A 92,481-nucleotide genomic window follows, 5' to 3' on the forward strand; every position below is an offset into this window, starting at 1 on the left:
TGTCCTCGGCCTGCTGGAACAGCGGATGTTGCCCATCCTGGTTGCCGGGTTGACCGGAGAACGCGTCTTGCTCCCGCTGCGAGCCTCGGACGTCCGGCTGGGGTTGAACCAGGTCGGGAACGCGCTGCAGGCGCCCGGCCATGCTAGCGAAGTAGGCTTCGGGGTTGTCCACCCGCAGCGGGCCCTTGTTGTTGGTGGCCACTCCAGGGCGCGACAACATGCCCATGTCGGCCAATCCGGGCCGCGGACGAGGAATGAATTCGGGACGGCCCCAGGGCGCGTCACCGCCGACGGGCAGGGGTTGGCCGCCGCTCATCAGATCGGCTAATAGGCCCGAGGAGGCGCGCCCCAGGTACAGCGGCTTGGTCACCGCGTTGAACGGTTCGGGTTGAGCGCCGAGGGCGGTGGCCGCTTGGGCTGCCACGTCGGGCAGCGGTGCGCCGGGGCCTGGCGCAAAGGTCCTGCCTCCCGGGCGCTGGATCAGCGGCTTGACGTAGCCGGCGAAGTACGACTCGGGCTGCGCCTCAGGGGCGGTTGCCGCTGGGTCCGGCGCAGAGGGTGCGCCGTTCGGTCCAGGACCTGCAGCGGCTTGCGGGTCGCTGGGCGCAGCCGGTGGGGGTGACGAGACTGGGGCCGGGTTCGCCAAGGCGGCGCCCGCGCCGGGGTTGGACGCGATTTGCATGAGAAGCTCCCTGAAGCACTGTTATGGTTCTGAGCGGCGATGTTCAACCGCTTTGTCACAAGTGTGTCGATAGCTTCGCCCTACCGCCATTGGGAGCGTTGGCAGCTGGTAACGATCCCAGCTGGGATGGTTACTAGGGATCGTGGCAGGCGTGTGGGCCGTGCCAGACGATCAAGGGCGCGCTCGCAGTCGCTTGTTGCGACTTGCAAAAATGCTATTAAAACGGGAGCGGCCTACGCAATTGGGTCGGAGGCCAGAAGTCCATTTCCCTCACCAACCTACTGTACCCGGTCGAGCAGGAAATATCCCCAAGTCCGGACCGCGCCGGACGCCAGCGACGGGTTGAAGCACCTGGCGAGCGCCCCCCGGTCGCGAGGAACGCCATCGGTAAACTCAGTTGGTTCTACCTGGTAGCGCCTACGCTGACTTGTTGCCCAAGTTTGGCGTCCACGGGGGAGCGGACTCGGGCTCGTACCCCGCCGACAACGCGCGGCAAAGGAGCGTCGCCGTTATGTGTTTGTGGCCATCGACAGGGCTACCCGCTGGATGTTCATCGCCATCAAACAACACAAGACAGCGGCGTCTGCTAAAGCGTTCGTGGCGGCCGTGCGCCGGACTACCCCATTCAAGACCCGCGTCACCTGGAAGGACCACAGCCAAGCGCTCACCGATCGGCTGTTTGGCGGGCGCACCAGCCAGCCCACGGCCGAGCACGAGTTCGACCAGCTGTGCTAGGCGCCGGGCATTGAGCACCGCCTGAGCGAACCGAGGACACCGCAGACCAACGGCATGGTCGAGCGTTTCAATGGGCGGCTCAGCCAGGTGCTGCGCCCACACCACTTCAACGGCGCCGAGGACCTGGAGAAGACGCTGCACAGGTTTGTCTGGCTGTACAACCACCACTTGCCGCAGAAGGCACTGGGACACGCTGCCGCCGGCGCAAGCGCTCAAAGCTTGGAAGATGAAAGCCCCTGACTTATTCCTCAAGAACGTGCGCAAGCATCCGGGACCCCACGTAGGCGGCGTCGCAGTCACGCCATGGCGCCTCACTCGTCGGGCAGGCCGATCTGGCGGTCAGGTCGCACGGCACCCCTTCCGCGATCAAGCCCTGCGCTACTGCTTGAGCACATCCGCCCCTTTGGGCGGCGTGAAGACGAACTGGCTGGTCGGCACGGCGGCGTTGACATCAAAACCCGAGAAAGTGAGCACCGAGCGCTGGCCAAAGCTGTCGAGAATGTCCAGGGTGCCCAGTTCCGGGCCCTTGCTGCCGGGCTTGAAGCCCACGCGGATGGTCTGCAGCTGGCCGTCACGCGACTTGGGCGTGGCTTTCACCCACTGCTGCCCGTCCTTTTCGGGTTCTTCGGCCAGGGTGAAGTCTTTTTCCAGCGCTTTGACGTCGGGCGCCGCGGCGACGATGGCGGCAGGCGTGCTGCCGAGAACCTGTTCCTGCTGGCGTGAGGTGACCTGGTTCAGGTCGACGTCGTACAGCCACAGCGTCTTGCCGTCGGCGACGATGGTCTGTTCAAACGGCTTGGCGTAGGTGAAGCGGAATTTGCCGGGGCGCTGGAATTCAAACGTGCCGGTTTGCGTCTTGCTGCGGCCGGGCTGGCCGTCCTTGCCGGGCGCAGTCACGACCTGGGTGAAGTTGGCCTTGCCGCTGCGCGTGTCCTTGACGAACTGCGCCAGGCTGTCCAGACCACCTGCCCACGCGGCGGGCGCGGCCAGCCCGAACACGACCGCGGTAGCGGCCAGACGGTGGCGAAACACGGAAGAGCGGATGCGGTGCAATGTCATGGCGTATTGGAGTGAAGGCGGGTGCAAAGGTTCGGCCAGCGACGAATTGAAACACCGACTTGCCTGCCGGACACATATGGCACCAAGACAGTCACGGTGCGTGGCTCGTCACACGCTTTATTTTCTACCAATTCAGGAGCTGCTCGCGCAATCTGGGTGCGGGCCAGCGGCCTAAAACACCTTATTCGGCGCCGCGCGACGGCGCCAGAATCTCGCGCTGGCCGCGCCCGTTCATCGCGCTGACCAGGCCGGCCTTTTCCATCGCGTCCAGCAGGTTGGCGGCCTTGTTGTAGCCGATCGACAGGTGGCGTTGCACCAGCGAAATGCTGGCCTTGTTGTTGGACAACACAATCTGCACCGCCTTGTCGTAGAGCGGATCGGACTCGCCGCCGCCTTCGCCGCCAAAACCACCCTCGCCGTCTTCACCATCGACCGTGCCGCCTTCCAGCACGCCTTCGATGTAGTTGGGTTCGCCCTGGGCCTTGAGGTACTCGACCACGCGGTGCACTTCGTCGTCGCTGACAAAGGCGCCATGCACGCGCTGCGGAAAGCCCGTGCCGCTGGGCATGTAGAGCATGTCGCCCATGCCCAGCAGCGCTTCGGCGCCCATCTGGTCGAGGATGGTGCGGCTGTCGATCTTGCTGCTGACCTGGAAGGCGATGCGCGTGGGGATGTTGGCCTTGATCAGGCCGGTGATCACGTCCACGCTGGGACGCTGGGTGGCCAGGATCAGGTGAATGCCCGCCGCGCGCGCCTTCTGCGCCAGGCGGGCGATCAGCTCTTCGATCTTCTTGCCGACCACCATCATCAGGTCGGCCAATTCGTCGATCACGACAACGACGTAGGGCAGGCGCTCCAGCGGCTCGGGGTCGTCCGGCGTGAGACTGAAGGGGTTGTAGATGAACTCGCCGCGCGCCTTGGCCTCGTCGATTTTCTGGTTGAAGCCGGCCAAGTTGCGCACGCCGGCCTTGCTCATCAGCTTGTAGCGGCGCTCCATCTCCGCCACGCACCAGTTCAGGCCGTTGGCGGCTTGGCGCATGTCGGTGACCACGGGCGCCAGCAGGTGCGGAATACCTTCGTAGACCGACATCTCCAGCATCTTGGGGTCGATCATCAGCACGCGCACGTCCTTGGGCTCGGCCTTGTAGAGCAGCGACAGGATCATCGCGTTGATACCCACCGATTTTCCCGACCCAGTGGTACCGGCCACCAGCACGTGCGGCATCTTGGCCAGATCGGCCACGACGGGTTTGCCCACGATGTCCTTGCCCAAGCCCACGGTCAACAGCGACTTGGCGTCGTTGTAAACCTGCGAGCCGAGGATTTCGGACAGGCGGATGGTCTGGCGCTTGGCGTTGGGCAGCTCCAGCGCCATGTAGTTCTTGCCGGGAATGGTCTCGATCACGCGGATCGACACCAGCGACAGTGAGCGCGCCAGGTCCTTGGCGAGGTTGACCACCTGCGAGCCTTTGACGCCCGTGGCGGGCTCGATCTCGTACCGGGTGATGACCGGGCCGGGCGCCGCGGCCACCACGCGCACATCGACGCCGAAGTCCTTGAGCTTTTTCTCGATCAGGCGGCTGGTCATCTCCAGCGTTTCGGGCGCCACGCTTTCCTGGTGCGCCGGTGCGCCGTCGAGCAGGTCGACCTGCGGCAGGTTGCTGTCGGGCAGTTCGGTGAACAAGGGTTTTTGCTTTTCCTTGGCCACGCGGTCGCTCTTGGGCACGGTGGCGATGGTCGGCTCGATCAGCACGGGCGCGGGGTGCTGCTCTTCGATCACCTCGCGCTCGTGGTGGATCACCTCTTCGCGTTCGCGGGCCGCCTGCTTACCGGCGGCCACGTCCTGGGCGATTTCACGCCGCTCGCGGCGCGATTCGACCAGACCGTACAGGGCGCCGCCGATGCGCTCGGCCACCTGCGTCCATGAGAAGCCGAACAGCAGCGACACGCCAAAGATCAGGGTCAGGATGCCCAGCAGCGCAGAGCCGGTGAAGCCGAGCCATTTCATCGCCAGCGGGCCGCCCAGGTAGCCCACAACCCCGCCGGCAGCGCCTGGCAAGGCGTCGTCCCAACGGTACAGGCGCGTCCATTCCAGGCCGCTGCTGGCCATCACCACCAGAATCAGGCCGATCCAGAACACCCAGTGCGCGGTTCGGATGCGTTCCCACACCGCGGCCCAGCCGCGCAACGGTCGTCGCGCTGGGCGGCTGCCGCGCAGCCAAGCCCGCACGCCGCGCAACCAGGCGCTGAGGGCCGCCGCCACGCACCACCAGGCCGAGAAGCCCATCAGCACGTACATCAGGTCAGCCAACCAGGCGCCGAGCTTGCCAGCCCAATTGCGCAGTGGACCACCAGCGCCGGAGGTGGACCAGGCCGCGTCTTGCGCCGAATAGCTCGACAAGGCCATCACCAGAAAGATGGTGCCGGCCAGGCCGATGACCAAAATCACTTCTTGCGCGAAGCGGCCGATGCCTGCGCGCGGCACGTCCGTGCCCGCGTCGGCGTTGAAGGTATTGAGAGGGTAAGCCATGGGTTCAACTACAACTTTCGTAGCTTACCGCACAGGCCGCACCAGCGGAAGCAGCGGCTGAGCAGGCGCCGTGGCGCGGGGCCAGATTCCGTCAGCCCAGCGCGCTCAGGCGCTCTTTGACGACGATGGCGCCGTTGTCCTGCGTTTCGATGAAGCCGCGCTCTTCCAGGTCTTTCATCACACGGCTGACCATCTCGCGCGAAGCGCCGACCATCTTGGCGATGTCCTGGCGCGAAATGCGTTCGCGGATCAGCAATTCGCCCTCGGGCGTTTCGCTGGCAAATTCGAGCAGCGCACGCGCCACTCGCCCGTACACGTCCATCAGCGCCAGCGACTCGATCTTGCGGTCGGCGTGGCGCAGGCGTTGCACCAGGCCGCGCATGACGGCGTACGCCATGGAGGAATTTTCCGGCAGGCAGCGCGCAAATTCGAGGCGGCCCAGCATCAACACGTCAGTCTGGACCTCCGCCCGGACGGTGGCCGAATGCGGCTCGTTGTCAATCAAGCTCATCTCGCCGATGTGGTCGCCCGACTGCAGGGTGGCCAGAATGACTTCGCGTCCGCGGCTGTCGGCCGTGACGACGCGGGCCCGGCCGTTCAGAAGGATGAACAAGGCGTTCGACTTCTTGCCCTGCTCCACAATCACCTCGCCGCGCTTGAAGCGCCGCTTGATGACGGCATCCGCCACCGCGTTGGCCTGTGACTCGGTCAACATCGAAAACAGGGGTACCCGGCGAATCAGATCCAGGCTCGACAGCATCGTCATTTCAAATCCCTCCAGACATCAATCGACCGACCGAGTCCTTAAAATCTTCGAACTCAAGCGGTGCGAATATCCTATCGATGATGTGAAATCTTGCACGCTTGCTCTCATACGTGATCGTAGCGCACCCTTCACCACTTCATCCGCCTCCGATATCCATGACTCCCCTACACGCAAAAGTACTGATTTTGGGCTCCGGGCCTGCGGGTTATACCGCGGCCGTATACGCCGCACGCGCGAATCTGAAGCCCGTATTGGTCACAGGCATGGCCCAAGGCGGTCAGTTGATGACGACCACGGAAGTGGACAACTGGCCGGCGGACGCCATGGGCGTGCAGGGGCCCGAGCTGATGCAGCGCTTTCTGCAACACGCCGAGCGGTTCAATACACAGATCATCTTCGACCAGATTCACTCGGCCGACCTCTCCGTCCGTCCTTTCAAGCTCTTTGGCGACAACGGCGAATATACGTGTGACAGCCTCATCATTGCTACCGGTGCGTCCGCGAAATACCTTGGCCTTCCGTCAGAAGAAGCCTTCATGGGCCGCGGCGTGTCGGCTTGCGCCACCTGTGACGGGTTCTTTTACCGCGATCAGGATGTGTGTGTGGTAGGCGGTGGCAACACCGCAGTGGAGGAGGCTCTGTATCTGTCCAACATTGCACGCAAGGTGATCCTGGTTCATCGACGTGATCGCTTCCGTGCAGAGCCGATCCTGGTCGACAAGCTCATGGAGAAGGTCGCGAGTGGCAAGATTGAGTTGAAGACGTTTCATGTTCTGGATGAAGTACTTGGCGACAACACGGGTGTCACTGGCATCCGCATCCGCCACATCGATAACGGCCAGACCGAGGACATCGCACTTCAGGGCTGCTTCATTGCAATTGGCCACTCGCCCAATTCGGAGATCTTTGCAGGGCAGATCGCCATGGAGAACGGCTACATCCTGAGCCGCGGCGGCCTGCAGGGCTTCGCGACCGAAACCAGTGTGCCAGGCGTGTTCGCAGCCGGCGACGTGCAGGACCACGTCTATCGTCAGGCCATCACCAGCGCAGGTACGGGCTGCATGGCGGCGCTGGATGCACAACGCTTCCTCGAACAGCAGCCAGACTGATCTTAGCAACGGCGATTCAGGCTATAATTTAAGGCTTAGCCGAAATCCGCGATTCGTTGCTACGAACGGACGTACAGGATTTCAGCAGGGTTACCGCCACCCTATTTCCTGGCGAGGTGAGGTCTCGGCGAGTTGCGGCGCAGCCTGCAGCGCCCAGCCAGACCGTGTGATCGGAGCGATTGAATGGCACGCGTGTGCGAAGTCACGGGCAAAGGCCCGATGGTGGGAAACAACGTTTCTCACGCCAACAACAAAACCAAGCGCAGGTTCCTCCCCAACCTGCAATACCGTCGCTTCTGGGTCGAGAGCGAAAACCGTTGGGTGCGCCTGCGTGTGTCCAGCGCTGCTCTGCGCCTGATCGACAAGAATGGCATTGACGCCGTGCTCGCAGACATGCGCGCCCGCGGCCAAGCCTGATTTAACAGGGAAAGGAACGCACCATGGCTACCAAAGGTGGACGCGAAAAGATCAAGCTGGAATCGACGGCCGGCACCGGTCACTTCTACACGACCAGCAAGAACAAGAAGACGATGCCTGAAAAGATGGCGATCATGAAGTTCGACCCCAAGGCGCGCAAGCATGTCGAATACAAGGAAGTCAAACTGAAGTAATTCAGTCGTGATGACCGCCAGAAAGCCCGCTTGAACCATCAGGCGGGCTTTCTTTTTTGGCGTGGCGCTCTTGCGCAGGCAGCACGCCAGCTAGAATTGCACGTTGACCGAAGGAAGAGTGGCAGAGTGGTCGATTGCACCGGTCTTGAAAACCGGCGACTCGCAAGGGTCCGTGAGTTCGAATCTCACCTCTTCCGCCACCCATTGACGGCCCGCTCTAGCTTGCTAGCAGCGGGCTTTCTTTTTCTGCCTCAAGTGCTGCAATGGCGATCCAGCGTTGAGGCTCCTCTCCCAATTCAATAGCAATAGTCCCTGCTAATACGGGACTTAGCCGCCCGCGCTTCTTTGCCTGCGCCACGCTTACCCCACGCTCGGTGAACAACTTGACTCCCTCGAGCTTGAACTCTCGACTGAATGTCCTTCTTCTTTCCATCAATCACCTCCGGTTTCATCTTCCACCTTAACTAGGTGTCTTTGAAACCGGCAGCAGCCCAATCTGCGCTTCGCTGAATCTGGATTTCTTCATGTAGAGACTCCGTCTGGGGAATTCTCTACTTCCGGGTGGCTCAGGTTTTCAAGGGGACTTCAAAGACGGGCGCAAGCTGCGCATGCTCACGGCGGTGGAGCTGTACACGCGCGAGTGCCTGGCCATCGATGTCGGCCAGAGCCTCCAAGGAGAGGATCTCCTGAGAACACACAATGAGATTACGGGCAGCGAGGACTGCCCGGCAACATCAAGACCAACAACGGCAGCATGTTTCTCTCCAAGGTGATGGACAAGTGGGCCTACGAGCGAAGGGTAGAGCTCGACTTCAGCCGGTCAGGCAAGCCCACAGACAACGCTGCGGTGGAGAGCTTCAACGGTCGGCTGCGCCAAGAGTGCCTGAACGCGCATTGGCTATTGTCATTGGCTGACGCACTACACCTGCTGAATTCGCCCGCCGATGCGCCGAGCGGCCGATACAATGCCCACGCCTCGGCCGCGGTAGTTCAATGGATAGAACGAGCGCCTCCTAAGCGCTAGATACAGGTTCGATTCCTGTCCGTGGTACCAGGCGCCTTACGTTGGAGCCCCCATGTACGCACGCTGGACCACCCTCATCGCCGCCGCCGGCCTCGCCCTGGCAGCTGCCGGGTGCGCGGCCAACGACACCGGGCCCGTGGCGGGGTTCGATGGCTCATGGACGATCAGCAAGCGCGGCGTGGTGGCCAGCACGCCCGAACCGCTGACGCGCGCCGCGGCCGACGCGGCCAACGCGCACTGCGTGGCTCTTGGCAAGCGCTTTCGTCATGTCGACCTGAAGGAAAGCCCACCCGGCCTGTTGTCAGCCCACGCCGAAAGCGAACTCAAATTCGCCTGCGACTGATCAAGTTTGCTATATTTTTAGTAGCCGCCTGCGCTTACTCAGAGCGCGCTACAACCTTATTTCCTCCGAAACTCTCGGCCGCCACGAGCGCTTGGGCAGCGACCACGGCGGCCGTACGGTTGCGGGCGCGCAAGGCGCGGAAGATGGCCCCCAGGTGGATCTTCACCGTCCCCTCGCGGATGCCCAGCGTGTGTGCGATCTGCTTGTTGGACTGGCCGATGGACAGCAAGTTGAGCACTTCAATCTGGCGTTGGGTCAGCAGCCCATGCAAAGGCGCGCTGCCCGGGTTGATCGAGACTGTAGAGGGGGCAACTGGCGTGCCGAGTTCGGCCAGGACAGGTGGCGTCGCGCCGTCGGCCTCGGCAATCGGGCGTTCAACGGGGGCGATGTCGGAGGTCATGGTGGCGCTGGCGGCTGGTTGTCTGGCTATGTCTTGTGTCACACACAGTAACCCTGCGCAGACCGGCACGCAAGCGCCGAATACGCGCTGGAGTAGCAAATAGCACAGTCAGTGTGCACACATGTTGTGTGCACACTGAGGCAGCCCAGCGCCAGCCTGCCTCAGTAGGGCATCGGCTGACGCCGCTCACCCTTCGGCTCAGGCGCGGCCCAGTCGCTGCAACGTGCTGGCAACGCGCGCGCCGAGCGCCTTGGCCGTGTCGAGATCGCCTTGCACCATCTCCGCAGGGCTGGCGTCAGCCGGCGAAGTCACCATGACGCCGGCAAAGCCGCCAACGTAGTTCGGGTCGCCCCGACCCGCAGCCTTGGTGTTGGAGGGCACGACGCCGTTGCCGACCCACAGTCCACCGTGCTGCATCGACAGGTGGTAGAGGTAATCGAGCGTGCCGTGCTTGTCGCCGTTCATGGTGGCACTGTTGGTGAAGCCGGCGAACAGCTTGTCGCGCCAGCCGCCGGCGGCCCAGACCTTACTGGAGGCGTCGGCCACGCGTTTGAACTGCCAGCTGGGGCCGCCCATGTAGGTCGGGCTACCGAGGATGATGGCGCCGGCAGCGGCCAGCTTGTCCCAGCCGCCCTCGGGCAGTTCGCCCTCGGCGCTGATCGACAGCAATTCGGCACCAGCGCCTTCGGCCACGGCCTCGGCCACGCGCTGGGTGTGCCCGTAACCGGAATGGAAGAGAACAACGATATTTTTCATGTGCAAGTTCTTGAATTCAACGACTAGAGGTGTTCAGCGGCCGCGCTTGGCGTCCACGCTGAAGGCACCGGCGCCAAAGGCGGCGAAAGCCAGCAGACCGCCCGCGATGGCCAGGTTCTTGGTGAACATCAGCGTCTGCGTCATGACCTGTTCGGTCGGCACGGCCCAGTAGTTGTGGAAGAAGAAGCCAGCCGCCAGGGTGAATACCGCCAGGATCAGCGCGGCCCAGCGCGTCTGAAAGCCCACGAGCAGGAGCAAGCCGGCGCCCACTTCCACGAGGATGGCCAGCGCAGCGCCGATTTCGGGCACGGGCAGGCCCTTGGACGAGATGTAGCCCACGGTGCCGGCAAAGCCGCCGATCTTGCCGATGCCGGCAGGAATGAACATGTAGGCGATCAGCAGGCGGCCGATCAAGGCCAGGGGGTTTTGAAGAGAGGTCATGGTGAGGGTCCTTGGTAAAAAAAGTGAGAGGGTTGAGGGAAGTTGTTGGTTTCAGGGGTTGGGGGAGCCCGCCAAGGCGGCGAGCACCCTTGAACGCTGCACGGCACGCCTGCCAAAGCCGGCGTGCCGTGCCTACGGTCGAACCGAGGGCACCAGGGCCCGCAGGCCGAGGCGATGCGGTTCAAGGTGCCAGGTCGAACACGAGCACCTCGGCGTTCTTGCCGTGGTCCAGCTGGAGCGCGCTTTCGCCTTCCAACAGCGCGGCGTCACCGCCGCTCAGGTGCTGACCGTTCACGTCGAGCTCGCCGCGCACCAGGTGCACGTAAGCCTTGCGCTTGGGGTCGAGCTTCAGCGACGCCTGCTCGGCGCCGTCCAGCAGCCCGGCGTACATCGAAGCGTCGGCGTGGATCTTCACCGCGCCCGCATCGGGCTGACCGGAAGCCACCAGCCGCAGCTGGCCGCGCTTGTCGGCCTCGGGCACCGTCTTCTGCTCGTAGCTGGGAGGAATGCCGCGCTGGTTCGGCTCGATCCAGATCTGCAGGAAGTGCGTGGTTTCGCCCTTGGCGTGGTTGAACTCGCTGTGTTGAACGCCGGTGCCGGCACTCATGCGCTGGACGTCACCGGGCGGAATGCCCTTGACGTTGCCCATGCTGTCGCGGTGCGCCAGGTTGCCTTCGAGCACGTAGCTGATGATTTCCATGTCGCGGTGGCCGTGTTCGCCAAAGCCCATGCCGGGGGCGACGCGGTCTTCGTTGATGACGCGCAGATTGCCCCAGCCCATGTGCGCGGGGTCGTAGTAGCCAGCGAACGAGAAGCTGTGGTTCGACTTCAGCCAGCCATGATCGGCATAGCCACGGTCCTGGGATTTTCTGAGGGTGATCACGGGTGCAATCCTTTCTTCCTGTGTGCCGTTGCGGTCCGGGCGAGACACCGACCGGGGCAACTGCACTTGACATGGTCAAGACTGTACGCCGGGTAAGCACCCATGAGGCTTTGTCATGTTGACGTCATCATTCAAATAATTCAAACATTCAACCGCCATGACGGACAAACCGACTGATCTGCTGAACCCCGATGCATTTCGCATCCTGAATGCCATCGCCCGCAACGGCACGTTCGCTGGGGCCGCCCGCGAACTGGGCGTCGTACCCAGCGCACTGACATACCGGGTGCGGCAGATCGAGGACGCGCTGGACGTCCTGCTGTTTGACCGGTCCTCGCGCCAGGCGCGCCCCACCGAGGCAGGCGCCGAACTGCTGGCTCAGGGCGAACGGCTGCACCGCGAGGTCAACGCCGTGGTCAACCGGGTCAAGCGCGTGGCCACCGGCTGGGCGCCTCAGTTCACGATCGCTGCCGACGGGCTGATCTCACAGTCGGCGCTGATGGAACTGGTAGAAGCCTTCTATGCGCTCAATCCCCCCACGCGTCTGCGCCTGCGCGACGAAATCCTGAGCGGCACCGTGGGCGCCGTGGCCTCGGGCCAAGCCGATCTGGCGCTCGGGGCCATCCTCGAGCCTTCGAGCGCGGCCAACCTGAAGGCCTTGCCGCTGGGTCAGGTGCGCTTTGTGTACGCGGTCGCGCCGCACCACCCGCTGGCCGCAGCGCCGGAGCCGCTGTCGGACGTCGACCTGCTGAAATACCGGGGCATCGTCGTGGCCGATTCAGTCCAGAGCGGCGTCACCCAGTCGTTTGGGCTGCTCGAGGGACAGGACACGCTCACCGTCTCGAGCCTCGCGGCCAAGCTGGATGCGCAGGTGCGCGGCCTGGGCGCGGGTTTCCTGCCAGAGCCGATCGCCCGCCCCTATCTGGCCACCGGCCGGCTGGTCGAACGCCGCGTCGAGCGCTGCACGCGCGTGGCGCAACTTTCGTACGCCTGGCGCGCAGACGGCAACCCCGGCAAGGCGCTGGAGTGGTGGTTGGATCAACTCAAGAGCCCGATCACGCGTCGCGCGCTGCTGGAACAGCACGGCAGCGTGTAGAGTAGGCGGCATGAGCACAGCCCGCCGACCCTCTAGACATTTCGCCATCGTCGGTGCCGGCATCGCCGGACTGAGCTGTGCCCGGACGCTGCGGCAGGCCGGCCAACAGGTCAGCCTGTTCGATTGCGCTGACGCCGTGGGCGGCCGCATGGCCACCGAAGATTCGCCGTTCGGCAGCTTCGACACTGGCGCGCAGTACTTCACCGTGCGCGACGCCCGGTTCACCCGGGCACTCGAAGCCACGGCCCCCGACATTGCGCGCCGCTGGAGCGCCAGCGCGGTGCGCGTGCTCGACCCTGAAGGCCGCGTGGTCGAAGCGCCGCCCCCACCGCGCGAGGCCCACTGGGTCGCCACGCCCACCATGCGTGCCCTGCCCGAGCGCTGGGCCGCACCATTGGCCGCCGATGGCGCGCTGTCGCTGGACACCCGGGTGCTGCGCATCGAACGCGACGCGATGGACCCCACGCGCTGGCAGCTGCTGACCCAACCGGGCGCCGACGCGCACCCCATCCGAGCCGGGTTTGACAGCGTTATCCTGGCTCTGCCCGCGTCAGACGCGCGCGAGCTGCTATCCAATTCGCAGCTGCTCACCGATCTGGCCAAGCCGTTGGAAGCCGTTGATGTGGCGCCTTGCTGGACGCTCACGGTCGCCTACCCCAACGCGGCGCAGCCAGGTCTCTACACGCTGGGCCCGCAGTGGAACGCGGCGCGCAGCACACACCACCGCGTGAGCTGGCTGACGCGCGAATCGTCCAAGCCTGGCCGCGGCCAGGTGGAGCGCTGGACCATTCAGGCCAGCCCCGAATGGTCGCGCGAGCACGAGGGCGACGATGCGCAGCGGGTCACCGAGAAACTGCGCAAGGCCTTCGCCGAGATCACCGGCATCCGCGCCACGCCCACGTACGCCCATGCCCAGCTGTGGCATCACGCCCAGACGATGAAGCCGTTGGGCCGGCCCTTCGTGTGGGATGCGCCGCGCCAGATCGGCCTGTGCGGCGACTGGTGCATTGGCAACCGGGTCGAGCACGCGTTCATCTCCGGTCTCGACTTGGCGTTGGCGGCGCTGGCGCGCTGAGGCGGCGTTCACAGGGCCACATCAATCGCCCTGCGTTCACCGGCCGCGAAGGCCTTCGCGCAGGTCCGCTCAGCATTCCGCCGCCCCATTTCAGCCAACCATACTGGCAGGCTCATGGTCACAGGCCGCTTCGCCCCTTCCCCCACCGGCCCGCTGCACGCCGGCTCGCTGGTCGCCGCGCTCGCCAGCTGGCTGGACGTGCGCGCCCAGCGCGGACGCTGGCTGGTGCGCATTGAGGATGTCGACCTGCCGCGCTGCGTGCCCGGTGCGGATCGCCTGATCCTGCAGCAGCTGGCCGCCTGCGGCCTGGTGCCCGACGAGCCGCCGGTCTGGCAATCGCTGCGCGGCCCGCACTACGAAGCGGCCCTGCGGCGCCTGGTCGACGGTGGGCTGGCCTACGGCTGCGCCTGCTCGCGCAAGGACATCGCGCTGGCGCAGGCGGCGCTGGGGCGTTCGCCGGAGCGCGGTGTTGAACTGCCCTACCCTGGCACCTGCCGGCCAGAGCGCGGCGGCTTGCGAGGCCTCACACCTAGGGCATGGCGCTTGCACATCGATCGTTGTGAACAAAACTGGCCTCCAAGGCTTGTGGGAGCTGCGCAAGCAGCTATCCATTTGGAAGCAAATCACCGCGGCACCGTCAACTGGTCAGACCGGCGACTGGGCCCGCAGCGGCAGGCCGTGGCCGAAGCGGTCGGCGATTTCGTGCTGCGCCGCGCGGACGGCCTGTGGGCCTACCAGTTGGCCGTCGTGGTGGACGACGCGGCCCAGGGCGTCACGCACATCGTGCGCGGCGAAGACCTCATCGACAACACGCCACGCCAGCTCGTGCTGCAGCGCGCATTGGGCCTGCCCCACCCAACCTACCTGCACACGCCGCTGGTGCTGGCCGAAGACGGCGAAAAGCTGAGCAAGCAGAACGGCGCTCTGGCGCTCGACACCTCCGACCCGCTGCCGCGGCTGCGCGCCGCCGCCGAACACCTCGGTCTGCCCGCCAACAACGCCGACACAGTCCCCGATGCCCTGGCGCAATGGGTCGGCGCGTGGCGCGAACGCTGGGCAACCCACGCTGACGCTTGAGCGCACCGCCTCGATCAGCTCCAGGTGTGAGAGGCCGAGGAGCACCGCGTGTTCAACCAGACGACGAGCCCAAAAGAAAAGGCCCTGTATCGCTACAGGGCCTTCGGTGTGGGTGGTAGGACGTGCAGGATTCGAACCTGCGACCAACGGATTAAAAGTCCGCTGCTCTACCAACTGAGCTAACGTCCCACATTTCCCGCAACGCTTTGGCGTGTGCTGGAAAGCCTCGAATTATAGCGCGCTTTTTTTGGGGTCTCGAGAAATTTCATCCAGCACCCATCCGGCCGCACAAAAACCGAAGCTGGCCGTGACGGCAACGGTGGATCCGTAGCCGCTGCAATTAAGTGAGCCGTCGACCCCCTCATCGCTTTCACAGGCTTCGGGCATCACCACGGTCTCACGGCTGAATACGGCCGGCACGCCGATGCGCTGACCGGCCTTGGGCGCGCGATGGTGCCGGCGCAGTCGGTAGCGCACTTGCGCGATCAGCGGGTCGTGCGTGACGTCGGCCAGATCGGCGATGTCGACACGCTCGGCGTGCCGCTTGCCACCAGCCGCGCCCACGGTGATGAAACACCGGCCCTGCGCGCGCGCCCAGGCCGCCATGGCGACCTTGGCGCGCACCTGGTCGCAGGCGTCGATCACGGCGTCCACGGGCGCTGGCAGCAGGCCGGGCCAGTTGTCGGGTTCGACGAAATCGTCCACCGCATGAACCACGCAGCCGGGGTGAATGCCGGCGATGCGCTCGCGCATGGCCTCCACCTTCGCTTGGCCGAGCGTGTCGGTCAGCGCATGGATCTGCCGGTTGACGTTGGATTCGGCGATGTGGTCCAGATCGACCAGCGTGAGCGCCGCCACGCCGCTGCGCGCCAGCGCCTCCGCTGCCCAGGACCCGACGCCGCCGATGCCAACCACGGCCACGTGCGCCGCGCGGATGCGGGCCGCGCCGGCCTCGCCATACAGACGCGCCAAGCCGCCGAAGCGGCGCTCGGCATCGGCCGCATCGTCGGCGATGGGGAGAGGGTTCACGGAAGCGTTCATCGGTTGGAAACCAGGCCTGACCTGTGCGACCGCACGGTTGGCGCCGATGGGCGCAGGCTGGGCGCGCATTTTAGTCAGGGGCGTGGAGCGGGGCGCAGCGGTGCGCGGCAGCGCTGGCATTCAAAAACTACTAATTTAATAGCTTCCCGCGCACATTCATGTAGGGCTGCAGCCCTATTTGGCTTGAATACTCGATCCTTTGCGCGCCCGCACGCGGCACAGGGTGCGTCGGTAGAATGTCCCGTTTTCTGCCGCCTGCGCGGGCACTTGAGCCAGACAGCGCAGGGGCGTCGCCCTTCACGGCCGCTTCGGCCCATTCTTCACCATGTCTGATCAGCCCGCGCAACCTGGCCTCGCCGCCCTGTCCAAGTCGTTCGAACCCACCGCCATCGAGGCGCAATGGGGCCCGGAGTGGGAACGCCGTGGCTACGGCCGCGCTGGCGCGCGCGGCACCGGCGTGCCAGACGCTGACGCCGCCGCGCGTGGCGAGAATTTCGCCATCCAGCTGCCGCCGCCCAATGTGACGGGCACGCTGCACATGGGCCATGCGTTCAACCAGACGATCATGGACAGCCTGACGCGCTACCACCGGATGCGCGGCTTCAACACGCTGTGGGTGCCGGGCACCGACCACGCGGGCATCGCCACGCAGATCGTGGTCGAGCGCCAGCTGCAGGAGCAGAAGCAAAGCCGGCACGATCTGGGCCGCAAAAACTTCGTGGCGCGCGTTTGGGAATGGAAGCAGCAGTCGGGCGACACCATCACGCGCCAGATGCGCCGCATGGGCGCCAGCGTGGACTGGGGCCACGAGTACTTCACCATGGACGACAACCTGTCCAAAGTGGTGACCGACACCTTTGTGCGCCTGTATGAGCAGGGCCTGATCTACCGCGGCAAGCGCCTGGTCAACTGGGACCCTGAACTGAAGTCGGCCGTGAGCGACCTGGAAGTGGAAAGCGAAGAGGAAGACGGCTTCCTTTGGCACATTGCCTACCCGCTGGCCGATGGCAGTGGTAAGCAGCTGGTGGTCGCCACCACGCGCCCCGAGACCATGCTGGGCGACGTGGCGGTGATGGTGCACCCGGAGGACGAGCGCTACCAGCACCTGATCGGCAAAACCGTGACGCTGCCGCTGGTGGGGCGTGAGATCCCGGTGATCGCCGACGACTACGTGGACCGCGAATTCGGCACCGGCGTGGTGAAGGTCACGCCCGCGCACGACGCCAACGACTACGCCGTCGGCCAGCGGCACCAGTTGCCGATGATCGGCGTGCTGAACCTGGACGCCACCATCAACGACGAGGCGCCGGCCGCGTACCGCGGGTTGGACCGCTTTGTCGCCCGCAAGGCCGTGGTGGCCGATCTTCAAGCCCAGGGCCTGCTGGTCGAAACCAAGCAGCACAAGCTGATGGTGCCGCGCTGCGCGCGCACCGGCCAGGTGATCGAGCCGATGCTGACGGACCAGTGGTTTGTCGCCATGACCAAGGTCAGCCCGCAGGACCCGACCGGCAAGAGCATTGCGCAAAAAGCCATCGACGTGGTGGCCAGCGGGCAGGTGCGCTTCGTGCCGGAAAACTGGGTCAACACCTACAACCAGTGGATGAACAACATCCAGGACTGGACCATCAGCCGCCAGCTGTGGTGGGGCCACCAGATTCCCGCCTGGTACGGCGAGGATGGGTCCATTTTTGTAGCAACGGACGAGGATGCGGCGCGGGCCAAGGCCGCAGCGGCCGGGTACAACGGCGCCCTGACGCGCGACCCGGACGTGCTGGACACCTGGTATTCGTCGGCGCTGGTGCCCTTCTCGTCGCTGGGTTGGCCGCAGCAAACGGAGGATCTGGCGTTGTACCTGCCTTCGTCCGTACTGGTGACCGGGCACGACATCATTTTCTTCTGGGTCGCCCGGATGATCATGATGACGACGCACTTCACTGGCCAGGTGCCCTTCCGCGACGTGTACATCCACGGCCTGGTGCTGGACGCGCACGGCAAGAAGATGAGCAAGAGCGAAGGCAACGTGCTGGACCCGGTCGACTTGATCGACGGCATCGCGCTGGAGCCGCTGCTGGCCAAGCGCACCACCGGCCTGCGCCGCCCCGAGACCGCACCCAAGGTGCGCACCAACACGCAGAAGGAATTCCCCGAAGGCATTCCGGGCTACGGCGCCGATGCGCTGCGCTTCACCTTTGCCGCCATGGCCACGCTGGGCCGCACCATCAACTTCGACAGCAAGCGCTGCGAGGGCTACCGCAACTTCTGCAACAAGCTCTGGAACGCCAGCCGCTTCGTGCTGATGAATTGCGAAGGTCACGATGTGGGTCTGGAAGGCGATTCAGCGCCCGAGCGATCCGCCGCCGACCGCTGGATCGTCAGCCTGCTGCAGAAGACCGAGGCCGCCGTGGCCAAGGGCTTTGATGATTACCGCCTGGACTTGGCGGCCAACGCCATTTACGACTTCGTCTGGAACGAGTTCTGCGACTGGTACCTGGAGATCGCCAAGGTGCAGATCCAGACCGGCAATGCCGAGCAGCAGCGCGCCACGCGCCGCACGCTGGTGCGCGTGCTGGAAGCCATCTTGCGCCTGGCGCACCCGATCATCCCGTTCGTGACCGAAGCCTTGTGGCAAGCCGTCGCGCCGGTGGCGGGCAAGTCGGGCGACTCGGTGATGGTCGCGCCCTACCCGCAAGCGCAGACCGCCAACATCGACGAAGCCGCCGAAGCTGAGATGGCGCACCTGAAGGCGCTGGTCGACGCCTGCCGCACGCTGCGCGGCGAAATGAACGTATCGCCCGCGCAGCGCCTGCCGCTGTACGTGACGGGTGACGAAGCCTTTCTGCGCACCATGGGCCCCACGCTGCAGGCGCTGGCCAAGCTGAGTGAAGTCAAACTGTTCGCCACCGAAGCCGAATGGGCCGCCGCCGCTGGCGCCGCGCCTGTGGCCGTGGTGGGCGACGCACGCATGGCGCTGTTCATGGAGATCGATGTCGCGGCCGAAAAGCAGCGCCTGGACAAAGAAATCAAGCGCCTGGAAGGCGAAGTGACCAAGGCGCAGGGCAAGCTGGGCAACGAAGCCTTTGTCGCCAAGGCCCCGCCTGCAGTGATCGAGCAGGAGAAAAAGCGCGTCGCCGATTTCAGCGACACCCTGGACAAACTGAAGGCGCAGCGCGCGCGCCTGGGCTGATTGGCACGCGCCGTCAGCGGCGCCTGCCCTTGGATCAGGCCAGCGGCATCGGCTCGCTGTCCATGGGCCCAGTCTCGCTGCGCATCTGGCTCATCATCAGCGTCTCGTGGATGCGGTCGACCAGGTACCAGCTACCGCGCAGTTGCGATTCGTGCGTATAGGGGGCCAAGCGAGGGGTGATGCAGACGTTCTGCAGGCCCTTCAACGGCGAGTGGGCGTCTTGCAGTTCCTCTTCGTCGCTGTCCAGCATCAGCGCGCCAATGCGGCGCGCGCGCAGCGCCGCCGCCAGAGCGGGCAAGTCGAACAGGCACGAGCGGCTGATGCTCGTCCACAGCTGACCTGGCTTGCACGCGGCGAGGAAGCGGTCCCCCACCAAACCACGGTAGCGTGTCGCGTAGATCAGCTGCATCGAGACGGCATCAGCCACCTCGAGCATCTCCGCCAGCCCCATGGATTGCACGCCAAGGCGGCGCCACAGCTCCGCATTGCGGTGAACGGCCGGGTCGTAACCCACCACACGCACGCCCAGGGGCACCAGCATGGTGGCCAGCACATGCGCGGGCGGCGCGAGTCCCAGCAAGCCCACCACACTGTCGTTGATCTCCCGCCCCGGCGCTGGCCGGACGTGCGCGTTGCATTCGGAAGCCCGTGGGTCACCCTGGTGGGCGCCTGAGCGAAACAGCGTCAGCAGCGTGGAAAGCAGGTATTCGGCGCTCGCCCGCACCGTTGCGCTGGAAGCCTGAATCACCCGAACACGCCGCTTCTGGCAGGCCTCGAAGTCCACGTTTTCCGTGCCGTCGTGGATGCGCGCGATCGCCACCAGTCGGGGCGCCTGCTCCAACAAGGCGTTGTTGATCTTGAAACGGGGCGGGACCACCAAGGCATCCGCCTGCGCGAGCTGCGTGTTCAAGGCGCCCGAGTCGTCCGCCCACCCTGGCAGATAATCCACTGAATGCCGCGACGCGAGCCAGTAGCGGGCGTCAGGGGCAAGGTCCTCCAGCAGAAGAATGTGCACGCGTTCCTCCGTGGTGTCGGATAGAGAGCCTGTCCCGGCCTTGCAGCCGGGTTTTGCGAATTTGTAACTTTACCACCTACCCCTCCACATGCCGATGCCCCACCAGGTCTATGTCGCTGTTTTTCCTGTAGCCGGCCTGGGCACGCGCTTCCTGCCGGCGACGAAGGCCAGCCCCAAGGAAATGCTGCCCATCGTCGATAAGCCGCTCATTGAATACGCGGTGGAAGAGGCCTATGCGGCCGGTGTGCGGCACATGGTGTTCGTGACCGGGCGCAGCAAACGAGCGATCGAAGACCACTTCGACACCGCATACGAGTTGGAAAGCGAACTGGAGGCGGCCGGCAAGAGCGCCCTGCTCGACGTCGTGCGGGCCGTGCAGCCAGCCGACATGGTGTGCACCTACGTGCGCCAGCCGCGCTCGCTGGGCTTGGGGCACGCCGTCCTGTGCGCGGCACATATCGTGGGCAACCAGCCGTTCGCCGTGTTGCTGGCAGACGACCTAATGGTCGGTCCACCCGATGGCTTGCCGGTGCTCGCGCAGATGACGCACGCTTACGAGACGCTGGGCCGTTCGGTGCTGGCGGTGCAGGAAGTGCCCGAGGACCAGGTCAGCCGCTACGGCATCGTCGCGGGCTCCCCGGCGGGCGATCGGCTGATCAGCATCGAGCGCATCGTGGAAAAACCGAAGCGCGCCGATGCGCCCTCGCGCATGGGCGTGGCGGGCCGCTACATCCTCACCCCGCGCATCTTCGACGAAATACGCAACCAGACGCCGGGCGCCGGCGGCGAGATCCAGCTGACGGACGCCATCGCCCAGCTGATGACCAAAGAGCGCGTCTACGCATACCAGTACAGCGGCAAGCGCTACGATTGTGGTAGCAAAGAAGGTTTTTTGCAGGCTACTGTCGAACTGGCTCTGCAGCACCCGCAGATGGGCGAGCCGTTCCGCGCCTACCTGAAGACGCTGGCGCTCTGAGCGCTTGGCGCACTTGGGCCTCGCCGGCTCAGCGGCGGCGCAGCAGGTGGATGTACTCGTCGCCCACGGTCTGCTGCTCGACCAGCGCATGGCCGGTCTGCTTGCAAAACGCCTGAAAATCGCGCACCGATCCGGCGTCGGTGCACAGCACCTTCAGCAGCTCGCCGCTTTGCAGTTCGGCCAGCGCCTTCTTGGCTTTGAGGATGGGCAGCGGGCAGTTCAGGCCGCGCGCATCCACTTCCTTCGCAATGTCCATCGGGCGATTGTCGGTCAATCCAGCCCGCGGCGCCGTTCGGCGTTTTCTTCGGCGGTAAAGAACACCGGCTCGTGCCCGCGCGTGCGCAGCCAGTCGGCCAGCGCGTAGCCGGTGCCGGCGGGCCAGCACTTGAGCTCGTCCAGTTCGTACAGGCGCCAGTCGACCAGCTCGGGCGACAGGCGCACTTCGCCTTCACACACCGCGTGGTAGGCGATGATGACCTGGTTCATGCGCAGAAACTCGTAGGCGCCGACCAGCTTCAGCTCGCGCACATCCAGGTTGGTCTCTTCCTTCACCTCGCGCGCCACGCCTTCCTGAGGCGACTCGCCCGCCTCCATGAAGCCGGTGATCAGCGCGAACATCTTCGCCGGCCAGGCCGCGTTGCGCGCCAGCAGCACCTTGCCCTGGTACTCGACGATGGCGGCCAGCACCGGCGTCGGGTTGTTCCAGTGCGTGTAACCACAGGCCGGGCAGCGCAGCCGCTCCTTGAGGCCGCCGTCTTCTTCGGCGGCCAGCATCTGCAGCGGCGTGGCGCAACGGGGGCAGTAGTTGAAGTCGGTCATTTTGCTTTTATTTTGATAGCTGCCCGCGCAGATTCCTCTAGGGCCAGAGGCAGATTTGATTCAAAACTCAGGCAGGAAACACGCCGGTGGACAAATAACGGTCCCCGCGGTCGCACACCACAAAGACGATGGTGGCGTTCTCGCTGCGCGCCGCCACCTGCTGCGCAACCCAGGCCGCCCCACCGGACGAGATGCCGCCGAAGATACCCTCCTCCCGCGCCAGGCGCCGCGCCATGTCTTCTGCGTCCAGCTGGTCGACCAGCACCAGCTCGTCAATCGCCTTGGGGTCGTAGATTTTCGGCAGGTATTCCTCAGGCCATTTGCGGATGCCGGGGATGCGCGAACCCTCGGCGGGCTGTGCGCCCACGACCCTGATCGCGGGATTGCGCTCCTTCAGATAGCGCGACACGCCGGTGATCGTGCCCGTGGTGCCCATCGCACTGACGAAGTGGGTGATGCGGCCCTGCGTCTGCTCCCACAGCTCGGGGCCGGTGGTTTCGTAGTGGATGCGCGGGTTGTCCGCGTTGGCGAACTGGTCGAGCATGCGGCCCTTGCCTTGCGCCACCATCTTGTCGCCGAGGTCGCGTGCGTACTCCATGCCGCCCGAGCGTGGGGTCAGAATCAGCTCAGCGCCAAACGCCTTCATGGTCTGCGCCCGTTCCACCGACAGGTCCTCCGGCATGATCAAAATCATGCGGTAGCCCTTGATCGCCGCAGCCATCGCCAGGGCGATGCCGGTGTTGCCGCTGGTCGCCTCGATCAGCGTGTCGCCAGGCTGGATCTCGCCGCGCTCCTCGGCGCGCCGGATCATCGACATCGCCGGTCTGTCCTTCACCGAGCCCGCCGGGTTGTTGCCCTCCAGCTTGGCCAGCACCACATTGCCGCGCGCCGTGTTGACCTGTGCATCGATGCGCTGCAGCCGCACCAGCGGCGTGCGCCCGATGGCGTCCTCAATCGTCGGGTAGTTCATGTTTCGCACTGTGCCATAATTTCCGGCTCAGCTATCGCGCTGCCCGGGTGGCGAAATCGGTAGACGCAGCAGACTCAAAATCTGCCGGTGGCAACACCGTGCCGGTTCGATTCCGGCCCCGGGCACCAGTGCTGTCACGCGAGGCACGCACTCTTCAAGCGACTTCGGCTGCGCAAAAGCGCTTCCTTTTCAGACGCGCTGGCCGTCAGCAACTAACACTCGGTCCTGGCCTCCTCCGCACCCTCGCCTTGCCGCTCCAGCGCCCAGGCCAGCACGAAACCCACCGCGAGCACGGCCACGCCTGCCATGGCGCCCGCCTTCACGTAGACCAAAGACGACCACAGCATGTAGCCGCAGACCGCGGCAAACAGCAGGGGCAGCAAGGGATACAGCGGCACGCGGAATGGCCGGACCGTGTCAGGCTCCTTGATCCGCAGAACGATCAGGGCAACAGTGCACAGCAGGAAGAAAAACCAGAACACCGGCGCCGTGTAGTCCACCATGGCCTGAAACCCGCCGCGCAGACTGGCGCCAAACGCCACCAACAGCAGGGCCAATGCGGACTGGACGTACAGCGCCACGACCGGCACCCCACGCTCGCCCTCCCAGCGCCCGAGGGCATGCAAGCCGCGCCAGTCGCGACCAACCGCAAAACTCGTGCGTGCGCCGACGATCATCGTGGCGTTGATTGAGGTCAACGCGGCCACCGCCACCATGATCGCGATGAGCGTCTCGCCGGTTCGGCCGAAGGCCACGCGCAACAGGTCGGCCGCCACCGCTTCGCTTTGGGCCATGCCCTGCAGGCCCAGCCCGTACACATAGGCCAGATTCACCAGCACGTAGAGCAGCGTGATCAAGCCGAGGCTGATGGTCAATGCGTGCAGCATGCCGCGGCGCGAGCCGCGCAGTTCCGCACTGAGGTAGGCCGCTTCGTTCCAGCCGCCATAGGTCAGCAACACAAAGACCATGGCCAGACCCAGCATGCCCAGGCCGGGCATCCCGCCCGAGGCGCCGCTTTCCGCTGGCACCGATCCCGTCACGCCAGGCATGGCATGGCCCGTGTCGAGCCACAGCCACGCACCGGCGACAACCACCAGCACCAAACCCAGCACCTCGGCCAGCGTCAGCCAGGTCTGCGTGCCCGCGCTGGTGTGGATGCCGCGCGCGTTAAGCCAGGTCAGCAGCATCACGGCCAAGGTGCCCCAGAAGGCCGCGCCGTACTCACCGAGCGGCACCAGCGCGTTGACGTAGTCGCCAAAGACGAATGCCAGCAGCGCGATCGACCCGGTGGTGATCACGGAAAAGCGGGCCCACGCAAACAGGAACGCCATGCGCTTGCCGTAGGCCCGGTGAAGGAAGTGGTAGTCGCCGCCGACGTGCGGCCAAGCGGCCGCGAGCTCGGCATAGCACAGGGCGCCGACCAGCGAGACCAATCCACCCAGCACCCATGCGCCAATCATCCAGGCCACGGAATCCGTGAACTGGGCAACCAGGGACGGCGCCTTGAAAATGCCCGCGCCGATGACGATGCCCACGATGATGGCCACGGCTTCGTGCAGCCGCAGGCTCGGCTGCGGTTGCAGCGTTTCAGAGGCCGGGGCAGTCATTCGGCGCCCAGCGACTCTGCCTCGCTTTCCGGCGCGGGGCCGGAGCCGCCAATGGGTGGCGCAAGGCCTGTGCGGCGCCCGGCGAAGGGTGTGCGGGCACCGTTCGCCGTCAGGTCGTACACCACCCCCCGCATCTCATCGCCGCTCAAATGGCCGACGAAGCGGCGCAGATGACCATCCTCATCGATGAAACCGAAGCGGATCTGCGAGCCCGCCACTTTGGGCTCGCGCACACCGGTCTGGAATTGTGCGAAGGTCAGCGTTCCCCTGAAGTCCTGGAACGTCTGCTCCACATGAAGCTTCACCGTCACGGGTCCGGTTCTCTGGGAGAAGCTCAGTTCCCAGTCACCGCCGGCATTGGCCGGCACCAGCCACAGGTGCACTGCCGCGTGCCCGACGCGCGACGTCTCATCCGGCTGCCAGCGGCCCATGCGGAATTCGTGCGACACCACGCGCGTGCCCGGTTTCAGCGCCATGATGCGGGGACGCAGCCGCAGGTTGAGGTGCGGCAGCAGGTACATGGTGATGACCGTGGCGCGAGAGAAGTCGGACTCGAAGATGTCCGCTTTTTCGAACCGGGCGCGCTCACCCACGCCGGCCTGCGCGGCCAGCCGGCGCGACAGTTGAACCATGTCCGGGTTGTATTCGATGCCCAGGCCCTGCGCACCTTCGCGCGCGGCGGCAATCACAATCTTGCCGTCGCCGGAACCCAGGTCAATCAGAAAATCCTGCGGGGTCAACTGGGCCAGGCGCAGCATGCGGTTGACCTGCACATCGGGCGTCGGTATCCAGATCACGTCCTTGCCGAACTGGCCACGCTGAGGCTGGTAGCTGCCGCTCTCGGAAGTGGGCGCTTGCGCCAGTGCCGGTTGGGACGAAAGCCATCCGCTGGCCACCAGTGCGGCCGATCCGGCCAGCCAGTCTCGTCGATGCCTCTGCCATGGCGTCATCGCCCCGTGCTCCTTCGCGGTTCATTCGGGTGGGTGATCAGCAGACGGCGCGCCGCCGCCAAGGTCAGGTACCGGGAAACAGCACCCAGTACAACCATACCATCAATGAAATCGACCTGTAACGCTTGACCTATCTACGCAGTCAGCTATTTTTTTTCTAGCAAACCGCTGGCAGGTGAAGCATGGCGCAGCCGCAGACCCAGCTCGCGCTTGAGCCGCGTGTTGTCGAGGCGACGCGATTCGCTCATGAAAGACAGTAGGGTTGGGCTCATGTGCTCCATCGCCCACGCGCGTGCGACCCGCGGCGGCCTGTCCAGGCCCAACAGATCAGCCGCCAGGTCGAAGTACTCGCCCATCTTCAGCTGGCTGTCGTCGTTCGTGTTCACGGTGCGCAGCGGCAGGCCCCGCCACAGCGCCAGCACGCAGGCGCGCGCCAGGTCGTCGGCGTGGATGTGGTTGGTGTAAACGTCGTCGTCCGCCGCCAGCACTGGCGTGCCGGCCAGCAAGCGCGCGCGCGGCGTGCCGCCCGCGCGATCCGGTGCGTAGATGCCCGGGATGCGCAGCACGCTCGCGCGCACTCCGGCGCGGCGTCCGAAGTCACGCACCCGGCGCTCGGCTGCCACGCGGCGGGCGGCGCGCGGCGTCAAAGGGCGCAGCGCAGTGGTCTCGGACACCAGGGCGCCCGCGCAATCGCCGTACACGCCACTGGTGGAGGCGTAGACCAGCGCCCGCGGCGGCGTTCGGCGCGCCAGCGCCCGCAGAAGCGCCGCTGTGCGCGCGTCGTCCCCACCCTGCGCCGGCGGCGGCGCCAGATGAACCACGTGGGTGGCCACCCCGGCCAGGCGCCGCAGGCTGACGGGATCGTCCAGGTCTCCCCGCAGGCGTTGCACAGCGGTCACTCCCGGCCGCTCCGGCGTCCCTGCGGCGCCGGGGTCAGATGGACCAAGCTCCCCGCGCACCAGCGCCGCCAGGCGAACCCGCGGGGCGAGCAGCCGCGCGACACGCACGCCGACATCGCCGTAGCCGACGATCAGCACGCGCGCCCGACGGAAGCGACTGGGCAGCGCCCCCAGGGGAAAAAGGTTTGAGGGCAAAATCGGAAGGTTTGGCATACAGAGAGACCCGCGAGGATAACCAAGCCATGGCGTTCACCATCACCGTTCAGCCCAGCGGCCGCAGTTTCGAGGCCGAGGTTGGCGAAACCATGCTCACCGCCGGCATCCGGCAGGGCATCGGTCTGCCGTACGGCTGCAAGGACGGCGCTTGTGGTTCGTGCAAGTGCAAGAAGCTGTCTGGCAGCGTCACGCATGGCCCACACCAGGAAAAGGCGCTGAGTGCCCAGGAAGAAGCCGAGGGTTACGTGCTGACGTGCTGCGGCACGCCCACCAGCGACGTCGTGCTGGAGTCGCGCCAGGTGACGCACGCCGGCGCCTTTCCCATCAAGAAGATGCCGGCGCGCGTGGCGCAGCTGGAGCGCCTGTCGCACGACGTGATGCGCGTGAAGATGCAGTTGCCGGCCAACGACATCATCCAGTACCACGCCGGCCAGTACATCGAGTTCATCCTGCGCGACGGCACGCGCCGCAGCTACAGCATGGCCAACGCACCGCACACGCTGGTGGAAAGCGGCGCGCCCATGGTCGACCTGCACATCCGGCACATGCCGGGTGGCAAGTTCACCGAGCACGTTTTCAGCGCCATGAAGGAAAAGGAAATCCTGCGCGTCGAAGGGCCGTACGGCAGCTTCCACCTGCGCGACGATTCGCCCAAGCCCGTCGTCATGCTGGCCTCCGGCACCGGCTTTGCGCCGATCAAGGCGATCCTGGAGCATATGCAGTTCATGGGCATCACGCGCGACACCGTGCTGTACTGGGGCGGCCGCCGCCCGCCAGACCTGTACATGGACGCCTGGGTGCGCGAGGCGATGGCCGCCATGCCGCACCTGCACTACGTGCCGGTGGTGTCCGACGCGCTGCCGGAGGACGGCTGGGCGGGCCGCACCGGCTTCGTGCACCTGGCCGTGCTGGAAGACCTGCCCGATCTGTCCGGCCATCAGGTGTACGCCTGCGGGGCGCCGATTGTGGTCGACTCGGCGCGCCGCGACTTCACCCTGCGCGGCTCGTTGCCCGAAGAAGAGTTCTACGCCGACGCCTTCACCACCGAGGCGGACAAGGCAGGTCCTTGACGCCGACCCGAGATTGATACAATTTTGATAGCTGGCCGCGCAGATTGCTGTAGGGCTGGCACCGTTTTTTATTGAGAGAGTACGTATGCAACGCCGTCACCTGATGTTGGCCAGCTTGGCCATCGCCGCCAGCACCACCGCCTTCGCCCAGTCGAACAAACCGATCCGCCTGATCGTGCCGTACGCGGCCGGCGGGCCGCTGGACATCACCTCGCGCGCACTGGCCGAGCGGGTCAAGGATTCGCTGGGCACAGTGGTGGTCGACAACAAGCCCGGCGCCGGCGGCAACCTGGGCAGCGACCTGGTCGCCAAGGCCGCGCCGGACGGCACCACGATCGGTCTGTCCGCCGTGGCCACGCACGCCATCAACCCCTGGCTGTTCGCCAAGATGCCGTACGACGCGGCCAAGGATTTCGCGCCCATCACGCAGATGGTGCGGGTGCCCAACGTGTTGGTGATGAACGCCGACACCGCGGCGCGCCTGAAGATCAACACCCTGGCCGATCTGATCGCCTACGCGAAGAAGAACCCCGGCAAGCTGAACTACGGCTCGGGCGGCAACGGCTCGGCTGGCCACCTGGCGGGCGAAATGTTCAAACAGGGTGCGGGCATCTTTGCGGTGCACATTCCCTACAACGGCGGCAACCCGGCGCAACTCGCGCTGCTGTCGGGGCAGGTGGACTTCAACATCGACAACCTCGCCACCGCCGCGCCGAACATCAAGTCGGGCAAGCTGAAGGCGCTGGCGGTGACCACGGCCAAGCCCTCGCCCATGCTGCCAGGCGTGCCCGCGATGGCACAGACGATCAAGGGCTTTGAGGTTGACACCTGGTGGGGTCTGGTCGCCCCCGCCGGGACGCCGCGCGACGTGATCGACAAACTGAACGCGGCCTTCACCACGGCCCTCAAGGCCCCGGAAACGCAGGAGCGCTTTCACAAACTGATGGCCGAGCCCGTGCCCACCACGCCAGAACAATTCGGCCAATTGATGGACAAGGAGCGGGCGCGCTACCAGGACGTGGTGAAGCGCTCGGGCGCGAAGGTGGACTGAGCAGCTCTTACGCGGCGCGTCCACCGTGTCGCCTTTACAAAAGAACCCCGCCAAGGCGGGGCTTTTTGCTGTGCGGCGTGGCAGCCGAATGGAGCCGCCGCCTCGATCAGTTCAGCGGCGTGCGCACACCGTTCTTGTACACGCTCAACGTCACGGCGGGCTTGGTCAGCTCGCCTTTGTTGGTGAACTGGATCTGCGCCGTCACGCCTTTGTAGTTGGTCTTGGCGAGCTGCGGCACGTAGACTTTCGGGTCGACCGAGTTGGCGCGCTTCATGGCATCGACCAGCACCATCGTGGCGTCGTACGAATAAGGGCTGTAGATCTGGAACTGGCCGGGGAACTTGGCGTCGTAGCGCTTCTTCCAGTCTTGGCCACCGGCCATCTTCTCGACCGCGATGCCGCCCGTGGCGCAGGTCACATTGCCGACCGCTGGCGACTTGCTGGCCAGCTCGGACAGCTTCTCCGTGCAGCTGCCGTCGCCGCTGAAGAACTTGACGTTGCCCAGACCGAGTTGGTCCAGCTGACGCAACATCGGGCCGGACTGCGAGTCCAAGCCACCGTAGAAGATGGCATCGGGCTTCTTGCCGCGGATGTTCGTCAGGATAGCCATGAAGTCGGTGGCCTTGTCGGTGGTGAACTCGGACGCCACCACATTCATGCCCTTCTTCTTGGCGGTTTCCTTGAACACATCGGCCAGGCCCTGGCCGTACGCCGTGCGGTCGTCGATCACGGCCACGTTCTTCAGCTTGAGCGCATCGGCAGCGTAGATGGCCAGTGCGGCGCCCAAGGCGTTGTCGTTGGCGATCAGGCGGTACGTGGTCTTGTAGCCGGGTTTGGTCACGTCGGGGTTGGTGGCCGCCGTGGTGATGTGAGGCACGCCGCAGTTGTGGTAGATGCTGGACGCAGGGATGGTCGTGCCCGACTGCAGGTGGCCCACCACGCCAGCGACCTTCATGTCGCACAGCTTTTGCGCGACGGCGGTGGCCTGCTTCGGATCGCCCGCGTCGTCTTCCGCGACCAGCTCGAACTTGATCTTCTTGCCGCCAATGGTCAGGCCCTGGGCATTCAGTTCGTCAATGGCCATGCGCACGCCGTTCTCGGTGTCCTTGCCAATGTGGGCAATGCCACCGGACGTGGGGCCCGCGTGCGCGATCTTGACGACCTGCGCATCCTGCGCATGGGCGCTGGCCATCGCGAGCAGTGCGCCAATCGAAGCGGCAGTCAAGGCAAAGCGGACAGGGGGCAGATAAGCCATGGTGGTGATCTCCTAACTAAAAACAGGATGCGCCACGCGCCCCGAGATGGGCGGTGGCATGGCGGGCCGCATGGTACACCCGCGGCCTAACAGGGACGGCGACGCTTACTCGCCCAGATAGGCGGCACGCACTTTCGGGTTGGCCAGCAGTTCTTGCCCGCCGCCCGACATGGTGATCAGGCCCGATTCCATGACGTAGCCGCGGTCAGCCAAAGCCAGCGCGCGGCTGGCGTTCTGCTCCACCAACAGGATCGTCACGCCTTGGGCGTACACGTCGCGCACGACCTCGAAGACCTTGTCGACCATGATGGGGGACAGCCCCATCGATGGCTCGTCCAGCAGCAGCAGCTTGGGCCGGCTCAACAGCGCACGGCCCATGGCGAGCATCTGCTGTTCGCCACCGGACATCGTGCCGGCGAGCTGGTCCTTGCGCTCCCGCAGGCGGGGAAAGATCGTGAACACCTTCTCAATGTCCTCGCCGATCGCTGCCTTGTCGCGCCGGGTGTAGGCGCCCATCTGCAGGTTTTCAGTGATGGTCATCCGAGTGAACACGCCGCGGCCTTCCGGCACCATGGCCAGACCCTGGCGCACCAAGTCCCACGGCCCCTGCCCCTTGATCGACTTGCCCAAATACTCGATGTCACCACCCGCCAGCGGCAGCGTGCCGGTGATCGCCTTCATTGTGGTGGTCTTGCCCGCGCCGTTGGAGCCGATCAGCGACACCAGTTCACCTTCGCGCACTTCAAAATCCACGCCTTTGACAGCCTGAATACCCCCGTAGGCCACCTCCAGGCCCGATACCTTCAACAACACCTGGGCCATGTCAATGATCTCCCGTGCCCAGATAGGCTTCGATGACTTTCGGATTCTTCTGCACGTCGGCGGGCGTGCCTTCGGCGATCTGCTTGCCGTAGTCCAGCACCGTGACCCGGTCGCACAGACCCATGACCAGCTTCACGTCGTGCTCGATCAGCAAAATAGTGCGGTTGTCCTTGCGAATGCGGTCGATCAATTCGCGCAATTGCACCTTCTCGGTCGCGTTCATCCCGGCTGCCGGCTCGTCCAGGGCGATGAGTTGGGGGTCGGTTGCCAGTGCCCGCGCAATCTCCAGTCGGCGCTGGTCGCCGTACGACAGCGTGCGCGAGCGAAATTGGGCGTATTTGCCGATACCGACATAGTCGAGCAATTGCTGTGCGCGCTCGGTGATGGCGTCTTCCTCGGCCTTGAAACTGGGCGTGCGAAAGATCGCACCCAACAGGCCGGAATGCGTGCGCACATGGCGCCCGACCATGACGTTCTCCAGCGCGGTCATGTCCGCAAACAGGCGGATGTTCTGGAACGTCCGGGCAATGCCCGCCTTGGCCACCTGGTGAACCGCCTGCGGTTTGTAAGGCTTGCCATCAAGTTCAAAAGTGCCGCTGTCAGGCGTGTACAGCCCGGTCAGCACGTTGAAGAACGTCGTCTTGCCAGCGCCGTTGGGCCCGATCAGGCCATAGACTTGGCCGCGCTGGATGGTGATGCCCACGTCTGTGAGTGCTTGCAGGCCGCCGAAGCGCTTCGAAACGCCCTGCACCTTGAGTACGGTGTCGTTGCTCATGTGTGGTGTTCCGTTCGCTCAGGAATTGATCGGGTACTGGCGAATTTCGGTATTGCCAGGCGATGCATCCGCAGGGAAATCGATGCCCGGCGGGTTCTGCTGGGCCGTCGTTGGCACGTCCTTGCCCGGGCCGGGAATCTTGCGTGCCTTGCCGTGCTCGGGTGATGGCCACAGACCGCGTGGGCGGATCAACATTACCGAAATCATGGCCAGTGCGATCAGCAGCTGGCGCAGGATGGCCGAGTCCAGACGACCATCCGTCATTGCCTGCAGCGGCCCCGCCACGTAGCGCAGCACCTCAGGCAGCGAAGCCAGCAAGACGGCGCCGAGGATGACGCCCGGGAGATGCCCGATGCCCCCCAGCACCACCATGGCGACGATCATGACTGACTCCATCAGGCTGAACGACTCGGGCGACACAAAGCCCTGGAAGGCCGCAAACATGGCGCCGGACACGCCGCCAAATGAAGCGCCCATGCCGAACGCCAGCAGTTTCAGGTTGCGGGTGTTCAGGCCCATCGCCTTGGCGGCGATTTCGTCCTCGCGGATCGCCATCCAGGCACGGCCGATTCGCGAATCCTGCAGGCGGCTGCAGATGATCACGGTGACGATGACCAGCGCCAGGAACAGGTAGTAGTACAGCGATACCGAGGCGATTTCATAGCCGCCGATGGTGAGGGGTTTGCCCAAGTCAAGCCCGAAGATCTTGACCGAATCGATTTGGTTCAGCCCCTTGGGCCCGTTAGTGATGTTGTACGGGTGATCCAGGTTGTTCAGGAAGATCCGGATGATCTCGCCAAAGCCAAGCGTCACGATGGCCAGGTAATCACCACGCAGCTTGAGCACTGGAATGCCCAAGAGCACCCCAGTCATGGCCGCCAAGCCCAGCGCCAACGGGATCACCATCCAGAGTGACGTGTGAAACCCATTCGGAAACGCGGCAGCGATGGCCGGAAAGGTGTCGGTCAGGTGCGGCGAGGCGAGCAGGCCGTAAAGGTAGGCGCCCACCGCGAAGAAGGCCACGTAACCGAGGTCCAGCAGGCCGGCGTAGCCGACCACGATGTTCAGACCCAGCGCCAGCATCACGTAGAGCAGCGCGATGTCGGCGATGCGCACCCAGGCGTTGCCGAAGCTTTGCAGGATCAGCGGCGCCACCAACAGGGCGATGCCGCACACCAGAAAGGCGATCAGTTTGTTTTTCTGCGTCATGGTCGTCCTCCCCGGTCAGGCACGGTCGGCCACACGCTCACCCAGCAGGCCAGACGGCCGCAGGGTCAACACGATGATCAGCACGATGAAGGCAAAGATGTCGGTGTAGTGGCTGCCCAGCAGGCCACCCGTCAACGTACCGATGTAGCCGGAGCCGATCGCCTCGATAAGGCCAAGGAGCAACCCCCCCAGCACGGCCCCCCCGAGATTGCCGATACCCCCAAATACCGCGGCCGTGAAGGCCTTCAGACCTGGCAGGAAGCCCATGGTGTGCTGCACCGTGCCGTAATTCGACGCGTACATCACGCCGGCAATGGCCGCCAGAATGGCGCCGATGATGAAGGTGGCCGAAATCACCATGTCGGGCTTGACACCCATGAGACCCGCAACGCGGGGGTTTTCAGCGGTGGCCCGCATGGCGCGGCCGATGCGGGTGTAGTTCACCAGGTACATCAGCGTGGCGAGCGACACCGCGGTCACGCCCAGGATCATGATCTGGGTCGGCGTGATGTAGGCGCCGCCGATATTGAAAGGAGCGCTTGGCAGCAGCGTCGGGAAGGGCTTGTAGTTCGGCTTCCAGATGATCATGGCCAGCGTCTGCAGCAGGATCGACATGCCGATGGCAGTGATCAGGGGCGCCAGCCTGGGGCTGTTGCGCAGCGGCTTATAGGCCAGCTTCTCAATCACGAAGTTCAACGTGGCGGCCACGATGCAGGCGATCAGCATGGCCAGAATCAGGATCACCCAGCCGGGCGCGCCGGGCATCGCCGACTGCATGATGCCGATCACGGACCACGCGGTGACGGCGCCAATCATCAGCACCTCTCCGTGCGCGAAATTGATGAGTTGAATGATGCCGTACACCATGGTGTACCCGAGGGCAATCAAGGCGTACATGCTGCCAAGCACCAGACCATTGATGATCTGCTGTAGCAATACTTCCATGGAACACTTCCTCTCTCTTCCGCTGCGCCCATGATCAATGGGACGACGGGGTTGGTTGGCGAAACCGCCGAGCGCCTTGTGGGTCGCTCAGTGGCATCCACCTAGCAAAAAACCCGCCAGGTGACCTGCGGCGGGTTTCGACGTACCAAAATTCTAGCTACTGGAACGCTGTCGTCGCGGCGCATGTTCCCCGGGGTTTTCCCTCTTTTCATCTTGACGATGTCGCGTAGGCGACTGCGCCGACACGGTGCGGCGTACCCTACTCAGAGCGGCCCGCCTCACGGTTGCGCCGCCGCAATTCGGTCAATTTTTCACCGATCCGAATCTCCAACCCTCGTGGCACGGGCTGGTAAAACTGTTGGGGCAGTATGCCCTCGGGCAGGTAGTTCTCACCTGCGGCAAAAGCGTCCTGCTCGTCGTGTGCGTAGCGATACCCCTTGCCGTAGTCCAGATCGCGCATCAATTTGGTGGGTGCGTTGCGTAGATGCATCGGAACGGGGCGCGTCGTGTCTTGTTTGACAAACGCCTTGGCCGCCTTGTACGCGTTGTAGACCGCGTTGCTCTTCGGTGCAACAGAAAGATACACAATACATTCGGCCAGTGCCAATTCCCCCTCGGGCGAGCCCAGGCGTTCGTAGACCTCGGCCGCATCCAGCGCCAGGCGCAGCGCGCGCGGGTCGGCCAGGCCAATATCCTCGCTGGCCATGCGCACCATCCGGCGCGCCAAGTAGCGCGGGGCGGCCCCGCCATCGAGCATGCGCACCAGCCAGTACAGCGCGGCGTCAGGGTCGCTACCGCGTACCGCCTTGTGCAGCGCGCTGATGGTGTCGTAGAACTGCTCGCCGCCTTTGTCGTAGCGGCGCAGGCGCTCGCCCAGCACGCGCTGCAGCCACGCGGCGTTGATGGTGTCCAGCCGCTCGGCACGGGCGGCCACGGTGAGGGTCTCCAGCGTGTTCAAAAGCCGCCGCGCATCACCATCGGCATAGGCGATGAGCTGCTGCTGCGCTTCGCTTTCGATAGCTGGCTGCGCAGGTTCGGCGCTGGCCCGATCCAGAATCTTCTTTAAGTCATCTTCCCCAAGCGGTTGCAGCACGTACACCGCAGCGCGCGACAGCAGGGCCGAGTTGACTTCAAACGAAGGGTTTTCGGTGGTCGCGCCGATGAAGGTGAACAATCCGCTTTCGACATGCGGCAAGAACGCATCCTGTTGGCTCTTGTTGAAGCGGTGGACCTCGTCCACAAACACGATCGTGCCTTGCGGTGTCAAGCTGTCGCGCGCCTTCTGCGCCAGTTCGACCGCCTCGCGGATGTCCTTGACACCGCCCAGCACCGCGCTGACCGGGATGAACTGCGCATCAAACGAATCCGCCATCAAGCGCGCGATCGTGGTCTTGCCGGTGCCCGGTGGCCCCCACAGGATCAGGCTGTGCGGCTGGCCCGACTCGAACGCGATGCGCAGCGGCATGCCTTCGCCCAGCAAATGCTGCTGGCCCACCACTTCGCCCAACGTACGTGGGCGCAGCCGCTCGGGCAGCGGCACGTGCAGCGAAGCGGAATCAGCGGGAGGGACTTTGGCGCCGGGCATGCGGCATTCTATGAACGCTGGACTGAACCGCCCCCGGCTTTTGAGGAGGCCAATCCATCTGAGAGGATTTAGCCATGGGCTGCTGCCGGGGAACACAGAGGGAAACCGGGGAACAACACCCCGGTTTGCGGACTGTACCTCGACTTGGTCCCCGGTTTTTTCCCCAGTTTTGCGTTGGCAGCAAGCGGACTCACACGCACGAAGATGGACGCTAACCCGTTGTCAAAGAAAAAGGCCGTGCACCGGATGTAAGCGCACGACCTTAGATGATGTAATGGTGGAGCTGGGGGGACTTGAACCCCCGTCCGCAAATCTTCCACGCCCAGTTCTACATGCTTAGCGGTCTGATTTGAGTCTCACCACCTGAACCGCGCAGTCGCACGCTGTACAGGCAGCCAGTACCCTTGAATCTCGCCTGCGCCCAAGGTACCCGGGCACAAGCCAGCCGATGTGAATTCCCCCGCAGCCGGGACGGCTTGCGCCGCCCTTGCCCAGCCCATCGGCCTGCTGTTGCGAGGCTCACCGGTGTTTAAGCGGCGAGTGCGAAACGTTCGTCGTTTGCAGTTAGTTTTTTTCAGCGGTTTAGCGAGGTGACTGAACCTCGGCATGCCCTGAGGCGATTCCAACCCACGTCGAAACCAATGCAGCCCCGGATGGAACCTATTTTAGTCCTTGTCGAGCCATTTCAAGAGCTCAAGGGGCGAATGAATGACCGCGTCCGCCCCCCAATCGCGCGGATCGGTGTCCGGCCCGAGATAGCCGTACGCAGCGGCAACGGTGCGCAGCCCGGCAGCCCGCCCGGCCTGGATATCGCGCGCGTCGTCCCCCACATAGATGGTCTGTCGAGGATCGAGGTGTGCCGCCTGCAAGGCAGCGAAGATCGGTGCAGGATGGGGTTTGGTGTGAGGCGTCGTGTCGCCGCAGATGACGGTGCATGCGTCCTGAAACATGCTGAACGCCCCCATGGTGGGCAGAGTGAATCGACTGGCCTTGTTGGTCACGATGCCCCAGCGCGCGCCCCTCGAGGACAAGCCCGCCAGCAACTGAGGCACGCCATCAAAACTCAAGGTCTGGCGCAGCAGGTGCCGGTCGTAGGCTTCCAAGAACTCTTCACGCAGGGCAGCGTAGTCGGCCTGTTCGGGCGTGACACCGAGCGCCACATGCAGAACGCCGCGGGCGCCGGATCCCGCATGCGGACGGTAGATATCCAGGTCAAGCGGTGGCAGCTTGCGCGCGTGTCGAAGTGCATTGCCAGCCAAGGCGAGATCTGGTGCGCTGTCGATCAACGTGCCATCCAAGTCGAACAGCACGGCGCATATATCGACTGGCGGGCTATTCACGCTCATTCTGGCCGGCGCGCAGCGACCATGTAATTCACATCCGTATCCGCCGTCAGGCGAAAACGCCGAGTGACCGGATGAAAGGTCAGGCCACTGCTGCGAACGAGATCCAGGCCGGCTGCCCGGCAGAACGACGCCAGTTCATGGGGCCGAACCAGCCGTGCGTACTCGTGTGTTCCTCGCGGCACCATGTTGGCAAGGTACTCGGCACCAACGATGGCAAGCAAAAACGATTTAACGTTGCGGTTGATGGTAGAGAAAAACACCCAACCACCAGGACGGACGAGCCGGGCGCAGGCGCTGACAACCGATGAGGGATCGGGCACATGCTCCAGCATTTCCATGCAGGTGACCACATCAAAAGCATCTGGTGACTCATCTGCGAGCGCCTCTGCCGCTACCAGACGGTAGGCCACTCCTGGAGTTTGTGCTTCCATCGCATGCAGTTGAGCGACCTTGAGGGACTTTTCCGCCAGATCGATGCCAAGCACCTCGGCGCCACAGCGCGCCATGGCATCCGCCAGAATGCCACCGCCGCACCCGACATCGAGCACGCGCGCGCCCCCCAGTGGGCGGATGCCATCGATCCAGTCAAGCCTGAGGGGATTGATCTGATGCAAGGCGGCAAACTCGCCGTCCATGTCCCACCATTGATGGGCCAAGGCAGAAAATTTGGCCAGTTCAGCTTGGTCTGCGTTCACTTCGCTCATGAGCCCATTTTCCCACGCGCTTGTGGCGATCATTCAGGCATTGCAGAGCGGGCCCTTGCTGGCATGGACAAGCCGCTCGTCTGCGCGAAGCGCACACGCTCTGCGTGGACCTCGGCCTCCGTTATGCAAAGCTTGGGGGCGGGCTCTTTGCGCCTCTGCCAATGCGCCCTGTAAGCGGCGCTCTGGTACGGATCGGAGACCACATACCCCGCCGCACCTGAGCATTGGCCCGAGGCGGTGCACTCACGCCAGGTCGCCCCATAGACAACCCTTCCGTCACGCGTCAGGCCTGGAAACGCGCTGACCAAAGTGCGTTCGCGCGCATGGTCCAGTCGAAACGCAGTCTTTAGCGCTCGATCAAAAACATATGCGCTCCCCAGATCACTGTAGGTCAACCATGTCGGTCCGGACGCAGATTTGGATGGGTAGCCAAACACCGCCTTGCTCGGCGACGAGCCAAGATCGGCTCGCAGGTCGCACGGGTGCTCCTTGGCCAATGGCTCCATTGCCAGTCCGTAGACGCGCATGCTGGGCTGGCCTTTCAGAGGCGACTGGGGGATGGCGGAAAACTCCATTCCGTCGATGGAAATCATTGGCAGCGCAAAAGCCCCGCCATCCTCGCCTCGCCGTTGACCACAGATGAAGCGCGGACCACTTGACCGAACGACCCTCGCGGTTCGGCCATCATCGCGCACCTCGATCGTCTCAAGTTGCAACGGCCCGACGCCCTGACTGTCGGAATCGGCATTCTGAGGCCAACTGAGCGATCGGATGAAGACCGTCTGGGCTCCAAGTGAAGCCTCGTTCCCTGAAGGATTAGCGACCAACAGTTCGGACGCCGCTGCGTAAAAACCTGTCATGCCACCCCGAAATACGGGCCTTGCCCGATTTTGGTCATGCAGCACTTCAGCAAAACGATAGTGTTCTCCCGACACGTCGACTAGGTAGCGCCAAGTCTGCTGAACCGGAAATGCCTCGTTGGAAAATGGCGTCTTGTAGACGCGAACGGGTCCGTCGGAAGTTTCGGATAATTCCATCAGACTGACGGTGCCGACCTGTTCGCCGGAGTAGGAGCGAAGAATGAAACGGCCATCCGGACTGATGCGCTCATAAGTGCCCAGCGCGGGAAGGCCTTGGGTACCACGGCCGACCACTGCGCTGTCAAGGGCGTGGTAGGAGATCGCCGCAATACACCTATTTTCCTCCCTGTCTCCTTGCGCTTGTGCATCATACATTTGAGTGAGCCCGGCGACCGCGAGCACGGGCACGAGCACACGAAAGCCAAGTCGTGCCGTGCCCCTCATTTGCACCCCTCGCCCGCCAGTTGTCCTAGCCTGCTATGCAGTGTGTCTGCCCAAAAATCACTGGGCATCACGCCCAAGATGGGCCAAGGATGCACCGCGCCGCAGCGACCAACCAACGCTGAAGGCGTATGGTTCAACAGACCACAGTCGGCTGCCGTTGTCTGGGCGATCAAACCAATGTCAGTGAGACCGTCTGAAGCCACTTTGGTCAAGGCCTGTGCCCACTCTCCATCAGGAATTCTGGGATCGCGCATTGCCAACACCTGAAATCCGTCGTCCTCAGCAGTAACTTGCATTCGACGCCACTCCTGCAGCGCGAGAGGCATGCGCGGCGACAGAACGACCAGTACCGTTGGCTGACTGCCTTTGAAGAGCGTGCTTAAAGCGCGTTGACACAATGCACGAGACTCTTGCGGCGCGTCGGCGAGCGCGCACACACATGAACCGGCAGCTAACCCTACCACCAAGCGCAAGACAGAGCGCCAGAACCCACGACTGGCATTGGCCATCTGCTTCACCGTTCAAATAAAAAAGCCTTGAGGGCAAACACCCTCAAGGCTTTTGTCGAGCAAACTCAGTGGGAATTACTGAGCGCGCGTGCCGACCACTTCCACTTCCACGCGACGGTTCTTGGCGCGGCCTTCGGCGGTGCGGTTGTCAGCCACAGGCTGCTTCTCACCCTTGCCTTCGGTGTAGATGCGGTTGCGCTCGATGCCCTTGGACACCAAGTAGGCCTTCACGGCTTCAGCGCGGCGAACCGACAGCTTCTGGTTGTAGGCGTCAGAGCCAACGGAGTCGGTGTGACCCACGGCGATAATGACTTCCAGGTTGATGCCCTTAATCTTGCCGACCAGATCGTCCAACTTGGCGCGGCCTTCCGGCTTCAGCACAGACTTGTCGAAGTCAAAGAAGGCGTCAGCAGCGTACGTCACCTTCTGGGCAGCCACAGGAGCGGGTGCCGGAGCGGGAGTCGGAGCAGCCACAGGAGCGGGTGCCGGAGCAGCAGCGGGAGGAGCCTGCAGGGCGCCATCACAGCCAGGAGCAGCCGTGGCGGGCGTCCAGTAGGCATCGCGCCAGCACAGTTCGTTCGTGCCGTTTTTCCAGATCAGGTTGCCGTGGCCGTTACGCCAGTTGTCAGAGTTGATCGTCGAGCCAGCTGCGAAGGCGGAACCAGCCACGGTTGCAACAGCGAACAGGGTCGCCACTTTGTTCAGTTTCTTCATGGTTCTCCTCATGGGGAAAAAAGCCGCAGCCGGGCTGCGATAAATCGGACGCTTCAAGTGACCACCACCGAAAACGCTGCGTCGATTGTGCCACACGTCCTTCTGCATTCTTAGCAGAACGGGCGCCCGCGCCGTCAGACAAAGCCCGAATTCCGGGCTTGTGTTGCTCTGATACGACAAGCGATTCAGCCTAAAATTGACGGCTTGCTCACCGCCTGCCTTGCTTCTATATCTATATGACTTCGTTCGCCAAAGAAACACTTCCGATCAGCCTGGAAGAGGAAATGCGGCGAAGCTACCTGGATTACGCCATGAGCGTGATCGTCGGGCGCGCCCTCCCAGATGCCAGAGACGGGCTCAAGCCGGTCCACCGACGCGTGTTGTTTTCCATGCACGAGGCCAACAACGTCTGGAACCGGCCTTACGTGAAGTGCGCGCGCGTGGTGGGGGACGTGCTTGGTCGCTTCCATCCGCACGGTGACTCGGCAACCTATGAGGCGCTCGTGCGCATGGCACAGGATTTCTCCCTGCGCCACCCCCTGATTGATGGGCAGGGGAATTTCGGATCGGTTGATGGCGACAGTGCGGCCGCTTATCGCTATACGGAATGTCGACTGGAAAAGATCGCTGGCGAGATCCTTGCGGACATCGACAAGCAGACCGTCGACATGGTGCCCAACTACGACGGCAAGGAGTTAGAGCCCACGGTGCTGCCAACGCGGCTGCCCAACCTGCTGATCAACGGCTCTGGCGGCATCGCGGTCGGCATGGCCACGAACATTCCGCCGCACAACCTGAACGAAGTGGTCGATGCCTGCCTGCATCTGCTTCACCACTCGGACGCGACCATCGAGGAACTGATGGAAATCGTGCCGGCGCCCGACTTCCCGACGGGCGGCATCATCTACGGCATCCAGGGTGTCAAGGATGGTTACCGCACCGGCCGCGGCCGGGTCGTGATGCGCGCCAAGGCGCACTTCGAAGACATCGACAAGGGCCAGCGCCAGGCCATTGTGGTGGACGAGATCCCCTACCAGGTCAACAAGAAGACGCTGCAGGAGCGCATGGCCGAGCTGGTGCACGAAAAGAAGCTCGAAGGCATCAGCCACATCCAGGACGAATCTGACAAGTCCGGCATGCGGTTGGTGATCGAGCTCAAACGCGGCGAGGTTCCTGAGGTCGTTCTCAACAACCTCTACAAGCAGACCCAACTGCAGGACACCTTCGGCATCAACATGGTGGCCCTGGTCGATGGACAGCCCAAGCTGTGCAACCTGAAGGAGTTGCTGCAGGTCTTCCTGCAACACCGCCGTGAGGTGGTAACGCGGCGCACTGTGTTCGACTTGCGCAAGGCGCGCGATCGCGGCCACGTGCTTGAAGGCTTGGCGGTGGCACTGGCCAACATCGACGAGTTCATCCGGATCATCCGAGAATCGCCTACACCGCCAGTTGCCAAGACCGAACTGATGGCGCGCACCTGGGACAGCGCGCTGGTGCGGGAGATGCTGACGCGCACGCGCGAGGATGGGGCGACCATCAGCGCTGACGACTACCGCCCCGAATCGCTGGGGCGTGACTTCGGCCTGCAGCAGGACGGCCTGTACCGCCTGTCGGACACGCAGGCGCAGGAAATTCTGCAGATGCGACTGCAGCGGCTGACCGGCCTGGAGCAGGACAAGATCATCGCGGAGTACAAGGAGGTCATGGCCGAGATCGAGGATCTGCTCGACATTCTGGCCAAGCCTGCACGCGTCTCTACGATCATCGGCGAGGAACTGGCCGCCTTGAAGACCGAATTCGGTCAGACCAAGGAGGGCGCACGCCGCTCCATCGTGGAGCACAACGCGCAGGACCTCGCGACGGAAGATCTGATCACCCCCACCGACATGGTGGTCACACTCAGCCACAGCGGCTACATCAAGGCTCAGCCCCTCTCTGAGTACCGCGCGCAGAAGCGCGGTGGTCGAGGCAAACAGGCCACCGCCACCAAGGAAGACGACTGGATCGACCAGCTGTTCATCGCCAACACGCACGACTACATCCTGGGCTTTTCCAACCGCGGCCGGCTGTACTGGCTCAAGGTGTGGGAGGTGCCCTCCGGCTCGCGCGGCTCGCGCGGGCGCCCGATCGTCAACATGTTCCCGCTGGCCGAAGGCGAGAAGATCAACGTGGTGCTGCCGCTGACCGGCGACGCACGCACCTTCCCCGAAAACCGCTACGTCTTCATGGCCACATCGATGGGCACCGTCAAGAAGACGGCACTGCCGGAGTTCAGCAACCCACGCAAAGCCGGCATCATCGCGGTCGACCTGGACGAGGGCGACTTCCTGATCGGCGCAGCGCTGACCGATGGCGTGCACGATGTCATGCTGTTTTCTGATGGTGGTAAGGCTGTGCGCTTCGACGAGAACGACGTGCGCCCGATGGGCCGCAACGCCCGCGGTGTTCGCGGCATGCAGTTGGAAGAAGGTCAGGGTGTCATTGCGCTGCTGGTGGCGCCTGGAGATGCGAGCGCCGAAGACTCGGAACCAATGGCCCGCAACAGTGTTCTAACTGCCACTGAAAACGGTTACGGTAAACGCACCAACATTACCGAGTACACACGTCACGGGCGTGGTACCAAGGGCATGATCGCGATTCAACAAAGCGAGCGCAACGGCAAAGTCGTCGCAGCGACGCTGGTCGGCGTTGATGATGAGATCATGCTGATCACCGACAAGGGTGTGCTGGTGCGCACCCGGGTGGCCGAGATCCGCGAGATGGGCCGAGCCACCCAGGGTGTCACGCTGATTTCGTTGGACGACGGCGCCCAACTCAGCGGCCTGCAACGCATCGTCGAGAACGACGCGCAAGAAGCCGAGGCCGAACCCGACGACGAACAACCCCAGGATTAACGATGGAGCAACCCTTGAAGAACGCCACTTTTTCCAAACTGCCATTTGCTATTCTTTTTGCAGCTGTCTGCGCAGTTTCCACGGGAGCTCACGCCCAAAATGACAGCAAACGTGCGCTCGCCGTCAAGCTGGCCCAGATGCAGCAGAAGGCCGACGGCGAAGCGATGATCGAGCAGCTGACCGGCACCGCTGTGCAGCCCCTGCTGGCTGGCTGGTCGCAGCGCCTCGACGAAACCGTTCCTCCGGCACGCCAGAAAGAAGTGCGCGACAAGCTGGACGTCGAACTCAAGAAGTTCGCCGACAGCACGCACAAGGCCGTCGAAGCCCAGACAGCCAAGGCCGCAGAGGCCGCGCTGGTGCCCATCTTCATGGAAAAGCTGACCGAGGACGAGCTCAAGACCATCGTCGCCTATATGGAGTCGCCCGTCAGCGCCAAATTCCAGGCCCTCGGCCCGGATGCCACCAACGCCTGGGCCAAGCGCATCATCGACGCGACCAAGCCGCAAGTCGAAAGCGGCGCCAAGACGTTCGAAGCTGCCGCCAACCGCATCGTGAGCAGCTCTGGCGGGTCGTCCGCCCCTGCCAAGAAATAATCGTCCAGAATCGACGGTTTTCGTATACGCCGGCCCTCGGGCCGGCGTCCTTGCTGGATTCGCGCGCCGCATGAGTTCTTCTCCCATACAGTCCGACGCCCTCGCCAAGTTGCGCGTTCAGATCGACAGTCTGGACGCCCAACTGCTGTCCCTGCTCAACCAGCGCGCCCGCGTCGCCGAGGAGGTGGGCGAGCTCAAACGCCATGAAGGCACACCCTTCTTCCGCCCCGACCGCGTGGCGCAGGTCATCGCCAAGATCCAGGGCAACAATACGGGGCCGCTGCAAAACCAGCACGTGGCCGCGATCTGGCGCGAGATCATGTCGGCCTGCCTGGCCCTCGAAGTCCCGCAGCGCGTGGCGGTGCTGGGGCCGGAAGGCACCTTCACCGAGCAGGCGGCGATCGAATTCTTCGGCAGCGCGGCCAATCTGGTGTACTGCAGCTCCTTCGACGAGGTTTTCCACGCCACGGCCGCGGGAACGTCGCAGTTCGGCGTGGTCGCGGTCGAAAATTCCACCGAAGGCGCGGTGACGCGCTCGTTCGACCTGTTCCTGCATTCGCCTGTGCACGTGGTTGGCGAAGTCAGCCTGCTGGTACGTCACAACCTGCTGCGCCAGGTCAACACGCTCGACCGGGTCGAGGCCGTACTGGCGCATCCGCAGGCCCTGATGCAGTGCCAGCGCTGGCTGACCGAGCATCTTCCGCACGCAGAGCGCCGTGCCGTGGGCAGCAATGCCGAGGGCGCTCGCCTCGCCGCCAGCAACCCCGCCTGGGCCGCGCTGGCCAGCGACCGGGCTGCCGCGCAGTTTGGTCTGCACATCGTCGGCCACGCGATCCAGGACGAGGCCTACAACCGCACCCGCTTTTCGGTCATCTGCCTGCCACAGACCTTGGGAATGCCGACGGCGACCGGACGGGACTGCACGAGCATCGTCGTGTCGGTGCCCAACACACCGGGATCAGTCCACGACATGCTGACACCGTTGAAAAAGCACGGTGTGTCCATGACGCGCTTCGAGTCCCGCCCTGCCAAATCGGGCCAGTGGGACTACTATTTCTATATCGATATCGCCGGTCACCCGTCCGAGCCGCATGTGCAGGCGGCGTTGGCCGAGCTTCAGGCCCAATGCGCGTTCTATAAGGTGCTGGGGGCATATCCACTGGGACAAGATGTTTGATCAACTGGGACTGATTGGCTGTGGTCTCATGGGCGGCTCGTTCGCCCTGGCGCTCAAGCGCGCCGGACTGGTGCGCCGCGTGGTGGGCTACAGCAAATCTCCTTCCACCACGGCGCGCGCGCTTCAGCTGGGCGTGATCGATGTCGAAGCACCCTCCGCCCTGCTCGCCGTGTCGGGCGCCGATCTGGTGCTGCTGGCCGTCCCCGTGGCAGCGACCGAAAACACGCTCAAGGCCATCCGTCACCTGCTCGATCCGCGCATGTTGATCATGGACGTCGGCTCCACCAAGCGCGATGTGGTCGATGCGGCACGCCGGGTCTTAAAGCACGACGTCGGCCTGTTCGTGCCGGCGCACCCGATCACCGGGCGCGAGGTCTCCGGCGTGGAAAACGCCGACGCGTCGCTTTACGCCGGCCGGCACGTCATCCTGACGCCGATCGAACGCACCCAGACCGCCAAGATCGACAAGGCTGAAGCGCTGTGGCGCGCGCTCGGCTGCAACGTCGAGAGCATGTCCCCCGAATCGCACGATGCGGCGTTCGCCACCGTCAGCCACTTGCCGCACATGATTGCATTCGCCTTGATAAACGGCATCACCGCGCAGGAGGACGGCGAGAAGTTCCTGTCGCTCGCTGGGCCCGGCTTTCGCGACTTCAGCCGCATCGCCGCCAGCGACCCTCAGCTGTGGCGCGACGTGCTCATCGCCAACCGCGAAGAGCTGGCGCGCCAGACCGATCTGTTCAAGCAGGCGCTGGGCGACTTCGAACGCCTAATCGCCAACGGCCAAGCCGACGAACTGGAACGCCTGATCAACCGCGCCAGCCACGCCCGCGCCAACTGGCGCCTGACGCCCGGCTCGCGCTGAAAGCGCGGGCGTCGCGCCCGGCGCTGACGGCCTCACCGCACCGTTTTCATTCCTCCTGCCGCCGTGTACGACACCGAATTTCTCGACATTCCCGCCTTGCGCAGTGTGCGCGGTAGCGTGCGCCTACCCGGATCCAAGAGCATCTCCAACCGGGTCCTGCTGCTGGCCGCGCTGTGCGAAGGCCGCACCGTCGTGCACGACCTGCTGGATTCGGACGACACGCGCGTCATGCTGGACGCCCTGCGCGCGCTGGGCTGTGGTGTGCAGGTCGACGGTTCCCGCGCCACGATTGATGGCCTGGGCAACCGCCCACGGCAACCGCAGGCCGAGCTGTTCCTGGGCAATGCTGGCACGGCGATGCGCCCGCTCACCGCCGCACTGGCGGTGCTGGGCGGCGACTACCAGCTGCGCGGCATCCCGCGCATGCACGAGCGCCCCATCGGCGATCTGGTCGACGCCCTGCGGGCGCTGGGCTGCACCATCGACTACCTCGGCACACCGGGTTACCCGCCGTTGCGCATCGGCCAACCCGCAGTGCGGCTGGACCAGCCGATCGGCGTGCGCGGCGACGTGTCCAGTCAGTTCCTCACGGCGCTGCTGCTGGCTTTGCCGCTGGCGGCCAGTCAACCAGGCAGACGCGATGTCGTGATCGAGGTCGTGGGCGAGCTGATCTCGCGCCCCTATGTCGAGATCACGCTGCAGCTGCTGGCACGCTTTGGCGTGCAGGTGCAGCGCGAGGGATGGTCGCGTTTCACCATCCCGCAGGGCAGTCGCTACCGCTCGCCGGGTGATATCCATGTTGAAGCCGACGCATCGTCTGCTAGCTATTTCATAGCTGCTGGCGCAATATCAGAGCCCGGCAGAGGGCCAAATGGCTTGAAAATCGAAGGCGTAGGCGAACAATCCATACAGGGCGACATCCGCTTTGTAGACGCCGCCCGCGCCATGGGCGCGGAGATCGACAGCGGGCCCAACTGGCTGCAGGTACGCCGCGGCGCGTGGCCACTGAAGGCCATTGACCTGGACTGCAACCACATCCCCGACGCGGCCATGACGCTGGCCGCCATGGCGCTCTACGCCGACGGCCCCAGCACGCTGCGCAACATCGCTTCCTGGCGCGTCAAGGAAACCGACCGCATCGCCGCCATGGCGACCGAGTTGCGCAAGCTGGGCGCCCAAGTCGAAGAAGGCACGGACTTCATCCGCGTCACCCCGCCTGATTCGACCACAGGCTGGCGCGCCGCCTCGCTGCACACCTACGACGACCACCGCATGGCCATGTGCGGCTCGCTTGCCGCGTTCAATCCGGCCCGCTTGCCGGTGCGCATTCAGGATCCGCGCTGCGTCGGAAAGACCTTTCCCGACTATTTCGAAACGCTGTTCGCCATCGCCGAACCCTCGACACCTGTGCCTGTGCTGTGCGTGGACGGCCCGACCGCTTCGGGCAAGGGCACCCTGGCGGCGGCGGTAGCGCACCGGCTGGGGTACCACTATCTGGACTCTGGCGCGCTCTACCGGCTGACCGGCCTGGCCGCCCGACAGGCCCAGTTGGAGCCCGAGCCCGTCAACGAAGCAGAAATTGCTGCGCTGGCGCGGCAGTTGCCGGTGCAGTTCCGAGCCGACCGGGTATGGCTGGCTGGCGAGGAAGTCACTGAACAGATCCGGTCCGAAGCCGCTGGAATGGACGCTTCCCGCGTTTCCGCATTGCCCAGCGTGCGCGAGGCGCTCCTGAATTTGCAGCACAGCTTTGCCCGCCTGCCGGGCTTGGTGGCCGACGGTCGCGACATGGGCACGCAGATCTTCCCCTTCGCCCCGCTCAAGGTGTTCCTGACCGCCGACGCCGCCCAACGCGCCGATCGCCGCCATAAGCAGTTGATTTCCAAGGGAATTTCCGCTAATATTGACAGTCTTCGCGCCGACTTGGCTGCACGCGACGCCCGCGATTCGTCCCGGAGTGTCGCGCCACTCCAACCAGCGCAAGATGCCCTGCTTCTGGACAATTCACAGCTGTCGGTCGAGGAATCGGTTGACCGGGTGCTTGGCTGGTGGCAGGCGCGGCAACCGTTCTAGAGCCCTCAAGGCTCGCGCTGTCGCAGCACGGCCAGACTCGGATTTCATCCCGTCTGGTTTTTTCCGCTCCGTCTGGCCTCCCTCCTGCACGTTCCAGTGCATTGGGTCAGCCGGTTGTTCAACCCTTAACCCGCGGCCCTGTGGCCGTCACCTTCCGACCGCAGTCTTTTAGAAGCGATAGCAATCCCGCCATCGCAAACCTGTGTGTGCGGACAAGGAAATTTCATGTCTGAATCTTTTGCCCAGTTGTTCGAGGAATCCCTGCAGCGCACCGAAATGCGCCCGGGTGAAGTCATCACCGCCGAGGTGGTGCGCGTCGAACACAATTTCGTCGTGGTCAACGCTGGCCTCAAGTCCGAGGCCTATATCCCAATTGAGGAGTTCAAGAACGACCAGGGCGGCCTCGAAGTCGAACCCGGCCAGTTCGTCCCGGTGGCCATTGGCTCCATCGAAAACGGCTACGGCGACACCATCCTGAGCCGCGACACCGCCAAGCGTCTGGCTTCGTGGCTGGCGCTGGAAAAAGCCCTGGATTCGGGCGACTTCGTCACCGGCACGACCGCTGGCAAGGTCAAGGGCGGCCTCACGGTGCTGGTCAACGGCATCCGCGCCTTCCTGCCGGGCTCACTGGTCGACACGCGTCCCACCAAGGACCTGACGCCCTACGAAAACAAGACCCTCGAGTTCAAGGTCATCAAGCTGGATCGCAAGCGCAACAACGTGGTGCTGAGCCGCCGCGCCGTGGTCGAAGCCTCGATGGGCGAAGAGCGCGCCAAGCTGATGGAGACCCTGAAGGAAGGCGCCATCGTGAACGGCGTGGTCAAGAACATCACCGAGTACGGTGCGTTCGTGGACCTCGGCGGTATTGACGGCCTGCTGCACATCACCGACATGGCATGGCGTCGCGTGCGCCACCCGTCGGAAGTGGTGCAGACCGGCCAGGAAATCCAGGCCAAGATCCTCAAGTTCGACACCGAGAAAAACCGCGTGTCGCTGGGCCTCAAGCAAATGGGCGACGACCCATGGCTGGGCGTGTCGCGCCGCTACCCCTCAGGGACGCGCATGTTCGGCAAGGTCACGAACATCGCCGACTACGGTGCGTTCGTCGAGCTGGAGCCCGGCATCGAAGGCTTGGTCCACGTGTCCGAAATGGACTGGACCAACAAGAACGTGGCCCCGTCCAAGATCGTGTCGCTGGGCGACGAGGTCGAAGTCATGGTGCTCGAGATCGACGAAGACAAGCGCCGCATCTCGCTGGGCATGAAGCAGACGCGTGCCAACCCATGGCAGGAGTTTGCCCAGAACACCAAGCGCGGCGACCGTGTGAAGGGCCCGATCAAGTCGATCACCGACTTCGGCGTGTTCGTGGGTCTGGCTGCCGGCATCGACGGCCTGGTGCACCTGTCCGACCTGTCCTGGAACGAGCCCGGCGAAGCCGCCGTGCGCAACTACAAGAAGGGCCAGGACGTTGAGGCCATCGTGTTGGCCGTGGACGTTGACCGCGAGCGCATCAGCCTGGGCATCAAGCAGCTGGACCAGGACCCGTTCACGACGTTCGTCACCGTCAACGACAAGGGCCAGACCGTCACCGGTACCGTTCACTCGGTCGATGCCAAGGGTGCCGAGATTGATCTGGGCAACGAAATCATGGGCTATCTGCGTGCGTCGGAAATCAGCCGCGACCGTGTCGAGGACGCCAGCCAGGTGCTGAAGGTCGGCGATGAGGTGAATGCCGTGGTGGTGAACGTCGACCGCAAGTCGCGCAACATCCAGCTGTCGATCAAGGCCAAGGACGCCGCCGACCAGCAGGAAGCCATGGCCAACCTGAGCCAGAACACCGGCACCGCCGGCACCACCAGCCTGGGCGCCCTGCTGCGTGCCAAGCTCGACAACAACGAGAAGTAAGCGTGTGAACGGTCGGTTCTACCCGGCCGTGTCGACCTATGACACGATCAGATCTGGTGGAAATGCTGGCCGAACGCTTCGGCCAACTCACGCACAAGGATGCCGACGCGGCCGTCAAGACCATTCTTGATGCCATGGCGGACGCCTTGGTGCGTGGCCACCGGATCGAGATCCGTGGCTTTGGGAGTTTCGCGATCAACCGGCGCCCTCCGCGCATGGGCAGAAACCCCCGCACGGGCGAGAGCGTGCCGATTCCTGAACGCAGGGTGCCCCACTTCAAGCCAGGCAAAGCCTTGCGCGAAGCCGTGGGCAGCCAGCCGGTCGAGGGGCACGAATTGCCCGGCAATGCAGGATGAGCCGGTCGCAGCGTCGCCAATAGAAACTAGAATCTTCCCGAACCTCGTGGAAGATTCATGTCCAAGCTCACAAGGCTGCTGAAGTGGATACTGAAGGCAGCCATTTTTTTTGCCCTTTTCGCCTTTGCCCTGAATAACCAGCAGGACGCCACCGTGCACCTGCTCTTCGGCCACCAGTGGCGCGCGCCCATGATGTTGATCGTTCTGGTGGCCTTCGCTTCCGGCCTGGTGGTCGGTGTGCTGGGCATGCTGCCGGGATGGTGGGCCAAGCGCAACGCGCGCCCTCCATCAGGTACTGAACGCCATTCCAACATGGCCCCGTTGGACGACACCTTGATTCCACCGCCCCATGGAGTTTGATCTCAGTTGGTTGCTGCTGGGCGTCCCGATCGTTTTTGCGCTGGGCTGGCTGGCCTCCCGCTTCGACCTGAGACAGTTGCGCATCGAAAACCGCCAGGCGCCCAAGGCCTATTTCAAAGGCTTGAACTATCTGCTGAATGAGCAGCAGGACCAAGCCATTGATGCCTTTATCGAGGCTGTGCAGCGCGACCCGGACACCACCGAGCTGCACTTCGCGCTCGGCAACCTGTTTCGTCGCCGAGGCGAGTACGAGCGCGCGGTACGCGTGCACGAACACCTGCTGTCACGCGCAGACCTGCCCTTGTCCGATCGCGAGCGTGCCCAGCACGCCCTAGCCCTGGACTTCCTCAAGGCCGGCCTGTTGGACCGGGCAGAGGAAGCGCTGCGCAAGCTGGACGGCACCCGCTACCAGGATCAGGCCTGGCTGACCTTGCTGTCCCTCTACGAACGCGGGCGCGACTGGCCGCAGGCGACCGCCGTCGCACAACGCCTGGCGCAGCGTCAACAAGGGGATTTCGCCCACCGGCTGGCTCATTACCTGTGCGAGCAGGCCGCCACGGCGCAGGCCAAGCACAAGGACTTTCAGCGCGCTCAGCAGTTGCTTCGTGACGCGATAGCTCAGGCCCCCGACGCGGCTCGTCCGCGGATCCAGTTGGCCGGGTCCATGGCGGCGCAAGGCGACAGCGCCACCGCCTTCGCTCACCTGCTGGAATTGGAAGACCACGCCCCCCAGGCGCTGCCTCTGGTCGCAAGCGAACTGGTCCGTATCGGCAACGAGCTCGGCGAACTGGAACGCGCGCGGAGCGTCCTGCGGCGCCGGTACGCCGTCGATCCCTCGGTCGATATCGCGGACGCTCTGGTCCAGGCAGACGTCGCCTCAGGGGTTTCCTTGAAGCAGGCCCGCGAAGGCTATGTCCGACACATGGTGCAGGAGCCTTCGCTGATCGCCGCAGCGCGCTGGCTCAGCCAGGAGAGTTTTGCGCACGATGGCGCGCACGAAGCCGTGCAGCGGTCGGTCGAAGACGCTGCCAGGCCCCTGGCGCGGTACCGCTGCGCGGCTTGCGGCTTCGAGGCCCAGGGCTACTTCTGGCAATGCCCTGGATGCCAGGCGTGGGACAGCTTCCCGCCCCGTCGAATCGAAGAGCTGTAGCCACGGTGTCAACCTGACGCGGTGACTTGCCGTTACAGAGAGGTCGCACCATGTCGGTCGCGACAACCAAGGAGGGACACCCATGCTGAAGAAATTGCTGGCCGCATTGGCCATGTCGTACGCCGCGCTCTCGTTTGCAGCGGTCGATGTCAACACCGCGTCCGCCGCTGAACTTGATAGCGTCAAGGGCATCGGCCCCGCCATGTCGACGCGCATCATGGACGAGCGCAAGAAAGCCCCTTTCAAGGACTGGCCTGACCTCATTGCGCGCGTGAAGGGTGTCGGTGGCAAGAACGCAGCGAAGTTTTCCACGGGTGGTCTGACCGTCAACGGCTCTGGCTATAGCGGAGCCCCCGCTGCGAAGGCCCCCAGCCAGCCCGCCCCCGCCGCAGCCAAGACCGCTGCGCCTGTGGCCCCGGTGGCAGGCGCCAAAGCCACTGCGCCAACCAAACCCTGAGAACTTTTTCCTGCACCGCGGCGCGCGCACCCCGCACGTTGCAAAGTGCTTCGCGAGCGGCTCCGGCCGCTCGCTGCCGTTTCAGGCTGTGCCGAAACCGCCGCCACCCGGCGTGTGGATCTCGAGAATGTCGCCCGCCTGCATTTCTGCGCTGCCAATGTGCTCCAGCTCCTCGGCGCTGCCGTCGGCTCGGACAACACGGTTGACGCCGACCTCACCGGACTGGCCGCCGGCCATGCCAAACGCGCCGCGCACCCGACCGTTGCTCAGGATACTGGCCGTCATGGGCTCCAGGAAACGCATACGCCGCACGCCACCGTCGCCCCCGTTCCACTGCCCTTTGCCACCCGAGCCATGGCGAATCTCGTAGCTTTCCAGCCGGACCGGGAACCGCCACTCCAGCACCTCGGGATCGGTCATGCGCGAGTTGGTCATGTGGGTCTGAACGACGCTGGTACCGGGGAAACCGTCCACCAGCCGACCCTGAGCATCAAACACCCCGCCAGCGCCCGACCCGCCTGAAATCGTCTCGTAATACTGATAGCGGTCGTTGCCGAATGTGAAGTTGTTTACCGTGCACTGGCTCGCCCCCATGAGGCCCAGCGCGCCAATGATGGTGTTGGTGATGCAGGTCGATGTTTCGACGTTGCCCGCCACCACGCTGGCCGGCGGATTCGGTCGCAGCATCGAGCCTTCGGGAATGACCACCTCGATCGGCTTCAGACAGCCCGCGTTCAGCGGAATATCGTCGTCCACCAGCATCCGGAAGACGTACAGCACCGCCGCCATGCACACGGCCGTCGGCGCATTGAAGTTGTTGGTCTGCTGCGGCGACGTGCCGGTGAAATCCACCTTGGCGGTGCGCGCCGCGCCGTCGATCGTCACGGCCACCTGGATCTGGGCGCCGTTGTCCAGCGGCAGTGTGAACTGCCCGCCCTGCATGCGTGCGGCCAGTTGGGTGATGGCGCGGCGCACCGACTCTTCGGCGTTGTCCTGCACATGTCGCATGTAGGCCTGCACCACGGGCAAGCCGAACTGCTCGACCATCTTGCGCAGTTCCTGCACGCCTTTTTCGTTGGCCGCTATCTGCGCCTTCAGGTCGGCCATGTTCTGCTGCGGATTGCGGCTGGGGTATTCGCCGCTGGCCAACAGCGCAAGCATCTCCTGTTCGCGCAGCGCGCCGCGATCGACCAGCTTGAAGTTGTTGATCTGAACACCCTCTTCCTCGATGCGCGTCGAGAAGGGCGGCATCGAGCCCGGCGAGATACCGCCGATGTCGGCATGGTGTCCGCGCGAGCCCACGTAGAAGATCGGCTCGCCACCCTCTTCCAGATAGACCGGCGTGATCACCGTCACATCGGGCAGGTGCGTACCGCCGTGGTAGGGGTCGTTCAGCACGTAGACATCGCCCGGCTGCATGCGGCCCGCGTTCTCACGGATCACCGTCTTGATGCTCTCGCCCATTGAACCCAGGTGCACCGGCATGTGCGGCGCGTTGGCGATCAGGTTGCCCTCCGCGTCGAACAGCGCGCAACTGAAGTCCAGCCGCTCCTTGATGTTGACCGAGTACGCCGTGTTCTGCAGTTGCAGGCCCATCTGCTCGGCGATGTTCATGAACAGGTTGTTGAACACCTCCAGCAGCACCGGGTCCACGGTCGTTCCGGCGGCGAACTGCACGGCGCGCTCGCTCGTGCGGTCGAGCAGGATGTGGTCATGCGCCGTGAGGCGCGCGCGCCAGCCCGGCTCCACCACCGTGGTGGCGTTCTGCTCGGCGATGATGGCAGGCCCGTCGATCACATCGCCCGGCCGAAGGTCTTCGCGCACGATCAGCGCCGCGTCGTGCCAAGCCGCCTGACCGTCCAGCCCCGCGGAATACATGCGCACCGTATCGCGGCGGGGCACGTCGCGTTCGGCCTGCAGGGCGTGGGTGCGCTCCGTCGGCGCATCACCGGCCACGACGGCTTCCACCGAAACGGCTTCTGCGATCAAGGCCTTGCCCTGCATCAGGAAGGCGAAGCGCTGGCGGTACGCCTCCTCGAACGCACGGACGATCTCGTGCATTGCCTGCTCGTCGCTCACGTGGCCCGCGTGCAGGTGCGGGAAGGGGACGATCAGCGCCGAATCGGTGCCGTCGTAGCGCACGTGCACGCGGCGCAGCACACGGATGTCGCCACGGCTGACCTCCTGGCGCTCCAGTTCGGCCTGCGCGGCCAGCGCCAGTTCGCCCAGCCGCTCACGCAGCGCCGGCATGTTTTCGGGCGACAGCGGCAGCTCCACCGCCGTTTCGCGCATCACGTTCTGATCGGCCAGGCCCATGCCGTAGGCCGACAGCACGCCGGCCAGCGGGTGCACCAGCACGCGCGACACGCCCAGCGCGTCGGCCACCAGGCACGCGTGCTGGCCCCCCGCACCGCCAAAGCACTGCAGGGTATAGCGCGTCACGTCATAGCCGCGCGCCACGCTGATCTTCTTGATCGCGTTGGCCATCTGCTGCACCGCAATCTGGATGAAGCCGTGCGCCACGTCTTCGGGCAGGCGGCCGGTCGGCTCCGCGATCTCGGCGAACTTGGTGCGCACCACCTCGCCGTCCAGCGATTCGTCTGCCCGCGGACCGAACACCTTGGGAAAGTACGCGGGCTGCACCTTGCCGACCATCACGTTCGCGTCCGTCACCGCCAGCGGGCCGCCACGCCGGTAGCTGGCCGGGCCCGGATTGGCGCCTGCGCTCTCCGGCCCCACGCGAAAGCGCGCGCCGTCGTACTGCAGGATCGACCCACCGCCCGCCGCCACCGTGTGAATGCTCATCATCGGTGCGCGCATGCGCACGCCAGCCACCTGGGTTTCAAACTCGCGCTCGAATTGACCGGCGTAGTGGCTCACGTCGGTGGACGTGCCGCCCATGTCGAAGCCGATCACCTTGGGCTGCCCGGCAATCTCGGCCGTGCGCGCCATGCCGACGATGCCGCCGGCCGGCCCGGACAGGATCGCGTCCTTGCCCTGGAAGGCATGCGCATCGGTCAGGCCGCCCGACGACTGCATGAAGAACAGCTTGACACCCGGCATCTCGGCCGCGACCTGGTCCACGTAGCGGCGCAGGATGGGCGACAGGTAGGCGTCCACCACCGTCGTGTCGCCGCGGCTGACGAACTTCATCATCGGGCTGGTCTGGTGGCTGGTGCTGATCTGTGTGAAGCCGATCTGGCGCGCCAGTTCGGCCGCCGCCTTCTCGTGCTCGACGTAGCGGTAACCGTGCATGAAGACGATGGCCACGCTGCGCAGGCCCTTCTTGTACTGCGCGACCAGGTCGGCCCGCAGCTTTTCCGTATCGAGCGCAGTGACCACGTTGCCCTGCGCGTCCATGCGCTCGTCGGCCTCGACCACGGCGCTGTAGAGCAGCTCGGGCAGCACGATGTGCCGGTCAAACAGGCGAGGCCGGTTCTGGTAGGCGATGCGCAGGCCGTCGCGAAAGCCCTGCGTGGTGACCAGCAGCGTCGGCTCGCCCTTGCGCTCGAGCAGCGCGTTGGTCGCCACCGTGGTGCCCATCTTCACGCATTCCACCAGATCGGGTGTGACCGGCTCGCCGTGCGTCAGACCCAGCAAATGGCGGATGCCCGCCACGGCCGCGTCCTTGTACTGCTCGGGGTTTTCCGACAGCAGCTTGTGCGTGACGATGCTGCCGTCGGGCTTCTTGGCCACGATGTCGGTGAACGTGCCGCCGCGGTCGATCCAGAACTGCCAGCGGGGGTGCGGATGGGTAGGGGATGCGTGCGTCATGGTGTTCCGGTAGATTTGAATGATATTGGCCTTGCGCCGTACAACCACCTGCGCAAGCAGCTACTGAATTTATAGTGAAGAGGCGGCGCGCGCCGCCTGGTCGTACAGGCCGGACATGGTCCGAAGCAGGCGCGCCAGCTCGCCCAGCTGCGGGTTGAGCTGGGCGTCCACGCTGTCCATCAGGCAGGCTTCGCGCACGGCGCGGTAGCGCGCCACCGCGGCTTCGCCCGCCTCGGTGGGCAGGTAGAACACGTCCTTGCCCTGCTTGTCGCTGCGCAGCAGCCCCGCGGCCACCAGCTTCTTGAGGGCATAGGCCACAACGTGCGTGTCCTCGTAGTTCAGCACGAAGCAGATGTCGGCCAGCTTCTTGTTGCGCGCGCGGTGGTTGACGTGGTGCAACACCAGCACGTCGGTCACCGTCAGGTCGGGCACGCCCGCGGCGGCCATGCAGCGCACCATCCAGCGGCTGAAGGCGTTCCACGCGACGATCATGCCGAACTCGAACTCCGATGCCTCCACGCTGCGCGGTGAGACCAGGTGCGATGACGACACGATGCCCGGTGAGACACCGGCGGTGGCGGAAGCGAGGGGTGTATCCGGCATCAGGGTATTCCCGAAATACGAGGTAATTTGTTGAGATTTTGTTGACACTTTAGCGAAGCCCTTTCTAGACTTCAAGTCCGCTGCGTTGTCGGCATGCGCGTTTTCACCCTTTACGCTCGATGCCCGCGCCGCGATGCTCAAGCGATCCACGAACCCCCTGAAGGAGTGCACATGAAGTTGACCCGACGCACCGTCGCCACCCTGTCCGGCCTGCTGCTCGGCGGCCTGGCGACCACCGCCGGCGCGCAGACCAAGTGGGACCTGCCCACGGCCTACCCCGCCAACAACTTCCACACTGAAAACCTGGCCCAGTTCGTCAAGGACGTGGACGCGGCCACCGGCGGCAAGCTCAAGATCCAGATCCACGACAACGCCTCGCTGTTCAAGGCACCCGAGATCAAGCGCGCCGTGCAGGGCGGGCAGGCGCAGGCCGGCGAATTCCTGATGGTCAACTTCCAGAACGAATGGCCGGTGTGGGGGCTGGATGGCATTCCGTTCCTGGCCACCAGCTACGACCAGTCGATGAAGCTGTACCAGGCCAGCAAACCCGCCGTGCAGAAGAAGCTGGCCGAGCAGGGCATGGTGCTGCTGTACGCCGTGGCGTGGCCGCCGCAGGGCATCTTCAGCAAGAAACAGGTGGCCAGCGCCGCCGACATGAAAGGCATCAAGTGGCGCGCCTACAGCCCGGCCACGGCGCGCATAGGTGAACTGGTGGGCGCCCAGCCGGTGACCGTGCAGCAAGCCGAGCTGTCGCAGGCCATGGCCACCGGCGTGGTCGAAAGCTACATGAGCTCGGGCTCCACCGGCTACGACACCAAGACCTACGAGCACCTGAAGTTCTTCGCCGACACCCAAGCATGGCTGCCCAAGAACGCGATCGTTGCCAACAAGAAGGCCTTCGACGCGCTCGACCAGGCCACGCGCGACGGCCTGCTGAAGGCATCGGCCGAAGCCGAAAAGCGCGGCTGGGCCACCAGCGAGAAGAAAACCGGCGAGTACCTCGACCTGCTCAAGAAGAACGGCATGACCGTGTACCCGCCGTCGGCCCAACTGAAAGGCGACATGCAGAAGGTCGGCGAGACCATGCTGAAGGAATGGATCGACAAGGCCGGCCCTGAGGGCAAGGCCGTGGTCGACGCCTACCGCGCGGCCAAGTAAACGCACCATGTCCCGCGCGACGCCCTCCCGGCCAGCCGGCGAGGGCGTCGACGTTTCTACCGTTTGATCTCACTGGCCCAGCGCATGCGCCGATTCCTTGATTTTCTCTACGATGCCGCCGCCTGGCTCGCAGCACTGTCCATGATCGGCGTGCTGGTCATGGTGCTGACCTCGATCCTCGGGCGCCTGCTGCACTTTCATCTGCCAGGGACCGACGCCTACGCGGGCTACAGCATGGCCGCGGCCGGCTTTCTGGCCCTGGCACACACCCTGAAGAAGGGTGAACACATCCGCGTCACCTTGCTCATCGGGCGCCTGCAAGGTGGCCCGCGCCGCGCGATGGAAATGTGGGCCTTGACGGCGGCGGTGCTGCTGGCCGGCCTGTTTGCTTTCTACGCGTGCCGGCTGGTGCTGGTTTCGCACGAATTCAACGACGTGTCCACGTCCAACGACGCCACGCCGCTGTGGATTCCACAGCTGAGCATGGCGATTGGCACCGTGCTGCTGTTCGTCGCCTTTGTCGACGAATGGGTGCAGGAGCTGCGCGGGCGCCGCGTGCACGACGATCACGCCGAGGAGGCGCTGCACAATGAGTGACTTCGCCATCACCGGCCTGCTGATCGCCTCGCTGTTCCTGCTGCTCGGCAGCGGGGTCTGGATCGGCCTCACGCTCACAGGCGTCGCCTGGATCGGCATGCAGCTTTTTTCGGCTCGCCCCGCGGGCGACGCCATGGCGGTGACCATCTGGGGATCGGCCTCCAGTTGGACGCTCACCGCCCTGCCCTTGTTCGTGTGGATGGGCGAAATACTCTTTCGCACCAAACTCAGCGAAAGCATGTTCCGCGGCCTGGCGCCCTGGGTCACCTGGCTGCCCGGCCGGCTGCTGCACACCAACGTGATCGGCTGCGCGATCTTTGCGGCGGTGTCGGGCTCGTCGGCTGCGACCTGCGCGACCATCGGCAAGATGTCGCTGCCGGAACTCGCCAAGCGCGGCTACCCCGAAGGCATCACCATCGGGTCGCTGGCGGGGGCTGGCACGCTGGGCCTGCTGATCCCGCCATCGATCATCATGATCGTCTACGGTGTAGCCGCCGATGTCTCCATCGCCAAGCTGTTCATCGCGGGCGTTCTGCCCGGCATCCTGCTGGCGCTGCTCTTCTCGGGCTACCTCATGGTCTGGGCCCTCATGAATCCGGGCAAGGTGCCGCGCCCCGACCGCACGCTGAGCTTTGCCGAAAAGCTGCACGAATCGCGCCACCTGATTCCCGTGGTGATCCTGATTGCCGCAGTGCTCGGCTCCATCTACTCCGGCGTGGCCACGGCGACCGAAGCCGCCGCCGTGGGCGTGGTCGGCTCGCTGCTGCTGTCGCTGGTGCAAGGCAGCTTATCTTGGGAAACCTTCAAGACATCGCTGCTGGGCGCCACGCGCCTGTACTGCATGATCGCGCTGATCCTGGCGGGCGCCGCCTTCCTGACGCTTGCAATGGGCTACATCGGCCTGCCGCGCCACCTGGCCGAGTACATCGGCAGCCTGGGCCTCTCGCCCTTCATGCTGGTCATTGCGCTGGCCGTGTTTTACATCGTGCTCGGCTGCTTCCTTGACGGCATTTCCATGGTGGTGCTGACCATGGGCGTGATCCTGCCCACCGTTCAGGCCGCCGGATTGGATCTGATCTGGTTCGGCATCTTCGTGGTCATCGTGGTCGAGATGGCGCAGATCACCCCGCCGGTGGGCTTCAACCTGTTCGTGCTGCAGGGCATGACCAAGAAAGACATCGCCTACATCGCGCGTGTGACCATGCCCTTCTTCTTCCTGATGTGCGCCATGGTTCTGCTGCTGTGGTTCTTCCCGCAGATCGCCACCTGGATGCCGGGACACATGTAACGCGCTGACACTGCGCGCTCCCCTATGATGCCGGTCCGGTCCGCCCACCGTGCGGACGCTGATCGAGAGTGAGAGATTCGTGTTCAAGAATGTGATGCTGTACCGCCTGGAGCCGGGCTGGCCGACCTCCGCGCAGCAGCTGGAAGAAGCGCTGGCCACCGAACCCTTTGCCGAGTGCAGCGCCACCCAACAGCGCGCCACCGGCTGGGTGCCCCCGAGGGGCGAAGCGCACGGGGCGTTGGTCGAAGTGGTTGATGGCCAGTGGATCGCGCGTTTCGTCATCGAGACCAAGTCCGTTCCTGGCGACGCGGTGCGCCGCCGCACGGACGAGGCCGTGGCCGAGATCGAGAAAACCACTGGCCGCAAACCCGGCAAGAAGGAAGTGCGCGATTTGCGCGACGACGCACTCAACGCCCTGCTACCGCAGGCCTTCCCGCGCCGCGCCCAGGTCACCGCCTGGATCGACCCCGAACAGCATTGGCTGGTGCTCGACACCGGCGCGCAAGGCAAGGCCGACGAGCTGATCACCAGCCTGGTGCGCGTGGCTGGCCAAGGCTTTGGCGTGCGCCTGCTGCAGACCACGCAGACGCCACAGGCCGTCATGTCGGCTTGGCTGGCGGCGGAATCGGCGGACGAGCTGCCCGACGCCTTCCACGTCGAGCGCGAATGCGAACTCAAAGGCAGTGGCGACGAGCCGGCCGTCGTCAAGTTCACCCGCCACGACCTGGTGACCGACGAAGTGCGCCAGCACATCGCCGAAGGCAAGCTGCCGACCAAGCTGGCCCTGGGCTGGCAGGGCCGCGTGGGCTTCATGCTGACGCAGGCGCTGCAGCTCAAGAAGATCACGTTTGAAGAAGGCGTGTTCGAGGAAGGCGCCACCAGCAAAGACGACGACCGATTTGACGCCGACGTGGCCCTGGCCACCGGCGAGCTGAGCGGCCTGATCACCGACCTGATCGAAGCGCTGGGCGGCGAGGCCGACCCAGCCGCCTTCCCCACGCCGCCCGACGCGCCGCAGGTGGCCACGACCACCGCCAAAGCGCCCACCGCCGCGGTGGCGACCACGGCCGCAGACGACGACGGCCCGCCGTTCTGAGCGGCGCCGCCCGCCGCGCCTCGCCTTTTAAGCCATGCCCGCCGTCCTCGCCATCTGCCTGGGCGCCTGCGCGGGCGCCCTGCTGCGCTGGCACCTCGGCCTGTGGCTGAACCATGCCGGCGCGCTGATGCCCTGGGGCACGCTGGCGGCCAACCTGATCGGCGGCTACCTGATTGGCCTGTTCATCGGCGTGCTCCAGCAGCACCCCGGCATCGACCCGACGTGGCGCCTGCTGCTGGTCACCGGCTTCCTGGGCGCACTGACCACCTTTTCCAGCTTCAGCATGGAAGTGGTCGACATGCTGATGCTGGAGCGCTGGGTGCAGGCGCTGATGACGGCGACCGCGCACCTGGCGGGGTCCTTGCTGATGACCTACGTCGGCATCAAGACCGCTGCGCTTTTCATAGCTGCCCGCGCATGATCTCTTAGGACCACAGACCGATTTGCTTGTAGAAGACGCCCCCCTCAGCGCCGACGAACTGGCCCACCTGAAGTTGGTGGCGCCGAGCTTGCTGGCAGGCCAGCGCTGGGGATTCTGGCTGCTGGCGAACGCGGTGGCGCTGGCGTGGATTGGCGCGCTGTTGGTCGTCGCCGCGCCCAACCCGGACGGCTTTCGCCGCGAGCTGGTGCTGCCGTTGCTCACGGCCTGGCTGGGACTGAACGGCTTTTTCTTCTGGCTGCGCCACGTCAACCGCGGCGTGCGTGGCGACGTTGCCGCGCCGCGCAAACAGATCATCCGGGGCGACGCGGACGGTTTGGCCGCCAGCGGCAACGCCCTGACCTACACGGTAGGCGGCGAGGGCTGGCGCGCCTACCCGGCCTTGCCCCTGGGCTCGGGCTTCGTGGTCGGGCGCCTGCGCATCGAAACGGTGGCCGGCGTGGGCGGCACCGCCGTCACCGTGCAGCGGACCAGCCGGGGCGAGCGCCTGCTGGGCGTGCGCTACCCCGACTGGGACGACACCGCCACCTTGCACCACGAGGCGGGCCTGAACGCGGCCGAACAGCGCCTGCTGACGCGCCGTGCGCACCGCACCGGCTTGTTCCTGGCCCTGGGCGTGGGCGGCGTCGGGCTGCTGTTGGGCCTGCCACGTGGCATGTCGCCCTGGCTGGCGCTGTGGCTGCTGCCGATAGTGGCGCTGTACATCCTGGCACACATGGCCGACGGGCCGCAGCACTGGGTCGGCTGGGTGGCCGCGCAAGGCCCGGTCACCGAAACCCTGCGCGCGACCTGGCGCGGACCCCGCAACCGAATCGAACGCGGGTCCTGGGTGCGCGTGGCCGGGCAGCTGTTTCCGGTGTCGGAATTGCCCGCATTGGGCGCAACCGTGCGTCTGCGCGCTCGCCTGCGTGCCGATGGCTTTGCGGGGGAAACCACCGAGTTTGAAACCCTGTCGGCCGCCGCGGTTCCGCCCGCCGCCGACGCACAATGGGGCGCATGAGCCCGCCCGACCTGAACGCCCGCGCCGAGCGCGTCGTCACCCCTGAATTGGCCGCAGCCTTCGCCCGCGATGGCGCCGTGTGCCTGCGCCAGCTGCTGAACGCCGACGAAGTCGCCCTGCTGCGCGCCGGCATCGATGCCAACATCGCCACGCCCAGCCCGCGCGCCAAGGTCGCCAGCCGGCCGGACGACCCGGGCTTTTTCATTGAGGACTTCTGCAACTGGCAGGACAACGCGGCCTACCGCGACGTCATCACCCAGTCGCCCCTTGCCGCGGCCGCGGCCCGCCTGATGGGCAGCCAGCAGGTGCGCCTGTACCACGACCACATGCTGACCAAGGAGCCGGGCACGCGCCAGAAGACGCCCTGGCACCAGGACCAGCCCTACTACAACATCGACGGGCAGCAGAACGTCAGTTTCTGGATCCCGGTCGACCCGGTGGCGCGCCCGTCCACGCTGGAATTCGTCGCCGGTTCGCACCGCGGCCCGTGGCTGATGCCGCGCACCTTCATGGACCACCAGGCCAAATGGTTTCCCGAAGGCAGCCTGGCCGACCTGCCCGACATCGAGGCGGACCGCAACGCCTTCCCCATCGTCGGCTGGGCGGTGGCGCCGGGCGACGTCATCGCCTTTCACATGCTCAGCCTGCACGCCGCGGGCGGCGTGGCGGGCGGTGCGCGGCGCCGCGTGTTTTCCGTGCGCATGCTGGGCGACGACATCACACACGCGCCGCGCAGCTGGGTCACCTCACCGCCGTTCCCCGGCCTGGCCGATCGCCTCCCGGCCGGCGTGCCGATGCAGGACGCGCTGTTCCCCTTGCTGTGGCCGACGCTGGACGGCGCGCTGAACGCTACATAAACCGTAGCTGGCTGCGCAGATGGTTCTAGAGCCGGAGGCCGATTTTCCTTAAAACGACCCGACTCAGGCGGTCAACGCCACCACCACCGCGCTTTCGTCCAGCTCGGCCACCGCGCGACTGCCGCTGCGCAATCGGTTGGGTCGCGCAGCAAAGCCGACCAATTGCAGGCCGCCCGCCAGCGTCACCACCGCCTCATCGCGCTGCACGCCGCGCGACAGGCGCGCCACCTTGCCAGCCAGCCGGTTGACCGGCACGGTGGCGCCGCGCGCGCGCGCCGCCACATCGGTCAGCGACGCCACGCGCACCGCCGTCGCCTTGCACAACGCCAGCACCGGCAAGCCGGGTGCCAGCGCCAGCAGCTCGGCACTTTCGCGGGTGATCAGCGACGCCAACTCGCCCCCATCGGCCAGGGCCAGCACGACGCGCACCATGGGGTCGCGCGCGCCATCGCTTTCCAGCCGCGCCACGCGGCAGGGCAGGTGGTTGCGCATGCTGGTGCGCGGACCGGCCAGCGCGGCGGCCGAGGGCGCGTTGATGCGCTCCAGCACGCCGCGGCGCGCCACGTCCATCTGATGCGCGGCTTCCAGCAGGCGCACGCCGGCGGGCGTCAGGCGCGCACCGCCGCCACCGCTGCCACCCACCGCGCTGTCCACCAGCGGCATGCCGGCCAGGTTGGTCAGCGTGTGGATGGCCTGCCAGGCCGCCTTGTAGCTGATGCCGGCCGTGCGCGCGGCCTGCGAGATGGAGCCCTGCTCGCCCACCAGTTGCAGGATCTGCAGGCGTTTGTCGGCCTGGGCATAGCCCATGTTCTGGGGGGAAAGCGCGCGTCGAACCATGGGGGGATTCTGGCGCAGCCGCTCGCGCGCCCCATGCGACGGGCGGCTGCTACACTCGCTATTCCGTTTATGAATAGCGCATCGCTTCAGCAGCGCTGCGACCGACCGTCCCAAGGATCTGCCCATGTCCCGCTCCCTGCGCCGCCTGATCGCCCTTTTCGCCGCTTGCGCCGCCTCGTTCACGCTGCACGCCGAAACGGTGAACGTTGCCGTCGCCGCCAACTTCACCGAACCGGCCAAGGCCCTGGCAGCGATCCTGGAAAAGACCACCGGCCACACGGCCAAGCTGTCGTTTGGCGCCACCGGGGCGTTTTACTCCCAGATCAAGAACGGTGCGCCGTTTGACGTGCTGATGGCCGCCGACGACGAGCGGCCCGCCCGCCTGGAAAAAGAAGGCGACACCGTGCCCGGCTCGCGCTTCACCTACGCCACTGGCCAGCTGGTGCTGTGGTCGGCCAAGCCTGGTTATGTCGACGACAAGGGCGAAGTGCTGAAAGCCAACCAGTTCAACAAGCTGGCCGTTGCCAACCCCAAGAACGCGCCCTACGGCGCGGCTGCGATGGAGGCCATGGAAAAACTGGGCCTGATGGCGACGCTGCAGCCCAAGCTGGTCACCGGCGAAAGCATTGGCCAGACCTACAACTTCATCGCCACGGGCAACGCCGAGGTTGGCTTTGTCGCGCTGTCGCAGGTGCTGTACAACGGCCAACTCAAGGGCGGCTCGATGTGGATCGTGCCCGAGCGGTTGCACGCACCCATCGTGCAGGACGCGGTCACGCTCAAGCGCGCGGCCGGCAATCCCGCGGCCAAGGCCTGGATGGACCTGATGAAGACGCCCAAGACCAAGGAATTCATCCGCACCTACGGCTACGCCGTCAAGTGAGCAGGCGCGCATTCGGCGCGTCACCTTTGAATCTTTGGCGCCGCCAGCCTTTGCTGGGTATGCGCAGCCAGCTACCATTCGATGAGCAACCCGGGGCCGAAAGCGGCCCCGTACTCACTGCACGCCCCGCCCTGTCCGATTCCTGATGCTGGATTCCGCTGCCCTCGCCGCCGTGCGCCTGTCGATCGAGCTGGCGCTCAGCACCACGCTGATCCTGCTGGTGCTGGGCACGCCGCTCGCCTGGTGGCTGGCGCGCGGCCAGGGTGGGCGCCTGGGCTGGCTGCGCGTGCCGGTGCGCGCCCTGGTGGCGCTGCCGCTGGTGCTGCCGCCGTCGGTGCTGGGGTTTTACCTGCTGGTGGGCATGGGGCCGAACGGGCCGCTGGGCCAGCTGACGCAGGCGCTGGGCGGCACCACGCTGGCTTTCACTTACTGGGGTTTGCTGCTCGGCTCGCTGCTGTATTCGCTGCCCTTTGTGGTGCAGCCGCTGGTGGGCGCGTTCGAGCTGATGGGCGAGCGCCCGCTGGAAGCCGCGGCCACCCTGCGCGCCGGCCCGCTCGACGCCTTCTGGCACGTTGCCGTGCCGCTGGCGCGCCCCGGTTACCTGACCGGCGCGGTGATGGGCTTCGCCCACACGCTGGGCGAGTTTGGCGTGGTGCTGATGATCGGCGGCAACATCCCCGGGCAGACGCGTACCATCGCCGTGCAGATCTACGACCATGTCGAAGCGCTGGAATACACGCAGGCGCACTGGCTGGCCGGCGGCATGCTGGTGTTCTCGTTCGTGGTTCTGCTGCTCTTGCACCTGATCCAGAGCCGGCGTGTTGCGGCCAACTGAAGCGGCGGGAATACTATGACTTTCGTAGCTGCCAGCGCAGATGTATCCAGCGCTGCAGGCCAATTTGAATCAGATTCTCCGGCTTCGAGCGCGCCCGGCGTCGCCGTGCGTGCGCGGGTCGAGCGCGGCACGGACTTCGCGCTCGATGTGGACGTGACACTGGCCGGGCGCGGCATCACCGCCATCTTCGGCGCGTCCGGCTGCGGCAAGACCACGCTGCTGCGCGCGGTCGCCGGTCTGGTGCGCCCGCAGCCGGGGCGCGTGGTGGTCAACGGCGACGTCTGGCAGGACGACGCACAGCGCGTGTGGCGCCCCACGCACCGCCGGCCGCTGGGCGTGGTGTTTCAGGAGGCCAGCCTGTTCGAGCACCTGAGCGTGCAGCGCAACCTGGACTTTGGCCGCCGCCGCGTGCCGCCGGCCGAGCGCCGCGTGTCGCTGGAGCAGGCCATCGACCTGCTGGGCATCGCCGCGCTGCTGGGGCGCAGCCCGGCCGGCCTGTCGGGCGGCGAGCGCCAGCGCGTGGCCATCGCGCGCGCCCTGGCCACCAGCCCGCGCCTGCTGCTGATGGACGAACCCCTGGCCGCGCTGGACGCGCCGCGCAAGGCCGAGCTGCTCCCGTATTTCGAGCGCCTGCAGCGCGAGCTGGACATCCCCGTGTGCTACGTCACGCATTCGCTGGACGAGGTCGCGCGCCTGGCCGATGACGTGCTGCTGGTGGACGCCGGCCGCGCCGTGTCCCACGGCCCCACAGCCGAGTTGATGACGCGCATGGACCTGTCGCTGACGCAGGGCGACGCCGCCAGCGCGCTGATCGACGGGCGGCTGGAGGCGTTTGACGCTACCTACCGCTTGATGCACGTGCACTTTGCCGGCGGTGTGCTGCAGTGCCTGCAGGCGCCCGGCACACCGGAGCGCGCGCTGGGCCAGCGGGTGCGCCTGCGCGTGCAGGCGCGCGACGTCAGCCTGACGCTGGCCGCGGCGCACGACACCAGCATCCTGAACGTGCTGCCCGCCACGGTGCGGTCGATCGGCGACGACGGCCCGGCGCAGACACTGGTGGCGCTGGATGTGGGCGGCAGCACCCTGCTGGCGCGCGTCACGCGCAAGTCGGCCGACGCGCTGCAACTGAAACCCGGGCAATCGCTGTTCGCCCAGCTCAAGGGCGTGGCGGTGCTGGACTGAGCGCGGATCGGCGCGGCACCGTGCGAAATAGCTGAGTCGATTTAAGAAGCAGCTGGTCGCCTGCTCTTTACTACGTTTTACATAGCTAGCTGCGCTGATGGCTGTAGGGCTAGCGGCAGATTTCTCTTGAATTTCTTGGGTGGGCGACCTCAGAACGCTGGCATGCCGATGCGGCGAACCCTCCCGCGCCCATTGTTTCCAAGGCCGAAACAGTGACTTGCCTCCCAGGTCCTTTTTCAAACCCGCCCCCAGGCGCAAAGTACAGGTCATGGCAGCAGCGCAAGGCCAAGCCCCTCAAAAAGGCTTCGTTTAGCGCCACGGCCACAAACACCGCCAGCAAAGTCTGCTGGCACTTTGAAGACCAGTTAATCGAGGATATTCACCATGACCAAGTTCGCTTCCATCGCCGCCGCTGCTGCCCTGTCCGCTCTGTTCGCCGGCAACGCCATGGCCCAAGTGCCCGCCAGCGGCGAAGGCCCTCTGTTCCTGAACGAGACGCAAGCCGTGTCGACGGTCAGCCGCAGCGCCGTGCAGAACGAAGCTGTGGCCCAGCGTCCTGCATCGGGCGTGTTCGATGGCTCCACAGTGGCTCAAAGCACAGCCGGCGTGAGCCGCGAAGCCGTGCGTCAGGAAGCCATTGCGCACCGTCCTGCGTCGGGCGCATTCGATGGCAGCACCGTCGCTCAGCAGTACCGCAGCGCGCCCACGCAAGCTGCTGGCGAGTGATGAAGGCTGGGCGGCGCCACGGCGCTGCCGAGACGCACTTTTCGGAAAAACATGAGGCGGCCGCTGATGCGGCCGTTTTGCTTTCCTGTCCGCTCAGCGCCGCTGGATCGTCGGCTCTGACCGGAACTTGTCCGGCCAGTGGGGGCGACGTGCCGGGGCCAGCCCGTTCTGACCGCCCGTCATGGACGCCGCGTTTCGGACGGCATTCCCGGCATCCATGTAGAGCAAAATGACGCAATCTCGATTAGTTCCCAATGATTATTTCCAATTTGGAAATAGTCCATTGCATACTCGGTCCTGTTTCTTTTGCGGCGGATGGGCCAAAGTAGAGCCTATGGAGACGGGGCAGTCCACAGCCATCACGACTCGGCTGTCGACAAAGCCACGTCACCTGAAGCCAGCCACCGGCTGGCCAACCACCGAATGAAAGGAATGACCATGACCACACGTTTTGCCTCCCTCGCCGCTGCTGCTGCCCTGTCCGCGCTGTTCGCGGGCAACGCCATGGCCCAAATGCCTGCCAGCGGCGAAGGTCCGCTGTTCCTGAACGAAGCCAAGTCGGCGTCCACAACCACCCGCGAAGCCGTTCGCCAGGAAGCGATCGCTCAGACCCCGGCATCGGGTGCGTTGGACGGCTCGACCGTGGCCACGCAGGCCAACAGCCAGGACCGCTCTGCCACAGCGCAAGCCCCGAACGCACAGGGCGCCAACCAGACCAGCGCTGGCGAATAACCCAAAAGGGCGGTAACACCACGCCGCCGCCTCCAAGCTTGAAACAGGAAAAACGGCCGCATTCAGCGGCCTTTTTTTGTGCACTCACCCTATCCGGCGTGGCGGCGAGTTCGCCGCACGGTCAAGGCCGCTCAGGCCACCGCAGTCTGCCGCGGGGGCTTGCCCGTCGCCACTGCTTGCTCCCCATGCACGCCCATCGGCGCAGGCGTTCGGCCAGAGGTTTCGCGCTGTACCGCGGAGACCTCCTGGAATACCGCTGCGCCCGTGGCCTCCAGCGCATCGCACAACTGAGGCAGGTGCGCCATCGGCATCACCTCCATCAACCTGCTGGCAACCCTGGCAGCGTAGTCCGCGCCGCTGCGCCGATGAACGAACACCAGCGCGGCGACCAGGGCATCGACCAGATCCTCGGCGGCTTCGGCGCAGTGCAGCGACACCGCGAGCGATGCCGCATCGGCGTCGCGCAGCATCTGCATCAGGCTGACCACATACATCTTGCTGGCGGCCAATGAGCGGCGCGAGCCGCCGCGCGCTGCACCTGCGGGCGCCAGGTCGCGCAGGGGCACGACGGGCGAAGCTGGCTCGGCAACGGGTTGCGGTACGGCTAGCGGTGCGGCGGGTGGCAACTCGGCGATCGGCAGCGCCCCCGGCCCGAGGCGCACGCGCTCGAGGTAGCCTTCGGTGACCAGTCGCTGCATCACCGGCTCCACCGCAAAACCCAGCCAGCGCTCCAGTTCCGCCGTGCTGCGCCGACCATCGGCCAGCACCAGCAATTGTCGTTCGCGCGGACTCAGCGCGCGCCGCTCGGCCAGCAAGGCCCGCCCACGCTCGGTTTTGGCCAGAATCATTTCGCCACTCCTGAGTATCCTGTTGGCGACCAATGTAGGAAATTCGTGTGACCTGGCGGTGACCGCGGCGTCCGCTCGCCGCCAAGGTGATGCTCGTGCTGTTGAGCGGCCCTTCTTTCAGATCAGCCGCGGCACGGCATCAGCCCCGCAACGCAGCTAGGTCCTGCGAGCTCAGCCAACGCCATTGGCCCGGTGCCAGGTCTGCCGGAAGAGCCAGCCCACCGATTCGCGACCGGTGCAGCGCTTCCACCCGATTGCCGACTGCGGCCACCATGCGCTTGACCTGGTGGTACTTGCCTTCGGTCAGGGTCAGGCGCAGATGGTTGTCGCCCACCGCCACCGCGGCAGCGGCAGCCACCGGCTTGGGGTCGTCGTCCAGCACCACACCACCGGTCAGGCGCTCGATCTGGCGCGCGTCCAGGGAATGGCGGGTAGTCACTTCGTACACCTTCGGCACATGATGCCTGGGCGAATTCATGCGATGGATGAAGGCCCCGTCGTCCGACAGCAGCAACAGGCCGGTGGTGTCCTGATCGAGCCGGCCGACGGCCTGCACCCCAACGATCTTGGCGGACGACTTGGTGTGCGGCGGCCGCTGGCGCAGCGGCGCAGGCAGCAAGGTGTAGACGCTGGGCCAAGCTCCTGGGCGGTGCGAACACTCGTAGCCCGACGGCTTGTGCACCATGAGGTAGGCACGCTCGTGGTAGGCCCAATCCACGCCCTTCACGGCGTACCGCAAGGTATCCGCACGGGTATCGACATCGGCGTCCGGCGCATCGCACACCTGTCCGCCGACCGTGACCAGCCCTTGCTCGATCAGACCAGCGCACAGGCGCCGTGTGCCAAAGCCCTGGGAAAACAGCATCTGGTCAAGCCGCATAGTCGGAGATCCGTTTGGCCCATGTGAATATCGTTACCAAACCGGGAACCGTTTGTCTGGCGTGAATTAGTAGCGAATTGGCTTGGAATCGGCCTTTACGGCTCGGTCGAGATGTATAGAAAAGTTTAATCTTCACATGAATCCGTTACTATTACCGATAAATACCACCATAGGTAGAGGGGAGTCTCAGGTGAACGCGCTGACCGGTTCGGGGGGTGTGACGATCGTTGTGCTGGGCATGATCGGCTTGCTGGCCGGTTTGCTCGGGCTTGCGCTTTACTTCTCGGAGCGTAGCCGGGTCGCCCGCGAGCGCCCGGCTGAAAAACCACGCCGGATGCCCAAGCAGTGGCCGCTGAATCCGCGACCCCTCGCCAACAGCGCAGAACGCCGGGTCTGGCACTGGTTGCGCGTGACCTTCCCCGACCACCAGGTCGTCCCCAAGCTGCCGCTCACCCGTTTCACGCTGCCGCGCGACCCCGAGCAGGGGCACGAATGGTTCGAAATGCTGAGCACCGCCTACTGCAGCTTCACCATCTGCGCCAACGACGGCCAGGTGATCGGCTGTGTCGACCTGAGCGGCCCGCGCGGCCTGTCGCGCGGGAACAAGCACCTCAAGCACACGCTGCTGGGTCAATGCGGCATTGGCTACTGGGTCCTGTCTTCCGACGCACTGCCCAAGGCGGAGTCGCTGCGCAGCGAGTTCCTTGGCGCCGGCGAAGCGATGATGCTGGCGCACCGCACGCAGCCGGCCGATTTGGACGTCGTGCGTAGCCACCTGCACCAAGCGCTGGACCGCGGACGCGAACAGCGCTTTGGCGCCCACGCCGACCCCTCGGACTCCGACATGTCGCACTGGCCCCAGGCCGATTCGTTCCTCGGCACGCTCGACAGCCGCCGCGGAGCGCTTCAATCTCAATAGCTGCTCGCGTAGTTCTGGCGCCGTTCGGCGGCGATATTCCTTCAAGTCTCTGTGGTAGGAGCAAGCTGGATGAAGTGCGTCCGGTAATGCTCCAGTTCGTCGATCGACTCATGCACATCGGCCAGCGCGGTGTGCGACTGCTGTTTCTTGAACGATGCCGCGACCTCTGGTCGCCAGCGGCGCGCCAGTTCCTTCAGCGTGCTCACGTCGATGCTGCGGTAGTGAAAGAACGCCTCCAGCCTCGGCATGTACTTGACCAGAAAGCGCCGGTCCTGCCCGATGGTGTTGCCGCACAGCGGCGAGGCGCCCTTGCCCACGTACTTCGCCAGGAAGTCGATCACCTGCTGCTCGGCCATGGCCTCGGTCAGCGTGCTGGCCTTGACCTTGTCGATCAGACCGCTGCGCCCATGCGTGCCCTTGTTCCAGGCGTCCATGGCGTCCAGCTGCGCGTCGCTCTGGTGCACGGCCAGCACCGGGCCTTCCACGCGCGTTTTCAGCCAAGGATCGGTCACGATCACGGCGATCTCGATGATGCGTTCCTTCTCGGGGTCCAGGCCTGTCATTTCGCAGTCCAGCCAGACCAGGTTGTCGTCGGATTTGGCCAGCGCCGGAGCCGGCGTCAGCGTTGGATCGGATTCACTCATGCGCCCGATTGTCCACGCCAAGACCATGTGCGCGCTGCACCGCGTCCCTTGCGACGGCCCGCGCGCGCCCTAAACTGCGGGTTTTGCCCTGACGACCGCCTTTTTTGCGGAGCCTCCTACCTTGAACGAGCCGTTTTCCCCCGCTTTGGTGACCAGCCTGGTGTTCGCCCTGGTCCTGCTGGCCAACCTGGCCGTCAAGTTCTGGCTGGCGTCGCGCCAGATCCGCGCAGTGGCGCGGCACCGCGCCGCCGTGCCAGCGGAGTTTGTCGACACCATCGCCTTGTCTTCGCACCAGCGCGCGGCCGACTACACCGTGGCCAAGCTGCGCTTCGGCCTGCTGGAGCTCGGCGTCGCCGCCGCCGTGCTGCTGGGCTGGACGCTGCTGGGCGGTCTGGAGTGGCTCAACGGCGCCCTGCTGGACTGGCTGGGCCCGCGCCCGCTGCTGCAGCCGCTGGCGCTGCTGGTCAGCTTTGCCGTCATCAACGGGCTGATCGATTTGCCCGCGTCCGTCTACCAGACCTTCGTGATCGAAGAGCGCTTTGGCTTCAACAAGATGAGCTGGTCGCTGTGGCTGGGCGACCTGCTCAAGTCCACGCTGCTCAGCCTCGCCATCGGCGTGCCGCTGGCCGCGGGCGTGCTGTGGCTGATGCAGGCCACGGGCGACGCGTGGTGGCTGTGGACCTGGGCCGTGTGGATGGTCTTCAGTCTGCTGATGCTGGTGATCTACCCCACCGTCATCGCGCCCCTATTCAACCGCTTCCAGCCGTTGCAGGACGAGTCGCTCTCCGAACGCGTAGGCCAGCTGATGGCGCGCTGTGGCTTCAAGGCCAAGGGCTTGTTCGTGATGGACGGCAGCCGCCGCAGCGCCCACGCCAACGCCTACTTCACCGGCTTTGGCGCGGCCAAGCGCGTGGTGTTCTTCGACACGCTGCTCAGCCAGCTGACCCCGGCCGAGGTCGAAGCGGTGCTGGCGCACGAGCTGGGCCACTTCAAGCACCGCCACATCGTCAAGCGCATCGCCGGCCTGTTCGCCTTCAGCCTGGCCGGCCTCGCGCTGCTGGGCTGGCTGTCGGGCCAGCCGTGGTTTTACGCCGGGTTGGGCGTCACGCCCAACCTGCCGGCCACGCTGGGCGGCGCCGTGCCCAACCACGCGCTGGCGCTGCTGCTGTTTTTGCTGGTGGTGCCGCTGTTCAGCTTCTTCCTGTCGCCGCTGATGGCGCAGCTGTCGCGCAAGCACGAATTTGAAGCCGACGCCTACGCCGCCAGCCAGGCCAACGCGCAGGATTTGTCCAACGCACTGGTCAAGCTCTACAAGGACAACGCCAGCACGCTGACGCCCGACCCGCTGTACGTGCGCTTCTACTACTCGCACCCACCGGCCAGCGAGCGCATCGCGCGCATGGGCGCGCAGGTGCTGCCGACATGAGCGATTTCAAGAAAAATCAGACTTCAGCCCTAGAACCACCTGCGCAGGCAGCTATGGATTTGCAAGCATTCTTGGCCCATGCCCCCGGCTGGCAGGCGGCCGCCGAAGGCAGCGCCGCGGCCATTGAAAAGGCGTGGCGCTTCACCGACTTCGCCGCCGCCATGGCCTTCGCCCAACGCGTGGCGGCGCTGGCCGAATCGATCAACCACCACCCCACCCTCACCGTCGGCTGGGGCCTGTGCGCCGTGCGCTGGACCACGCACGACGCTGGCGGCCTGACGCCGCGCGACTTCGACGCCGCGCGCCAGACCGACCTGCTGGACCCGGGCCCGAACGCGCTGCCGGACCCGGCCGGCGCTGGCGCATGAGCGCCGCTCGGCCGCTCCGAAGGCGCTCGCACCCGAAGTGCGAAGCACGAAGGGCCATCCCATGAGCCGCCCCGCGCGCGCCACCTCCAAAGGCCGCGCCGCCGCGGCCGCCGCCGACCAGGCGGCGTTGCTGCCCGGGCTGGTCATCGCCAGCCACGGCCGCCACTGCGTGGTCGAAACGCCGGAGGGTGCCCGCGTGATCTGCCACCCGCGCGGCAAAAAGCTCGGCGTCGTTGTTGGCGACCGCGTGCGCTGGCAGCCGTCGCAGGACGAAGGCACCGTCGAGCAGATCGAGCCGCGCCGCAACCTGCTGTACCGCCAGGACGAAATCCGCACCAAGTCCTTCGCTGCCAACCTGGACCAGGTGCTGATCCTGGTCGCGGCTGAGCCGGAGTTTTCAGAGCACCAGCTCGCGCGCGCCCTGATCGCCTGCGAGGCCGAGCACATCACCCCGCTGATCGTGCTGAACAAGGCCGATTTGACCGAGCTGTTTGCGCGCGCCTGGCAGCGCCTGGCGCCCTACCGCGCCATGGGCTACAGCGTGCTCCCGATGGCCGCCAAGCCCAAGGACGGCCAGGTGCCCGAAGGCTGTTTGCTGGACGACGTGATCGCGCGCCTGCAAGGCCACACCACGCTGATCCTGGGCCCGTCCGGCGCGGGCAAAAGCACGCTGATCAACCGCGCCGTGCCCGGCGCCAGTGCACTGACGGGCGAGATCTCGCAAGCGCTCAACTCCGGCAAGCACACCACCACCACGACGACCTGGTACTGGCTGGACGCCGCGCGCACCGGCGCGCTGATCGACTCGCCCGGCTTTCAGGAATTCGGCCTGCGCCACATCGACCCGGCGCAGCTGGCCGCGTACATGCCGGACCTGAAGCCGCACGTGGCCGACTGCAAGTTCTACAACTGCACGCACTTGCACGAGCCCGGCTGCGGCGTGCGGGCGGCGGTGGCGGGTACGGCGCAGACGCCCAGATTTTATGAAGAATCGGCCTGCAGCCCTACAACCATCAGCGCCAACCGCTATAAAATCTACAGCGATCTGTTTGACGAACTGAGCGCGGTGCCGAACTACGGCGTGGGTTGAAGCGGCTCGCACTTCGGCGCGATCAAAAAGAAAAGGCGCCCGAAGGCGCCTTTTCCTTCGGACCGTGTGTCCGGTCAGCCGCAGCTGCCCACAAAGCCGCACTGCGTGCAGTAGTCGCAACCGTCCTTGCGGATCATGGCGTGCGCGCCGCATTCGGGGCATTTCTTGCCGGCCATGACGCCCGGCGCCATCGTGCTGCTGGGCACGGCAACGGGTTCGGCGGCCGGCAACTCGTCCACGTCGAACAGCGAGGCCTGGGCCAGTTGCTGGCGGTTGGCGATCAGGTTTTCGATGGCGTAGCCGATGGCCGCGACCTCGCTGTCGTGCCAGCGCGGCACGTGCGTGCCGTCGGCCTTTTCGTACGTGCCCAGGCGCACCGGGCCGCGGTCCCAGCTGACTTTCTGCATGTCGGACAGGGCGCGGTCGAGGAAGCCGCCGCGCGCAGCCAGGCTGAGCATGCGCATGGTGGCGGTGATCCACTGCTGCGATTCACCGCTCTGGCCGACGGGCATGAAGAATTCGATCGCGCGTTCCACCGAACCCTGGCCATCGGCGGCGGGCATGGGCAGGAAGGTGACGATCAGGTACAGGCGCTGCTGGCCTTCGCTGGTCCAGTACTCGATCTTCTCGGCCACCGCGGGCAGGCCGCCGGCCGGGCGCTTTTCGATCACGGTGCGCGCCGGGTCGTACGCGGGCACGGCGGCCAGCGGGGCGACGGCAGCGGCGGGTGCGGCCGACTCTTCCTTCTTGGCGGGCGTGGTTTCCAGCACGGCGCCCAGGATGCTGTTGGGGCGGTAGGTCGCCAAGCCCTTCAGGCCGGCCTGCCAAGCCTGGCGGTACAGGTCCTTGAAGTCCTCGTAGGGGTAGTCCTCGGGGATGTTGACGGTCTTGCTGATGCTGGTGTCGACGAAGGGCTGCACCGCCTCCATCATCGCGACGTGTTCCTGCGCGCTCATCTGCAGCGCGTTGACGAAGTAGTCGGGCAGCTTGCCGGCTGCGTCGTCGGTGGTCACGCTGCTATCGACCTGGGAGCGGTACACGCGGAAGGCGTGGTCTTCGACGGTGTAGGCGCTCTTGCTGCCGTCGGCCTCGCGCTTGTTGCGCTGGTAGCCCCAGCTGAAGGCGGGCTCGATGCCGTTGCTGGCGTTGTCGGCGAAGGCCAGGCTGACGGTGCCGGTGGGCGCGATCGACAGCAGGTGGCTGTTGCGGATGCCGTGTTTGCGGATGGCGGCCTTCAGGTCGTCCGGCAAGCGGTTGGCAAACGTGCCTTCGGCCAGGTAACCCTTGGCGTCGAACTTGGGAAAGGCGCCCTTTTCTTTGGCCAACTCGACCGAGGCCCGGTACGCCGCGTCGCGCATGCGGCACGCGATCTCGGCGGCCATCTGTCGGCCTTCCTCGCGGTCGTAGCGCAGTTGCAACAGCGTCAGCGCGTTGCCTAGGCCGGTGAAGCCGACACCGATCCGCCGCTTGCTGGCGCTTTCGGCGCGTTGCTGCTCGAGCGGCCAGAAGGTGACGTCCAGCACGTTGTCGAGCGCGCGCACCTGCGTGGCCACAACCTGTTCAAACCGCGCAAAGTCGAACACCGGTGTGCCACCCACGCCAAACGGGTGCTGCACGAAGTTCGTCAGGATGATGGGGCCGAGGTCGCAGCAGCCGTAGGACGGCAGCGGTTGCTCGCCACAGGGGTTGGTGGCGGCGATTTCCTCGCAGTAGTTGAGGTTGTTGTCGCGCCCGATCTGGTCGAGGAACAGGATGCCGGGCTCTGCGAAGTCGTAGGTCGACTTCATGATGGTGTCCCACAGCTCGCGCGCAGGCAGCGTGCGGTAGACCCATTGGCCGTCGGTGCGCTGGTGGGCGCCCTGCTCCACCAGTTTGGCACCGGGCGCGGCCTTGTGCACCAGCTCCCAGTCGGCGCCGGCGGCCACGGCCTTCATGAAGGGGTCGCTCACGCCGACCGAGACGTTGAAGTTGTTCCAGCGGCCTGGCGTGCGCTTGGCGGTGATGAATTCCAGCACGTCCGGATGGTCGATGCGCAGCACGCCCATCTGCGCGCCGCGGCGCGCGCCGGCGCTTTCGACCGTCGCACAGGACTGGTCGAACACGTTCATGTAACTGCACGGCCCGCTGGCCATGCTGTGCGTGCCTTTGACGAAAGCGCCCTTGGGTCGGATGCGGCTGAAGTCGTAGCCCACGCCGCCACCGCGGCGCATGGTCTCGGCGGCTTCGCGCAGCGCTTCGTAGATGCCGGGGAAGCCCTCGTCGTCCGTGCCCTGGATGGCGTCGCCCACCGGCTGCACGAAGCAGTTGATCAGCGTGGCCTGGATGTCGGTGCCCGCGGCGCTCATGATGCGGCCGGCGCCAATGGCACCCGCGTACAGGTTGGCCAGGAACTTCTGTTCCCACTCGGCGCGCAACTCGGGCTTTTCAACCGAGGCCAGCGCGCGCGCGACGCGGCCATAGAGCTGTTCGAGGGAGGTCTCGCCGGGTTTGAAGTACTTTTCCGCCAGCACGTCGCGGCTGATGGCTTGCTGCTCGGCGGCAGCCGTGGTGCCCGGCAAGGCGTCTCGTTTCATAGGGGGTTCACTCCGCTGTCTGCATGCCGCCCGACGATGGTCCGGCGGCCAAAACCCCAATTCTTGCACTCTGGCCATCCACCATACAGAAAATTGCCGGTTTCGGCCTGCGCGAGCGGTGGATGACTTTGGGCGATCGCCCGCCAAGCCGCATAAAATCAGGGGTTTCCGGTTTCCACAGCCTCTGGACAAACACCATGAACCGCTGCCCGAAAGCCCCTAAAGCTCACTTATTCATAGCTGCCTGCGCAATATTGGCAAGCGCTGCAGGCACTTTTTCCAACGAATCTCATGCGCAATTCCAGCGCATCTTCCCGCAGGACGTGAAGCGAGGGACGATCAAGTTCTCGGAGATTCCGCTGGAGGTCAAGCTCGACGGCACCGAAGAACGCCTGGCGCCCGGCGCCCGCGTGCGTGGCCCGCAGAACACCTTTGTGCTGAACAACCAGTTGGTTGGCGAGACCTACAGAGTCAACTACATCCGCGATCCGGCGGGCATGGTGCGCGACATCTGGATCCTGACACCCGAAGAGGCCCAGACGATGCCCGACGGCACCGCCACGCCGCCGCCGGGCCGACTCAAGCTGAACGAATACGGCGGCTGACACCGCCCCTGTCACCGCTCGTCGGCGCGCACAGGCGCCGACACAGCGGACGGCGCACCGAGCGCCGCTCTTTTTTTGCGATTTCTTTGTGAGAGGACAACCTGCCATGTCACGCAAGGTGTTCATCAAGACGTTTGGCTGCCAGATGAACGAGTACGACTCGGACAAGATGGCCGACGTGCTGGGCGCGGCCCAGGGCTACGAAGCGACCAACGACCCTGAGCAGGCCGACCTGATCCTGTTCAACACCTGCTCGGTGCGCGAGAAAGCGCAGGAAAAGGTGTTTTCCGACCTGGGCCGAGTCAAGCACCTCAAGGAAAAAGGCGTGCTGATCGGCGTGGGCGGCTGCGTGGCCAGCCAGGAGGGTGAAGAAATCATCCGCCGCGCGCCGTACGTGGACGTGGTGTTCGGCCCGCAGACGTTGCACCGCTTGCCCGAGTTGCTGACCGAGCGCGACCGCCAACAGCGCCCGCAGGTGGACATTCGCTTCCCGGAAATCGAAAAATTCGACCACCTGCCGCCGGCACGCGTGGACGGTGCCAGCGCTTTCGTGTCGATCATGGAAGGCTGCTCCAAATACTGCAGCTACTGCGTGGTGCCCTACACGCGCGGAGAAGAATTCAGCCGCCCGTTCGACGACGTGCTGACCGAAGTCGCCGGCCTGGCCGACCAGGGCGTCAAGGAAGTGACGCTGCTGGGCCAGAACGTCAACGCGTACCGCGGAAGAATGGGCGGCGATACAGGTGTCGCGGGCGCCACGGGCGAGATCGCCGACTTCGCGCTGCTGATCGAGTACGTGGCCGAAATCCCCGGCATCGAGCGCATCCGCTACACGACCAGCCACCCGAACGAATTCACCCCGCGGCTGATCGAGGTGTACGGCCGCGTGCCCAAGCTGGTGAGCCACGTGCACCTGCCGGTGCAGCACGGCAGCGACCGCATCCTGATGGCGATGAAGCGCGGCTACACGGCCATGGAATACAAGAGCATCATCCGCAAGCTGCGGGCGGTGCGGCCCGACCTGGGCCTGTCGAGCGACTTCATCGTGGGCTTCCCGGGCGAGACCGAAGACGACTTCGGCAAGATGATGAAGCTCATTGATGACGTGGGTTTCGACGCTTCGTTCAGCTTCATCTTCAGCCCGCGCCCCGGCACACCGGCGGCCAACCTGGCGGACGACACGCCGCACGAGGTCAAGCTGCGCCGCCTGCAGCTGTTGCAGGCCGAGATCGAGCAGAACGTCCGTGCCATCAGCGCGAGCCGCGTCGGCACGACGCAGCGCCTGCTGGTCGAAGGTCCTTCACGCAAGAACGCGGCCGAGCTGATGGGCCGCACCGAATGCAACCGCATCGTCAATTTCGACGGCGGCCCCCACGGCAGCCGCCTGATCGGCCAGATGCTGGACGTGACCATCACCGAAGCGCTGCCGCATTCGCTGCGGGCGCGAGTGGCGGTCGAAGCCGCCGCCTGAGTCGCCGCGCTCGCGCCAATGCGGCGCACCGCGTCAGGCATCGTGGTAGTCCGCAGGCACCAGAGGTGCCGGGGCCGGCGGCGCCAGCGCGGCGGCGGTGAAAAGCACGTCGGTCGACGAGTTCAGCGCGGTTTCGCAGGAGTCTTGCACCACGCCGATCACGAAACCGATCGCCACCACCTGCATGCCCACGTCGGCCGGTAGGCCCAGCAGGCTGGTCGCCATGGGAATCAGCAGCAGCGAGCCCCCGGCCACGCCCGAGGTGCCCGCAGCCGCCAGGGTGGCCACGATCGACAGCAGCAGCGCGGTGACGAAGTGGACCTGCACGTTCATCGTGTGGGCGGCCGCCAGCGCCATGACCGAAATGGTGATGGCTGCGCCCGCCATGTTGATGGTGGCGCCCAGCGGGATCGACACCGAATACGTGTCCTCGTCCAGGTCCAGCCGCTTGGCCAGCGCCAGGTTGACGGGGATGTTGGCGGCCGAGCTGCGCGTGAAGAAGGCCGTGACCCCACTTTCACGCAGGCAGGCGAACACCAGCGGGAAGGGGTTGCGGCGCGTCGCCAGCCAGACGATCAGCGGGTTGAGCACCAGCGCCACCAGCAGCATGCTGCCGACCAGCACCAGCAACAGGCGGCCGTAGCCCAGCAGCGCGCTGAAGCCCGATTCGGCCAGCGTGCCGGCCACCAGGCCAAAGATGCCCAGCGGCGCCAGGCGGATCACCCATTGCACGATGCTGCTGACGGCGTCGGCCAGGTCCAGCAGCATCTGCTGGGACGCGATGGCGGCACGCCGCAGCGCCAGCCCCAGGCACACGCCCCAGGTCAGGATGCCGATGTAGTTGGCTTCCATGATGGCCGTCACGGGGTTGGCCACGGCCGACATCAGCAGGTTGGTCAGCACCTCGCCGATCGCCTGCGGCGGCGTGCCTTGCGCGGCCGGCACGCTCAGCACCAGCGCGGTGGGGAACAGGTAGCTCATGGCCACGCCGACCAGAGCGGCGCCAAAGGTGCCCAGCAGGTACAGCACCAGCACGGGTCGGATGCGCGTTTCCTGCCCGCGCTTGTGCGAGGCAATCGCCGCGGCCACGAGGATAAACACCAGCACCGGCGCGACCGCCTTCAGCGCGGAGACAAACACCTTGCCCAGAAGGCTGACCGATTTGGCACCTTCCGGCCAGGCCAGTGCCAGCACCACACCCAGCACCAGGCCGATCGCGATTTGCCCCACCAGGGGCACACGCCGCAGCCACGTGCCGGCGCCGACGGCCTTCGTTTCTTCTTCGTTACTCATGGGTGTAACTGTAGTTCACCCACCCCGCAGCAGCCTGACAGGCGCCGCCACGACAACGCGACGCCCGGATCAGCACTCGGTGTACGCCACCGCCAGGCCGCCGAGCGAGGTTTCCTTGTATTTGTCCTGCATGTCGCGCCCGGTGTCGCGCAAGGTGCGGATGGCGGCGTCCAGGCTGACCTTGTGCGTGCCGTCGCCCGACAACGCCAGCTGCGCCGCGTTAATGGCCTTCACGGCCGCCATGGCGTTGCGCTCGATGCAAGGCACCTGCACCAGCCCGCCGATGGGGTCGCAGGTCAGGCCCAGGTTGTGTTCCAACCCGATCTCGGCCGCGTTCTCTACCTGCTCGGGCGTGCCTCCCAATACCTGCGCCAGGCCCGCTGCCGCCATGGCGCAGGCGGAACCCACTTCGCCTTGGCAACCCACCTCAGCACCCGAAATCGACGCATTGGTCTTGATCAGAATGCCGATGGCCGAAGCCGCGAGCAGGAAGTCGACCACATCGCCGTCATTGGCGCCGCGTTGGAAGTCCATGAAATAGTGCAGCACCGCCGGGACGATGCCCGCCGCGCCGTTGGTGGGCGCCGTGACGACCCGACCACCGGCGGCGTTTTCCTCGTTCACCGCCAGCGCATACAGGTTGACCCAGTCCATGGCTGAAAAGGTCTGCGTGATCAGGTTGGGCCGCCCATCGCGCGCATTCAGGCGCCGGTACATCGCCGGTGCCCGCCGCGGCACGTCCAGCCCGCCGGGCAGCACGCCTTCGCAGCGCAAACCGCGCGCCACGCAGGCGCGCATCGCCGACCAGATGTGCAGCAGCGCGGCGCGTGTGTCGTCGTCGCTGCGCCAGGCGCGTTCGTTGTGCAGCATCAGCTCGGCCACGTTCAGGCGCGTATCGCGGCACAGTGCCAGCAGCTGGTCGGCCGAGTGAAAGGGGTGGGCGATCGCCACCTGCGTCACGCCGCCTTCGCCCGCCTGGGCCTGTGCCTCGTCCACCACGAAGCCTCCGCCGACGGAGTAGTAGGTTTCCTCGCGCAACACGCCAGCATCGCCATGCGCACTCAGCCGCAGGGCATTGGGATGCCAGGAAAGACTGATGGGCAAAAGCCGTAGATCGGTCTGCCAGTCGAACGCGACCGCATGCTGACCCGCCAACTGCAAGCGGCCATCCAGTTGTACCGCGTCCACCGCAGCGCTCATGGCATCCGGATCGACCACGTCCGGGCGCAGTCCCATCAGGCCGGCGACCACCGCACGGTCGGTGCCGTGGCCAATACCTGTCGCTGCAAGCGAGCCATACAGCTTCACCTCAACGCGCCGAACCCGTGGCAACTGACCTGCGGCGCGCAGTGCGTCCACAAACAAGCCTGCCGCGCGCATTGGCCCCACCGTGTGCGAACTCGACGGGCCAATACCAACCTTGAACAAATCGAGCGCGCTGATGGACATCCAAGCTCCTGAACAATGGTCGGCTCAGTTTAGCGAGCACCAACGAAAACTCTCTCGGTAGGAGCCCGGGTGGACGCCCACAGGATCTTGGGTCGTGGGCCAGACGACAGCCAAATTTTGCTATCTTAAGAGTAGCTGCATGCGCCCTAGCAGGTTGCCAGTGAGGCATGTTTAACATGAAACTGAGGTCTGCCCGAGAGCGCGCTGGCTTGCGCAGCCACTGCGTGGTGAATCCGCCCGAGTGGCTTCCAATTGACCAACAAAAAGCCCCTCTGACCGGTAGATCTAAGGGGCTTTTGACCAATGGTGAATTGGTAGGCGCGATTGGATTCGAACCAACGACCCCCACCATGTCAAGGTGGTGCTCTAACCAACTGAGCTACGCGCCTGGATGATTCGAAGCGCAGGAGTGTAGCAGATCGGCCGGCGCTTTTGGCTCAGCGCCGCTTCGCGACACGCACTCCTGTCACGTTCAGCACCTCGCGCAGCACCTGCGACAGGCGCTGCGTGTCGCTGACCTCAACCGTGAAGGTCATCCAGGCCCAGCCTTTGACGGACTGCGTCTGCACACCGATGACGTTCATCTTTTCGCGCGCGAAAACGTCGGAGATGTCGCGCAGCAGGCCCTGGCGGTCGGTAGCCTCTACCGCCACATCCACCGGGTACGCGGTCTTGCGGCCTTCGGCCGGGGCGCTCCAGTCAACTTCGATCACCCGCTCTGGCTCGCGCGCCAGCAGGTCGCGGAAGCTCGCGCAGTCGCGTCGGTGCACGGTGACGCCGCGTCCGCGCGTGACGTAGCCGCCAATCGCGTCGGGCGGCGCAGGCTTGCAGCAGCGCGCCGGCTGCGTCAACAGCGAATCCAGGCCGACCACCAGCACGCCGCCGCGCGCGCCACCTTCGGGTTTGGGCTTGCGCAGCAGGATCTGTGCATCGGCGTCGGGTTGGGGCGCAGGCGGGCGCAGCACGGTTTCAATGCTGCGCAGCGACAACTCGTCCTTGCCCACGGTTTCAAACAGTGCGTCGGGGCTCTTGTAGCCCAACTCGTTGGCCAGAAAATCCATCGACACCGAGGTCTTGCCCTCGCGCTGCAACAGCTTTTCAACCATCTCGCGGCCGCGCGCGGTGGTCTCGCGCGCCTGCTGCGCATTGAACCAGGCGCGTACCTTGGCGCGCGCCCGCGACGATGCCAGATAGCCCAGGTCGGCATTCAGCCAGTCGCGCGACGGCCCGCCCTCCTTGGCCACCACCACTTCCACGGTCTGCCCGTTCTTCAGCGGTGTGTTCAGCGGCACCATGGCGCCGTCGACCTTGGCGCCTCGGCAGCGGTGGCCGAGCTCGGTGTGCACGGTGTAGGCGAAGTCGACCGGGGTGGCGCCGGCAGGCAATTCGACGATGGCGGCGTCGGGCGTCAGCACGTAGATGCGGTCGTCGAACAGGCCGTACTGCGGCGCCGTACCCGACAGGTCGCGCTCCCAGGCCAGCAGCTGGCGCAGCACGGCGATCTTGGCGTCGTAATCGCTGGCGGCGCTGACGCCCACATAGCCTTTGGTGCCCGCTTCCTTGTACGCCCAGTGCGCGGCCACGCCGTGCTCGGCGTGCTCGTGCATCTCGCGCGTGCGGATCTGAATCTCCCACGCGCGGCCCTCGCCGTCGCGAACCACGGTGTGCAGCGACTGGTAGCCGTTGATCTTGGGTTTGGCAATGTAGTCGTCAAACTCGTCCGGCACGGGCGTGAACTGCTGGTGCACCCAGCCCAGCGCGGCGTAGCAGTCGTCGACCTGCGGGACCATGATGCGCAGCGCACGCACGTCGAACACCTGGTCGAAGTCCAGCCCCTTGCCGCGCATCTTGCGCACGATGCTGCTGATGTGCTTGGGGCGCCCGGACACCTGCGCCGCGATGCCCTGGGCGCACAGCGCCGCCTCGATCTCGGCGCGGCGCTGTTCCAGCGCGGTTTCGCGCTCGACGCGCTTTTCGTCGAGCAGCGACGCCACCATCTTGTAGGTGTCGGGCTCCTGCGCACGGAAGATCAGATCTTCCATCTCCCACTTGATCTGCCAGATGCCCAGCCGGTTGGCCAGTGGCGCAAACACGTCGTGCGACTCGCGCAGCAGCATCGGCGTAGGCGCGCGCCGCACGGCCGCGCAGTAGCGCAGCGTCTGCAGGCGCGAGGCCAGGCGCAGCAGCACCACGCGCAGGTCGCGGCTGAAGGCCAGCAGCATCTTGCGCACGTACTCGGTCTGCTGGCTGGCCAGTTCGGAATCCGACGCCTGTTCGTTGCGCTTGGCACGCGACAGCATCTGCACCTGCTCCAGCTTGGAAGTCTCGATCGCCAGGCGCGCCAGGCCGTCGCCAAAGGCCTTGCCAATGATTTCGTCGGGGCGGTTCAGTTGCGCGCTGGCGTAGCTCAGGTAGGCCACCGCTTGTACCGATTCGCTGCCGCCGATTGCCGCCAGGATGTCGGCCACCGCGTCGGCGTGGTCCAGCAGCGCTTCGCCCGAAGTGGTGAACTCGTCCGTGAGCAGGGGAACGGCGAACGCACGGGCGCGCGAGCGCATGCCCAGCACATCGTGCGCATCGCCCGCCGTGGCGGTCAGCACATCGGCCACCGGAGCACCCGGTGGGGGTGGGCGCAGGGAAAGGGATTTCATCAGCCTGGAAACAACAAACCGCCGCGAACGCTTTCCAACCGGAAGGGCTTCACGGCAACAGAAAATCCAGCACGACGCGCACCTGGTCGGGCGCCACCAGCGTGGGCGCATGGCCGACTCCGGCGAACTCCCGCGCGCGTGCGCGTGGCCCACGTTCCGCCATCGCAGCAACGGTGGCAGGGCTGAGCAGGTCCGAATCGCCGCCGCGCAGCACCAGCGTGTCGGCCGAGACATGGTCGTACAGTTGCCACAGCGCTGCCTCGCCCTCGGCCGCCGAAGTCTCGGACATCGCGGCGTACGGCACCGCGATGGCGGGGTCGTAATGCATGCGCCACCCTCCCTCAGCGCGCTGGCGCAGCATAGGACGCGACAACGCCAACCATTCAGTATCGGTGTGCGGCCCAAAGCCCGCCGACAGCGCGCGCATGTCGGCCGCGCCCTGTTCCACTGTTTCGTAGGGGCCTGACTTGCCCAAGTAGCGCCCGATGCGCTGCAGCGCCGCCCATTGGACCGCCGGGCCCACATCGTTCAGCACGAGCTTCCGCACCGGTGCCGGTAACGGAAGCTGCGGCAGCCCTGCGACCGACAGTCCGATCAGACCGCCCATGCTGGTGCCGACCCAGTCCAGCGTGCTGATCGTTGCGCTCTGGTGCAGCGCCGCGAGCATGGCCAGCATGTCGCCCACGTACGTCGGGAACTGGTAGCCCATCGGGTCCTTGAGCCAGTCGCTCTCACCCCGGCCGACCACGTCGGGGCAGACCACGCGCACGGCGCCACCCTGTTCGGCAGCTCGCGCCACCAACCGCCGCGCCAGCACGTCGAAATCCCTGCCTTGGCGCGACAAGCCATGCACGCAGACGATCAAGTGGCCGGCCTGCGCGTCGCCCCATGCCCACCAGGCCATGTGGTGACCGCCCTGGGCATCGGGACAGTGGACGCGGTGCAGGGTGGGCGAATTCATGGCAGCAAAAAAGACGAAAGCAGATGACGTGCCCACCGGCTGGGCGCTCGGTCCGGCAGGTCACACTTGATCGTACGCGAAAGCGCCTCGCACCGCGGTGATCCGACGACCAAGAATTGTCAATAATGATAGCGGCTAGCGCTTTATCCGCCTAGGTTTAAGGCCAAAATCATGGCCAAACCCTAGGCAGAGGAATGGTAAAAACCAGAACTCAGTGCGCCTGAACAGACCCCGACACAGTGATGCGCACCACGCTCTTGCCAGGCTCGATCGGCACCGGGGCCGCGTCGGCGGCTGCGCCTGCACGCATCTCCTTGGCCATCGCCATCATGCGCGGCTGGTACCCGCTGTCCTCGCCACTGACGCTGACCTCGCGCAGCGTATAGCCCGCAAAGCCGAACGCCTTGGCGATCTCGCCAGCGCGGGCCTTGAACCGCTCGATCGCCATCGCCTGCGCCTCGCCCTCTACCTTGCCACGCGCCTCTCGGCTCAGCCCGAATTCGATGTTGCCGATGGTCATCGACGGCACGCGGGCAGCGGCCTGCGTGATGCGCGGGAAATCGCGCCCTTCCAGCACGATCTCGGCGCGCCCCTGCCAGCCGTTGATCTTGCCGTCGCGGGCATAGCGCGGGTGCACGTTGAAATCGCCCGATCGAACATCCATCTGCTCGCGCTGGGCGGTTTTCTTGACTTCGTTCATCGCGGCATCCACTGCCTTGCGCAACTCGTTTTGCACGGTGTTGGCGTCCGCGCCTTCGCGGGTCGTCGACAAGCTCAGAGTCAGCAGGTCCTGCTGCACCTCCACCAGGCCGGTGGCACTCAGTTGCAGCACGTTTTGAGGTGGCGTCATGGTCAGTGTGGAAGTGGCACCTGGCTGCGCCTGCGCGCTCCCCAGGGTCATGGCGAAAAAGCTGGCCGCAGCCAGCACGTGACGGAGTTTCATACCTTCAAGATGAAAAGGGTTCGAGGCTGGTGATCTTGGCACAGCCGCTGACGCTTCCGTGTCGGACAGCGGCTGGCACCGAGGGCCGACCGCCGGCCACGAAGCGCCTCAGGGCCGGGAGACCACGGGCGTGAGTTGCGGATTGCCGGCCTGCGGCGAGGCACGACGGACCTGGTCGCGCAACACCTGACGCTGCGCTTCGGTCAGCCGATGCGGGTTGCTGTCGGGGGCCTCTGAGGGCCGACGGTACTCGGCCTCCACCGTCTGCCAAAGGCCACTGCGCGGCGCCAAGGCCGGGGTCTGCGCCGGTGTCGGGGCGAATTCGCCAGCCGGTGGCACCGCCTGCTCACTAACGCCTTGTGCCCCTGCCGCGGGCGCCAGCATCAAGCCGGGGCCGAGCAGGGCCACAGCAAAAAATGAAGAACCTTGGAACGACATGCGGCCTGACCTTCCCATGAAGGGTCGTGAATGTCCGCCAAGAAGGCCGGGAGCGGGGCAACATCTGTAACACTGTGAAAACAAACGAGGGAAAGCCCTGATCCCCTGGTGCAAAAGGGTCACAATGCCTCTGTTACAAATAGGACCCAAGGAACTTGATGAACCAGGCAATCAACCGAGCCGACAAGATCGTCGTTGTGGACGACGACGCCCGCATCCGCGACCTGCTGCGCCGCTACCTGGCGCAGGAAGGCTTCGAAGTGATCGTGGCCGAGGACGCCAAGGCACTGGCGCGCATCATGCTGCGCGACACCATCGACCTCATCGTGCTTGATCTGATGATGCCCGGCGAAGATGGCCTGTCCGTGTGCCGCCGTTTGCGCGCCGCGGGCGACAAGACGCCCATCATCATGCTGACCGCCAAGGGCGAAGACGTGGACCGCATCGTCGGTCTGGAAGTCGGCGCCGACGACTACCTGGGCAAGCCCTTCAACCCGCGCGAACTCCTGGCGCGCGTGCACGCCGTGCTGCGCCGCCGACCGCCCCAGGAAGCGCCGGGCGCGCCCTCAGCCGAGAACGAATCGGTCAGCTTCGGCCCCTTCGTGTTCGACCTGGCGGCCCGTTCATTGCACAAGAATGGCGAGGAAATTTCGCTGACGACCGGCGAATTCGCCATGCTGAAAGCCCTGGTGCGCCACCCGCGCCAGCCGCTGTCGCGTGAAAAGCTGGCCCAACTGGCCCGTGGCCGCGAGTTCGAGCCCTTCGACCGCAGCCTGGACGTGCAGATCTCGCGCCTGCGCAAGCTGATCGAGCAGGATCCGGCCAGCCCGCGCTACATCCAGACGGTGTGGGGCGTGGGTTATGTCTTCGTGCCGGACGGCACCAGCTGATTGCCGCCTGGCGACCGGGCTGCGTCGGCCGCGCTGCGGCTGAGCGCCCGCGCCAGCGACGCGCACCGTTCCAACCTCTTTCATGCCAACCGCCGAACCTGCGGGCTCGCTGACCGACTCCATGCACGCCCCCCTGGAGGGCGTGGCGCCGGTGCGTCGGCGCGTGTTCGGCATCACGCTGTTCTGGCGCACCTTCATCCTGCTCAGCCTGTTGCTGCTGGCCAGTGCGGTGGGCTGGTATCAGCTGTTTCGCAAGCTGGAATACGAGCCGCGCCTGGTCGACAACGCGCGCCAGGTCGCGTCGCTGGTCAATCTGTCGCGCGCCGCGCTGATCCACTCCGACGCCATCGCACGCGTCTCGCTCATCAAGACGCTGGCCGAGCAGGAAAAAGTGCGCATCCTGCCGCACGAGCCGGGCGACAAGTTCGACCTGTTCGCGCACGACGAACTGGAACGCCGCATGAGCAACGAGCTCATCGCGCGCCTGGGCCCCGACACCGTGGTGGCCAGCCGCGTCAACAACGAACCGGGCCTGTGGGTCGGCTTTTCGATCGAGGGCGATTCGTACTGGCTGCTGATGGACCGCTCGCGCGTCGGCGCGCTGCTGGGCGGCAGCACCTGGCTGCTCTGGCTGGCGACGCTGGGCGGGGTGTCGCTGGTGGGCGCCGCGCTGCTGGCGCGGCTGATCAACCGGCCGCTCAAGCAGTTGTCCATCGCCGCGGCGCGGGTGCGCGACGGCGACTACCAGCGCAGCCGCCTGGACGAAAGCGCGATGTCCAGCGAGATCCGCGAGGTCAACGTGGGCTTTAACCGCATGGCCGACCAGCTCTCGAAAATCGAGCAGGACCGGGCCGAGATGCTGGCCGGCATCTCGCACGATCTGCGCACGCCGCTGGCGCGCCTGCGACTTGAAACCGAGATGAGCGTGCCCGACGAGGAGGCGCGCGAGCACATGGCCGCCGATATCGCGCAGGTCGACACCATCATCGACAAATTCCTCGACTACGCCCGACCCGACCACCTGACGCTGACCGAAATGCCCCTGGGCGACCTGGTGCACGAGTCGGCCACGCCGTTTGCGCTGCGCGACGACATGGAATTTCAGATCGAGGTCGCGCCCGAACTGCGGGTGCTGGGTGACGACGTCGAGCTGATGCGCGTGCTGTCCAACCTGCTTGAAAACGCGCGCCGCTACGGCAAGACGCCGGGCACCGAAGTCACCCGCGTGCGCATCGCGGCCACCGCGCGCGATGGCGTCGTGATCCTGCGTGTGCGCGACCACGGCGCGGGTGTGGCGCCAGAGCAATTGTCCAGCCTGACGCGCCCCTTCTTCCGTGGCGATGCCGCGCGCACGTCGGCCACCGGCGCGGGCCTCGGCCTCGCCATCGTGGCCAAGATGGTGCAGAACATGGGCGGCTCGCTGGAGCTGGCCAACAGCCCCACTGGGGGCCTGCTGGCGATCGTGCGGCTGCAGCAGGCGCCCGACACCCGGGTCCCCACCAAGTCGATGAAGAAGCGGCGCGGCACGGAAAATGTGTGAAACAGGCCTTTCAGCCCACACCCATCTGCGCAACCCGCTACTCAATCAATAGCACCACTGCGCGAGCCTCGATCGACGCGCCCTGCCCCACCGGCCCCAGCTTCTCGGCCGTCTTGGCCTTCACGTTGACCTGCGTCGCCGCGATCTGCAGCGCGGCGGCAATGCGTTCGACCATGGCCGCACGGTGCGGGCCCAGGCGCGGCGCCTGCGCGATGACGGTGCTGTCCACATTGCCCACGCGCCAGCCTGCAGCGTGCACGCGGCGCGCGGCCTCGGCCAGCAAAGTGAATGAATCCGCGCCCTTGAAGGCGGCGTCCGTGTCGGGGAAGTGCGTGCCAATGTCGCCGAGCCCAGCCGCGCCGAGCAGCGCATCGGTGATGGCGTGCAGCAGCACATCGGCGTCCGAATGGCCGAGCAGGCCATGCGTATGCGGAATGGTCACGCCACCGATCACCAGCGGGCGACCCGGCACCAGAGCGTGCACGTCCCAGCCTTCGCCGATGCGGAAGGGAAGCAGTGGGGCGGCAGGTGTGTCGGTCATGCGTTGCGGCTTCTCAAAATAGCTTCGGCCAAGGCAAAGTCTTCCGGGTAGGTGACCTTGAAATTCTGCGCGCTGCCGCGCACCAGCAGCGGTTGCGCGCCGGTGGCTTCGATGGCGCTGGCCTCGTCGGTGAGGCCGGCGAAGCCGGCGAAGCCGCTGGCGGCTTGGGCAGCGTAGGCGTCGCGCAGCGCGCCGATGCGGAACATCTGCGGCGTCTGCGCCAACCATTTGTCGCTGCGGTCGACGGTGGCGGCCACGCGGCCGCCAGCCTCGGCTTTCAGCGTATCGGGCAGCGGTAGTGCCAGCAGGCCGCCGACGGCGTCGGGTAGACAGGCGTCGATCAATGCGTCGATCTGTGCGGGGGTGACCAGGCAGCGCGCGGCGTCGTGCACCAGCACCCAATCGCCCGGTGCGGCGCCGTGGGCCAGCAAATGGTTCAGGCCGTTCAGCACGCTTTCGGCGCGCGTGGCGCCGCCGCAGGGTGCGACGGTGCGCCGCGCGGCTGCGTCAGACGTCAACACGCCGTCGCCCGGCGCCACCACGACCAGCACACCGGCCAGCCGCGCCACCTGGGCGAAGGCCGTCAGCGTGTGCTGCACCATGGGCACACCGGCCACCGGCTGGTACTGCTTGGGCTGCGCCGTGCCGGCACGCGAGCCGGTGCCGGCGCAGGGCAGCAGCGCGTAACAGCGGGCGGCGGTAGGCGTGGACTTGGGCGCGTTCATCGGGCCAGGCCAAGGTGTTGCGCCAACCCGGCTTTCAGCCGCAGGAGATCAAAGAATACTCTCAAAACAATAGCTGATCGCGCAAGTGGTTGTAGGGCCAGCGGCCGATTTGATCAAAACTCAGACGGATTCACCGTTCAGCAAACCCCACAGCCGCCCGGGCGACAGCGGCATCTGCAAGCGTGGCGACACCTCACCGCGGTCGGCCCGTGCCAGCGCGTCGGCGATGGCGTTGACGATGCTGGGCGTGGCGCCGATGGTGCCCAGCTCGCCCACGCCTTTCACGCCCAGCGGGTTGTTCTTGCAGGGCGTGCTTTCGTCCATCTCGGTCTTGAACATGGTCTGCAGGTCCTGCGCGCGCGGGGCGGCGTAGTCCATCAGGCTGCCGGTCATCAGCTGGCCGGTGTCGCCGTCGTAGACGATCTGCTCGGTCAACGCCTGCCCGATGCCTTGCACGGCGCCGCCGTCGAGCTGGCCGCGCACGATCATCGGGTTGACCACGCGGCCGACGTCGTTGACGCTGGCGTAGGCGACGATGGCGACGGCACCGGTAGCGGGGTCGACCTCGACCTCGCTGATGTGGCAGCCGTTGGGCCAGGTCGGGCCGCTGACGGTGTGGGTGTGGTCGACAAAGATGTGGCCGCCCTCCTGCTTGGCCGCCAGCTCGAACAGGCCGATGCCGTGGTCGGTGCCGACGACGGTGAAGCGCCCAGCCTCGTAACGGATGTCGTCGGCGCTGGCTTCCAGCGACTTCGCGGCCAACTGCTGCGCTTCTTTCAGGGTGGCGTCGGCGCCGCTGCGCATGGCCGACCCGCCGGTGAACAGCGAGCGCGACCCCGCGCTGCCAAAGCCGTTGCCGCGGTCGGTGTCGCCCAGCACCACGCGCACCTTCTCGATGGGCACGCCAAAGGCATCGACCACCAGTTGCGCCAGCGACGTGGCAATGCCCTGGCCCATCTGGTTGACGGCGGAGTAGACCTCGATGAAACCGTCGCCTTTCACGTCGACGGTGACACGCTCTTCAAACACGTTGCCGCCCGTCCATTCCAGGAAGGTGGCAATGCCCAGCCCTCGCCACAGGCCACGCGCCTTCGATTCGGCCGCGCGCGCGGCAAAGCCGTCCCAGTCGGCCAGCGGCAGCGCCTGGTCCATGACGTGCTCAAACCGGCCCACGTCGTAGGTCTGGCCCATCGGGTTCTTGTACGGCATGGCCGCCGGGTCGATGAAGTTGCGCCGGCGCAGCGTGACGCGGTCGATGCCGGTCTGGCGCGCGGCCTCGTCCATCAGGCGTTCGATGTTGAAGATCGCTTCGGGCCGGCCCGCGCCGCGGTAAGCACCGGTGGGCGCCTGGTTGGTCAGCATGGCGCGGAAGTGGTAGTCGATCACCGGCACGTGATAGACGCTGGTCTGCACCCAGGGGCCGATCAGCAGCTGAATAGCGACGCCCGTGCCGGTGGCGTAGGCGCCCACGTTCGCGTGAGAATGCACGCGCAGGCCCAGGATCTTGCCTTCTGCGGACAGCGCCAGCTCGGCGTGGGCCTGCACGTCGCGCCCGTGCGTGGTGCTGAGGAATTCCTCGCTGCGGTCACCGGTCCACGTAACGGGCCGGCCGCTGGCGCGTGCGGCCAGCGCGACCGCCACGTCTTCGGGGTATGCGCCGGTCTTCATGCCGAAGCCGCCGCCCACGTCGGTGACGCGCACGCGCACGTCGTCGGGCTGCACCTGCAGACCGGCCGCCACGGCGGCGCGCACGCCCGTGGGCATCTGCGAGCTGATGTGCACCTGCATGCGGCCGCCCTCGTCCCAAGCGCGCACGGCGCGCGGCTCCAGCGTCAGCGCGGCCAGGCGCTGGTGGGTGATGTCGAGCTGGACCACGTGCGCCGCGCTGGCAAAAGCGGCGTCGCACGCGGCGGCGTCGCCATGGCGCGCCTCGCAGCTGATGTTGTCGGGCGCGGCATCGGCCAGGCTGGCGTCGGCGCGCAGAGCCGCGGCGAGCGTGGGCACCGGCGGCAGCTCTGCGTAGTCGACCATGACCTGCTCGGCCGCGTCGCGTGCCTGCTGCAGCGTGTCGGCCACGACCAGTGCGACCGCTTCGCCGACGAAACGCGCTCGCTCATGCGCCAGCACGCGCCGCGGGGGCGAGGCGCAATCGCTGCCGTCGGCCCGCTTGAAGGGCGCGCCCGTGGGCATGGGCGCCACGCCTTGCGCCGCCAACTGCGCGCCGGTGATGATCGCGCGCACGCCGGGCATGGCCTCGGCCGCCGCGGTATCGATGGCACCGATCGTCGCGTGCGGGTACGGCGAACGCACGAACACCAGGTGGCCATCGCCGGCCTGCGACAAGTCGTTGGTGTAGCGACCCTGGCCTTGCAGCAGGGCATCGTCCTCCATGCGCTTGACGGCTTGGCCGCTGCCAAAGCGGGCGACGGCGGGGGCGGTGGTGTTCATCGGGGAAGTCCTGTGGTGGCGAATCGGTGGGTACACCGACTATATCGGCGCGCCTTGTCCCGCGCTGCACGGGCACACGGACCGGCGGCGTCCGAACCGGCTGGGGAAGCACATTTACAAAGAAAACCGGCTTTCGCCCTAGAACCACCTACGCGATTAGCTTCTGTTTTCCTAGCAAATACCAGGGTTTTTCGCAAACGCCGTTGCCGGAGCCCGTCATGCGCCGTGCCGGGACCGGCGAACGTTTAGGGATGGTGTTCAAAACACGATTGAAGCCAGCCGATAGCGGGCGGCTTGCCACGACATGAAGCAGCGCGCCCCAGAATGGGTGAATTCAATGCAGTATCTGCGTTTGTGCGGCCCAGTTTCGGGCTGATGGCGGCCATCTGGA

At 65.5% G+C, this 92,481-nt stretch carries 86 protein-coding genes, 5 tRNA genes, 1 other RNA gene and 2 pseudogenes; 47 read left to right on the forward strand and 47 right to left on the reverse strand.

Annotation, left to right across the window (positions count from 1 at the left end; all coding sequences use genetic code 11):
* Nucleotides 1-682: pseudogene (locus tag FVQ98_RS14650) on the reverse strand (hypothetical protein); the annotation flags it as partial.
* A 546-nt stretch (nucleotides 683-1,228) separates the two neighbouring features.
* On the opposite strand from FVQ98_RS14650, the gene FVQ98_RS14655 reads away from it, so the two are divergent.
* Together FVQ98_RS14655 and FVQ98_RS14660 are read left to right on the forward strand one after the other, a co-directional pair.
* Nucleotides 1,229-1,417 carry a hypothetical protein gene (locus FVQ98_RS14655; RefSeq protein ID WP_147914202.1) on the forward strand — a complete coding sequence of 63 codons (189 nt, stop codon included), beginning with the start codon at nucleotides 1,229-1,231 and terminating at the stop codon, nucleotides 1,415-1,417.
* Nucleotides 1,418-1,426: 9 nt separating this feature from the next.
* The gene (locus FVQ98_RS14660) at nucleotides 1,427-1,657 is read left to right on the forward strand and encodes an integrase core domain-containing protein (protein ID WP_255507800.1); all 231 of its coding nucleotides are present in this window, start codon (nucleotides 1,427-1,429) and stop codon (nucleotides 1,655-1,657) included.
* Between the two features lie 138 nt (nucleotides 1,658-1,795).
* On the opposite strand, the gene lolA is transcribed toward FVQ98_RS14660, so the two are convergent.
* The 3 genes from lolA to FVQ98_RS14675 all read right to left on the reverse strand — a co-directional run bounded on the left by lolA (nucleotide 1,796) and on the right by FVQ98_RS14675 (nucleotide 5,772).
* Entirely contained in the window at nucleotides 1,796-2,476 is a 681-nt protein-coding gene (lolA, locus tag FVQ98_RS14665; RefSeq protein ID WP_147914204.1) for an outer membrane lipoprotein chaperone LolA, read from the reverse strand.
* A 181-nt stretch (nucleotides 2,477-2,657) separates the two neighbouring features.
* Nucleotides 2,658-5,006, reverse strand: a complete 2,349-nt coding sequence (locus tag FVQ98_RS14670; RefSeq protein WP_147914205.1) for a DNA translocase FtsK — start codon at nucleotides 5,004-5,006, stop codon at nucleotides 2,658-2,660.
* A 91-nt stretch (nucleotides 5,007-5,097) separates the two neighbouring features.
* Nucleotides 5,098-5,772, reverse strand: coding sequence for a Crp/Fnr family transcriptional regulator (locus FVQ98_RS14675; RefSeq protein ID WP_147914206.1), 675 nt, complete (start codon nucleotides 5,770-5,772; stop codon nucleotides 5,098-5,100).
* A 155-nt stretch (nucleotides 5,773-5,927) separates the two neighbouring features.
* Here FVQ98_RS14675 and trxB point away from each other — a divergent pair, with 155 nt between their 5' ends.
* The 4 genes from trxB to FVQ98_RS14695 all read left to right on the forward strand — a co-directional run bounded on the left by trxB (nucleotide 5,928) and on the right by FVQ98_RS14695 (nucleotide 7,692).
* A complete protein-coding gene (gene trxB / locus FVQ98_RS14680; RefSeq protein ID WP_147914207.1) occupies nucleotides 5,928-6,881 on the forward strand; it encodes a thioredoxin-disulfide reductase in 954 nt (317 codons plus the stop codon).
* A 183-nt stretch (nucleotides 6,882-7,064) separates the two neighbouring features.
* Nucleotides 7,065-7,298, forward strand: coding sequence for a 50S ribosomal protein L28 (rpmB, locus tag FVQ98_RS14685; protein WP_028601562.1), 234 nt, complete (start codon nucleotides 7,065-7,067; stop codon nucleotides 7,296-7,298).
* 23 nt (nucleotides 7,299-7,321) lie between these two features.
* On the forward strand, nucleotides 7,322-7,492 hold the full coding sequence (gene rpmG / locus FVQ98_RS14690; protein WP_147914208.1) for a 50S ribosomal protein L33: 171 nt from the start codon (nucleotides 7,322-7,324) through the stop codon (nucleotides 7,490-7,492).
* 112 nt (nucleotides 7,493-7,604) lie between these two features.
* Nucleotides 7,605-7,692: transfer RNA gene (locus tag FVQ98_RS14695), tRNA-Ser, on the forward strand.
* Nucleotides 7,693-7,709: 17 nt separating this feature from the next.
* Here the strand turns inward: FVQ98_RS14695 and FVQ98_RS14700 are convergent.
* Nucleotides 7,710-7,874, reverse strand: coding sequence for a hypothetical protein (locus FVQ98_RS14700; protein ID WP_187265756.1), 165 nt, complete (start codon nucleotides 7,872-7,874; stop codon nucleotides 7,710-7,712).
* A 393-nt stretch (nucleotides 7,875-8,267) separates the two neighbouring features.
* On the opposite strand from FVQ98_RS14700, the pseudogene FVQ98_RS20330 reads away from it, so the two are divergent.
* The 3 genes and pseudogenes from FVQ98_RS20330 to FVQ98_RS14715 all read left to right on the forward strand — a co-directional run.
* Nucleotides 8,268-8,411, forward strand: a pseudogene (locus tag FVQ98_RS20330) (integrase core domain-containing protein); the annotation flags it as partial.
* 60 nt (nucleotides 8,412-8,471) lie between these two features.
* Nucleotides 8,472-8,546 (forward strand) — tRNA-Arg (locus FVQ98_RS14710).
* Nucleotides 8,547-8,568: 22 nt separating this feature from the next.
* A complete protein-coding gene (locus FVQ98_RS14715; protein ID WP_147914210.1) occupies nucleotides 8,569-8,859 on the forward strand; it encodes a hypothetical protein in 291 nt (96 codons plus the stop codon).
* 34 nt (nucleotides 8,860-8,893) lie between these two features.
* On the opposite strand, the gene FVQ98_RS14720 is transcribed toward FVQ98_RS14715, so the two are convergent.
* The 4 genes from FVQ98_RS14720 to FVQ98_RS14735 form a co-directional block, all read right to left on the reverse strand.
* Complete coding sequence (locus tag FVQ98_RS14720; RefSeq protein WP_147914211.1) at nucleotides 8,894-9,259, reverse strand: response regulator transcription factor; 366 nt, start codon at nucleotides 9,257-9,259, stop codon at nucleotides 8,894-8,896.
* Between the two features lie 198 nt (nucleotides 9,260-9,457).
* Nucleotides 9,458-10,015, reverse strand: coding sequence for a flavodoxin family protein (locus FVQ98_RS14725; RefSeq protein ID WP_147914212.1), 558 nt, complete (start codon nucleotides 10,013-10,015; stop codon nucleotides 9,458-9,460).
* A gap of 33 nt (nucleotides 10,016-10,048) precedes the next feature.
* Nucleotides 10,049-10,456, reverse strand: coding sequence for a DoxX family protein (locus FVQ98_RS14730; protein ID WP_147914213.1), 408 nt, complete (start codon nucleotides 10,454-10,456; stop codon nucleotides 10,049-10,051).
* A gap of 181 nt (nucleotides 10,457-10,637) precedes the next feature.
* A complete protein-coding gene (locus FVQ98_RS14735; RefSeq protein WP_147914214.1) occupies nucleotides 10,638-11,339 on the reverse strand; it encodes a pirin family protein in 702 nt (233 codons plus the stop codon).
* Between the two features lie 157 nt (nucleotides 11,340-11,496).
* Here FVQ98_RS14735 and FVQ98_RS14740 point away from each other — a divergent pair, with 157 nt between their 5' ends.
* The 3 genes from FVQ98_RS14740 to gluQRS all read left to right on the forward strand — a co-directional run bounded on the left by FVQ98_RS14740 (nucleotide 11,497) and on the right by gluQRS (nucleotide 14,587).
* Nucleotides 11,497-12,435: a LysR family transcriptional regulator gene (locus tag FVQ98_RS14740; RefSeq protein ID WP_147914215.1), complete on the forward strand. Its 939-nt coding sequence runs from the start codon at nucleotides 11,497-11,499 to the stop codon at nucleotides 12,433-12,435.
* A 10-nt stretch (nucleotides 12,436-12,445) separates the two neighbouring features.
* Nucleotides 12,446-13,510: an NAD(P)/FAD-dependent oxidoreductase gene (locus FVQ98_RS14745; protein ID WP_147914216.1), complete on the forward strand. Its 1,065-nt coding sequence runs from the start codon at nucleotides 12,446-12,448 to the stop codon at nucleotides 13,508-13,510.
* Nucleotides 13,511-13,624: 114 nt separating this feature from the next.
* Nucleotides 13,625-14,587 carry a tRNA glutamyl-Q(34) synthetase GluQRS gene (gene gluQRS / locus FVQ98_RS14750; protein WP_147914217.1) on the forward strand — a complete coding sequence of 321 codons (963 nt, stop codon included), beginning with the start codon at nucleotides 13,625-13,627 and terminating at the stop codon, nucleotides 14,585-14,587.
* Between the two features lie 113 nt (nucleotides 14,588-14,700).
* Here gluQRS and FVQ98_RS14755 read toward each other — a convergent pair.
* Both FVQ98_RS14755 and FVQ98_RS14760 read right to left on the reverse strand, forming a co-directional pair.
* Nucleotides 14,701-14,776, reverse strand: a tRNA-Lys gene (locus FVQ98_RS14755).
* A 42-nt stretch (nucleotides 14,777-14,818) separates the two neighbouring features.
* Entirely contained in the window at nucleotides 14,819-15,628 is an 810-nt protein-coding gene (locus FVQ98_RS14760) for a tRNA threonylcarbamoyladenosine dehydratase (protein ID WP_147914218.1), read from the reverse strand.
* Nucleotides 15,629-15,953: 325 nt separating this feature from the next.
* Between FVQ98_RS14760 and FVQ98_RS14765 the strand changes: the two genes are divergently transcribed.
* A complete protein-coding gene (locus FVQ98_RS14765; RefSeq protein WP_147914219.1) occupies nucleotides 15,954-18,812 on the forward strand; it encodes a valine--tRNA ligase in 2,859 nt (952 codons plus the stop codon).
* Nucleotides 18,813-18,846: 34 nt separating this feature from the next.
* On the opposite strand, the gene FVQ98_RS14770 is transcribed toward FVQ98_RS14765, so the two are convergent.
* On the reverse strand, nucleotides 18,847-19,827 hold the full coding sequence (locus tag FVQ98_RS14770) for an NAD(P)-dependent oxidoreductase (RefSeq protein ID WP_147914220.1): 981 nt from the start codon (nucleotides 19,825-19,827) through the stop codon (nucleotides 18,847-18,849).
* A gap of 88 nt (nucleotides 19,828-19,915) precedes the next feature.
* On the opposite strand from FVQ98_RS14770, the gene galU reads away from it, so the two are divergent.
* Entirely contained in the window at nucleotides 19,916-20,803 is an 888-nt protein-coding gene (gene galU, locus FVQ98_RS14775) for a UTP--glucose-1-phosphate uridylyltransferase GalU (protein ID WP_370512967.1), read from the forward strand.
* A 28-nt stretch (nucleotides 20,804-20,831) separates the two neighbouring features.
* On the opposite strand, the gene FVQ98_RS14780 is transcribed toward galU, so the two are convergent.
* From FVQ98_RS14780 to cysM, 3 genes are all read right to left on the reverse strand, one after another.
* Nucleotides 20,832-21,059, reverse strand: coding sequence for a sulfurtransferase TusA family protein (locus FVQ98_RS14780; protein WP_147914221.1), 228 nt, complete (start codon nucleotides 21,057-21,059; stop codon nucleotides 20,832-20,834).
* 14 nt (nucleotides 21,060-21,073) lie between these two features.
* Entirely contained in the window at nucleotides 21,074-21,622 is a 549-nt protein-coding gene (locus tag FVQ98_RS14785; RefSeq protein WP_147914222.1) for an NUDIX domain-containing protein, read from the reverse strand.
* Between the two features lie 67 nt (nucleotides 21,623-21,689).
* Entirely contained in the window at nucleotides 21,690-22,592 is a 903-nt protein-coding gene (cysM, locus tag FVQ98_RS14790) for a cysteine synthase CysM (RefSeq protein ID WP_147914223.1), read from the reverse strand.
* A 41-nt stretch (nucleotides 22,593-22,633) separates the two neighbouring features.
* Here cysM and FVQ98_RS14795 point away from each other — a divergent pair.
* Nucleotides 22,634-22,720 (forward strand) — tRNA-Leu (locus tag FVQ98_RS14795).
* A gap of 84 nt (nucleotides 22,721-22,804) precedes the next feature.
* Here the strand turns inward: FVQ98_RS14795 and FVQ98_RS14800 are convergent.
* From FVQ98_RS14800 to FVQ98_RS14810, 3 genes are all read right to left on the reverse strand, one after another.
* On the reverse strand, nucleotides 22,805-24,199 hold the full coding sequence (locus FVQ98_RS14800) for an APC family permease (RefSeq protein WP_147914224.1): 1,395 nt from the start codon (nucleotides 24,197-24,199) through the stop codon (nucleotides 22,805-22,807).
* A complete protein-coding gene (locus FVQ98_RS14805) occupies nucleotides 24,196-25,149 on the reverse strand; it encodes a class I SAM-dependent methyltransferase (RefSeq protein WP_147914225.1) in 954 nt (317 codons plus the stop codon). The genes FVQ98_RS14800 and FVQ98_RS14805 overlap by 4 nt, the downstream gene beginning before the upstream one ends.
* Before the next feature lie 146 nt (nucleotides 25,150-25,295).
* The gene (locus FVQ98_RS14810) at nucleotides 25,296-26,243 is read right to left on the reverse strand and encodes an NAD-dependent epimerase/dehydratase family protein (protein WP_147914226.1); all 948 of its coding nucleotides are present in this window, start codon (nucleotides 26,241-26,243) and stop codon (nucleotides 25,296-25,298) included.
* A 47-nt stretch (nucleotides 26,244-26,290) separates the two neighbouring features.
* On the opposite strand from FVQ98_RS14810, the gene FVQ98_RS14815 reads away from it, so the two are divergent.
* Together FVQ98_RS14815 and FVQ98_RS14820 are read left to right on the forward strand one after the other, a co-directional pair.
* Nucleotides 26,291-27,334, forward strand: coding sequence for a CDP-6-deoxy-delta-3,4-glucoseen reductase (locus FVQ98_RS14815; protein ID WP_147914227.1), 1,044 nt, complete (start codon nucleotides 26,291-26,293; stop codon nucleotides 27,332-27,334).
* 85 nt (nucleotides 27,335-27,419) lie between these two features.
* Nucleotides 27,420-28,385, forward strand: coding sequence for a Bug family tripartite tricarboxylate transporter substrate binding protein (locus FVQ98_RS14820; RefSeq protein WP_147914228.1), 966 nt, complete (start codon nucleotides 27,420-27,422; stop codon nucleotides 28,383-28,385).
* A 106-nt stretch (nucleotides 28,386-28,491) separates the two neighbouring features.
* Here the strand turns inward: FVQ98_RS14820 and FVQ98_RS14825 are convergent, their stop codons facing one another.
* The 12 genes from FVQ98_RS14825 to ompA form a co-directional block, all read right to left on the reverse strand.
* Nucleotides 28,492-29,577, reverse strand: a complete 1,086-nt coding sequence (locus FVQ98_RS14825) for a branched-chain amino acid ABC transporter substrate-binding protein (RefSeq protein WP_255507801.1) — start codon at nucleotides 29,575-29,577, stop codon at nucleotides 28,492-28,494.
* A 168-nt stretch (nucleotides 29,578-29,745) separates the two neighbouring features.
* The gene (locus FVQ98_RS14830) at nucleotides 29,746-30,462 is read right to left on the reverse strand and encodes an ABC transporter ATP-binding protein (RefSeq protein ID WP_147914230.1); all 717 of its coding nucleotides are present in this window, start codon (nucleotides 30,460-30,462) and stop codon (nucleotides 29,746-29,748) included.
* A 1-nt stretch (nucleotide 30,463) separates the two neighbouring features.
* Nucleotides 30,464-31,237 (reverse strand): ABC transporter ATP-binding protein, encoded by a 774-nt coding sequence (locus FVQ98_RS14835; RefSeq protein WP_147914231.1) that lies wholly within the window; start codon nucleotides 31,235-31,237, stop codon nucleotides 30,464-30,466.
* An 18-nt stretch (nucleotides 31,238-31,255) separates the two neighbouring features.
* Entirely contained in the window at nucleotides 31,256-32,446 is a 1,191-nt protein-coding gene (locus tag FVQ98_RS14840; protein ID WP_147914232.1) for an ABC transporter permease subunit, read from the reverse strand.
* A 15-nt stretch (nucleotides 32,447-32,461) separates the two neighbouring features.
* Nucleotides 32,462-33,391 carry a branched-chain amino acid ABC transporter permease gene (locus FVQ98_RS14845; RefSeq protein WP_147914233.1) on the reverse strand — a complete coding sequence of 310 codons (930 nt, stop codon included), beginning with the start codon at nucleotides 33,389-33,391 and terminating at the stop codon, nucleotides 32,462-32,464.
* Between the two features lie 259 nt (nucleotides 33,392-33,650).
* Nucleotides 33,651-34,976, reverse strand: a complete 1,326-nt coding sequence (locus FVQ98_RS14850; protein WP_147914234.1) for a replication-associated recombination protein A — start codon at nucleotides 34,974-34,976, stop codon at nucleotides 33,651-33,653.
* A gap of 275 nt (nucleotides 34,977-35,251) precedes the next feature.
* Nucleotides 35,252-35,627: a transfer-messenger RNA gene (gene ssrA, locus FVQ98_RS14855) on the reverse strand.
* Between the two features lie 14 nt (nucleotides 35,628-35,641).
* Nucleotides 35,642-36,322 (reverse strand): HAD family hydrolase, encoded by a 681-nt coding sequence (locus FVQ98_RS14860; RefSeq protein WP_147914235.1) that lies wholly within the window; start codon nucleotides 36,320-36,322, stop codon nucleotides 35,642-35,644.
* Nucleotides 36,319-37,026, reverse strand: a complete 708-nt coding sequence (gene ubiG, locus FVQ98_RS14865) for a bifunctional 2-polyprenyl-6-hydroxyphenol methylase/3-demethylubiquinol 3-O-methyltransferase UbiG (protein ID WP_255507798.1) — start codon at nucleotides 37,024-37,026, stop codon at nucleotides 36,319-36,321. Before ubiG ends, FVQ98_RS14860 begins: the two co-directional genes overlap by 4 nt.
* 29 nt (nucleotides 37,027-37,055) lie before the next feature.
* The gene (locus tag FVQ98_RS14870) at nucleotides 37,056-38,294 is read right to left on the reverse strand and encodes a hypothetical protein (protein WP_187265753.1); all 1,239 of its coding nucleotides are present in this window, start codon (nucleotides 38,292-38,294) and stop codon (nucleotides 37,056-37,058) included.
* 32 nt (nucleotides 38,295-38,326) lie between these two features.
* Nucleotides 38,327-38,626, reverse strand: a complete 300-nt coding sequence (locus FVQ98_RS14875) for a hypothetical protein (RefSeq protein ID WP_147914238.1) — start codon at nucleotides 38,624-38,626, stop codon at nucleotides 38,327-38,329.
* A 288-nt stretch (nucleotides 38,627-38,914) separates the two neighbouring features.
* A complete protein-coding gene (gene ompA / locus FVQ98_RS14880) occupies nucleotides 38,915-39,553 on the reverse strand; it encodes an outer membrane protein OmpA (RefSeq protein ID WP_147914239.1) in 639 nt (212 codons plus the stop codon).
* A 236-nt stretch (nucleotides 39,554-39,789) separates the two neighbouring features.
* Here ompA and gyrA point away from each other — a divergent pair, with 236 nt between their 5' ends.
* The 10 genes from gyrA (at nucleotide 39,790) to FVQ98_RS14930 (ending at nucleotide 51,380) form a co-directional block, all read left to right on the forward strand.
* On the forward strand, nucleotides 39,790-42,447 hold the full coding sequence (gene gyrA, locus FVQ98_RS14885; RefSeq protein ID WP_147914240.1) for a DNA gyrase subunit A: 2,658 nt from the start codon (nucleotides 39,790-39,792) through the stop codon (nucleotides 42,445-42,447).
* 137 nt (nucleotides 42,448-42,584) lie between these two features.
* Nucleotides 42,585-43,040 (forward strand): DUF2059 domain-containing protein, encoded by a 456-nt coding sequence (locus tag FVQ98_RS14890; protein WP_187265754.1) that lies wholly within the window; start codon nucleotides 42,585-42,587, stop codon nucleotides 43,038-43,040.
* Nucleotides 43,041-43,110: 70 nt separating this feature from the next.
* Nucleotides 43,111-44,217, forward strand: a complete 1,107-nt coding sequence (pheA, locus tag FVQ98_RS14895; protein WP_147914242.1) for a prephenate dehydratase — start codon at nucleotides 43,111-43,113, stop codon at nucleotides 44,215-44,217.
* A complete protein-coding gene (locus FVQ98_RS14900; RefSeq protein ID WP_147914243.1) occupies nucleotides 44,210-45,082 on the forward strand; it encodes a prephenate dehydrogenase in 873 nt (290 codons plus the stop codon). Before pheA ends, FVQ98_RS14900 begins: the two co-directional genes overlap by 8 nt.
* A 63-nt stretch (nucleotides 45,083-45,145) precedes the next feature.
* On the forward strand, nucleotides 45,146-47,152 hold the full coding sequence (locus FVQ98_RS14905) for a bifunctional 3-phosphoshikimate 1-carboxyvinyltransferase/cytidylate kinase (RefSeq protein ID WP_147914244.1): 2,007 nt from the start codon (nucleotides 45,146-45,148) through the stop codon (nucleotides 47,150-47,152).
* 225 nt (nucleotides 47,153-47,377) lie between these two features.
* Nucleotides 47,378-49,057 (forward strand): 30S ribosomal protein S1, encoded by a 1,680-nt coding sequence (gene rpsA, locus FVQ98_RS14910; RefSeq protein WP_147914245.1) that lies wholly within the window; start codon nucleotides 47,378-47,380, stop codon nucleotides 49,055-49,057.
* Between the two features lie 38 nt (nucleotides 49,058-49,095).
* Nucleotides 49,096-49,413, forward strand: coding sequence for an integration host factor subunit beta (locus FVQ98_RS14915; RefSeq protein WP_147914246.1), 318 nt, complete (start codon nucleotides 49,096-49,098; stop codon nucleotides 49,411-49,413).
* A gap of 57 nt (nucleotides 49,414-49,470) precedes the next feature.
* Nucleotides 49,471-49,773 (forward strand): lipopolysaccharide assembly protein LapA domain-containing protein, encoded by a 303-nt coding sequence (locus tag FVQ98_RS14920; protein WP_147914247.1) that lies wholly within the window; start codon nucleotides 49,471-49,473, stop codon nucleotides 49,771-49,773.
* Nucleotides 49,763-50,923, forward strand: a complete 1,161-nt coding sequence (gene lapB, locus FVQ98_RS14925; protein ID WP_147914248.1) for a lipopolysaccharide assembly protein LapB — start codon at nucleotides 49,763-49,765, stop codon at nucleotides 50,921-50,923. Before FVQ98_RS14920 ends, lapB begins: the two co-directional genes overlap by 11 nt.
* Nucleotides 50,924-51,005: 82 nt before the next feature.
* Nucleotides 51,006-51,380 carry a ComEA family DNA-binding protein gene (locus FVQ98_RS14930; RefSeq protein ID WP_147914249.1) on the forward strand — a complete coding sequence of 125 codons (375 nt, stop codon included), beginning with the start codon at nucleotides 51,006-51,008 and terminating at the stop codon, nucleotides 51,378-51,380.
* Between the two features lie 81 nt (nucleotides 51,381-51,461).
* Here FVQ98_RS14930 and FVQ98_RS14935 read toward each other — a convergent pair whose 3' ends face one another.
* Nucleotides 51,462-55,154 carry a hydantoinase B/oxoprolinase family protein gene (locus tag FVQ98_RS14935; protein WP_147914250.1) on the reverse strand — a complete coding sequence of 1,231 codons (3,693 nt, stop codon included), beginning with the start codon at nucleotides 55,152-55,154 and terminating at the stop codon, nucleotides 51,462-51,464.
* Between the two features lie 69 nt (nucleotides 55,155-55,223).
* Nucleotides 55,224-55,757, reverse strand: a complete 534-nt coding sequence (locus FVQ98_RS14940) for a winged helix DNA-binding protein (protein WP_147914251.1) — start codon at nucleotides 55,755-55,757, stop codon at nucleotides 55,224-55,226.
* 171 nt (nucleotides 55,758-55,928) lie between these two features.
* Here FVQ98_RS14940 and FVQ98_RS14945 point away from each other — a divergent pair, with 171 nt between their 5' ends.
* The 7 genes from FVQ98_RS14945 (at nucleotide 55,929) to FVQ98_RS14975 (ending at nucleotide 62,192) form a co-directional block, all read left to right on the forward strand.
* On the forward strand, nucleotides 55,929-56,915 hold the full coding sequence (locus FVQ98_RS14945; protein WP_147914252.1) for a TRAP transporter substrate-binding protein: 987 nt from the start codon (nucleotides 55,929-55,931) through the stop codon (nucleotides 56,913-56,915).
* Nucleotides 56,916-56,999: 84 nt separating this feature from the next.
* On the forward strand, nucleotides 57,000-57,512 hold the full coding sequence (locus tag FVQ98_RS14950; RefSeq protein ID WP_147914253.1) for a TRAP transporter small permease: 513 nt from the start codon (nucleotides 57,000-57,002) through the stop codon (nucleotides 57,510-57,512).
* Nucleotides 57,505-58,800 (forward strand): TRAP transporter large permease, encoded by a 1,296-nt coding sequence (locus tag FVQ98_RS14955; RefSeq protein ID WP_147914254.1) that lies wholly within the window; start codon nucleotides 57,505-57,507, stop codon nucleotides 58,798-58,800. The genes FVQ98_RS14950 and FVQ98_RS14955 overlap by 8 nt, the downstream gene beginning before the upstream one ends.
* A 79-nt stretch (nucleotides 58,801-58,879) precedes the next feature.
* A complete protein-coding gene (locus FVQ98_RS14960) occupies nucleotides 58,880-59,896 on the forward strand; it encodes a recombination-associated protein RdgC (RefSeq protein WP_147914255.1) in 1,017 nt (338 codons plus the stop codon).
* Nucleotides 59,897-59,930: 34 nt separating this feature from the next.
* Entirely contained in the window at nucleotides 59,931-60,317 is a 387-nt protein-coding gene (gene crcB / locus FVQ98_RS14965) for a fluoride efflux transporter CrcB (RefSeq protein ID WP_147914256.1), read from the forward strand.
* Nucleotides 60,318-60,339: 22 nt separating this feature from the next.
* The gene (locus tag FVQ98_RS14970) at nucleotides 60,340-61,335 is read left to right on the forward strand and encodes a hypothetical protein (protein ID WP_147914257.1); all 996 of its coding nucleotides are present in this window, start codon (nucleotides 60,340-60,342) and stop codon (nucleotides 61,333-61,335) included.
* Nucleotides 61,332-62,192 (forward strand): phytanoyl-CoA dioxygenase family protein, encoded by an 861-nt coding sequence (locus FVQ98_RS14975; protein WP_147914258.1) that lies wholly within the window; start codon nucleotides 61,332-61,334, stop codon nucleotides 62,190-62,192. Before FVQ98_RS14970 ends, FVQ98_RS14975 begins: the two co-directional genes overlap by 4 nt.
* Before the next feature lie 63 nt (nucleotides 62,193-62,255).
* On the opposite strand, the gene FVQ98_RS14980 is transcribed toward FVQ98_RS14975, so the two are convergent.
* Nucleotides 62,256-63,029, reverse strand: coding sequence for a TOBE domain-containing protein (locus FVQ98_RS14980; RefSeq protein ID WP_147914259.1), 774 nt, complete (start codon nucleotides 63,027-63,029; stop codon nucleotides 62,256-62,258).
* A 124-nt stretch (nucleotides 63,030-63,153) separates the two neighbouring features.
* On the opposite strand from FVQ98_RS14980, the gene modA reads away from it, so the two are divergent.
* The 5 genes from modA (at nucleotide 63,154) to FVQ98_RS15005 (ending at nucleotide 67,387) form a co-directional block, all read left to right on the forward strand.
* Complete coding sequence (gene modA / locus FVQ98_RS14985) at nucleotides 63,154-63,912, forward strand: molybdate ABC transporter substrate-binding protein (RefSeq protein ID WP_147914260.1); 759 nt, start codon at nucleotides 63,154-63,156, stop codon at nucleotides 63,910-63,912.
* A 142-nt stretch (nucleotides 63,913-64,054) separates the two neighbouring features.
* On the forward strand, nucleotides 64,055-64,747 hold the full coding sequence (gene modB / locus FVQ98_RS14990; RefSeq protein WP_222707614.1) for a molybdate ABC transporter permease subunit: 693 nt from the start codon (nucleotides 64,055-64,057) through the stop codon (nucleotides 64,745-64,747).
* Nucleotides 64,748-64,762: 15 nt separating this feature from the next.
* Complete coding sequence (modC, locus tag FVQ98_RS14995; RefSeq protein ID WP_147914262.1) at nucleotides 64,763-65,929, forward strand: molybdenum ABC transporter ATP-binding protein; 1,167 nt, start codon at nucleotides 64,763-64,765, stop codon at nucleotides 65,927-65,929.
* Between the two features lie 384 nt (nucleotides 65,930-66,313).
* Nucleotides 66,314-66,655 carry a hypothetical protein gene (locus FVQ98_RS15000; RefSeq protein ID WP_147914263.1) on the forward strand — a complete coding sequence of 114 codons (342 nt, stop codon included), beginning with the start codon at nucleotides 66,314-66,316 and terminating at the stop codon, nucleotides 66,653-66,655.
* Nucleotides 66,656-67,093: 438 nt separating this feature from the next.
* Nucleotides 67,094-67,387 carry a hypothetical protein gene (locus FVQ98_RS15005; RefSeq protein WP_147914264.1) on the forward strand — a complete coding sequence of 98 codons (294 nt, stop codon included), beginning with the start codon at nucleotides 67,094-67,096 and terminating at the stop codon, nucleotides 67,385-67,387.
* 131 nt (nucleotides 67,388-67,518) lie between these two features.
* On the opposite strand, the gene FVQ98_RS15010 is transcribed toward FVQ98_RS15005, so the two are convergent.
* Nucleotides 67,519-68,235, reverse strand: coding sequence for a hypothetical protein (locus FVQ98_RS15010; protein WP_147914265.1), 717 nt, complete (start codon nucleotides 68,233-68,235; stop codon nucleotides 67,519-67,521).
* Between the two features lie 139 nt (nucleotides 68,236-68,374).
* The gene (locus FVQ98_RS15015; protein ID WP_147914266.1) at nucleotides 68,375-69,115 is read right to left on the reverse strand and encodes a pseudouridine synthase; all 741 of its coding nucleotides are present in this window, start codon (nucleotides 69,113-69,115) and stop codon (nucleotides 68,375-68,377) included.
* Between the two features lie 190 nt (nucleotides 69,116-69,305).
* Between FVQ98_RS15015 and FVQ98_RS15020 the strand changes: the two genes are divergently transcribed.
* On the forward strand, nucleotides 69,306-70,034 hold the full coding sequence (locus FVQ98_RS15020; RefSeq protein ID WP_187265755.1) for a DUF2726 domain-containing protein: 729 nt from the start codon (nucleotides 69,306-69,308) through the stop codon (nucleotides 70,032-70,034).
* A gap of 41 nt (nucleotides 70,035-70,075) precedes the next feature.
* On the opposite strand, the gene orn is transcribed toward FVQ98_RS15020, so the two are convergent.
* Nucleotides 70,076-70,678 carry an oligoribonuclease gene (orn, locus tag FVQ98_RS15025; RefSeq protein ID WP_147914268.1) on the reverse strand — a complete coding sequence of 201 codons (603 nt, stop codon included), beginning with the start codon at nucleotides 70,676-70,678 and terminating at the stop codon, nucleotides 70,076-70,078.
* 121 nt (nucleotides 70,679-70,799) lie between these two features.
* Here orn and FVQ98_RS15030 point away from each other — a divergent pair, with 121 nt between their 5' ends.
* The 3 genes from FVQ98_RS15030 (at nucleotide 70,800) to rsgA (ending at nucleotide 73,562) form a co-directional block, all read left to right on the forward strand.
* Complete coding sequence (locus FVQ98_RS15030) at nucleotides 70,800-72,104, forward strand: M48 family metallopeptidase (protein ID WP_255507799.1); 1,305 nt, start codon at nucleotides 70,800-70,802, stop codon at nucleotides 72,102-72,104.
* Nucleotides 72,105-72,157: 53 nt separating this feature from the next.
* Nucleotides 72,158-72,472, forward strand: coding sequence for a 4a-hydroxytetrahydrobiopterin dehydratase (locus FVQ98_RS15035; protein ID WP_147914270.1), 315 nt, complete (start codon nucleotides 72,158-72,160; stop codon nucleotides 72,470-72,472).
* A gap of 61 nt (nucleotides 72,473-72,533) precedes the next feature.
* Nucleotides 72,534-73,562, forward strand: coding sequence for a ribosome small subunit-dependent GTPase A (gene rsgA, locus FVQ98_RS15040; RefSeq protein WP_147914271.1), 1,029 nt, complete (start codon nucleotides 72,534-72,536; stop codon nucleotides 73,560-73,562).
* Nucleotides 73,563-73,636: 74 nt separating this feature from the next.
* Here rsgA and FVQ98_RS15045 read toward each other — a convergent pair whose 3' ends face one another.
* Nucleotides 73,637-76,135 carry an adenosylcobalamin-dependent ribonucleoside-diphosphate reductase gene (locus FVQ98_RS15045; protein ID WP_147914272.1) on the reverse strand — a complete coding sequence of 833 codons (2,499 nt, stop codon included), beginning with the start codon at nucleotides 76,133-76,135 and terminating at the stop codon, nucleotides 73,637-73,639.
* 23 nt (nucleotides 76,136-76,158) lie between these two features.
* Between FVQ98_RS15045 and FVQ98_RS15050 the strand changes: the two genes are divergently transcribed.
* Together FVQ98_RS15050 and miaB are read left to right on the forward strand one after the other, a co-directional pair.
* Entirely contained in the window at nucleotides 76,159-76,740 is a 582-nt protein-coding gene (locus tag FVQ98_RS15050) for a hypothetical protein (RefSeq protein ID WP_147914273.1), read from the forward strand.
* A gap of 106 nt (nucleotides 76,741-76,846) precedes the next feature.
* Entirely contained in the window at nucleotides 76,847-78,211 is a 1,365-nt protein-coding gene (gene miaB, locus FVQ98_RS15055) for a tRNA (N6-isopentenyl adenosine(37)-C2)-methylthiotransferase MiaB (protein ID WP_147914274.1), read from the forward strand.
* A 33-nt stretch (nucleotides 78,212-78,244) separates the two neighbouring features.
* On the opposite strand, the gene sstT is transcribed toward miaB, so the two are convergent.
* The 7 genes from sstT to FVQ98_RS15090 all read right to left on the reverse strand — a co-directional run bounded on the left by sstT (nucleotide 78,245) and on the right by FVQ98_RS15090 (nucleotide 85,946).
* Nucleotides 78,245-79,504 (reverse strand): serine/threonine transporter SstT, encoded by a 1,260-nt coding sequence (sstT, locus tag FVQ98_RS15060; protein WP_147914275.1) that lies wholly within the window; start codon nucleotides 79,502-79,504, stop codon nucleotides 78,245-78,247.
* Between the two features lie 69 nt (nucleotides 79,505-79,573).
* Nucleotides 79,574-80,953 (reverse strand): L-serine ammonia-lyase, encoded by a 1,380-nt coding sequence (locus FVQ98_RS15065; RefSeq protein WP_147914276.1) that lies wholly within the window; start codon nucleotides 80,951-80,953, stop codon nucleotides 79,574-79,576.
* Between the two features lie 312 nt (nucleotides 80,954-81,265).
* Nucleotides 81,266-81,342 (reverse strand) — tRNA-Val (locus FVQ98_RS15070).
* 48 nt (nucleotides 81,343-81,390) lie between these two features.
* Nucleotides 81,391-83,604 (reverse strand): RelA/SpoT family protein, encoded by a 2,214-nt coding sequence (locus FVQ98_RS15075; protein WP_147914277.1) that lies wholly within the window; start codon nucleotides 83,602-83,604, stop codon nucleotides 81,391-81,393.
* A gap of 49 nt (nucleotides 83,605-83,653) precedes the next feature.
* Complete coding sequence (locus FVQ98_RS15080; RefSeq protein ID WP_147914278.1) at nucleotides 83,654-84,565, reverse strand: alpha/beta fold hydrolase; 912 nt, start codon at nucleotides 84,563-84,565, stop codon at nucleotides 83,654-83,656.
* 211 nt (nucleotides 84,566-84,776) lie between these two features.
* Nucleotides 84,777-85,508 carry an SIMPL domain-containing protein gene (locus FVQ98_RS15085; RefSeq protein ID WP_147914279.1) on the reverse strand — a complete coding sequence of 244 codons (732 nt, stop codon included), beginning with the start codon at nucleotides 85,506-85,508 and terminating at the stop codon, nucleotides 84,777-84,779.
* 108 nt (nucleotides 85,509-85,616) lie between these two features.
* Nucleotides 85,617-85,946, reverse strand: coding sequence for a hypothetical protein (locus tag FVQ98_RS15090; RefSeq protein ID WP_147914280.1), 330 nt, complete (start codon nucleotides 85,944-85,946; stop codon nucleotides 85,617-85,619).
* A 158-nt stretch (nucleotides 85,947-86,104) separates the two neighbouring features.
* On the opposite strand from FVQ98_RS15090, the gene ompR reads away from it, so the two are divergent.
* Both ompR and FVQ98_RS15100 read left to right on the forward strand, forming a co-directional pair.
* Nucleotides 86,105-86,836 carry an osmolarity response regulator transcription factor OmpR gene (gene ompR, locus FVQ98_RS15095; RefSeq protein ID WP_147914281.1) on the forward strand — a complete coding sequence of 244 codons (732 nt, stop codon included), beginning with the start codon at nucleotides 86,105-86,107 and terminating at the stop codon, nucleotides 86,834-86,836.
* Nucleotides 86,837-86,918: 82 nt separating this feature from the next.
* Nucleotides 86,919-88,376, forward strand: a complete 1,458-nt coding sequence (locus tag FVQ98_RS15100) for a sensor histidine kinase (protein WP_370512968.1) — start codon at nucleotides 86,919-86,921, stop codon at nucleotides 88,374-88,376.
* Nucleotides 88,377-88,413: 37 nt separating this feature from the next.
* Here the strand turns inward: FVQ98_RS15100 and ispF are convergent, their stop codons facing one another.
* From ispF to FVQ98_RS15115, 3 genes are all read right to left on the reverse strand, one after another.
* A complete protein-coding gene (gene ispF / locus FVQ98_RS15105) occupies nucleotides 88,414-88,917 on the reverse strand; it encodes a 2-C-methyl-D-erythritol 2,4-cyclodiphosphate synthase (RefSeq protein WP_147914282.1) in 504 nt (167 codons plus the stop codon).
* Nucleotides 88,914-89,642, reverse strand: a complete 729-nt coding sequence (gene ispD / locus FVQ98_RS15110; RefSeq protein ID WP_147914283.1) for a 2-C-methyl-D-erythritol 4-phosphate cytidylyltransferase — start codon at nucleotides 89,640-89,642, stop codon at nucleotides 88,914-88,916. Before ispD ends, ispF begins: the two co-directional genes overlap by 4 nt.
* 120 nt (nucleotides 89,643-89,762) lie before the next feature.
* On the reverse strand, nucleotides 89,763-92,090 hold the full coding sequence (locus FVQ98_RS15115) for a xanthine dehydrogenase family protein molybdopterin-binding subunit (RefSeq protein WP_147914284.1): 2,328 nt from the start codon (nucleotides 92,088-92,090) through the stop codon (nucleotides 89,763-89,765).
* Nucleotides 92,091-92,481: the final 391 nt, after the last annotated feature.

Origin of the sequence: Ottowia flava, from assembly GCF_008017535.1 — a bacterium.
In the GTDB taxonomy this organism is placed as follows: domain Bacteria; phylum Pseudomonadota; class Gammaproteobacteria; order Burkholderiales; family Burkholderiaceae_C; genus Ottowia; species Ottowia flava.

Bases quoted from the DNA above. Each gene is read 5' to 3' on its own strand.
- cysM (WP_147914223.1), bottom strand. From the start codon at position 22,592: ATGAACTACCCGACGATTGAGGACGCCATCGGGCGCACGCCGCTGGTG.
- ubiG (WP_255507798.1), bottom strand. From the start codon at position 37,026: ATGAGCGAAGTGAACGCAGACCAAGCTGAACTGGCCAAATTTTCTGCC.
- FVQ98_RS14800 (WP_147914224.1), bottom strand. From the start codon at position 24,199: ATGACTGCCCCGGCCTCTGAAACGCTGCAACCGCAGCCGAGCCTGCGG.
- FVQ98_RS14720 (WP_147914211.1), bottom strand. From the start codon at position 9,259: ATGACCTCCGACATCGCCCCCGTTGAACGCCCGATTGCCGAGGCCGAC.
- FVQ98_RS14655 (WP_147914202.1), top strand. From the start codon at position 1,229: ATGTTCATCGCCATCAAACAACACAAGACAGCGGCGTCTGCTAAAGCG.
- FVQ98_RS14940 (WP_147914251.1), bottom strand. From the start codon at position 55,757: ATGCCGGATACACCCCTCGCTTCCGCCACCGCCGGTGTCTCACCGGGC.
- sstT (WP_147914275.1), bottom strand. From the start codon at position 79,504: ATGAGTAACGAAGAAGAAACGAAGGCCGTCGGCGCCGGCACGTGGCTG.
- modA (WP_147914260.1), top strand. From the start codon at position 63,154: ATGTCCCGCTCCCTGCGCCGCCTGATCGCCCTTTTCGCCGCTTGCGCC.
- FVQ98_RS15115 (WP_147914284.1), bottom strand. From the start codon at position 92,090: ATGAACACCACCGCCCCCGCCGTCGCCCGCTTTGGCAGCGGCCAAGCC.
- rsgA (WP_147914271.1), top strand. From the start codon at position 72,534: ATGAGCCGCCCCGCGCGCGCCACCTCCAAAGGCCGCGCCGCCGCGGCC.
- FVQ98_RS14975 (WP_147914258.1), top strand. From the start codon at position 61,332: ATGAGCCCGCCCGACCTGAACGCCCGCGCCGAGCGCGTCGTCACCCCT.
- FVQ98_RS15035 (WP_147914270.1), top strand. From the start codon at position 72,158: ATGGATTTGCAAGCATTCTTGGCCCATGCCCCCGGCTGGCAGGCGGCC.
- FVQ98_RS14780 (WP_147914221.1), bottom strand. From the start codon at position 21,059: ATGGACATTGCGAAGGAAGTGGATGCGCGCGGCCTGAACTGCCCGCTG.
- FVQ98_RS15010 (WP_147914265.1), bottom strand. From the start codon at position 68,235: ATGATTCTGGCCAAAACCGAGCGTGGGCGGGCCTTGCTGGCCGAGCGG.
- ispD (WP_147914283.1), bottom strand. From the start codon at position 89,642: ATGAACGCGCCCAAGTCCACGCCTACCGCCGCCCGCTGTTACGCGCTG.
- rpmG (WP_147914208.1), top strand. From the start codon at position 7,322: ATGGCTACCAAAGGTGGACGCGAAAAGATCAAGCTGGAATCGACGGCC.
- FVQ98_RS14930 (WP_147914249.1), top strand. From the start codon at position 51,006: ATGCTGAAGAAATTGCTGGCCGCATTGGCCATGTCGTACGCCGCGCTC.
- FVQ98_RS14830 (WP_147914230.1), bottom strand. From the start codon at position 30,462: ATGGCCCAGGTGTTGTTGAAGGTATCGGGCCTGGAGGTGGCCTACGGG.
- FVQ98_RS14980 (WP_147914259.1), bottom strand. From the start codon at position 63,029: ATGGTTCGACGCGCGCTTTCCCCCCAGAACATGGGCTATGCCCAGGCC.
- orn (WP_147914268.1), bottom strand. From the start codon at position 70,678: ATGAGTGAATCCGATCCAACGCTGACGCCGGCTCCGGCGCTGGCCAAA.
- FVQ98_RS15080 (WP_147914278.1), bottom strand. From the start codon at position 84,565: ATGAATTCGCCCACCCTGCACCGCGTCCACTGTCCCGATGCCCAGGGC.
- FVQ98_RS14745 (WP_147914216.1), top strand. From the start codon at position 12,446: ATGAGCACAGCCCGCCGACCCTCTAGACATTTCGCCATCGTCGGTGCC.
- lapB (WP_147914248.1), top strand. From the start codon at position 49,763: ATGGAGTTTGATCTCAGTTGGTTGCTGCTGGGCGTCCCGATCGTTTTT.
- FVQ98_RS14820 (WP_147914228.1), top strand. From the start codon at position 27,420: ATGCAACGCCGTCACCTGATGTTGGCCAGCTTGGCCATCGCCGCCAGC.
- ompA (WP_147914239.1), bottom strand. From the start codon at position 39,553: ATGAAGAAACTGAACAAAGTGGCGACCCTGTTCGCTGTTGCAACCGTG.
- FVQ98_RS14740 (WP_147914215.1), top strand. From the start codon at position 11,497: ATGACGGACAAACCGACTGATCTGCTGAACCCCGATGCATTTCGCATC.
- FVQ98_RS14760 (WP_147914218.1), bottom strand. From the start codon at position 15,628: ATGAACGCTTCCGTGAACCCTCTCCCCATCGCCGACGATGCGGCCGAT.
- miaB (WP_147914274.1), top strand. From the start codon at position 76,847: ATGTCACGCAAGGTGTTCATCAAGACGTTTGGCTGCCAGATGAACGAG.
- FVQ98_RS14890 (WP_187265754.1), top strand. From the start codon at position 42,585: ATGCAGCAGAAGGCCGACGGCGAAGCGATGATCGAGCAGCTGACCGGC.
- FVQ98_RS15075 (WP_147914277.1), bottom strand. From the start codon at position 83,604: ATGAAATCCCTTTCCCTGCGCCCACCCCCACCGGGTGCTCCGGTGGCC.
- galU (WP_370512967.1), top strand. From the start codon at position 19,916: ATGCCGATGCCCCACCAGGTCTATGTCGCTGTTTTTCCTGTAGCCGGC.
- FVQ98_RS14670 (WP_147914205.1), bottom strand. From the start codon at position 5,006: ATGGCTTACCCTCTCAATACCTTCAACGCCGACGCGGGCACGGACGTG.
- FVQ98_RS15005 (WP_147914264.1), top strand. From the start codon at position 67,094: ATGACCACACGTTTTGCCTCCCTCGCCGCTGCTGCTGCCCTGTCCGCG.
- FVQ98_RS14850 (WP_147914234.1), bottom strand. From the start codon at position 34,976: ATGCCCGGCGCCAAAGTCCCTCCCGCTGATTCCGCTTCGCTGCACGTG.
- FVQ98_RS14835 (WP_147914231.1), bottom strand. From the start codon at position 31,237: ATGAGCAACGACACCGTACTCAAGGTGCAGGGCGTTTCGAAGCGCTTC.
- FVQ98_RS14875 (WP_147914238.1), bottom strand. From the start codon at position 38,626: ATGCAAGTTACTGCTGAGGACGACGGATTTCAGGTGTTGGCAATGCGC.
- FVQ98_RS15065 (WP_147914276.1), bottom strand. From the start codon at position 80,953: ATGTCCATCAGCGCGCTCGATTTGTTCAAGGTTGGTATTGGCCCGTCG.
- FVQ98_RS14945 (WP_147914252.1), top strand. From the start codon at position 55,929: ATGAAGTTGACCCGACGCACCGTCGCCACCCTGTCCGGCCTGCTGCTC.
- FVQ98_RS15045 (WP_147914272.1), bottom strand. From the start codon at position 76,135: ATGAAACGAGACGCCTTGCCGGGCACCACGGCTGCCGCCGAGCAGCAA.
- ispF (WP_147914282.1), bottom strand. From the start codon at position 88,917: ATGACCGACACACCTGCCGCCCCACTGCTTCCCTTCCGCATCGGCGAA.
- FVQ98_RS14900 (WP_147914243.1), top strand. From the start codon at position 44,210: ATGTTTGATCAACTGGGACTGATTGGCTGTGGTCTCATGGGCGGCTCG.
- rpsA (WP_147914245.1), top strand. From the start codon at position 47,378: ATGTCTGAATCTTTTGCCCAGTTGTTCGAGGAATCCCTGCAGCGCACC.
- FVQ98_RS14840 (WP_147914232.1), bottom strand. From the start codon at position 32,446: ATGACGCAGAAAAACAAACTGATCGCCTTTCTGGTGTGCGGCATCGCC.
- rpmB (WP_028601562.1), top strand. From the start codon at position 7,065: ATGGCACGCGTGTGCGAAGTCACGGGCAAAGGCCCGATGGTGGGAAAC.
- FVQ98_RS15085 (WP_147914279.1), bottom strand. From the start codon at position 85,508: ATGAAACTCCGTCACGTGCTGGCTGCGGCCAGCTTTTTCGCCATGACC.
- FVQ98_RS14920 (WP_147914247.1), top strand. From the start codon at position 49,471: ATGTCCAAGCTCACAAGGCTGCTGAAGTGGATACTGAAGGCAGCCATT.
- gluQRS (WP_147914217.1), top strand. From the start codon at position 13,625: ATGGTCACAGGCCGCTTCGCCCCTTCCCCCACCGGCCCGCTGCACGCC.
- trxB (WP_147914207.1), top strand. From the start codon at position 5,928: ATGACTCCCCTACACGCAAAAGTACTGATTTTGGGCTCCGGGCCTGCG.
- FVQ98_RS15100 (WP_370512968.1), top strand. From the start codon at position 86,919: ATGCCAACCGCCGAACCTGCGGGCTCGCTGACCGACTCCATGCACGCC.
- ompR (WP_147914281.1), top strand. From the start codon at position 86,105: ATGAACCAGGCAATCAACCGAGCCGACAAGATCGTCGTTGTGGACGAC.
- FVQ98_RS14950 (WP_147914253.1), top strand. From the start codon at position 57,000: ATGCGCCGATTCCTTGATTTTCTCTACGATGCCGCCGCCTGGCTCGCA.
- crcB (WP_147914256.1), top strand. From the start codon at position 59,931: ATGCCCGCCGTCCTCGCCATCTGCCTGGGCGCCTGCGCGGGCGCCCTG.
- FVQ98_RS14730 (WP_147914213.1), bottom strand. From the start codon at position 10,456: ATGACCTCTCTTCAAAACCCCCTGGCCTTGATCGGCCGCCTGCTGATC.
- FVQ98_RS14935 (WP_147914250.1), bottom strand. From the start codon at position 55,154: ATGACGCACGCATCCCCTACCCATCCGCACCCCCGCTGGCAGTTCTGG.
- modC (WP_147914262.1), top strand. From the start codon at position 64,763: ATGACTTTCGTAGCTGCCAGCGCAGATGTATCCAGCGCTGCAGGCCAA.
- FVQ98_RS14805 (WP_147914225.1), bottom strand. From the start codon at position 25,149: ATGACGCCATGGCAGAGGCATCGACGAGACTGGCTGGCCGGATCGGCC.
- gyrA (WP_147914240.1), top strand. From the start codon at position 39,790: ATGACTTCGTTCGCCAAAGAAACACTTCCGATCAGCCTGGAAGAGGAA.
- FVQ98_RS15050 (WP_147914273.1), top strand. From the start codon at position 76,159: ATGCCGCCCGACGATGGTCCGGCGGCCAAAACCCCAATTCTTGCACTC.
- FVQ98_RS14815 (WP_147914227.1), top strand. From the start codon at position 26,291: ATGGCGTTCACCATCACCGTTCAGCCCAGCGGCCGCAGTTTCGAGGCC.
- FVQ98_RS14845 (WP_147914233.1), bottom strand. From the start codon at position 33,391: ATGGAAGTATTGCTACAGCAGATCATCAATGGTCTGGTGCTTGGCAGC.
- lolA (WP_147914204.1), bottom strand. From the start codon at position 2,476: ATGACATTGCACCGCATCCGCTCTTCCGTGTTTCGCCACCGTCTGGCC.
- pheA (WP_147914242.1), top strand. From the start codon at position 43,111: ATGAGTTCTTCTCCCATACAGTCCGACGCCCTCGCCAAGTTGCGCGTT.
- FVQ98_RS14860 (WP_147914235.1), bottom strand. From the start codon at position 36,322: ATGAGCGTGAATAGCCCGCCAGTCGATATATGCGCCGTGCTGTTCGAC.
- FVQ98_RS14825 (WP_255507801.1), bottom strand. From the start codon at position 29,577: ATGGCCAGCGCCCATGCGCAGGATGCGCAGGTCGTCAAGATCGCGCAC.
- FVQ98_RS14955 (WP_147914254.1), top strand. From the start codon at position 57,505: ATGAGTGACTTCGCCATCACCGGCCTGCTGATCGCCTCGCTGTTCCTG.
- FVQ98_RS15015 (WP_147914266.1), bottom strand. From the start codon at position 69,115: ATGCGGCTTGACCAGATGCTGTTTTCCCAGGGCTTTGGCACACGGCGC.
- FVQ98_RS14725 (WP_147914212.1), bottom strand. From the start codon at position 10,015: ATGAAAAATATCGTTGTTCTCTTCCATTCCGGTTACGGGCACACCCAG.
- FVQ98_RS14915 (WP_147914246.1), top strand. From the start codon at position 49,096: ATGACACGATCAGATCTGGTGGAAATGCTGGCCGAACGCTTCGGCCAA.
- FVQ98_RS15000 (WP_147914263.1), top strand. From the start codon at position 66,314: ATGACCAAGTTCGCTTCCATCGCCGCCGCTGCTGCCCTGTCCGCTCTG.
- FVQ98_RS14785 (WP_147914222.1), bottom strand. From the start codon at position 21,622: ATGACCGACTTCAACTACTGCCCCCGTTGCGCCACGCCGCTGCAGATG.
- FVQ98_RS14765 (WP_147914219.1), top strand. From the start codon at position 15,954: ATGTCTGATCAGCCCGCGCAACCTGGCCTCGCCGCCCTGTCCAAGTCG.
- FVQ98_RS14715 (WP_147914210.1), top strand. From the start codon at position 8,569: ATGTACGCACGCTGGACCACCCTCATCGCCGCCGCCGGCCTCGCCCTG.
- FVQ98_RS14675 (WP_147914206.1), bottom strand. From the start codon at position 5,772: ATGACGATGCTGTCGAGCCTGGATCTGATTCGCCGGGTACCCCTGTTT.
- FVQ98_RS15090 (WP_147914280.1), bottom strand. From the start codon at position 85,946: ATGTCGTTCCAAGGTTCTTCATTTTTTGCTGTGGCCCTGCTCGGCCCC.